Origin of the sequence: Amycolatopsis tolypomycina, from assembly GCF_900105945.1 — a bacterium.
In the GTDB taxonomy this organism is placed as follows: Bacteria; Actinomycetota; Actinomycetes; order Mycobacteriales; family Pseudonocardiaceae; genus Amycolatopsis; species Amycolatopsis tolypomycina.
The window spans coordinates 226,155-339,347 of record NZ_FNSO01000004.1; the positions used below are offsets into that span (position 1 = coordinate 226,155).

General features: G+C 71.0%; 99 protein-coding genes, 2 tRNA genes and 3 pseudogenes (2 of these 104 running past the window's edge). 59 read left to right on the forward strand and 45 right to left on the reverse strand.

Annotated features, from left to right (window positions below):
• The 4 genes from BLW76_RS11690 to BLW76_RS11705 all read left to right on the forward strand — a co-directional run.
• A protein-coding gene (locus BLW76_RS11690) for a methionine synthase (protein ID WP_091319301.1) crosses the window boundary here: on the forward strand, positions 1–942 show its 3' portion. Its footprint begins 96 nt before the window's first position; 942 of the gene's 1,038 nt are visible here — the last part of the coding sequence; its start codon lies off the left edge, out of view; its stop codon occupies positions 940–942.
• 85 nt (positions 943–1,027) lie between these two features.
• Complete coding sequence (locus BLW76_RS11695) at positions 1,028–1,732, forward strand: hypothetical protein (RefSeq protein ID WP_091306230.1); 705 nt, start codon at positions 1,028–1,030, stop codon at positions 1,730–1,732.
• 11 nt (positions 1,733–1,743) lie between these two features.
• Positions 1,744–3,924: an NAD-dependent DNA ligase LigA gene (gene ligA, locus BLW76_RS11700; protein ID WP_091306232.1), complete on the forward strand. Its 2,181-nt coding sequence runs from the start codon at positions 1,744–1,746 to the stop codon at positions 3,922–3,924.
• Positions 3,917–4,411, forward strand: coding sequence for a GNAT family N-acetyltransferase (locus BLW76_RS11705; RefSeq protein ID WP_091306233.1), 495 nt, complete (start codon positions 3,917–3,919; stop codon positions 4,409–4,411). Before ligA ends, BLW76_RS11705 begins: the two co-directional genes overlap by 8 nt.
• Before the next feature lie 68 nt (positions 4,412–4,479).
• Here BLW76_RS11705 and BLW76_RS11710 read toward each other — a convergent pair whose 3' ends face one another.
• The gene (locus BLW76_RS11710; RefSeq protein WP_043781008.1) at positions 4,480–5,133 is read right to left on the reverse strand and encodes an ACT domain-containing protein; all 654 of its coding nucleotides are present in this window, start codon (positions 5,131–5,133) and stop codon (positions 4,480–4,482) included.
• 236 nt (positions 5,134–5,369) lie between these two features.
• Here BLW76_RS11710 and gatC point away from each other — a divergent pair, with 236 nt between their 5' ends.
• The 8 genes from gatC (at position 5,370) to BLW76_RS11750 (ending at position 13,347) form a co-directional block, all read left to right on the forward strand.
• A complete protein-coding gene (gatC, locus tag BLW76_RS11715) occupies positions 5,370–5,669 on the forward strand; it encodes an Asp-tRNA(Asn)/Glu-tRNA(Gln) amidotransferase subunit GatC (protein WP_043780795.1) in 300 nt (99 codons plus the stop codon).
• Positions 5,666–7,183, forward strand: a complete 1,518-nt coding sequence (gatA, locus tag BLW76_RS11720) for an Asp-tRNA(Asn)/Glu-tRNA(Gln) amidotransferase subunit GatA (RefSeq protein WP_091306235.1) — start codon at positions 5,666–5,668, stop codon at positions 7,181–7,183. Before gatC ends, gatA begins: the two co-directional genes overlap by 4 nt.
• Complete coding sequence (gatB, locus tag BLW76_RS11725) at positions 7,180–8,685, forward strand: Asp-tRNA(Asn)/Glu-tRNA(Gln) amidotransferase subunit GatB (protein WP_091306236.1); 1,506 nt, start codon at positions 7,180–7,182, stop codon at positions 8,683–8,685. The genes gatA and gatB overlap by 4 nt, the downstream gene beginning before the upstream one ends.
• Before the next feature lie 8 nt (positions 8,686–8,693).
• Complete coding sequence (locus BLW76_RS11730) at positions 8,694–9,224, forward strand: hypothetical protein (protein WP_091306238.1); 531 nt, start codon at positions 8,694–8,696, stop codon at positions 9,222–9,224.
• A 253-nt stretch (positions 9,225–9,477) separates the two neighbouring features.
• Positions 9,478–10,572 carry a Gfo/Idh/MocA family protein gene (locus BLW76_RS11735; protein ID WP_244170138.1) on the forward strand — a complete coding sequence of 365 codons (1,095 nt, stop codon included), beginning with the start codon at positions 9,478–9,480 and terminating at the stop codon, positions 10,570–10,572.
• Positions 10,569–11,489 carry a DUF6807 domain-containing protein gene (locus BLW76_RS11740; RefSeq protein WP_091306241.1) on the forward strand — a complete coding sequence of 307 codons (921 nt, stop codon included), beginning with the start codon at positions 10,569–10,571 and terminating at the stop codon, positions 11,487–11,489. Before BLW76_RS11735 ends, BLW76_RS11740 begins: the two co-directional genes overlap by 4 nt.
• A complete protein-coding gene (locus tag BLW76_RS11745) occupies positions 11,486–12,208 on the forward strand; it encodes a cupin domain-containing protein (protein WP_091306242.1) in 723 nt (240 codons plus the stop codon). The genes BLW76_RS11740 and BLW76_RS11745 overlap by 4 nt, the downstream gene beginning before the upstream one ends.
• Complete coding sequence (locus tag BLW76_RS11750; RefSeq protein WP_091306244.1) at positions 12,205–13,347, forward strand: Gfo/Idh/MocA family protein; 1,143 nt, start codon at positions 12,205–12,207, stop codon at positions 13,345–13,347. The genes BLW76_RS11745 and BLW76_RS11750 overlap by 4 nt, the downstream gene beginning before the upstream one ends.
• Before the next feature lie 133 nt (positions 13,348–13,480).
• Here BLW76_RS11750 and BLW76_RS11755 read toward each other — a convergent pair whose 3' ends face one another.
• Complete coding sequence (locus BLW76_RS11755; RefSeq protein ID WP_091306245.1) at positions 13,481–14,689, reverse strand: PQQ-dependent sugar dehydrogenase; 1,209 nt, start codon at positions 14,687–14,689, stop codon at positions 13,481–13,483.
• Positions 14,690–14,754: 65 nt separating this feature from the next.
• Here BLW76_RS11755 and BLW76_RS11760 point away from each other — a divergent pair, with 65 nt between their 5' ends.
• Together BLW76_RS11760 and BLW76_RS11765 are read left to right on the forward strand one after the other, a co-directional pair.
• On the forward strand, positions 14,755–15,663 hold the full coding sequence (locus tag BLW76_RS11760) for a 2-hydroxyacid dehydrogenase (RefSeq protein ID WP_167384579.1): 909 nt from the start codon (positions 14,755–14,757) through the stop codon (positions 15,661–15,663).
• Positions 15,664–15,700: 37 nt separating this feature from the next.
• Positions 15,701–16,276 carry a DoxX family membrane protein gene (locus tag BLW76_RS11765; protein WP_091306248.1) on the forward strand — a complete coding sequence of 192 codons (576 nt, stop codon included), beginning with the start codon at positions 15,701–15,703 and terminating at the stop codon, positions 16,274–16,276.
• A gap of 179 nt (positions 16,277–16,455) precedes the next feature.
• On the opposite strand, the gene ilvD is transcribed toward BLW76_RS11765, so the two are convergent.
• A complete protein-coding gene (gene ilvD, locus BLW76_RS11770; protein WP_091306250.1) occupies positions 16,456–18,300 on the reverse strand; it encodes a dihydroxy-acid dehydratase in 1,845 nt (614 codons plus the stop codon).
• An 81-nt stretch (positions 18,301–18,381) separates the two neighbouring features.
• Positions 18,382–18,813, reverse strand: coding sequence for a PH domain-containing protein (locus tag BLW76_RS11775; RefSeq protein WP_208613270.1), 432 nt, complete (start codon positions 18,811–18,813; stop codon positions 18,382–18,384).
• A 335-nt stretch (positions 18,814–19,148) separates the two neighbouring features.
• On the opposite strand from BLW76_RS11775, the gene BLW76_RS11780 reads away from it, so the two are divergent.
• The 4 genes from BLW76_RS11780 (at position 19,149) to BLW76_RS11795 (ending at position 22,947) form a co-directional block, all read left to right on the forward strand.
• Positions 19,149–21,050, forward strand: a complete 1,902-nt coding sequence (locus tag BLW76_RS11780; RefSeq protein WP_167384580.1) for an acetolactate synthase large subunit — start codon at positions 19,149–19,151, stop codon at positions 21,048–21,050.
• A 1-nt stretch (position 21,051) separates the two neighbouring features.
• Positions 21,052–21,558 (forward strand): acetolactate synthase small subunit, encoded by a 507-nt coding sequence (gene ilvN, locus BLW76_RS11785; RefSeq protein ID WP_003080760.1) that lies wholly within the window; start codon positions 21,052–21,054, stop codon positions 21,556–21,558.
• 34 nt (positions 21,559–21,592) lie between these two features.
• Positions 21,593–22,606 carry a ketol-acid reductoisomerase gene (ilvC, locus tag BLW76_RS11790; protein WP_091306255.1) on the forward strand — a complete coding sequence of 338 codons (1,014 nt, stop codon included), beginning with the start codon at positions 21,593–21,595 and terminating at the stop codon, positions 22,604–22,606.
• Between the two features lie 86 nt (positions 22,607–22,692).
• Positions 22,693–22,947, forward strand: coding sequence for a DUF397 domain-containing protein (locus BLW76_RS11795; protein ID WP_091306256.1), 255 nt, complete (start codon positions 22,693–22,695; stop codon positions 22,945–22,947).
• Here BLW76_RS11795 and BLW76_RS11800 read toward each other — a convergent pair.
• The 4 genes from BLW76_RS11800 to BLW76_RS11815 all read right to left on the reverse strand — a co-directional run bounded on the left by BLW76_RS11800 (position 22,944) and on the right by BLW76_RS11815 (position 26,544).
• Entirely contained in the window at positions 22,944–23,810 is an 867-nt protein-coding gene (locus BLW76_RS11800; RefSeq protein ID WP_091306258.1) for a nuclear transport factor 2 family protein, read from the reverse strand. The two genes, BLW76_RS11795 and BLW76_RS11800, sit on opposite strands and share 4 nt — an antisense overlap.
• Before the next feature lie 71 nt (positions 23,811–23,881).
• Complete coding sequence (locus BLW76_RS11805; protein ID WP_091306260.1) at positions 23,882–25,189, reverse strand: ankyrin repeat domain-containing protein; 1,308 nt, start codon at positions 25,187–25,189, stop codon at positions 23,882–23,884.
• A 150-nt stretch (positions 25,190–25,339) separates the two neighbouring features.
• A complete protein-coding gene (locus BLW76_RS11810; protein WP_091306261.1) occupies positions 25,340–26,152 on the reverse strand; it encodes a TIGR03620 family F420-dependent LLM class oxidoreductase in 813 nt (270 codons plus the stop codon).
• Positions 26,149–26,544, reverse strand: a complete 396-nt coding sequence (locus BLW76_RS11815) for an LLM class oxidoreductase (protein WP_244170139.1) — start codon at positions 26,542–26,544, stop codon at positions 26,149–26,151. Before BLW76_RS11815 ends, BLW76_RS11810 begins: the two co-directional genes overlap by 4 nt.
• Before the next feature lie 89 nt (positions 26,545–26,633).
• Here BLW76_RS11815 and BLW76_RS11820 point away from each other — a divergent pair, with 89 nt between their 5' ends.
• The 6 genes from BLW76_RS11820 (at position 26,634) to BLW76_RS11845 (ending at position 36,449) form a co-directional block, all read left to right on the forward strand.
• Entirely contained in the window at positions 26,634–27,197 is a 564-nt protein-coding gene (locus BLW76_RS11820) for a TetR/AcrR family transcriptional regulator (protein ID WP_091319302.1), read from the forward strand.
• A 125-nt stretch (positions 27,198–27,322) separates the two neighbouring features.
• Positions 27,323–28,921: a phosphoglycerate dehydrogenase gene (gene serA, locus BLW76_RS11825; protein ID WP_091306263.1), complete on the forward strand. Its 1,599-nt coding sequence runs from the start codon at positions 27,323–27,325 to the stop codon at positions 28,919–28,921.
• Positions 28,922–29,151: 230 nt separating this feature from the next.
• On the forward strand, positions 29,152–32,514 hold the full coding sequence (locus tag BLW76_RS11830; protein WP_167384581.1) for a S8 family serine peptidase: 3,363 nt from the start codon (positions 29,152–29,154) through the stop codon (positions 32,512–32,514).
• 228 nt (positions 32,515–32,742) lie between these two features.
• On the forward strand, positions 32,743–33,780 hold the full coding sequence (locus BLW76_RS11835) for a 3-isopropylmalate dehydrogenase (protein WP_091306264.1): 1,038 nt from the start codon (positions 32,743–32,745) through the stop codon (positions 33,778–33,780).
• Between the two features lie 262 nt (positions 33,781–34,042).
• Positions 34,043–35,647: a citramalate synthase gene (gene cimA / locus BLW76_RS11840; protein WP_091306266.1), complete on the forward strand. Its 1,605-nt coding sequence runs from the start codon at positions 34,043–34,045 to the stop codon at positions 35,645–35,647.
• A 31-nt stretch (positions 35,648–35,678) separates the two neighbouring features.
• The gene (locus BLW76_RS11845) at positions 35,679–36,449 is read left to right on the forward strand and encodes a fumarylacetoacetate hydrolase family protein (RefSeq protein WP_091306267.1); all 771 of its coding nucleotides are present in this window, start codon (positions 35,679–35,681) and stop codon (positions 36,447–36,449) included.
• Here the strand turns inward: BLW76_RS11845 and BLW76_RS11850 are convergent.
• Complete coding sequence (locus BLW76_RS11850) at positions 36,446–37,696, reverse strand: FAD-dependent oxidoreductase (protein ID WP_091306269.1); 1,251 nt, start codon at positions 37,694–37,696, stop codon at positions 36,446–36,448. The genes BLW76_RS11845 and BLW76_RS11850 overlap by 4 nt on opposite strands.
• Positions 37,697–38,187: 491 nt before the next feature.
• On the opposite strand from BLW76_RS11850, the gene BLW76_RS11855 reads away from it, so the two are divergent.
• The 6 genes and pseudogenes from BLW76_RS11855 (at position 38,188) to BLW76_RS11875 (ending at position 44,105) form a co-directional block, all read left to right on the forward strand.
• On the forward strand, positions 38,188–38,922 hold the full coding sequence (locus BLW76_RS11855; protein ID WP_208613527.1) for an HAD family hydrolase: 735 nt from the start codon (positions 38,188–38,190) through the stop codon (positions 38,920–38,922).
• Positions 38,923–38,971: 49 nt separating this feature from the next.
• Positions 38,972–39,043 (forward strand) — tRNA-Gln (locus BLW76_RS11860).
• A 94-nt stretch (positions 39,044–39,137) separates the two neighbouring features.
• Positions 39,138–39,210 (forward strand) — tRNA-Glu (locus tag BLW76_RS11865).
• 334 nt (positions 39,211–39,544) lie between these two features.
• Positions 39,545–40,192, forward strand: a pseudogene (locus BLW76_RS50900) (RHS repeat-associated core domain-containing protein); the annotation flags it as partial.
• A gap of 414 nt (positions 40,193–40,606) precedes the next feature.
• A complete protein-coding gene (locus BLW76_RS50905) occupies positions 40,607–41,086 on the forward strand; it encodes an Imm26 family immunity protein (protein WP_482746697.1) in 480 nt (159 codons plus the stop codon).
• A 691-nt stretch (positions 41,087–41,777) separates the two neighbouring features.
• On the forward strand, positions 41,778–44,105 hold the full coding sequence (locus tag BLW76_RS11875; RefSeq protein ID WP_143060610.1) for a P-loop NTPase fold protein: 2,328 nt from the start codon (positions 41,778–41,780) through the stop codon (positions 44,103–44,105).
• A 91-nt stretch (positions 44,106–44,196) separates the two neighbouring features.
• Here BLW76_RS11875 and BLW76_RS49110 read toward each other — a convergent pair whose 3' ends face one another.
• On the reverse strand, positions 44,197–44,415 hold the full coding sequence (locus BLW76_RS49110) for a hypothetical protein (protein ID WP_208613271.1): 219 nt from the start codon (positions 44,413–44,415) through the stop codon (positions 44,197–44,199).
• 169 nt (positions 44,416–44,584) lie between these two features.
• Between BLW76_RS49110 and BLW76_RS11885 the strand changes: the two genes are divergently transcribed.
• Positions 44,585–45,046: a hypothetical protein gene (locus BLW76_RS11885; protein WP_091306274.1), complete on the forward strand. Its 462-nt coding sequence runs from the start codon at positions 44,585–44,587 to the stop codon at positions 45,044–45,046.
• Positions 45,047–45,110: 64 nt separating this feature from the next.
• Positions 45,111–47,123: a tetratricopeptide repeat protein gene (locus BLW76_RS11890; RefSeq protein ID WP_091306276.1), complete on the forward strand. Its 2,013-nt coding sequence runs from the start codon at positions 45,111–45,113 to the stop codon at positions 47,121–47,123.
• On the opposite strand, the gene BLW76_RS11895 is transcribed toward BLW76_RS11890, so the two are convergent.
• The 4 genes from BLW76_RS11895 to BLW76_RS11910 all read right to left on the reverse strand — a co-directional run bounded on the left by BLW76_RS11895 (position 47,089) and on the right by BLW76_RS11910 (position 51,677).
• A complete protein-coding gene (locus BLW76_RS11895; RefSeq protein WP_091306277.1) occupies positions 47,089–48,786 on the reverse strand; it encodes a hypothetical protein in 1,698 nt (565 codons plus the stop codon). The genes BLW76_RS11890 and BLW76_RS11895 overlap by 35 nt on opposite strands.
• A 137-nt stretch (positions 48,787–48,923) precedes the next feature.
• Positions 48,924–49,655 carry a hypothetical protein gene (locus BLW76_RS11900; protein ID WP_143060611.1) on the reverse strand — a complete coding sequence of 244 codons (732 nt, stop codon included), beginning with the start codon at positions 49,653–49,655 and terminating at the stop codon, positions 48,924–48,926.
• A 115-nt stretch (positions 49,656–49,770) separates the two neighbouring features.
• Positions 49,771–51,075: a tetratricopeptide repeat protein gene (locus BLW76_RS11905; RefSeq protein WP_143060612.1), complete on the reverse strand. Its 1,305-nt coding sequence runs from the start codon at positions 51,073–51,075 to the stop codon at positions 49,771–49,773.
• Complete coding sequence (locus BLW76_RS11910) at positions 51,027–51,677, reverse strand: DUF4365 domain-containing protein (protein WP_167384582.1); 651 nt, start codon at positions 51,675–51,677, stop codon at positions 51,027–51,029. The genes BLW76_RS11905 and BLW76_RS11910 overlap by 49 nt, the downstream gene beginning before the upstream one ends.
• A 277-nt stretch (positions 51,678–51,954) precedes the next feature.
• Here BLW76_RS11910 and istA point away from each other — a divergent pair, with 277 nt between their 5' ends.
• Positions 51,955–53,598, forward strand: coding sequence for an IS21 family transposase (gene istA, locus BLW76_RS11915; protein WP_091305599.1), 1,644 nt, complete (start codon positions 51,955–51,957; stop codon positions 53,596–53,598).
• Positions 53,595–54,398 carry an IS21-like element helper ATPase IstB gene (gene istB, locus BLW76_RS11920; protein ID WP_091305597.1) on the forward strand — a complete coding sequence of 268 codons (804 nt, stop codon included), beginning with the start codon at positions 53,595–53,597 and terminating at the stop codon, positions 54,396–54,398. Before istA ends, istB begins: the two co-directional genes overlap by 4 nt.
• 9 nt (positions 54,399–54,407) lie before the next feature.
• Here the strand turns inward: istB and BLW76_RS11925 are convergent, their stop codons facing one another.
• From BLW76_RS11925 to BLW76_RS11935, 3 genes are all read right to left on the reverse strand, one after another.
• Positions 54,408–54,674: a hypothetical protein gene (locus BLW76_RS11925; protein WP_244170108.1), complete on the reverse strand. Its 267-nt coding sequence runs from the start codon at positions 54,672–54,674 to the stop codon at positions 54,408–54,410.
• A 227-nt stretch (positions 54,675–54,901) separates the two neighbouring features.
• Positions 54,902–56,014, reverse strand: coding sequence for an ImmA/IrrE family metallo-endopeptidase (locus tag BLW76_RS11930; RefSeq protein ID WP_091306284.1), 1,113 nt, complete (start codon positions 56,012–56,014; stop codon positions 54,902–54,904).
• A complete protein-coding gene (locus tag BLW76_RS11935) occupies positions 56,011–56,817 on the reverse strand; it encodes a hypothetical protein (protein WP_143060613.1) in 807 nt (268 codons plus the stop codon). Before BLW76_RS11935 ends, BLW76_RS11930 begins: the two co-directional genes overlap by 4 nt.
• A gap of 774 nt (positions 56,818–57,591) precedes the next feature.
• Here BLW76_RS11935 and BLW76_RS11940 point away from each other — a divergent pair.
• The gene (locus BLW76_RS11940) at positions 57,592–57,948 is read left to right on the forward strand and encodes a hypothetical protein (RefSeq protein WP_143060614.1); all 357 of its coding nucleotides are present in this window, start codon (positions 57,592–57,594) and stop codon (positions 57,946–57,948) included.
• Positions 57,949–57,971: 23 nt separating this feature from the next.
• Here the strand turns inward: BLW76_RS11940 and BLW76_RS11945 are convergent, their stop codons facing one another.
• The 7 genes and pseudogenes from BLW76_RS11945 to BLW76_RS11970 all read right to left on the reverse strand — a co-directional run bounded on the left by BLW76_RS11945 (position 57,972) and on the right by BLW76_RS11970 (position 65,501).
• Positions 57,972–59,045, reverse strand: a complete 1,074-nt coding sequence (locus BLW76_RS11945; RefSeq protein WP_091306289.1) for an AlbA family DNA-binding domain-containing protein — start codon at positions 59,043–59,045, stop codon at positions 57,972–57,974.
• A gap of 64 nt (positions 59,046–59,109) precedes the next feature.
• A complete protein-coding gene (locus BLW76_RS11950; RefSeq protein WP_091306290.1) occupies positions 59,110–59,784 on the reverse strand; it encodes a DUF2637 domain-containing protein in 675 nt (224 codons plus the stop codon).
• A gap of 203 nt (positions 59,785–59,987) precedes the next feature.
• Positions 59,988–61,703: pseudogene (gene dnaK, locus BLW76_RS49555) on the reverse strand (molecular chaperone DnaK); the annotation flags it as partial.
• Between the two features lie 429 nt (positions 61,704–62,132).
• Positions 62,133–62,783, reverse strand: a pseudogene (locus BLW76_RS49560) (caspase family protein); the annotation flags it as partial.
• Positions 62,784–62,786: 3 nt separating this feature from the next.
• Positions 62,787–63,143 carry an effector-associated constant component EACC1 gene (locus BLW76_RS11960; RefSeq protein ID WP_091306292.1) on the reverse strand — a complete coding sequence of 119 codons (357 nt, stop codon included), beginning with the start codon at positions 63,141–63,143 and terminating at the stop codon, positions 62,787–62,789.
• Between the two features lie 85 nt (positions 63,144–63,228).
• A complete protein-coding gene (locus BLW76_RS11965; RefSeq protein ID WP_208613272.1) occupies positions 63,229–63,402 on the reverse strand; it encodes a YbdD/YjiX family protein in 174 nt (57 codons plus the stop codon).
• A gap of 2 nt (positions 63,403–63,404) precedes the next feature.
• Complete coding sequence (locus BLW76_RS11970; RefSeq protein WP_091306293.1) at positions 63,405–65,501, reverse strand: carbon starvation CstA family protein; 2,097 nt, start codon at positions 65,499–65,501, stop codon at positions 63,405–63,407.
• A 186-nt stretch (positions 65,502–65,687) separates the two neighbouring features.
• Between BLW76_RS11970 and BLW76_RS11975 the strand changes: the two genes are divergently transcribed.
• The 4 genes from BLW76_RS11975 to BLW76_RS11990 all read left to right on the forward strand — a co-directional run bounded on the left by BLW76_RS11975 (position 65,688) and on the right by BLW76_RS11990 (position 68,448).
• Positions 65,688–67,154: a sodium:solute symporter family protein gene (locus tag BLW76_RS11975; RefSeq protein ID WP_091306295.1), complete on the forward strand. Its 1,467-nt coding sequence runs from the start codon at positions 65,688–65,690 to the stop codon at positions 67,152–67,154.
• Positions 67,151–67,681, forward strand: coding sequence for an RNA polymerase sigma factor (locus BLW76_RS11980; RefSeq protein ID WP_091306296.1), 531 nt, complete (start codon positions 67,151–67,153; stop codon positions 67,679–67,681). Before BLW76_RS11975 ends, BLW76_RS11980 begins: the two co-directional genes overlap by 4 nt.
• On the forward strand, positions 67,678–67,938 hold the full coding sequence (locus BLW76_RS11985; protein WP_091306298.1) for a hypothetical protein: 261 nt from the start codon (positions 67,678–67,680) through the stop codon (positions 67,936–67,938). The genes BLW76_RS11980 and BLW76_RS11985 overlap by 4 nt, the downstream gene beginning before the upstream one ends.
• 108 nt (positions 67,939–68,046) lie before the next feature.
• Positions 68,047–68,448: an SsgA family sporulation/cell division regulator gene (locus BLW76_RS11990; RefSeq protein ID WP_091319309.1), complete on the forward strand. Its 402-nt coding sequence runs from the start codon at positions 68,047–68,049 to the stop codon at positions 68,446–68,448.
• Positions 68,449–68,491: 43 nt separating this feature from the next.
• Here BLW76_RS11990 and BLW76_RS11995 read toward each other — a convergent pair whose 3' ends face one another.
• Positions 68,492–70,027: an alpha-L-arabinofuranosidase B gene (locus BLW76_RS11995; RefSeq protein WP_091306299.1), complete on the reverse strand. Its 1,536-nt coding sequence runs from the start codon at positions 70,025–70,027 to the stop codon at positions 68,492–68,494.
• A gap of 411 nt (positions 70,028–70,438) precedes the next feature.
• Between BLW76_RS11995 and BLW76_RS12000 the strand changes: the two genes are divergently transcribed.
• Genes BLW76_RS12000 through BLW76_RS12010 form a run of 3 tightly spaced genes read left to right on the forward strand, consistent with a single transcriptional unit; the run spans position 70,439 to position 73,605 of the window.
• A complete protein-coding gene (locus tag BLW76_RS12000; RefSeq protein ID WP_091306301.1) occupies positions 70,439–71,890 on the forward strand; it encodes an NAD(P)/FAD-dependent oxidoreductase in 1,452 nt (483 codons plus the stop codon).
• Positions 71,887–72,960 carry a hypothetical protein gene (locus BLW76_RS12005; protein ID WP_091306303.1) on the forward strand — a complete coding sequence of 358 codons (1,074 nt, stop codon included), beginning with the start codon at positions 71,887–71,889 and terminating at the stop codon, positions 72,958–72,960. The genes BLW76_RS12000 and BLW76_RS12005 overlap by 4 nt, the downstream gene beginning before the upstream one ends.
• Before the next feature lie 27 nt (positions 72,961–72,987).
• Entirely contained in the window at positions 72,988–73,605 is a 618-nt protein-coding gene (locus BLW76_RS12010) for a TetR/AcrR family transcriptional regulator (protein WP_091306304.1), read from the forward strand.
• 135 nt (positions 73,606–73,740) lie between these two features.
• Here the strand turns inward: BLW76_RS12010 and BLW76_RS12015 are convergent, their stop codons facing one another.
• The 3 genes from BLW76_RS12015 to BLW76_RS12025 all read right to left on the reverse strand — a co-directional run bounded on the left by BLW76_RS12015 (position 73,741) and on the right by BLW76_RS12025 (position 75,949).
• Positions 73,741–74,154, reverse strand: a complete 414-nt coding sequence (locus BLW76_RS12015; RefSeq protein WP_091306306.1) for a histone-like nucleoid-structuring protein Lsr2 — start codon at positions 74,152–74,154, stop codon at positions 73,741–73,743.
• Between the two features lie 225 nt (positions 74,155–74,379).
• Complete coding sequence (locus BLW76_RS12020; protein WP_091306307.1) at positions 74,380–74,565, reverse strand: hypothetical protein; 186 nt, start codon at positions 74,563–74,565, stop codon at positions 74,380–74,382.
• A 712-nt stretch (positions 74,566–75,277) separates the two neighbouring features.
• Positions 75,278–75,949, reverse strand: a complete 672-nt coding sequence (locus BLW76_RS12025; RefSeq protein ID WP_091306309.1) for an HU family DNA-binding protein — start codon at positions 75,947–75,949, stop codon at positions 75,278–75,280.
• A 678-nt stretch (positions 75,950–76,627) separates the two neighbouring features.
• On the opposite strand from BLW76_RS12025, the gene BLW76_RS12030 reads away from it, so the two are divergent.
• The 4 genes from BLW76_RS12030 to BLW76_RS12045 are packed head-to-tail and all read left to right on the forward strand — an operon-like array spanning position 76,628 to position 83,937.
• Positions 76,628–78,370, forward strand: coding sequence for an ATP-binding protein (locus BLW76_RS12030; protein WP_091306311.1), 1,743 nt, complete (start codon positions 76,628–76,630; stop codon positions 78,368–78,370).
• 35 nt (positions 78,371–78,405) lie between these two features.
• A complete protein-coding gene (locus tag BLW76_RS12035) occupies positions 78,406–79,566 on the forward strand; it encodes an exonuclease SbcCD subunit D (protein WP_091306312.1) in 1,161 nt (386 codons plus the stop codon).
• Position 79,567: 1 nt separating this feature from the next.
• Positions 79,568–82,969: an AAA family ATPase gene (locus tag BLW76_RS12040; RefSeq protein ID WP_167384583.1), complete on the forward strand. Its 3,402-nt coding sequence runs from the start codon at positions 79,568–79,570 to the stop codon at positions 82,967–82,969.
• Complete coding sequence (locus BLW76_RS12045; RefSeq protein ID WP_091306314.1) at positions 82,966–83,937, forward strand: hypothetical protein; 972 nt, start codon at positions 82,966–82,968, stop codon at positions 83,935–83,937. Before BLW76_RS12040 ends, BLW76_RS12045 begins: the two co-directional genes overlap by 4 nt.
• Positions 83,938–83,999: 62 nt before the next feature.
• Here the strand turns inward: BLW76_RS12045 and BLW76_RS12050 are convergent, their stop codons facing one another.
• The 4 genes from BLW76_RS12050 to BLW76_RS12065 form a co-directional block, all read right to left on the reverse strand.
• Positions 84,000–84,500 (reverse strand): hypothetical protein, encoded by a 501-nt coding sequence (locus tag BLW76_RS12050; RefSeq protein WP_091306316.1) that lies wholly within the window; start codon positions 84,498–84,500, stop codon positions 84,000–84,002.
• Positions 84,501–84,565: 65 nt separating this feature from the next.
• Complete coding sequence (locus BLW76_RS12055; protein ID WP_091306318.1) at positions 84,566–85,150, reverse strand: hypothetical protein; 585 nt, start codon at positions 85,148–85,150, stop codon at positions 84,566–84,568.
• Positions 85,151–85,203: 53 nt separating this feature from the next.
• Positions 85,204–85,458 carry a hypothetical protein gene (locus tag BLW76_RS12060; protein WP_091306320.1) on the reverse strand — a complete coding sequence of 85 codons (255 nt, stop codon included), beginning with the start codon at positions 85,456–85,458 and terminating at the stop codon, positions 85,204–85,206.
• Positions 85,459–85,551: 93 nt separating this feature from the next.
• Complete coding sequence (locus tag BLW76_RS12065; RefSeq protein WP_167384584.1) at positions 85,552–86,253, reverse strand: IclR family transcriptional regulator; 702 nt, start codon at positions 86,251–86,253, stop codon at positions 85,552–85,554.
• Between the two features lie 143 nt (positions 86,254–86,396).
• Between BLW76_RS12065 and leuC the strand changes: the two genes are divergently transcribed.
• From leuC to BLW76_RS12085, 4 genes are all read left to right on the forward strand, one after another.
• Positions 86,397–87,830: a 3-isopropylmalate dehydratase large subunit gene (gene leuC / locus BLW76_RS12070; RefSeq protein WP_091306325.1), complete on the forward strand. Its 1,434-nt coding sequence runs from the start codon at positions 86,397–86,399 to the stop codon at positions 87,828–87,830.
• 21 nt (positions 87,831–87,851) lie between these two features.
• Entirely contained in the window at positions 87,852–88,454 is a 603-nt protein-coding gene (gene leuD / locus BLW76_RS12075) for a 3-isopropylmalate dehydratase small subunit (RefSeq protein WP_091306327.1), read from the forward strand.
• 213 nt (positions 88,455–88,667) lie between these two features.
• The gene (locus BLW76_RS12080; protein WP_091306329.1) at positions 88,668–89,501 is read left to right on the forward strand and encodes an HU family DNA-binding protein; all 834 of its coding nucleotides are present in this window, start codon (positions 88,668–88,670) and stop codon (positions 89,499–89,501) included.
• 633 nt (positions 89,502–90,134) lie between these two features.
• Complete coding sequence (locus BLW76_RS12085; RefSeq protein WP_244170140.1) at positions 90,135–92,945, forward strand: AfsR/SARP family transcriptional regulator; 2,811 nt, start codon at positions 90,135–90,137, stop codon at positions 92,943–92,945.
• Positions 92,946–93,035: 90 nt separating this feature from the next.
• Here the strand turns inward: BLW76_RS12085 and BLW76_RS12090 are convergent, their stop codons facing one another.
• From BLW76_RS12090 to cofC, 3 genes are read right to left on the reverse strand one after another with little or no spacing between them, the layout of a single operon-like run.
• Positions 93,036–93,989 carry an NUDIX hydrolase gene (locus tag BLW76_RS12090; protein ID WP_091306334.1) on the reverse strand — a complete coding sequence of 318 codons (954 nt, stop codon included), beginning with the start codon at positions 93,987–93,989 and terminating at the stop codon, positions 93,036–93,038.
• Positions 93,986–96,358: an RNA degradosome polyphosphate kinase gene (locus BLW76_RS12095; protein WP_208613273.1), complete on the reverse strand. Its 2,373-nt coding sequence runs from the start codon at positions 96,356–96,358 to the stop codon at positions 93,986–93,988. Before BLW76_RS12095 ends, BLW76_RS12090 begins: the two co-directional genes overlap by 4 nt.
• 42 nt (positions 96,359–96,400) lie before the next feature.
• Positions 96,401–97,024 carry a 2-phospho-L-lactate guanylyltransferase gene (gene cofC / locus BLW76_RS12100; RefSeq protein ID WP_091306336.1) on the reverse strand — a complete coding sequence of 208 codons (624 nt, stop codon included), beginning with the start codon at positions 97,022–97,024 and terminating at the stop codon, positions 96,401–96,403.
• A 247-nt stretch (positions 97,025–97,271) separates the two neighbouring features.
• Between cofC and BLW76_RS12105 the strand changes: the two genes are divergently transcribed.
• The 3 genes from BLW76_RS12105 (at position 97,272) to BLW76_RS12115 (ending at position 99,651) form a co-directional block, all read left to right on the forward strand.
• Positions 97,272–97,976: a lysophospholipid acyltransferase family protein gene (locus BLW76_RS12105; protein ID WP_167384964.1), complete on the forward strand. Its 705-nt coding sequence runs from the start codon at positions 97,272–97,274 to the stop codon at positions 97,974–97,976.
• Entirely contained in the window at positions 97,976–98,992 is a 1,017-nt protein-coding gene (locus tag BLW76_RS12110; protein ID WP_091306340.1) for an NAD(P)H-dependent glycerol-3-phosphate dehydrogenase, read from the forward strand. Before BLW76_RS12105 ends, BLW76_RS12110 begins: the two co-directional genes overlap by 1 nt.
• Before the next feature lie 179 nt (positions 98,993–99,171).
• Entirely contained in the window at positions 99,172–99,651 is a 480-nt protein-coding gene (locus tag BLW76_RS12115; protein ID WP_091306342.1) for a cysteine dioxygenase, read from the forward strand.
• Between the two features lie 144 nt (positions 99,652–99,795).
• Here the strand turns inward: BLW76_RS12115 and BLW76_RS12120 are convergent, their stop codons facing one another.
• From BLW76_RS12120 to BLW76_RS12145, 6 genes are all read right to left on the reverse strand, one after another.
• Positions 99,796–100,773, reverse strand: a complete 978-nt coding sequence (locus BLW76_RS12120; RefSeq protein ID WP_091306344.1) for an asparaginase — start codon at positions 100,771–100,773, stop codon at positions 99,796–99,798.
• A 13-nt stretch (positions 100,774–100,786) separates the two neighbouring features.
• The gene (locus BLW76_RS12125; RefSeq protein ID WP_091306347.1) at positions 100,787–101,611 is read right to left on the reverse strand and encodes a class I SAM-dependent methyltransferase; all 825 of its coding nucleotides are present in this window, start codon (positions 101,609–101,611) and stop codon (positions 100,787–100,789) included.
• Positions 101,608–101,988 (reverse strand): VOC family protein, encoded by a 381-nt coding sequence (locus BLW76_RS12130; RefSeq protein WP_091306349.1) that lies wholly within the window; start codon positions 101,986–101,988, stop codon positions 101,608–101,610. Before BLW76_RS12130 ends, BLW76_RS12125 begins: the two co-directional genes overlap by 4 nt.
• A gap of 62 nt (positions 101,989–102,050) precedes the next feature.
• Positions 102,051–102,791, reverse strand: a complete 741-nt coding sequence (locus tag BLW76_RS12135; RefSeq protein ID WP_091306351.1) for an FAD:protein FMN transferase — start codon at positions 102,789–102,791, stop codon at positions 102,051–102,053.
• Positions 102,788–103,294 carry an FMN-binding protein gene (locus BLW76_RS12140; RefSeq protein ID WP_091306353.1) on the reverse strand — a complete coding sequence of 169 codons (507 nt, stop codon included), beginning with the start codon at positions 103,292–103,294 and terminating at the stop codon, positions 102,788–102,790. Before BLW76_RS12140 ends, BLW76_RS12135 begins: the two co-directional genes overlap by 4 nt.
• A 12-nt stretch (positions 103,295–103,306) precedes the next feature.
• Positions 103,307–104,653, reverse strand: a complete 1,347-nt coding sequence (locus BLW76_RS12145; RefSeq protein ID WP_091319314.1) for a ferredoxin reductase family protein — start codon at positions 104,651–104,653, stop codon at positions 103,307–103,309.
• A gap of 147 nt (positions 104,654–104,800) precedes the next feature.
• On the opposite strand from BLW76_RS12145, the gene BLW76_RS12150 reads away from it, so the two are divergent.
• Positions 104,801–105,514, forward strand: a complete 714-nt coding sequence (locus tag BLW76_RS12150) for a response regulator transcription factor (protein WP_091306355.1) — start codon at positions 104,801–104,803, stop codon at positions 105,512–105,514.
• Complete coding sequence (locus BLW76_RS12155) at positions 105,511–106,932, forward strand: sensor histidine kinase (protein WP_091306357.1); 1,422 nt, start codon at positions 105,511–105,513, stop codon at positions 106,930–106,932. The genes BLW76_RS12150 and BLW76_RS12155 overlap by 4 nt, the downstream gene beginning before the upstream one ends.
• On the opposite strand, the gene BLW76_RS12160 is transcribed toward BLW76_RS12155, so the two are convergent.
• Entirely contained in the window at positions 106,904–107,560 is a 657-nt protein-coding gene (locus tag BLW76_RS12160; RefSeq protein ID WP_091306359.1) for a pyridoxamine 5'-phosphate oxidase family protein, read from the reverse strand. The two genes, BLW76_RS12155 and BLW76_RS12160, sit on opposite strands and share 29 nt — an antisense overlap.
• 88 nt (positions 107,561–107,648) lie before the next feature.
• Between BLW76_RS12160 and pdxR the strand changes: the two genes are divergently transcribed.
• Both pdxR and BLW76_RS12170 read left to right on the forward strand, forming a co-directional pair.
• On the forward strand, positions 107,649–109,013 hold the full coding sequence (gene pdxR / locus BLW76_RS12165; RefSeq protein WP_091319316.1) for a MocR-like pyridoxine biosynthesis transcription factor PdxR: 1,365 nt from the start codon (positions 107,649–107,651) through the stop codon (positions 109,011–109,013).
• Positions 109,014–109,546: 533 nt separating this feature from the next.
• Complete coding sequence (locus BLW76_RS12170; protein ID WP_091306360.1) at positions 109,547–110,641, forward strand: D-alanine--D-alanine ligase family protein; 1,095 nt, start codon at positions 109,547–109,549, stop codon at positions 110,639–110,641.
• 2 nt (positions 110,642–110,643) lie between these two features.
• Here the strand turns inward: BLW76_RS12170 and BLW76_RS12175 are convergent, their stop codons facing one another.
• Positions 110,644–111,180 (reverse strand): DUF3515 domain-containing protein, encoded by a 537-nt coding sequence (locus BLW76_RS12175; RefSeq protein ID WP_208613274.1) that lies wholly within the window; start codon positions 111,178–111,180, stop codon positions 110,644–110,646.
• 19 nt (positions 111,181–111,199) lie between these two features.
• Entirely contained in the window at positions 111,200–111,433 is a 234-nt protein-coding gene (locus BLW76_RS12180) for an Lrp/AsnC family transcriptional regulator (protein WP_003091994.1), read from the reverse strand.
• A gap of 137 nt (positions 111,434–111,570) precedes the next feature.
• Here BLW76_RS12180 and BLW76_RS12185 point away from each other — a divergent pair, with 137 nt between their 5' ends.
• Both BLW76_RS12185 and BLW76_RS12190 read left to right on the forward strand, forming a co-directional pair.
• A complete protein-coding gene (locus tag BLW76_RS12185) occupies positions 111,571–112,527 on the forward strand; it encodes a thiamine-phosphate kinase (RefSeq protein ID WP_091306364.1) in 957 nt (318 codons plus the stop codon).
• 16 nt (positions 112,528–112,543) lie between these two features.
• The gene (locus BLW76_RS12190) at positions 112,544–113,023 is read left to right on the forward strand and encodes a GNAT family N-acetyltransferase (protein WP_091306365.1); all 480 of its coding nucleotides are present in this window, start codon (positions 112,544–112,546) and stop codon (positions 113,021–113,023) included.
• Here the strand turns inward: BLW76_RS12190 and BLW76_RS12195 are convergent.
• A protein-coding gene (locus tag BLW76_RS12195) for a glycoside hydrolase family 27 protein (protein WP_091306367.1) crosses the window boundary here: on the reverse strand, positions 113,010–113,193 show its end. 1,028 nt of this gene lie beyond the right edge of the window; the window shows 184 of its 1,212 coding nt (coding positions 1,029–1,212); its start codon lies beyond the right edge, outside the window — the gene reads right to left on this strand; it ends in the stop codon at positions 113,010–113,012. The two genes, BLW76_RS12190 and BLW76_RS12195, sit on opposite strands and share 14 nt — an antisense overlap.

Consider the following 113,193-nt stretch of genomic DNA (forward strand, 5'->3'; position numbering starts at 1 on the left):
CTGCCCGACTTTCCGCATCTGCCCGAGCTGCCGGCCCGCGGGGTTGGGGCGGACATGCTGGGCCGGACGGCCGCGCTGCTCGTCGACCTGGCCGTCGACGTCGTGCCGAGCGGCTACCGCGTTGCGTCCCGGCCCGGACACGAGCACCGTCGGGCTGTCGATCTGCTTCGCTGGGATCTCGACGCCGTGCAGGAGGCGCGGGAGAAGGCCGGGGTCACCCCGCCGGTGTTCAAGGTCCAGCTGGCCGGGCCGTGGACGCTCGGCGCGGGGATCGAGCTGCCCCGTGGGCATCGGGTGCTGACCGATCGCGGGGCATTGCGGGACTTCACGTCGTCGCTGTTGGACGGTCTGGCCGGGCACGTCGCGGAAGTGCAGGCCAGGACCGGCGCGCCGGTCGTCGTCCAGTTCGACGAGCCGTCCTTGCCCGCGGTCCTGGCCGGCGGTCTGTCGACGCCGTCCGGCTACGGGAGCGTCCCGGCGGTGCCGGAGCCCGAGGCCCGCCAGCTGCTCACCACCGTGATCGACGGCGCCCGGCGGATCACCGACCGCCCGGTGATCCTGCACTGCTGCGCGGCAAAACCGCCTCTGGGCATGCTGCGTGAGGCGGGTGCGGATGCCCTGGCCTTCGATATCGCCGCGCTCGACGGTGCTTCTGCGGCGTTCCTCGACGAGATCGGCGAAGTGTGGGACGGCGGGGCAACGCTGTTCCTGGGCGCGGTTCCGGCCACAGCGCCGGGTGGTTCGCCAACTCTGAAGGACGTCGGCGAGCCGGCGTTCCGGCTGGCCGACCGGCTCGGCTTCAACCGCAGCGTCCTGGCCGAACGGGCCGTGCCGACACCCGCCTGCGGCCTCGCCGGCGCGACGCCCGAATGGATGCGCCGCGCCCTGTCGCTGACGCGGGACCTCGGCAAAGCCTTCGTGGAGCCGCCGGAAGGCTGGTGACGGAATCCGGCAACTCGCCGACTTCCGCCTCGGCCGGCAAGTAGCGTTGTCGGGGTAGCCGACTGAACGAGGACCACCCGAAACCATGCGTCTTTTCCGTCGAAAGAGCACCGCTGCCGACCCGCCCGATCCGCGCACCGCGTGGCCCGAGCAGCCCGTTCCGGACGATCCGGCGGCCGCCGCGGAGGCGTTCTGGCACGGCTGGTTCGAGCTGCTCCCGATGGTCAGCGCGGCACTGGGCGAGGGTGAGCCACATCGGGTCGAGCACGAGCTGTGCCAGCTCGTCGAGGCGTTGCACCCGCGGCTGCACTTTTCGCTGGAGCGTGGTCGCCAGGCGATCTACGCGCTGGTCGTCACCGGTCAGGAAGACCCCGAGGTCCGGCCGTTCACCGACGCCTGGCGGGCCGCCGCGCCGCCGGACGACGCGATCTGGGAGTACCACGACTCGGTCCCGCCGGTGCCGGATCCGACCGAGGTCACCGTGAACCTCGGCGAGCACCGCATCGCCCTGGCCGATGTCCGGGTCGTCGCTCAGGTGGACGACGACGAGCACGTGGTCGACGTCGCCGTCTTCCACCCTCGCTTCGGCGACCTCGACGAGGCCACCCGGCGGACCATGACGTTCTTGCCGCTCGACGCGACATTGGGTGAACGGCTCGCCGCCGAACGGTTACGGCGCGTCGAGACAGCGGAGGCCGAACCGGCCGGGGCCATCACCCTTCTGGAGTTCCGCGAACTGGTCCGCGGACTGGACGGCGGACCGGACGAGATTGTCGGTACCGCCGACTAGGGTTACCACCCGTGAGCAGCACCGAACTTCCCCAGGATCAGGTCGCGGCGGTCGACTCCCCGGTGGCCGCGGAGGACGTCGCCGACGTTCCGGCCGACGTGCGCGAGCGGCACAACGCCCTCGCCGAGGAACTGCGCGACCACCAGTTCCGCTACTACGTCCTGGACTCGCCGATCATCTCCGACGGGCAGTTCGACGAGCTGCTGGGCGAACTGCAGCGGCTCGAGGACGAGCACCCGGCGCTGGTCACGCCCGAATCGCCGACCCAGCGGGTCGGCGGCACGTTCTCGACCGAGTTCACCGCGCACGACCACCTCGAGCGCATGCTCAGCCTGGACAACGTGTTCGACCGGGACGAGTTCCTGGCGTGGGTGGAACGCGTCGAGAAGGAGGTCGGGCGCACCGAGTTCCTGGCCGAGCTGAAGATCGACGGCCTGGCGATCAACCTGCTGTACGAACACGGCCACCTGACCCGGGCGCTCACGCGCGGCGACGGCAGGACGGGCGAGGACGTCACGCTCAACGTTCGGACGCTCGACCAGGTGCCCCAGACACTGACCGGCACCGATCAGTTTCCGGTACCTGCCCTGGTCGAGGTGCGTGGCGAGGTCTTCTTCCGCGTCGAAGACTTCCTCGAGCTGAACGCGAAGATGGTCGAAGCCGGCAAGCCGCCGTACGCGAATCCGCGCAATACCGCGGCCGGCTCGCTGAGGCAGAAGGATCCCAAGATCACGCGCGAGCGCCGGCTGCGGCTGATCTGCCACGGGCTCGGCAAGCGCGAAGGGTTCGAGCCCCAGCGCCAGTCGGAGGCGTACGACGCGCTGGCCGCGTGGGGGCTGCCGGTGTCGCCGCACAGCAAGGTCCTGACCTCGGCCGACGAACTGACCGCGCACATCGCCTACTGGGGCGAGCACCGGCACGACGCCGAGCACGAGATCGACGGCGTGGTCATCAAGGTCGACCAGGTGACCCTCCAGCGGCGGCTGGGTACGACGTCGCGCGCGCCTCGCTGGGCGATCGCGTACAAGTACCCGCCGGAAGAGGCGATCACCACGCTGCTGGACATCCAGGTCGGCGTTGGGCGGACCGGACGGGTGACCCCGTTCGCGGTCACCGAGCCGGTCACCGTCGCCGGGTCGACCGTGGCCAGGGCCACCCTCCACAACCAGGAGGAGGTCAAGCGCAAGGGGGTGCTCATCGGCGACCGGATCGTCATCCGGAAGGCCGGCGACGTCATCCCCGAGGTCCTCGGGCCGGTGGTGGACGCGCGCACGGGCGACGAGCGCGAGTTCGTCATGCCCACGCACTGCCCGGAATGCGGCACGGAGCTCGCCTACCAGAAGGAAGGCGACAAGGACATCCGCTGCCCGAACACCCGGTTCTGCCCCGCGCAGCTGCGGGAGCGCCTCTTCCACCTGGCCGGGCGCGGCGCGTTCGACATCGAGGTCCTCGGGTACGAGGCGGCGGTGGCGCTGCTCGACGCGCGGGTGGTCGCCGACGAGGGCGACGTCTTCGACCTCAACGAGGACAGCCTTGCCGAGGTCGAGCTGTTTCGCACCAAAGCCGGCGAGTTGTCGGCGAACGCGCGGAAGCTGCTCGCCAACCTCGACGCGGCGAAGGACCGGCCGTTGTGGAAGGTGCTCGTCGCCCTGTCGATCCGGCACGTCGGGCCGACCGCGGCGCAGGCGCTGGCCCGCGAGTTCGGTTCGATCGAACGGATCGAGCAGGCCACCGAGGAGGAGCTTTCGGCGGTCGACGGCGTCGGCCCGACCATCGCCCACGCGACGCAGGAGTGGTTCGACGTCGCTTGGCACCGGGAGATTGTCGAAAAGTGGCGACGTGCCGGCGTGCGGATGGAGGAGGAGCGCGACGAGTCGATCCCGCGCCACCTCGAGGGGCTGTCGATCGTGGTGACGGGCTCGCTCGAGGGCTTCTCCCGCGACGAGGCCAAGGAGGTCGTCATGGCCCGCGGCGGCAAGGCCGCCGGGTCGGTGTCGAAGAAGACCGCGTTCGTCGTCGTCGGCGACTCGCCTGGTTCGAAATACGACAAGGCGGTTCAGCTCAAGGTGCCGGTGCTCGACGAAGCCGGCTTCCGGGTCCTGCTGGAGCAGGGCCCCGACGCGGCGCGGGAGGTGGCGCTGCCGGCCGGCGACGAGACCGCCGAAGACGAGACTGGGGGAACGGATGAGTAATGTCGAGATCCGACCGCCGCGGCCCGAGGAGTACGCCGCGGCGGGCGAGGTCACGGTGCTGGCGTATGACGCCGACGGTCACCTGGCCGCCGACGTCGGCTACGACGCGGTGCTGCGTGACGTCGCGCGGCGGGTCGGGGAGGCCGAGGTCCTCGTCGCGGTGGACGGGACGGGGGAGGTGCTCGGCACGGTGACCATCGTGCACCCCGGGTCCGGGTACGCCGAGATTTCGCGCCCGGGCGAGCTGGAGTTCCGGATGCTGGCGGTGGCGCCGCCGGCGCGGGGCCGTGGGGTCGGCGAGGCCTTGATCAAGGCCGTGTTCGACCGCGCTCGCGCGTTGGGGCTCCCGAAGGTGGTGCTGAGCAGCCTCGACCGGATGCACAGCGCGCATCGGCTCTACGAGCGCCTCGGGTTCGCGCGCCTGCCGGAGCGGGACTGGCGGCCGTTCCCGCACGTCAGCCTGATCGCCTATCAGATCGACGTCTGACCTGGGCGTTGTCGAAAAGGGACGAGCCCGCACGGGCTCGTCCCTTCGGCGATGTTGCGGGTTTCTCGCTAGCCGTCGAGGACGACCGCGACGATGCCGGCGAGGTGGGCGAGCCGGGCGACCTCGGCGGCGCGGAAGTTCGGGCCGCCGGGGCGGGCGACCAGCAGGGCCTTGCCCGGCTTGCCGAGCGGGGTCGCGGCCAGCTCGGTGCCGAGCTCCTTCCACGTCTCCGGGATCCAGGCCTCTTCGCTGTCGAGAACGGTCGCACGTTCCAGCGGCAGCCACGGCAGGTCGGTGATCGGGGTCTCCGGGGCCGCGCTGGACGACGCCAGCCGGACCGCGCCGGTCTCGGAGTGCTCGACGATCATCGCCCAGCCGGCGCGCACGATGCGGGGAACGCCCTCGGCGAGGATGTCGAGGCCGGACTTCGGCTGCGCGGCGATTTCCTCGACGAGCTCGAGCTCGCGATGCGTGTCCAGGACGCCCGCGTACGGACGGACCGCGTCCACTTCGACACCCTCGACGCTTTCCGCCGCCGTGATCAGCGCGTCGGGCAGGCGGCCCGACGGGAGCTCGACCACCAGGTCGTCGACCGCGACTCCGCTGCCGCGCTCGACGACGTCCACGCTGAGGATGTCGGCGCCGACCGTGCCGAGCGCCGTGGCGACCGCGCCGAGGGTCCCCGGGCTGTCCGGAAGGAGGACCCGGATCAGGAACGACACCACGCGCCCCTCTCGCCTCTGGCGTCCCAGCCTTGCCGTGGGACGCTCGATGCCGGTCGCCGATTGTGACAGACCCGCCCGGCCCGCGGGACCTGCTGTCCGCCGGGCGGGATGTGAGCGTCGCCGGACGGCAGCCGGCCTGCGCCGGGCGTAACCCAGTCGAGTGCGCCCGCGCCGTCACCATAGACTTGCAGCTTCCGAGACAACCCGCACAGCACAACCCGGGAGTCACCCGCGTGCCCAACATTTCCCGAGACGAGGTCGCGCACCTCGCGAAGCTGGCCAGGCTGGCCGTGACCGACGACGAAATCGACGTCTTCGCCGGCCAGCTCGACCAGATCCTGGACTCGGTGGCCAAGGTGAGCGAGGTCGCCGCCGCCGACGTGCCGCCCACGTCGCACGCCGTGCCGCTGACGAACGTCTTCCGACAGGACGTTGTCGTCCCCGGGCTCACGCAGCAGCAGGCGCTGGCCGGGGCGCCGGCCGCCGAAGAGGGCCGTTTCCGGGTGCCGCGGATCCTGGGGGAAGAGCAGTGACCGAGCTCATCAAGCTGACCGCCGCCGAGCTGGCGGGCAAGATCCACGCGCGTGAGGTGTCCGCGGTCGAGGTCGCGCAGGCCCACCTGGACCGGATCGCCGAGGTCGACGACCACATCCACGCGTTCCTGCACGTCGACACCGAGGGTGCGCTGGCCGCGGCCAAGAAGGTCGACGAGGGGATCGCGGAGGGCAAGGCACCGGCGTCGCCGCTGGCCGGCGTGCCGCTCGCGCTCAAGGACGTGCTGACCACCGAGGGCGTGCCGACAACCTGTGGTTCGAAAACGCTCGAAGGCTGGATCCCGCCGTACGACGCCACCGTGACGCGCAAGCTGCGCGAGGCCGGTGTCGTCATCCTCGGCAAGACCAACATGGACGAGTTCGCCATGGGGTCCTCGACCGAGAACTCCGCGTACGGCCCGACGCACAACCCGTGGGACCACGCCCGCATCCCGGGCGGGTCGGGTGGTGGCTCGTCGGCGTCGATCGCGGCGTTCGAGGCCGCCATCGCCATCGGCACCGACACCGGCGGGTCGATCCGGCAGCCGGGGGCCGTGACCGGGACCGTCGGGGTCAAGCCGACCTACGGCGGGGTGTCGCGGTACGGGCTGGTCGCTTTTTCGTCATCGCTCGACCAGGCCGGGCCCTGTGCGCGGACGGTGCTCGACGCCGCCCTGCTGCACGAGGTCATCGCCGGGTACGACCCGCGGGACTCGACCTCCATCGACGCGCCGGTGCCACCGGTCGTCGCCGCCGCGCGCCAGGGTGCGAACGGTGACCTGAAGGGCGTCCGGGTCGGCGTCGTGAAGGAGTTCGGCGGGGATGGCTACCAGCCGGGCGTGCTGCGGTCGTTCCAGGCCGCGGTCGAGCAGCTGCGGGCGCTCGGTGCGGACGTCGTCGAGGTGTCTTGTCCGAATTTCGTCTACGCGCTGCCCGCGTACTACCTGATCGCGCCGAGCGAGTGCTCGTCGAACCTCGCGCGGTTCGACGCCATGCGCTACGGCCTGCGCGTCGCCGACGACGGCACGCACAGCGCCGAAGAGGTCATGTCGCTCACCCGCGAGAAGGGCTTCGGCGCCGAGGTCAAGCGGCGGATCATGCTGGGCACCTACGCGTTGTCGTCCGGCTACTACGACGCTTACTACGGTTCGGCGCAGAAGGTGCGCACGTTGATCACGCGCGACTTCGACGCCGCCTTCGAGCACGTCGATGTCCTCGTTTCGCCCACGACGCCGACCACGGCGTTCAAGATCGGCGAGCGTGTCGACGACCCGATGGCGATGTACCTCGCCGACCTGTGCACGATCCCGTCGAACCTCGCCGGCAACGCCGCCATGAGCGTGCCGAGCGGGCTGTCCGACGAGGACGGCCTGCCGGTCGGGCTGCAGATCATGGCCCCGGCCCTCGCCGACGACCGGCTCTACCGGGTCGGCGCCGCCTACGAGGCCGCCCGTGACGCCACGGCCGGCGGGGCGCTCATCCACAAGGTCCCGGAGCTGGGAGGAACGAAGTGACTGCCGTGGCCGAGTTGATGGACTACGCCGACGTCGTCGAGCGGTTCGACCCGGTGCTCGGGCTCGAGGTGCACGTCGAGCTGAACACGAACACGAAGATGTTCTGCGGCTGCCCGAACGAGTTCGGCGGCGAGCCGAACACCAAGGTCTGCCCGACCTGCCTGGGGCTGCCCGGGGCGCTGCCGGCCGTCAACGGCAAGGCCGTCGAGGGCGCGATCCGGATCGGCCTGGCGCTGAACTGCGAGATCGCCGAGTGGTGCCGGTTCGCCCGGAAGAACTACTTCTACCCGGACATGCCGAAGAACTTCCAGACGTCGCAGTACGACGAGCCGATCGCCTTCAACGGCTACCTCGACGTCACGCTCGACGACGGCGAGGTCGTGCGCGTGGAGATCGAGCGCGCGCACATGGAGGAGGACACCGGCAAGTCGCTGCACGTCGGTGGCGCCACCGGGCGGATCCACGGCGCCGAGCACTCGCTGCTCGACTACAACCGGGCCGGCGTCCCCCTGATCGAAATCGTGACGAAGCCGATCGAGGGCACCGGTGCGCGGGCGCCCGAGGTCGCGCGGGCGTACGTGAGCGCGCTGCGTGACCTGCTTCGCGCGCTCGACGTGTCCGACGTCCGGATGGACCAGGGCTCGCTGCGGTGCGACGCGAACGTCTCGCTGATGGCCAAGGACGCGACCGAGTTCGGGACGCGGACCGAGACGAAGAACGTCAACTCGCTGCGCAGCGTCGAGCGCGCCGTCCGCTACGAGATGACGCGGCAGGCCGCGATCCTCGCCGAGGGCGGTTCGATCAAGCAGGAGACGCGGCACTTCCAGGAGGCCGACGGCACCACGTCGTCGGGCCGGACCAAGGAGACCGCGGAGGACTACCGGTACTTCCCGGAGCCCGATCTGGTCCCGATCGCGCCGTCGCGCGAGTGGGTCGAACAGCTGCGCGGGACGCTGCCGGAGATGCCCGAGGAGCGGCGGAAGCGGATCCAGCAGGAATGGTCACTTTCCGACGAAGCCCTGCGTGACCTGCTGAACGTCGGCGCCGTCGACCTCGTCGCGGCGACCGTCGAGGCCGGTGCGTCGCCGGATGACGCCCGGGGCTGGTGGGTCAACACCCTGGCTCAGGAAGCCAACGCCCGCGAGGTGGAGCTGGCCGAGCTGGCGATCACCCCGGGCCAGGTGGCCGAGGTGATCGGGCTGGTGACGTCCGGCGAGCTGACGAACAAGCTCGCCAAAGAGGTCGTCCAGGGCGTGCTCGCCGGCGAGGGTGAGCCGCGCGAGGTCGTCGAGAAGCGCGGGCTGAAGGTCGTCTCGGACGACTCGGCGCTGCTCGCCGCGATCGACGAGGCCCTCGCGGCGCAGCCGGACGTCGCGGACAAGATCCGCGGCGGGAAGGTCGCCGCGGCGGGGGCGATCGTCGGTGCGGTCATGAAGGCGACCAAGGGGCAGGCCGATGCCAAGCGGGTCCGTGAGCTGATCATCGAGCGTGTCGGTTCCTGACCGTTTTCATGACACAGCCGTTTTCCGTCAAAAGCGTCACCTGGCGCGAGTGGCTCGGCCTGGCGGCCGGGCTGCTCGCGCTGGGCTCGACGTTCCTGCCGTGGATCACGCTGACGGCCACCAAGCCGGACATCGAGGACATCCTCGCGCAGCTGCCGCAGAGTGACGTCGTCCGGGACGCGTGGCACTCGAGCTTCTTCGCCTGGTGCCCGCCGCTGCCGTTGCTGCTGGCCGGGTTGGCCGTGGTCTTTTTCGGGCGAATCCGGAACCTGCGGGTCAGCGGCCTGCCGCACCTGTGGCTGGTCGTCGCCGCGGCGTCGCTGCTGCTGATGGCGCTGGGCTGGCTGACCTTGGACTGGGAGTTCGACGCCGACCAGCGCGGCATCTTCGAGGCGGCCGGGGTCGCCATCGGACCGGGCTTCGGCCGGTTCTTCGGGTTGTTCGCGGCGCTGGTGTCCGGCGTTGTCGCTTTCTTGGACGTGCGGGCCATGCGGGCCGAGAGCCGGCAGTCGCGGAAGAGCCGCAGCAAGAGCTCTTGATCTTCGCGGGCGCCGTCCGGGTGCTTCGGTAAGAGTCCTGCCGCGGGAGAATTTCCGACCGGGTGCCCGGGGCGTCCGACCGGTGGATCGCGGTCGTTGACAACGTTGACATCGCCGTCGCCCGTTGCATGAGAAAGCGCTTTCTGGAACGGTCGGAGAGGCGCAGCCCGGCCGTTGAGGTCGCCGTCCCCCGTGGCGGACGGGCGGCGCGGATCGGTGCTGCTGGGGCGCCGGAGCCGAGGAGGGAGACCGGGTGGCCGTGGGAAAGCGCTTGCGGGTGGCCGTCGTCGGAACCGGCGCCATCGCGGAAAGCCACCGGACCGCATACGAGGCTCATCGCGAGGACGTCGACATCGTGGCTGCCGTCGACGTCGACGAGGCGCGTGTCGCCGCCTTTTGTGCCGAAACCGACCACGCCAAGCCCTACCTCGACCTCGGCGCTCTGCTCGCCGAGCAGGAACCGGACCTCGTCTCGATCTGCACGCCGCCGAGCCTGCACGTCGAGCAGACCAAGCAGGCGCTCGAGAGCGGCGCGTGGGTCTGGTGCGAGAAGCCGCCGTGCCGGTCGCTTGCCGAATACGACGAGATGACCGTTGCCGAACGGGACGGCGGGCCGTATGTCGCCTTCGTCTACCAGCAGCGGTCCGGTTCGGCCGCCGCGCACTTCCGGGAGTTGCTCGCCGGTGGGGAACTGGGACGCCCGCTCGTCGCGCACTGCCAGACCACCTGGTACCGCGATGCCGCCTACTACGCGGTGCCGTGGCGCGGGCGCTGGGAGACCGAGGGCGGCGGGCCGGCCATGGGGCATGGCATCCACCAGATGGATCTGCTGCTCGACCTGCTCGGCGAGTGGGCCGAGGTGCGTGCGATGACCGCCCGGCTGGTGCACGACGTCGAGACCGAAGACGTCTCCACCGCGCTGGTCCGGTTCGAGTCGGGGGCGCTCGCGACCGTCGTCAACAGCGTCCTCTCGCCGGACGAGGTGAGCCGGATCCGGATCGACTGCGAACGCGCCACCGCGGAGCTCACCCACCTCTACGGCCACGGCGTCAAGGACTGGCGCTACACGCCGGCGCCGCACGTCGCCGGGGAGGCCGTCGAACGGTGGCACACTCCGCCCGCCGACCTCGGCAGTTCGCACGCCGCCGCCTTCACGCCGATCCTCGCCGCCTTCCGAGCCGGGCGGCGGCCGCCGTGCAGCGGGGACGACGGGCGGCGGGTGCTCGAGTTCATCGCCGCGCTCTACAAGTCCGCGGCCACCGGGCTCGGTGTGCGCCGCGGGGAAATCGGGCCGGGTGATCCCTTCTACCGCTCCATGGCGGGCGACCGGGCAGGAGGCCGCGGATGAGCGCGACCATCACGGTGACCCACCGGTACGGCGAACGTGTGTCCGTCGAGGCGGGCGGCGTCGAGCTGATGTCCTATGTGTACAAGCCCGATCCGGTGGCCTTCGAGTCGCGCAAGCCCTACGTCCACCCGCTGCGGACCCTCGGCGGCCGGCCCGTCAGCGGGTACCGGCCCGCCGACCACCGGTGGCACAAGGGCCTGCAGATGACGTCGAGCCACCTGTCCGGCCAGAACTTCTGGGGCGGCCACACCTACGTCCCCGGCGACTGGTACCAGGACCTGCCCGACCGGATCGGGTCCATGCGGCACGACGAGTTCGCTGCCTTCACCGTCGAACACGATCGGCTGAACTTCACCGAGAACCTCACCTGGGTCGCCAACGGCGGCGAAGAATGGGCTCGGGAGCGACGTGACATCGCCGTCCATTCCGTCGAGCCGGACGGCGGATCCTGGGCGCTTGACTGGGCGATCGAGCTGACCAACGTCCGTGACGTCCCGCTCGTGTTCGGCAGCCCGACCACCGCCGGTCGGGAGCTGGCCGGCTACACCGGCCTGCACTGGCGAGGGCCGCGGGACTTCGGTGGCGGCCAGGTGCTCGGGCCCGGCGACCTCGAGGGCGAGGCGATGATGGGCGCGCAGGCGCCGTGGCTCGCGTTCGTCGGCGAGCACGACGACGTCGACGGGCACTCGACGCTCCTCTTCGCGCACGCGCCCGAGAACGACAAGGCGATCCACGAATCGCACTGGTTCGTCCGCTCCGGGGACCAGCCCATGGTCGCCTTCTCGTGGGCGTTTTTTGACGAATTCGAACTGCCGCCGGGCGAGAGCTTCGCCTACCGGTACCGGATCGTCGTCGCCGACGGGGCCTGGGACCGCGACCGGGTGACCCGCTACCTCGACGGGCACGGCTGGTCATGACCGACTTTCCGCTCCCGGGTGGCGTCGGCCTCTCCCACCTTCGTGCCTACGACTGGGCCGCCGAGGACGGCGTCTGCGGCGGCAGCCCGCACGTCCACCTCGCCTGCACCGAGGCCTACGTCGTCACCGGCGGCCGGGGCGCAGTCCAGACACTGAGCGCCGGCGGTTACGCCGAGACGGCGCTGGAAGCCGGCGTCGTCGCGTGGTTCACACCCGGCACCGTGCACCGGATGGTGCAGGACGACGGCCTGCGCGTCACGGTCCTCATGCAGAACAGCGGGCTGCCGGAGGCGGGGGACGCCGTCTTCACGTTCCCGCCGGACGTGCTCGCCGACCCGGCCGCCTACGCCGAGGCCGCGGCGTTGCCGAAAACCGACCACGCCGCTCGACAGCGCCGTGACCTGGCGATTCGCGGGTACCTGCCGCTGCGTGACGCGCTGCGGGACGGCGATCCGGAGCCGCTGCGGGCGTTCCACCGGGCGGCCGTCGCGCTCGTCGCGCCGAAGGTCGCAGAGTGGGTACCGCGCTGGCGGGCCGGGGCGTTGCGGGCCGCCGAGCTGACCGGTGCGCACCTCAAGGCGCTCGCCGACGGCGACGGGAGCCACCTCGAGGAGTCCGGGCTGCGGGTCGCGACGCCGTCGAACCCGGATGGCTACGGCATGTGCGGTCGCCGCACCGAATACGACATCCCGCTCGACCAGGAAGGCCTGCAGAGATGAACCAGTCCAGCATCGGAGTGCTGCTCAACGGGGTGACGGGCCGGATGGGTTACCGGCAGCACCTGCTCCGGTCAGTCCTGGCGATCCGCGAGCAGGGCGGCGTCGCCCTGCCGGACGGCAGCCGCGTGCAGCTCGAGCCGATCCTCGCCGGGCGCAGCGCCGCCAAACTCAAGGACCTCGCCGACCGGCACGGCCTCACGGCGTGGACCACCGACGCCGATTCCGCGCTGCAGGACGTCGACATCTACTTCGACGCGCAGCTGACGTCGGCGCGCGAGCCGTCGGTGCGGGCGGCGATCGCCGCGGGCAAGCACATCTACGCCGAGAAGCCGCTCGCCGAGACGCTGCCCGCGGCGCTGGAGCTGGCCGGCCTGGCGCGTGACGCCGGGATCTGCCACGGCGTCGTGCACGACAAGCTGTTCCTGCCCGGGCTGCTGAAGCTGCGGCGACTGGTCGACGGCGGCTTCTTCGGCCGGATCCTGTCGGTGCGCGGCGAATTCGGCTACTGGGTCTTCGAGGGCGACTGGCAGGAGGCGCAGCGCCCGAGCTGGAACTACCGCGCCGAGGACGGCGGCGGGATCGTCCTCGACATGTTCTGCCACTGGAACTACGTGCTCGAGAACCTCTTCGGCCGCGTGTCGGCGGTGACGGCGAAGGCGGTGACGCACATCCCGCGCCGCTGGGACGAGCAGGGTGAGGCGTACGCGGCGACAGCGGACGACGCCGCGTACGGCATCTTCGAGCTCGAGTCGGGGGTCATCGCGCAGATCAACTCGTCGTGGTCGACGCGGGTTTTCCGTGACGAGCTGGTCGAGTTCCAGGTCGACGGCACCGAGGGCAGCGCGGTCGCCGGGTTGCGGCGCTGCCGTGTCCAGCACCGCTCGGCGACGCCGAAGCCGGTCTGGAACCCGGACCTGCCGGCCACCGAGCCCTTCCGCGACCAGTGGCAGGAAGTGCCGGACAACGCCGAGTTCGACAACGGCTTCAAGGCGCAGTGGGAGGAGTTCGTGCGGGACGTCGTCGCCGGGCGGCAGCACCGGTACGACTTCTTCTCGGCCGCCCGGGGGCTGCAGGTGGCGGAGGCCGGGCTGACGTCGTCGGCCGAAGGGCGGCGGGTGGAGCTGAAGCCGCTGGCCTGAGTCGGGCCGGTTTCCCGGCTCCGGGTGACGGCCCGGAGCCGGCCAGCTCATGGGGGCCTCGACGCGGTGGTTTGTAGCGCCGGCGTGATCGGCCGGCACCCGGAAGCCCGCTGACGAAGTTCGGCCGGCGGGTTCAGTCCTTGCCGTTGCCGCCGCCGGAGGTGGCCGGGGTGATCAGCACGACGCGGTCGTCGCTGGAGACCGGGGCGCCGCCGTCCTTGTTGACCGTGCCCGCGACCGCCAGCTGCGGGTTGATCATGCTCATGCCGGCCAGCCGGCCGTACGTGACCGGCGGTTTGCCGGTCTTCCCGTCGAGGCTCACCGTCGGCTTGCCGCTGATCGCGCCGTCCGGACCCACCGGCAGGTTCTGCAGGCTGCCGGCCAGCGACGTGCCGATCGAGAGCGCGCCGTTGGCGTCGACGAAGTCCGCGCAGCCCGCGACACCCGGCTTGTCCGGCCACGTCCACGCCGGCGTCGTCAGCGGCTGGCCCACCTGCACGCGGTAGAGGGCGTCCTTGTCGGGGAGCCGGTCGGTGACCCAGACGCGGCCGCCGTCGGCCGACGCGCACACGCCGCCCGGCGCGTGCAGGCCCGCCGCCACCACGAGCGAGCCGTTCGGGTTCCCCGCCGGTGCCTTGCCGGAGGTGTCGATCCGCAGCAGCTTCCCGGCGAGGGAGTTCGGGTCGGCCGCGGCGTTCGGGTTGCCCGCGTCGCCGGTCGCGACCAGCAACGCGCCGCGGTTGTCGGTGCCGATCGTGCCGCGGTTGCCCGTCGCGCCCTTCGGGATGCCGGTGAGCACCGGTTTCGGCGCCTGGCCCTGGGCGAACCGCACGACGCGGTTGTCGGTCGCGGTCGTGATGTAGGCGAACACCAGCTGGTCTTCGACGTACGACGGCGAGAGCGCGAGGCCGGTCAGGCCGCCGTCGCCGTCCGCCTTGACGTCCAACTTTGCGAAGTCCGTCGCGTCCTTGCCGCCCGTGGCGAGCAGGACGCGGCCGCTCTTGCGCTCGCCGGCCAGTGCGCTCGGCGTCGAGCCGTCACCCGGCAGGCCGGCCACCGCGGCGACGGTGTCCAGGCAGGTCGCGATCACCGACGGGTCGAAGTCCTTGCAGCCCTGCGGCGGTGGCACCGGCGCGGCCGTCTGGCCGGGCCGCGCCTGCTTGGGGTCGCTGCCGGAGTCCGCGCCGGGGCCCTGGACCTCCGGCGGCGACTCGGGGCTCGGCACGGGGGCGGGGCTGAACGTCTGGCCCGCCGCGGTGTCGTCGAACCGCGCACACCCCGCGGGCAGCAGGACGCCGCAGGCCAAGATCGCCAGCAGGGCCGAGCGGTACCGGGTGCGCATGATCCCCCAGCCTAGGCGCCGGTGCGTGAACCATGGGTGAGTACTCCTCGATTACGTTGGAGATCATGACGCTGACCGTGCTGGTGCCCGACGACGAGGGCATGAACGTGCTCGCCGAGGTCCCGCGGGTCCTGCCCGTGCGCTACCAGTGGGGCGAGCCGGTGCCGCCCGAGGCCGCGAAGGCGCAGGTGCTGATCCCCGGCAAGCACCCGCCGGGCGAGCAGCTGTGGCGCGTGCTGCCGAACCTGAAGCTGATCCAGCTGCTGTCCGCCGGCGCCGAGGACTGGGTCGGCAAGGTGCCCGACGGCGTCCTGCTCTCCACCTGCCGCGGCGCGCACGGCGGGAGCACCGCCGAGTGGGTCGTCGCCGCGCTGCTGTCGATCTACCGGAAGCTGGACGTCTTCGCCGCGGCACAGCGCGAAGGGCGTTGGGAGCGGCAGACGGCGGACACCCTGCAGGGCAAGCGCGTGCTCGTCATCGGCGCCGGCGACCTCGGACGGCACCTGCGCCGGCGGCTGGAGCCGTTCGACGCGCGCTGCACGATGGTCGGGATGACCGCGCGGGAGGGCGTGCACGGCGTCCGCGAGCTGCCCGGGCTGCTCGAACTGCACGACGTCGTGGTGCTGATGGTGCCGCTGACGTCCCGCACGCGCGGGATGGTGGACGCGGAGTTCCTGGCCCGGATGCGGGACGGGGCGGTGCTGGTCAACGTCTCGCGCGGCGCCGTCGTGGACACCGGCGCTCTGGTCGCCGAGCTGACCACGGGCCGGCTGCGGGCCGCCCTGGACGTCACGGACCCGGAGCCGCCGCCCGCCGGGCACCCGCTGTGGACGGTGCCGGGCTTGCTGCTGACGCCGCACGTCGGCGGGGCGGTGCGCGGGGTCCGGGGGCGTTCGTATGCGGTTGCCGCGGCCGAGATCGCGCGGTACGCCGGCGGGGAGCTGCCGGACAACCTGGTGCACGGCGAATACTGAGCTCGCCAGGCCAGCGGGATTCCCCTAACCTGCGCGGGTGAGCAGTGGAGACGACTTTTCGCAGCAGCCCACCAGCCTCCTGTCGGGCGTCGAGGACGATCGGTCGGACGACACGCCGCGGCAGGGCGGGCTCGGCTTCGGCCTGCTGATCCTGCGGCTGGCGCTCGGCGTGACCATGGGCGCGCACGGTCTGCAGCACCTGTTCGGCCTGTTCGGCGGGCCGGGCATCGGCGGGTTCGCGCGGGTGCTGGAGACGTTCGGCTACCACAAGCAGACGACGCTGCTGTCGTGGATCACGGGCATCACCGAGGTGGGCGGCGGGGTGCTGGTGATCGTCGGGCTGTTCACGCCGCTGGCCGCGGCCGGGCTGCTCGGGGTGGCGGCGAACGCGGTGTACGCGAAGTTCCACGGCGGGTTCTTCGAGGGTTCCGGGCAGGGGTTCGAGTTCGAGCTGCTGCTGGGGGCGGTGGCGTTGAGCCTGCTGTTCACCGGGGCGGGGACGGTTTCGCTGGAGCGGAACACTCCGTGGCGGAAGCGGCCGTTGCCGTTGGGGCTGGTGTCGTTGTTGTTGGCTGCCGCGGCGACCGTGGTGGTCATCGTTTTGACGCGGTAGGGCTGGGGACAACTCGGCGGGTCGGGTCGCGGTTGTGGACAACTGCGGTGCGAGGAGCCGGAACTGTCGGTGGCCGCGAGTAACGTTGAAATCGGGGGTCCCCCGAGCGGCCGGGGTGCGGTGGCAAGGAAAAGGCCGCCCCGGCGAACCGGGACGGCCTCCTCGAAAAGTGCCGAAACCTACTTGTTCACGTCCCGCACCGCGCCCGTGTCCGCCGATGTTGCCATCCGGGCGTACGCGCGCAGGGCCGCCGTCACTGGGCGCTGGCGGTCCTTCGGCTGCCACGGGCGCTCCGATGCCTCCATCTTCGCGCGGCGCTCGGCCAGGATCTCCGGGGACACCAGCAGCTCCAGCCGGCGCTCGTGGATGTCCAACAGGATCCGGTCGCCGTTCTCCACCAGGCCGATCAGGCCGCCTGCCGCCGCCTCGGGGGAGATGTGGCCCACCGAAATGCCCGATGAGCCGCCCGAAAAGCGGCCGTCCGTGATCAGGGCGCACTTCTTGCCGAGGCCTGAGCCCTTCAGGAATGCCGTCGGGTGGAGCATTTCCTGCATGCCCGGGCCGCCCGCCGGGCCCTCGTAGCGGATCACCAGGACCTCGCCCGGCTGGATCTCCTTCTTCAAGATCGCCGAGACCGCTTCCTCCTGGCTCTCCAGCACGCGGGCCGGGCCCTCGAAGTGCCACAGGTCCTCGTCGATGCCCGCGGCCTTGATCACCGCGCCGTTCTCCGCGAGGTTGCCGCGGAGGATCGCCAGGCCGCCGTCCTTCGTGTACGCGTGCTCGACGTCGCGGATGCAGCCCTCCGCGGCGTCGGTGTCCAGGGACGACCAGCGGTTCGACGTCGAGAACGCCTGCGTCGTGCGCACCCCGCCCGGCGCCGCGTGGAAGAGCTCCAGAGCCTCGGCAGAAGGCGAAGCGGCCCGGATGTCCCACGCAGAAAGCCACGACGAGAGATCCGGCGAGTGCACCGACCACACGTCCGTGTTGAGCAGGCCGCCGCGGTAGAGCTCGCCCAGGATCGCCGGGATTCCGCCCGCGCGGTGGACGTCCTCCATGTGGTAGTCCGAGTTCGGCGCCACCTTCGACAGGCACGGCACGCGGCGGCCGATCGCGTCGATGTCGGCGATCGTGAAGTCGACCTCGCCCTCCTGGGCGGCCGCCAGGATGTGCAGCACCGTGTTCGTCGAACCGCCCATCGCCATGTCGAGGGCCATCGCGTTCTCGAACGCCGCCTTCGACGCGATCGAGCGCGGCAGGACCGAGGCGTCGTCCTCCTCGTACCAGCGCTTGCACAGCTCGACGACCGTGCGGCCGGCCTCCTCGAACAGCGCGCGCCGCGCCGCGTGCGTTGCCAGCGTGGAGCCGTTGCCCGGCAGCGACAAGCCGAGGGCCTCGGTGAGGCAGTTCATCGAGTTCGCCGTGAACATGCCGGAGCACGAACCGCACGTCGGGCAGGCCGAGCGCTCGACGACCGCCAGCCCGTCCTCGTCGACCTCGGGGCTCGCCGACGCCGCGATCGCCGTGATCAGGTCGGTCGGGGCCTGGGCGACGCCACCGACGACGACCGCCTTGCCTGCCTCCATCGGGCCGCCCGAGACGAACACCACCGGGATGTTCAGGCGCATCGCCGCGTTGAGCATGCCCGGGGTGATCTTGTCGCAGTTGGAGATGCACACCAGGGCGTCGGCCTGGTGCGCGTTGACCATGTACTCCACCGAGTCGGCGATGATCTCGCGCGAAGGCAGCGAGTAGAGCATGCCTGAGTGGCCCATCGCGATGCCGTCGTCGACGGCGATCGTGTGGAACTCGCGCGCGACGCCGCCCGCTTCCTTGACCGCGTCCGCGACGATCTCGCCGAGGTCCTTCAGGTGCACGTGGCCCGGCACGAACTGCGTGTAGGAGTTGGCGATCGCGACGATCGGCTTGCCGAAGTCGCTGTCGGTCATGCCCGTGGCGCGCCAGAGCGAGCGCGCGCCCGCCGCGTTGCGGCCGTGGGTGGTGGTCCGGGAACGGAGAGGCGGCACGGGAACTCCCAGGTCAAAGGGTGGCCGGCGAAACTGGTCCTACCAATTTACGCGGCTGGTCGCACCCGGCCCGACGCGGGGTTACTCGGCGGACGGCTTGATGTCCTCGGCGGCCAGCTGCCCGCTCGGGTCCGCGACCAGGCCCTCGCTGACCAGCGACAGCACCGGCAGGTGCCGGGTCCGCACGGTCGGCAGTGGCACCTTCGTGTCGTCCTGCAGCACCGCCTGCACGCGCGCCTTCTTCGTGATCGCGAGCCCCTTCAGCGCCGACCACGGGATGTCGCGGTGGCCGAACATCGTGCGGACCGCCAGCCCCGAGCGCGTCGCGACCGTGCGGTGGCGGATCACGAACACCGTCAGCGCGATCGGGAAGACGTAGAGCCACTGCAGGTACGGGATCTCCCCGAGCGCGATCGGCGTCACGCAGATCGTCAGGAGGGCGATCGCCATGAAGGACGTGCGGGGGACGCGGAAGACGGCCTTCCGGCCTTCGTCCTGCTGTTTTTCGGCCACCCCGAAATGGTGCACCGCGCGCACCGCCGGCTCGGACCCGGGGCTCGCCGGTGTGACCCACGTCCACGATGCGGACACGCCATCCCGCAGAGTTGACACCCGCGGGGCGTTCGGTCTAGCGTCATCGCCGTGACACCGCTGACCGGCCTCGTACTTCCCAAGCGCGTCGACGCTTAGGGAAGACTTTCCGCTGCGTCGACGCGCGAACCCTCGTGCGACCTTACGGTCGGCGAGGGTTTTTTGTTGCCCTAGGGAAGCAATTCCCCGCCCCACCGCACCAATCGAGCTCCAAAAAGACCCGAACGAGTGACACCGAGACCCACGAGGCAGATCCGATGACCAGTGCGACGTCGCGCAGCGACGCGAAGCCCGGGCCGACGCCCGGAACGCCCGGAGCACGTCCGAAGCCGGCCCCACCGGCGGGAACGCCGGTGCGCGTCACCGGCGCGCAGTCCCTCGTGCGCTCGCTCGAGGCCGTCGGCGCCGAGGTGGTCTTCGGGATTCCGGGCGGTACCATCCTGCCCGCCTACGACCCGCTGCTCGACTCGACGAAGGTCCGCCACGTCCTGGTCCGCCACGAGCAGGGCGCCGGCCACGCCGCCACCGGGTACGCGCAGGCCACCGGCAAGGTCGGCGTCTGCATGGCGACGTCGGGCCCGGGCGCGACCAACCTGGTCACCCCGCTCGCCGACGCGAACATGGACTCGGTCCCGGTGGTGGCCATCACCGGCCAGCAGTCCCGCGCGCTGATCGGCACCGACGCGTTCCAGGAAGCCGACATCTGCGGCATCACCATGCCGATCACCAAGCACAACTTCCTCGTCACGGACCCCGCGGACATCCCGCGGACCATCGCCGAGGCGTTCCACCTCGCCGCGACCGGCCGGCCCGGCCCGGTCCTGGTGGACATCCCCAAGGACGTGCTGCAGGAGATGACCTCGTTCTCCTGGCCGACGGAGCTGCGCCTCCCGGGTTACCGCCCGACGCTGCGCCCGCACGGCAAGCAGGTCCGCGAAGCCGCGAAGCTGATCGCGAAGTCGCGGCGCCCGGTGCTCTACGTCGGCGGCGGTGTCATCAAGGCCGAGGCGCACGAGCAGCTGAAGCAGCTCGCCGAGCTGACGAACATCCCCGTCGTCACCACGCTGATGGCGCGCGGCGCGTTCCCCGACTCGCACCCGCAGCACCTCGGCATGCCGGGCATGCACGGCTCGGTCGCCGCGGTCGCCGCGATGCAGCGCGCCGACCTGCTGATCGCGCTCGGTGCCCGGTTCGACGACCGGGTCACCGGCCAGCTGTCCTCGTTCGCGCCGGACGCCGCCATCGTGCACGCCGACATCGACCCGGCCGAGATCTCCAAGAACCGCAAGGCCGACGTCCCGATCGTGGGCGACTGCAAGGAGATCATCGGCGAGCTGATCACCGCCGTCACCACGGAGTTCGAGCACGGCGGCAAGCCGGACCTCGCCGACTGGTGGACCCAGGCCGACGACTGGCGCAAGACCTACCCGGCCGGTTACGAGTGGCCCGACGACGGTTCGCTGTCGCCGCAGTACGTCATCGAGCGGATCGGCGAGCTCGTCGGCCCGGACGCCGTCTACGCCGCCGGTGTCGGCCAGCACCAGATGTGGGCCGCGCAGTTCGTCAAGTACGAGAACCCGCGCACCTGGATCAACTCCGGCGGCCTCGGCACCATGGGCTACGCGGTGCCCGCCGCGATGGGCGCGCAGTTCGGCGTGCCGGACAAGCCGGTGTGGGCGATCGACGGCGACGGCTGCTTCCAGATGACCAACCAGGAGCTGGCCACCTGCGCCATCGAGGGCGCGCCGATCAAGGTCGCCGTCATCAACAACGGCAACCTGGGCATGGTCCGGCAGTGGCAGAACCTCTTCTACTCGGAGCGGTACTCCAACACCGACCTCGGCACGCACAAGCACCGCATCCCGGACTTCGTGCTGCTGGCCGAGGCGCTGGGCTGCGCCGGCCTGCGGTGCGAGACGAAGGAAGACGTCGACGCCACCATCCGCCGCGCGATGGAAATCAACGACCGCCCCGTCGTGATCGACTTCGTCGTGGGGAAGGATGCCCAGGTGTGGCCGATGGTCGCCGCGGGCACCGGCAACGACGAGATCATGGCGGTCCGGGGCATTCGGCCGCTGTTCGACGACGACGAGGTCTCGGTCGAGACGATCAAGGAAGACACAGTCGCCGCGGAAGCCACCGGAGAGGGTGAGCGCTGAGATGAGCGTCCACACGCTGAGTGTCCTGGTCGAGAACAAGCCCGGTGTGCTCGCGCGCGTTTCGGGCCTGTTCTCCCGCCGCGGGTTCAACATCGAGTCCCTCGCCGTCGGGCCCACGGAAAACCCCGAGGTGTCCCGCATGACGATCGTGGTCGCCGTGGAAGAGCTACCGCTCGAACAGGTGACGAAGCAGCTCAACAAGCTGGTCAACGTGATCAAGATCGTCGAGCTGGAGCAGTCGACCGCCGTGCAGCGCGAACTGCTGCTGGTGAAGGTGCGCGCCGACAACACCGTGCGCAGCCAGGTCCTCGAAACCGTCCAGCTCTTCCGGGCCAAGGTGGTGGACGTCTCTCCCGAGGCACTCACCGTCGAGGCCACCGGGACGTCCGACAAGATCGGTGCGTTGCTGCGGATGCTGGAGCCGTATGGCATCCGCGAACTCGTGCAGTCCGGCATGGTCGCGGTCGGGCGTGGCGCCCGGTCCATCACCGCGACCTCCCCGCGCTAAAAGCAAGTAAGTCAGGAAAGGAAGCAGTACCCCCATGGCAGTGGAAATCTTCTACGACGACGACGCCGACCTCTCGATCATCCAGGGGCGCAAGGTCGCTGTCATCGGCTACGGCAGCCAGGGCCACGCCCACTCGCTGAGCCTGCGCGACTCCGGCGTCGACGTCCGCATCGGCCTGCCCGAGGGGTCCAAGTCGCGGGCGAAGGCCGAGGAGCAGGGCCTGCGCGTGCTCACCCCGGCCGAGGCCTCGGCCGAGGCCGACCTGATCATGATCCTGGCGCCGGACACCAAGCAGCGCCACATCTACGAGCAGGACATCGCGCCGAACCTCAAGGACGGCGACGCCCTCTTCTTCGGGCACGGCTTCAACATCCGCTACGACCTGATCAAGCCGCCGTCCAACGTCGACGTCGCCATGGTCGCCCCGAAGGGCCCGGGCCACCTGGTCCGCCGCCAGTTCGTCGACGGCAAGGGCGTCCCGGCGCTCATCGCCGTGGAGCAGGACGCCACCGGCAACGCGCAGGCGCTCGCGCTCTCCTACGCGGCCGCCATCGGTGGCGCCCGCGCCGGCGTCATCAAGACGACGTTCACCGAGGAGACCGAGACCGACCTCTTCGGCGAGCAGGCCGTGCTCTGCGGTGGCGCGTCCGCGCTGGTGCAGACCGGGTTCGAGGTGCTCACCGAGGCCGGCTACGCCCCGGAGATCGCCTACTTCGAGGTGCTGCACGAGCTGAAGCTGATCGTCGACCTCATGTACGAGGGCGGCATCGCGCGCCAGCGCTACTCGATCTCCGACACCGCCGAGTACGGCGACCTGACCCGCGGCCCGCGCGTCATCTCGCCGGCGGTCAAGGAGGAGATGAAGAAGATCCTCGGCGAGATCCAGGACGGCACGTTCGCCCGCGAATGGGTCGCCGAGGACGAGGCCGGCCGGCCGAACTTCACCAAGCTCGAGGAGCAGGGCAACCAGCACCCGATCGAGGAGACCGGCAAGAAGCTCCGCGGCCTGATGTCGTGGGTGGACCGGCCGATCACCGAGACCGCCTGACCTTCTTTCCGATAACACAGTTGCTTGCCACCGAAGGGGACGTCCGTTGCCGGGCGTCCCCTTCGGTGTCTCGTTACGCTGATCGCATGACCGATGACAAGGGGCACATCCGGCACCACCTCGACCTGTCACGGGCCGAGTGGATCCGGGGTGAACCTGCCGGCGTCACCCTCGACGAGGTCGTCGAGTACGCCTTCGTGCCGCACACCGACGGCGTCACCTACGTCGCGATGCGGAAGTCGCCGGATCCCGACGGCGTGGTCCTGGTCTTCACGCCTTCGGAATGGGACGCGTTCCTCAAGGGCGTCGACGACGGCGAGTTCGACCTGCCCGAAGCCTAGGAGAGCTTGGCCGCCAGTTCGGGGATCTTCCCGAGTTCGCCGGCGATGGCGAGGTGGTCGCCGTAGTCGCGGGATTCCACGATCAGGCTGCCGGAGATCCGCATGGCGAAGATGTTCGCGACCCGCACCGGCCGCCCGCCGTACTCGCCCTGGTAGGCGAACTCGCCGATCAGCACCTCGGGATCGGTGCCCTGGTAGGTGACCAGGTCCGTGACGGCGAACCCCGGGTTCAGCGCCTTGCCCGCCGCGAAGTGCGCGCGCAGCTCGTCGCGGGTGCGCACCACTCCGGAGCCCGGCAGGAACGGGTGCGTGACGTGCGTTTCCTCCGCGTACAGCTCCGGCAGTTCGTCCCAGCGCCCGGCGGCGACGCCGTGCACGAGCCGCTCGAACACCGTGTCCGCGCTCTCCGGCGTGACCGGGGACAGTTCGCGCGGCGGCGCCTGTTCGTAGGCCTTGACCAGGTGGTCGACGCCGTCGCGGACGACCGCGAACCGCAGATAGTCGTGGTAGTCGCGGGAATGGACGATCAGGCCGTCGCGGACGCGCAGCACCTGGATGTTGGCCGTGGGGATCGTCCGCCCGGTCTGCACCGATTCGGCGTCGTAGTCGTATTCGGCGACGATCACCTCGGGGTCCGTGGTCTTGTGGACGACGACGTTCCTGCGCTTGAACCGCATCGTGCCGGCGAGGGCGCCGGTGAACCGTTCGTGGACCGTCGCGCGGCCCGTGATACGGGTCGGCCGCGGCACTGCTTGGGGGTGTTCGACGACGGTGTCTTCGGCGTAGAGCGCGGAAAGTTCTTCCCAGCGGCCTTCGGTGAGGCCGTCGGACAGTGCGGCGAACACCTCGCGGGGCGAGTTCATGAGGTCCTCCCAGAAGACAAAACGGAGTCAGTAGTCCGTCTTTGACGATACGGACTACTGACTCCGGTTGTCTAGCTCAGCAGCTCCCGCGCGGCCGGCTGCCCGCACACCTCCGCCCACTTCTCCGGGGTGCTGCCGAAGATCGCGTCCCGCGCGCCGGGGTCGGCACCGCTTTCGACGAGGGCGCGGATGACGTCGAGGTGGCCGGACTGCGCGGCCAGGTGCAAGGCCGTGACGCCCTCGCCGTGGTGCGGGCCGCCGAACGTGCCGCGGAGGTTCACGTCGGCGCCGAGGTCGAGGAGCGTCCGGACGGCGGCGAGCCGGCCCGACGCCGCCGCCCAGGCCAGCGCGGTACCGCGGTAGACGTCGGCGTTGACGTCGGCGCCCCGCGCGACGAGCGTTCGCAGCGCGTCGACGCGGTCGTTGCGGGCGGCCCAGGCGAGGGCTTCGTCCCGAGATTCGGCGGGGTCGTCCGTCGGCTGCCAGGCGGGGAAACCGCTGTGGGGACGGTAAAAACCGCGGTGCGCACCGCCGCGACCGGATGTCAGGAGCTCCTCGAGGAGCTCGACGTCGCCGAGCCCGGCCGCGACGCGCAGGTTGCCCGGTGCCCGGCTGTGTTCCGCCAGCTTCTCGGCGGCCTCGCGGTGGCCCCAGAACAGGGCGACGACCAGGGGAGTGCCGCCGTCGCCGCGGGCCGGGACGTCGACCGGGGCGCCGTGCCGCAGGAGCAGGTCGAGCAGCAGCGGCAGGTTGCTGTACGCGGCCTGGTGCAGGGGTGTCCAGCCGTGGACGTTGCCGCGGGCCGGGTCGGCGCCGCGGTCGAGGAGGATCCGGCTGAGCCGCTCGTCGTGCGTCGCGCCGGCCATGCCGAGCAGGTCGTTGCCGTTGGTGCCGCGCGCGGTGACGAGCCAGGGGAACTCGTCGAGCACCTTCCCGAGCCCGGCGAGGTCGCGGGCTTCGATGGCCCGGTAGGCGCGGGCGAACGGCTCGCCACTGTCCACAAGCGACTTGACGTGGTTGCGGAGTGCTTTCCAGGAAACGAAACCGTGCTCGCGGGCAACGACCGCGCGGGCGCCGTCGCGGGTGAGCGGCTGGTTCCAGCGCGCGAAGGGCGCCTTCGCGCCGGGGGTGTCGTCCTCGGCCGAGGCGAGCAGGCCGAGCGCGCGCTCGGCGTAGTAGCCGACGTCTTGGTGGTACGGGTGGTGCAGGGCGTCCCCGTGTTCGGTGACGCGCCGGACGTACGCCTGGAGCTTCGGCCAGCTCGGGAAGCCGTGGTCCCGCGCGAGGCGGAACTGCGCTTCGGTGAGTTTGACGCCCTCGGCGCGCGCGAGTTCCTTTGCGCGCTTGCGGAGCTGTTCGAGATTGAGTCCACCGGGCACCGTCGTGCCTCCTTTCCCGCTTCGCCCGTGGTCCGCCGGCACCGGGCAGGAAAGAAGGTGCGGAGCTGGTGGTGCGGTGGAGCGGGGGTGGGCTCGGCCCTTTCCGCGGACGGGACGCGGCCCCTGCCGCGCCCCGCCAGCCTACCCCGGTCAGGGCAGCAGGCCGGCCAGCCTGCGGTAGGACTTCCCGGTGCGGGCCAGTACCTGGACGCAGACGTGGTCGGCGCCCGCGTCGAGGTGGGCCCGGATCCGGTCGGCGATCGCCTGCTCGCCGGTCACGACGATGGCGTCGACCAGGCGGTCGCTGCCGCCGTCGGCCAGGTCGTCGTCGGTGAAGCCGAGCCGCCGCAGGTTCTCCTGGTGGTGTTTCGCGAGCCGCACGTACCCGTCGACGTGCTCCCGGGCCACCTCGGGGGCCGGGTCGAGGAGCACCGCCTGCTCGACGGCGAGGTACTTGCCGGGGCCGAGGCGTTCGCGCGCCATCGCGGTGTGCTCCGGCGGGACGAAGTACGGGTGGGCGCCGTCGGCGCGTTCGGCCGCCAGGTCCAGCAGCTTCGGGCCGAGCGCGGCGAGGACCCGCTTCGGGCGCGGCGACGGCTGGGGGAGGCCCGGGAGCTCGGCCGCGTCCATCCCGTCGAGGAACTCGCGCAACGCCGTCAGCGGCCGCGCGCCCGGCCGGTGCCCGCCCAGGCCGGCGACGAACCGGCCAGGGTACGCCTCGCCCAGTGCCCGGATGGCGCCTTCGGCGGCGAGCGGGGAGCGCTGGTCGAACCGCGCGACCCCGGTGGCGATGGTCAGCTTTTCGGTGGCCGCCAGCAGCAGCGCCGCCTGCGTGAACGCCTCCCGGCCGGCGTACTCGCCGAACCAGATGGCGTCGAAGCCGAGTTCCTCCACCTCGGCGGCCGTTTCGCGGAGCGCGCCGATCGGGGCGCCGTCGAAGAACCGCCAGATCCCGACGCTCATCGGGTCACCGCCACAGCCAGGTCGAGCAGGGATTCCACAGTGGACTCGAACGTGGGCGCGGCCGGCACCCGGGGGAAGGGGACGGGCGCGGGGGTTTCGGTGACCGCAGTGTCTATTTCGGACAGATCGGCCCGCATTCGGTCGAGCGGGCGGTAGTCCTCGCCGAGCTTCGCCGCCGGGAACGCGTGCCCAGCCCCGATGTCGAGCGCGAACCGGCCCGGGTGGGCCTGGGCGGGCGTCGCGTCACCCTTCTGCGTGGTCATCCCGCGCCGGGCCCGCAGGTTCGCGACGCCGGTGCCGAGCACGACGTCCGGTGATGGGGCCAGTGGCGCGCTCGGCAGCCAGGCGCCGATTGCGCCGAGCCGCGCCCGCGTGTCTTCGATCAAGGTCATCCTCGAGTTCCCTCCAGTAAGCTGAGGCTGCCTCCGGTTAATATACGGAGGCAGCCTCCGATTGGCTACCCGGTATGGTCGGGAGTGCGATGACCGACGTCAGACCGATGCGCGCGGACGCCCGCCGCAACTACGAGCGCCTCCTCGAAGAGGCGAAGCGCGCCTTCGCCGAGCACGGCGTCGAGGCCTCCCTCGAAGACATCGCGCGCCGCGCCGGGGTCGGTATCGGCACGCTCTACCGGCACTTCCCGACCCGGGACGCGCTGCTCGAGACGCTGCTGCGCGCCCGGTTCGACGCGCACGCCGAGCGGGCGCGCGAACTGCTCACCCACCCCGAGCCGCTCGCCGCCCTGCGCGAGTGGCTCGCCGGGCTCGGGGACGCCACCGGCACCTTCCGCGGCCTCGTCGAGCTCACCGCCGACGCGCTGAACGACGAAACGTCCCGTTTGTACGAGTCGTGCCACGGCATGCGCGAGGGCGGTTCCCAGTTGGTGGAACGCGCGAAGCGCGCGGGCGAACTGCGTCCGGACGTCACCGCGGAGGAGCTGCTTCTGTTGCTGCACGCCGCATCGTGGGCGGGTGGGCACCTGCCCGGCGAAGGGGGCATGCAACGCCTGCTGGCTCTTGTTTTCGAAGGATTACGGGCGAGTTAACACCGGGGGAAGCCACGGGGCGCATCTGCGCGTTAAACTCCGCCACGACCGGGGCACAACGACGTGCTGAGACCGTTTGTCGACACCGAGCGTCCTGGAAATGACCAGATAGTGGGAGCCGTATCGTGAGCAAGCCCAATAAGCCCGTCGTCCTCATCGCGGAAAAGCTCGCCCCTTCCGTGCTGAGTGTCTTCGGTGACGAGGTGGAGGTCCGGCACGTCGACGGCACGGACCGGTCCGCGCTGCTCGAGGCGGTGAAGAGCGCCGACGCGCTCCTGGTCCGCTCCGCCACCCAGGTGAACGCCGAGGTCTTCGCGGCCACCACGCAGCTCAAGGTCGTCGCCCGCGCCGGCGTCGGCCTCGACAACGTCGAGGTGCCCGCCGCCACCGAGCGCGGCGTCCTGGTCGTCAACGCGCCGACGTCGAACATCGTCTCCGCCGCCGAGCACGCCGTCGCGCTGCTGCTGGCGGTCGCCCGCCGCGTCCCGGCCGCCGACCAGAGCCTCCGCGGCGGCGAGTGGAAGCGCAGCTCGTTCTCCGGCGTCGAGCTGCAGGGCAAGACCATCGGTGTGGTCGGCCTCGGCAAGATCGGCCAGCTGTTCGCCCAGCGCCTCGCCGCCTTCGACACGCACCTCATCGCCTACGACCCCTACGTCTCGGCCGCCCGCGCCGCGCAGCTGGGCATCGAGCTCGTCACCCTCGACGAGCTGCTGACCCGCGCCGACGCCATCTCCATCCACCTGCCGAAGACGCCGGAGACCAAGGGCCTCATCGACGCCGAGGCGCTGAAGAAGACCAAGCCGGGCGTCATCATCGTCAACGCCGCCCGCGGCGGGCTCATCGTCGAGGAAGACCTGGCCGACGCGCTGCGCTCCGGCCACGTCGGCGGTGCCGGCGTCGACGTCTTCGTCACCGAGCCGACCACGTCCAGCCCGCTGTTCAACCTGGAGAACGTCGTCGTGACGCCGCACCTGGGCGCTTCGACGGCCGAGGCCCAGGACCGCGCGGGCACCGACGTCGCGAAGTCGGTGCTGCTGGCCCTGCGCGGCGACTTCGTGCCGGACGCGGTGAACGTCACCGGCGGCGGCGCGGTCGGCGAGCACGTCCGCCCGTACCTGTCCCTGGTCCAGAAGCTCGGCCAGCTCCTGACCGCGCTCAACCCGACGTCGCCGGCGTCGGTGACCGTGCAGGTCAAGGGCGAGATCTCGAACGAGGACACCGGCGTGCTGCAGCTGGCGGCGCTGCGCGGGGTGTTCACCGGCGTGGTCGAGGACCAGGTCACGTTCGTCAACGCGCCGCAGCTGGCGGAGAAGCTGGGCGTGCAGGTCGAGCTGGAGACCGAGCCGGAGAGCCCGAAGTTCCGCAGCCTGGTCACGGTGCGCGCGGTGCACGCCGACGGCTCGGTGCTGACCGTGTCGGGTTCGGTCACCGGCCTGGACGAGGTCGAGAAGCTGGTCGAGGTCAACGGCCGCGGCTTCGACCTGCGCGCCGAAGGCACCGTGCTGCTGGTCGAGTACCCGGACCGGCCGGGCGTGATGGGCCGGGTCGGCACGCTGCTCGGCGAGGCGGGCATCAACATCGAGGCCGCCCAGATCAGCCAGACCACCGACGGGTCCGACGCGGTGATGCTGCTGCGCGTCGACCGCCACATCGACGCGCACCTGCTGGAGCCGATCGGCGCCTCGGTGGGCGCGCACACGATCCGCGCGGTCGATTTCAACTGACGTAACCCAATCGAAGGCCCCTCGTCACTCGACGGGGGGCCTTCGTGCGCAATCACATTCACGTAACGGAGTCCTTTGCCTACGTAAGTAGGTGTTTTGGGGCATTAAGTTCTCCCCGCGAGGTCGAACCACGCGTCGTCGAGGGCACGGCGCTGTGCCGCGCTTCACCGTCGGGGGTGTCAGGAGCGGCAGGCAGGTTCGGGTCCAGACCTCGAGTAAGGGGCCGACTCATGAGCAGATCCCGCCTCCCCGCGCGCGCCACGACGGCGGCCTTCGCCGTCGTCTTGGCGGCCGCGCTCGGGGCGCCGGTCGCGAACGCAGCCGATGTGCCGCTCGCCGACGGCGTCGCACCCGCCAAGATCGACGACGCGAAGCTGCAGGGGAAGCTGTCGCCGCGTCTGGGGGCCGCGCAGGGCCGGGTCACCGCGTTCGTCGAACTGGCCAAGAAGCCGGCCGTCGACGCGTTCACCGCCGCGCAGCCGCAGGGCAAGGACCAGGCCAAGCGCGCCGCCAAGGCCGCCAAGGCCGACACCGCCGCCGCGGTCGACTCCGTCGTCGGCCAGCTGCGCGCGGCCGACGCCAAGCCGCAGGTCGTCACCCAGACCGCCAACGCGGTCCCCGGCGTGGTCGTCACCGCCGACGCCGCGAAGCTGCGTGAAGTCGCGAAGCGGGCCGACGTCGTCGCGGTGCGCACGGTCGTGCCGAAGACCCGCACCAACGCCAGCGCCGAGCAGCTGACCAACACCCTCACCGCCTGGCAGCAGACCGGCAAGTTCGGCGACGGGGTCCGCGTCGGCGTCATCGACGACGGCATCGACTACACCCACGCCGACTTCGGCGGCCCCGGCACGCAGGCCGCCTACAAGAGCATCGACTCCACCAAGCCGACCCCGCTCTTCCCGAGCGCCAAGGTCGTCGGCGGCACCGACCTCGTCGGTGACGACTACGACGCCGCGACGGCGGGCAAGACCACCCCGAAGCCCGACCCCAACCCGCTGGCCTGCGGTGAGCACGGCACGCACGTCGCCGGCACCATCGGCGGCTTCGGCGTCACCGCCGACGGCAAGACCTTCAAGGGCGACTACAAGAAGCTGGACGCCAAGAAGGTCGACGCGATGCAGATCGGCCCGGGCACGGCGCCGAAGTCGCTGCTCTACGCCATCAAGGTGTTCGGCTGCACCGGTTCGACGAACGTCACCTCGCAGGCCCTGGACTGGGCGCTCGACCCGGACGGCGACGGCGACTTCACCGACCACCTCGACATCGTCAACCTCTCGCTCGGCTCCGACTTCGGCGCCCCGGACGACCCGGACTCGCTGTTCGTGCGCAAGCTCGCCGCGAACAACGTCCTCCCGGTCATCTCGGCGGGCAACGGCGGCGACATCAACGACATCGCCGGCTCCCCGGGCAACACCCCCGAGGCGCTCACCGTCGCCAGCACGCGTGACGCGGGCGTCCTCCGCGACGCCGCCGAGGTCAAGGCCCCGACGACCGCCGCGGGCCAGAAGACCGGCCAGTACAGCCAGAACTTCACCGGCTACGACACGCTCGACCTGACCGCACCGGTCGTCGCCCTGTCGGCGGCGAACGCCGCGGGCTGTGCGCCGTACTCGGCCGAGGACAAGGCCAAGGCCGCCGGCAAGTTCGTCTTCCTGGAGTGGGACGACAACGACTCGACCCGTGCCTGCGGTTCGGCCGCCCGCGCCAACAACGCGCAGGCCGCCGGGGCCAAGGGCGCGCTCCTTTCGTCCACTTTGGAGCACTTCAGCGCCGGCATCGCGGGCAACGCGGCGATCCCGATGTTCCAGTTCACCGGGTCCGCCACGAAGACGCTGCGCGCGGCGCTGACCGCGGGCACGCTGCAGGTCCGGCTCTACGGCGCCGGCCGCGCCTCGATCCAGACCTACGACAAGAAGATCGTCGACACCCCGAGCTCGTTCACCTCGCGCGGTACCCGCGGCCCGGCGCTCAAGCCGGACGTCGCCGCCCCCGGTGACACGATCACCTCGGCGTTCCGCGGCAGCGGCAACGGCCGGACCGTGCTCTCCGGCACGTCGATGGCCGCCCCGCACACCGCGGGCATCACCGCGCTGATCCGCCAGTCGCACCCCGACTGGTCGGTCGAGGAGGTCAAGGCCTCGGTCATCGACACCGCCGGCCACGACGTCACCGACGGCGCGGGCCACACCTACGCGCCGCAGCGCGTCGGCAGCGGCCGGATCGACGCCAAGGCGGCGCTGGACAACCAGGTGCTCGCCTACGTCGTCGACGACCCGGGCGCGGTCAGCGTCAGCTTCGGCACGGTCGAGGCGGCCGGTCCGGTGACGCTGTCGAAGACGATCAAGCTGGTCAACAAGGGCGTCACGCCCGCCGAGTACACCGTCGGCTACCAGGCGGTCAACGCGCTGCCCGGTGTCGAGTACACAGTGGACAAGCCGTCGGTGAAGCTGACCCCGCGCGGCACCGCCAAGGTCAAGGTGACGCTGAAGATCACCGACCCCAAGGCGCTGCGCAAGGTCATGGACCCGACCATGGCGGCCACCCAGGCCGGCCTGGCCCGCCAGTTCGTCGCGGACGCCTCCGGGCGCGTCGCCTTCACGCCGGTCAGCGGCGCCAAGGTGCCGCTGCGGGTTTCGGTCTACGCCGCGCCGAAGCCGGTGTCGACGATTTCGACGCCGCCGTCGGTGAAGTTCGCCCCGGACGCCACCCAGGCGGTGCTGAACCTGACCGGCAAGGGCGTCGACCAGGGCAGCGGCGCGCAGCGGTACCGCTCGCTGATCAGCGTCCTGGAACTGCAGGCGGAGTCCCCGCAGCTGCCCGAGTGCGACGCGGACGTGGTCACCGACTGCACGCTGAACAAGACGGCCAAGGGCGGCGACCTCCGCTACATCGGCGCGGCGTCGACCGCTCCGCTGGCGAAGGCCCAGGGCGAGCCGGAGAACGCGATCCTCGCGTTCGGCCTGTCCACCTGGGGTGACTGGGCGAACATCGGCAGCAACACCTCGCCGTTCGTCGACATCGACACGACCGGGGACGGGCAGCCGGACTTCGAGACCTACGTGACCAAGGCGACGTCCACCGACGTCCTCCTGGCCACCACGGTCGCGCTGACCCCGGGCTTCCCGACCGTCGACATCCAGGCCGTCAACGGCCAGCTCGGCGACGTGGACACCAACGTGTTCGACACGAACGTGCTCACGCTGCCGGTTTCCCTGGCCGCGCTGGGCATCGATGCGAACGCCGACAGCCACCGCATTTCCTACACGGTGGGCGTCAGCGGCTTCTACGTCGCGCCGGGCACGACGAACGGGCTGATCGACTACGTCGGCACGCCGCTTTCGTTCGACGCGCTCGCGCCGGGCTACACCGTGCAGGGCGGCGGCGACGCCGCGCTGGGCTACGTCGCGAAGCCGGGCACGGCGCTGGTCGTGACCCGCAACGCGGCCTCGGCCGCGGCCGACAACGCCCTCGGGCTGCTGGCCATCGAGCACCACAACGCCGCGGGCAACCGCGCGAACGTGGTCAAGGTGGACGCGACCCAGGGTGCCCGGCCGGGGAACGAGCGTCAGCCGATCGGGGCTGGCCGCCGCTAGTTCCCGGCAAGATCGATTTACGCAGGACCAGGGGCGTCTCCGGCGGATTTCCGCCGGGGGCGCCCCTGCGCTGTTCACCCGATTGGGTGTCTCACCCCCTGGGAGGATGCGGCATAAGGGTGGTGCGGCTACGGCGGTTTGTCTACGGCCGGTAACCTTCCGGCTGCTGGCGTTTTGTTGCGGTGGGCCATCGGTGCGGTCGGTGGTCCGGTCGACGGAGGTGTGTGGATGCGGCTCGCGGTGATCCCAGGAGACGGGATCGGGCCCGAGGTGGTCTCCGAGGCGCTGAAGGTGCTCGGCGAGGTAGTACCGACGGCGGAGATCACGAACTACGACCTCGGCGCCGCCCGATGGCACTCGACCGGCGAGCTGCTCCCGGAGTCGGTCCTCGGCGAGCTCCGCCAGCACGACGCGATCCTGCTGGGCGCGGTCGGCGACCCGACGGTGCCGAGCGGGATTCTGGAGCGCGGCCTGCTGCTGCGCCTGCGGTTCGAGATGGACCACCACGTCAACCTGCGCCCGGCGCGGCTCTACCCGGGTGTCCGGGGCCCGCTGGCCGACGCCGGCGACGTCGACATGGTCGTCGTGCGCGAAGGCACCGAAGGCCCGTACGCGGGCACCGGCGGCCTGATCCGCAAGGACACCGAGCACGAGATCGCGACGGAGGTCAGCGTCAACACGGCGTTCGGCGTCCGGCGCGTGGTCGCGGACGCGTTCAACCGCGCCGAGGCCCGGCCGCGCAAGCACCTGACGCTGGTGCACAAGACCAACGTGCTCTCGTTCGCCGGTTCGCTGTGGTCGCGGATCGTCGAAGAGGTTTCGCTGGAGCACCCCGAGGTGACGGTCGCGTATTCGCATGTGGACGCGGCGACGATCCACCTGGTGACGGACCCGTCCCGCTTCGACGTGATCGTGACGGACAACCTGTTCGGCGACATCATCACCGACCTCGCGGCCGCGGTGACGGGCGGCATCGGCCTCGCGGCCAGCGGCAACCTGGACATGACCCGCCGCAACCCGAGCATGTTCGAGCCGGTCCACGGTTCGGCGCCGGACATCGCGGGCCAGGGCCTGGCCGACCCGACGGCCGCGGTGCTGTCGGTGGCGCTGCTGCTCGACCACCTGGGCCAGAAGGAAGCGGCCCGGCGGATCGAGGCGTCGGTGGCGTTCGACCTGGCGACGCGGGACCAGTCTTCGCCGGGGGCCACGCAGGCCATCGGCGACCGGCTGGCGGCGTTGGTGTCTTCCAACGTGCGTACTGCCTGATTCTTCGGGAAAGCCCCGCGCCTCCTGGTGGGCGCGGGGCTTCTTCGTGCCCGTGGTGTTCCCGGATGGTGGGAGCTTGACCCAGCTTGTGGACTTTCGCGGAAACCCTGTGGCATGATGCGAGCGTGACCAGCTTCGCGATCATTATCGCCGAGCGCGCCGGACGATAGCTCCACAAGAGCACCCGGCGCGCAACCTCTCGCACCCTGCGGGAGGTTTTTTTGTTGCCCCGAAACGCCAGGAAACCCGCTAGGAGAAGACCGTGAACCGCAAGGAGCCCGCCGATACCCCGCTCGGCGACGCCTTCCACCTCTACGACACGACCCTGCGCGACGGTGCGCAGCGGGAGGGCATCTCCTACTCCGTCCAGGACAAGCTCGCCGTCGCGCGGCTGCTGGACGAGCTCGGCGTCGGGTTCATCGAAGGCGGCTGGCCGGGGGCGCTCCCGAAGGACACCGAATTCTTCGCCCGCGCCGCGAAGGGCGAGCTCAAGCTGAAGCACGCGGCCCTCGTCGCCTTCGGGGCGACGCGCAAGGCCGGCACCACCGCCGACGCCGATCCGCAGGTGCGGGCCCTGCTCGACAGTGAGGCGCCGGTCGTCACCCTCGTTGCGAAGTCCGACCTGCGGCACATCGAACGCGCCCTGCGCGTCGACGTCGACGAGGCCTGCGCCATGGTGCGGGACACCGTCGAATTCCTCACCAAGGAAGGCCGCCGGGTCTTCCTCGACGCCGAGCACTTCTTCGACGGCTACGCGTTTTCCCCCGAGACGTCCCTCAAGGTCCTGGACGCGGCCGCCCACGCCGGCGCCGACGTCCTCGTGCTCTGCGACACCAACGGCGGCCAGCTCCCGCTCGGCCTGGCCGAGACCGTCGCGAGCATCAAGGAAAAAACCGGGTTCCGGCTGGGAATCCACTGTCAGGACGACACTTCCTGCGCCGTGGCGAACTCCGTCGCCGCGGTGCAGGCCGGCGCGACGCACGTCCAGTGCACCGCCAACGGTTACGGCGAACGGGCCGGCAACGCCGACCTGTTCGCCGTGACGGGAAACCTGGTGACCAAGCTCGGCCTCGACGTCCTCCCGACCGGAGGCGCCGCCGAGCTCACCCGGGTCTCCCATGCCCTTGCCGAAATCGCCAACCTCGCCCCCTACACCCACCAGGCTTACGTAGGGGCGTCGGCCTTCGCCCACAAGGCGGGGCTGCACGCGAGCGCGATCAAGGTGGATCCGTTGCTGTACAACCACATCGATCCGTCTTCCGTCGGCAATGACATGCGGGTACTGGTCACCGAGATGGCCGGCAGGGCCAGCCTCGAGCTCAAGGGACGTGAGCTCGGGGTCGACCTTGCCGGCCGGCCCGAGGCGCTCACGAGCGCCATCACGAAGGTCAAGCGCCTCGAAGCCGAAGGCTGGTCGTTCGAGGCCGCCGACGCCTCCCTGGAACTCCTGCTGCGTCAGGAAGCCGACGTCCCGGTCGAAGCGCCGTTCCAGCTCGAGTCCTACCGCGTGGTCCTCGACCACCGCCCGGACGGCGAGGTCGTGGCCGAGGCGACGGTCAAGGTGCACGTCGGCGGCCAGCGCGTCATCGCCACCGCGGAGGGCATCGGGCCGGTGCACGCCCTCGACGCGGCCCTCCGGAAGGCGCTGAGCCCGCACCTGTCCTGGTTGGACAGTGTGGAGCTCGCCGACTACAAGGTGCGCATCCTCCAGGGCCACCCCGGCACCGACGCGGTGACGCGCGTGCTGGTCGAAAGCACCGACGGCGAACGCGAGTGGATCACCGTCGGCGTGCACGGCAACATCGTCGAGGCCAGCTGGCTGGCGTTGTGCGACGCGCTCGTGCACAAGAGCACGACCGTGGCCTGAGCCACGGGCCGGGCGCACGTAGACTGGTCGCGTGCGCCTAGCCCGAATTGCTCATCCCGGTGGTGTCGCGTTCGCCTCGATCGAAGGCGACGGTGACGACGCCCAGGTCCTCGAAATCGCCGAACACCCCTTCGGCCAGCCGAACTTCACCGGCAAGCGGTGGCCGCTGGCCGACGTCCGGCTGCTCGCGCCGATCCTGCCGTCGAAGGTGATCGCCGTCGGCCGCAACTACGCCAAGCACGCGGCCGAGTTCGGCAACGAGGTGCCCAGCGACCCGATGCTGTTCCTCAAGCCGTCGACCACGGTCATCGGCCCCCACGCCGCCATCCGGCGCCCCTCCGGCATCGGCCGCGTCGACTTCGAGGGCGAGCTCGCCATCGTGATCGGGCAGCCGGTGAAGAACGTGCCGGCCGCCCGCGCCGCGAGCGTCATCCTCGGCTACACGGTCGCCAACGACGTCAGCGCCCGCGACCTCCAGAAGTCCGACGGCCAGTGGGGCCGCGCCAAGGGCTTCGACACCTTCTGCCCGATCGGCCCGTGGATCGAGACCTCGATCGACGCGTCCGACCTCGCGCTGACCGCCGAAGTCGACGGCGAGCTCAAGCAGGACGGCCGTACTTCGGACCTCGTCCACAAGATCCCCGAGCTGGTCGAGTTCGTCTCCGGCGTCATGACGCTGCTGCCCGGCGACGTCATCCTCACCGGCACGCCCGAAGGCGTCGGCCCGATCGAGGGCGGCCAGAGCGTCTCGATCACCATCGAAGGCATCGGCACCCTGACCAACCCGGTCGAAGAGGTCTAACCCCGGCTCACCGGCTCCATCGGCCGCCGGGCGAACGCCGGAGCGTGCTCCGGCCGCAGCCCCAGGCCGAGGAGCCGGGCCGGGAAGTACGACAGCCGCGGGAACCGCGCGAACGCCTTGATCATCGGCTCCGGCGGGCCGTTGCGCTTGCCGCTCATCACCCCGCGCACCACGGTCCGGTGCATCAGGCGCTGCAGCCCCTGCACCATCAGCGTCGGCGCCAGCCGCCGCGCCCGCACCTTCGCCAGCTCGGCTTCCGTCGGACGGCCCCGGCGCAGCGGCTCGGCCAGCAGCGTCGCCGCCGCGACCGCGTCCTGCACCGCGAGGTTGATGCCCACGCCGCCGATCGGCGACATCGCGTGCGCCGCGTCGCCGATGCACAGCAGCCCGTCGACGTGCCACTTGCGCAGCAGGTTGAGCCGCACGTCGAGGAACTTGACGTCGTCCATCGTCGCCAGCTCGTGCACCCGGTCGTGGAACTCGGGGCAGATCTGCGTGACGTTCTCCCGGAACGCCTCGATGCCGTGGGCCCGCAGGTCGTCGCCCTTCGGGGCGAGGTAGGCGACCTGGTAGAAGTCCGGCCGGGGGAGCGGCACCGCGAACCGGCGGTCGCGCATCTTCGGCAGCAGCATGCCGCCTTCCTCCTCCGCGCCGCGCGAGAGCCGGAACCACCAGACGTCGAACGGGCAGTCGTACTCCCGCGGCACCAGGCCGGCCTCCCGGCGGGCCAGCGACCAGCGGCCGTCGGCGGCGATCACCAGGTCGGCGCGGATTTCGCCGGTGTCACCGCCGCTGGTGCGGTAGGTGACGCCCGCGACCCGGCCGTGCTCCCGGACCAGGCCGGTGCACTCGGTCTCCATCCGCTGGACGAACGTCGGCTCCTTGCGCGCGCTTTCGGCGAGCAGGTCGAGGAAGTCCCACTGCGGCACCATCGCGATGTACGGGTGCGCCACCTTCAGTCGGGTGAAGTCGGCGAGCTTCATCATGTCGCCGTTCTCCTGGGGGAAGCCCGCCGACCGCAGCTCGCTGTGCGGCAGGGCGTGGAACTTCTCGCCGAGCCCCAGTTCGTCGAGCAGGGTCAGCGTCGACGGGTGGACCGTGTCCCCGCGGAAGTCGCGCAGGAAGTCGGCGTGCTTCTCCAGCACCGTCACCTCGACGCCGGCCCGGGCCAGCAGCAGCCCCGTGATCATCCCGGCCGGCCCGCCACCGATGACGACGCAGGTCGTGCGCTCGGTCATCTCGACCATCTCCCTTATTCATCGCTTGTTGAATAACTTGAGGATGCACCTGCCGGGCGTTGGCGTCAAGGGGTGTGACCGGAGATACGCTGATCGGGCGACGACCGGGTCCCCCGCGTTCCGGTGACCAGAAACCGTCCAAACGCGACAGTTGGTCGGCCGTCCCCCGGTGGTGCGCGGATTCGGTGGCGACGCGCCGAGGTGCCCTTGTGGACGGAGCGGATTCCCAAGCGGAACAACGGTTTTCCGCGGCAATCGGTTACTCGCGCGTCCTCCGGCGTGCGGTGTCGGATAACCGAACGGGGACGGTGCGCCAACTGGGAGTAGAGCCGGTGCGCCGGAACAGGCGAGTCGCAATCACCTCTTTGGCAGCGTCGCGAACGCGGCGGTTGCCCTAGCCTCACTGGGTGGATTTCGCCCTGGCACCCCGGACCCCTTCGCGAACCGCCCCGCCCGCCGCGGCGGCGTCCGAGCCCTGGGCGCCCCCCGAGCTCCGGTTGGTGTGCCTGGACATCGACGACACGCTCATCGACTGCACCGCCGCGATCCGCCGCAGCCTCCACATCCTCACCGGCCGGGGCGACCTGTGGCCGTTGTGGGACCTCATCACCGAAGAACACGTCGCCCTGGTGGTGGCGGGCGAACTCGACTACGCGACGATGCACCAGCGGCGCACGGACTGCTTCCTCGCCGAAATCGGCATCTGCGCCGACGCCGAGCAGGTGAGCTCCTTCGAGCGGCGCCGCCGGGAACTGCTGGACCACTCGTGGCAGCTGTTCGACGACGTCCTCGACTGCCTGGAGTGGCTGCGCGCGGCCGGTCTGATGCTGGCCGCCGTGACGAACGCCTCGGGCGTCCACCAGCGGAAGAAAATCGCCGACCTGGGCCTCGCACCGTTCTTCGACCACGTGGCCATCGCGGGCGAACTGGGCGTGGCCAAACCCGATCCGGTGATGTTCCACACGGTGTGCCTCGGGCTGGGCTGCGCCCCGGCCCAGGCGGTCCACGTGGGGGACAAACTGGACACGGACGCCATCGGAGCCCGCGACGCCGGTCTTGGAGCGGTCTGGCTCGACCGCGACCGCATCGGCGAGCGCGCGCCCGAGGGTGTCCACACGGTGGCCGGCCTTGCGGAGCTGCCTGAGCTGCTGGTTTCGGAGTACGCGACGATCGGCGTCCCGGCCCAGCGCCGTAGTGGCACCCCCGCGTTCACGGTCCGGAACGGCGTGCTCTAGTATTTCTCCTCGTGCGGTGCTGAACCGGCCAGCCGGATCGGTACCTCACTGGGGTATGGTGTAATTGGCAGCACGACTGGTTCTGGTCCAGTTAGTCTAGGTTCGAGTCCTGGTACCCCAGCTGCGGAGAGTGACCCCCCTGCAAAGCGGGAAATCGCTTCTGGTAGGTTCTCTCCAGCAAGAAAAACTCTCCGGGAAACCGGAGAAAGTTCCTAGCCCCCGTCGTCTAGCGGCCTAGGACGCCGGCCTCTCACGCCGGTAGCGTGGGTTCGAATCCCATCGGGGGTACAAGCAGCTACCACCCAAGCTCGGCTGACCCAGGTCAGCCGAGCTTTTTTGGTTCGGTAGCGGACAGGCTGAGCTGGGGACCTCGAACAGCTCGTGCGGCAGCTCTCGTGGCGCTTCGCCAGGTTCACCGCGAGGTAGGGGAGTGCCTCGAGCCGGCCGAGGTCGGTTGTCTTCGGTCCGGCGGACTGGTCGGCTTTGTCGAGCTGGGCAATGGCGGCCAGCGAGGCCTTCTTCTGGCTCTCGAGGTCGTTGTAGCTCTGGCGAAGTGCGCTTGTGAACGGGTCGTCGGGGTCTCCTTCGCGGGCTTGCTTCATGATCGAGCTACGACAACGCCGACAACCCGACCACGGTCGCCGGGACCACGCAGACCTTCGACCCGGCAGGGCAGCTCCTCACCTCGGGCGGTACCAGCTACGGCAGCGACGACCTCGGTGAACGGACCACGGCCGGCACCAGTGCTACGTACAGCTACGACCAAGCAGGCCGCCTCGGGACCTACACCGCCGGATCGACCACCGCCACGTATGCCTACGACGGCACCGGCCTTCGCGTGGGCAAGACCGTCAACGGCACATCCGGCATCTTCACCTGGGACGACAACAAGACGCCGAATGTCCTGACCGACGGCACCAACGACTACCTCTACGGCCCCGGCGGCCTCCCAGTCGAGCAGATCGGCGCCGGCGGACCCAGCTGGTTCGTCCACGACGGACTCGGCTCGACCATCGGCCTGCTCAACGCGGTCGGTGCGGTGACCGGCCGCTACGACTACACCCCGTACGGCGTGGCCACATTCACGGGAACGACGTCCACGCCGCTGCAGTTCACCGGCCAGTACACCGACACCGAATCCCACCTGCTCTACCTGCGCGCCCGCTACTACGACCCCGCCACCGCGCTGTTCCTGACCGTCGATCCGCTCGTCGACCGGACCGGGACGCCCTACGCCTACGCCGGGGACAACCCGCTCGTTGCTATCGACCCGACGGGGCTGGGGTTCTGGGACATCGTCACCGACGTCGGTGAAGCGGTCGTCATCGGCGCGGTGGACATCGGTGAAGAGTTCCTCACCGATGGTGCGGCCACGCCCTTCCTCGCCGAGGAAGACTCCGCCATCGCGGCCGGATTCTCCGCCCTGCGCGGCCTGATCGGCGGGTACGCCAAAGCCGAGGTGCTCGGCAACACGATCAACGACCTCGGCTGCGACTCCGGCGGATCCGCGGCCGCCGCCGGCGGCGTCTGCACCCTCCGAGACGACGACGGCAACGTACAGTACGTCGGCCGCACCAACAACTTCGGAAAGCGGCAGTCCGCACAAGATCCGCCCGATCAGCCTGCGGAACGGCAACCTCGGAAAGTACCTGGAAGCAGCCTGCAAGTTCATTGGAGAGCTCGGATGACCCGCAGGGGAGCCAAGCAGAAGTACGTCGAAGGCGACTGGGTGGCTGTTCCACTCGTGGGCGGCGGTTACGCCCTCGGCGTCATCGCTCGCACTACGAAGAAGTCGCAATCGACGCTTTTCGGCTACTTCTTCGGGCCGAAACGGGAGACGCTTCCGTCGCTTTCGGATGCCGAGGGGTTGCGGCGGGAAGATGCTCTGTGGACGAGTGTGTTCGGTGATGTCGGGCTGTACGACGGCAGCTGGGTTGTCCTCGGCAGGTTGGCGGACTGGGACAGGGACGCGTGGCGGATGCCGGCGTTTGTACACCGGGACAGCCTGGTCGGACTGTTCAGCCTGGTCGAATACCCGGGTGATGACCCGGGCGAACGGCCGAGCCGCCGCAGGATCACCGAAGAGGAAGCCCGTGGCTTGCCAGAGTCGGGGAGTGCCGGGTCAGGGTTTGTCGAACAACGCCTGACAAAGCTGCTTTCCTGACACAGATCGACGTATCTGTTTGCCGGGCGACCTCTGCCTGCCGATTCGGTACCAAAGGTAGTTCAACTGGACGGCGTGCGTATCGCGAGGTCGCTCATGGAACAGAGGATGGGCCCGGCCCGCCGGTGGGCCGGTGTCCCCGAGCGCTTCCCTCGGGAAGGGGCAGGCCGGCACCGGTCCCTTCCCTGGACCGGGCAACGTCAAGAGTGCACGCAACCCAAGTTCTTGTGGTGGCGAAGCACGGACGGGGTGAACTTGTTCAAACCCGGATCGGTAGCGATCAAACGTTACCTCTACCGAGGAAGCAAGATCCCGACCCCGTGGACCCATGCGACAGAGCAGGCTGCCGCCTGACCGGCTCGTGGAGAGCCGGATGCGGGGCAACTCGCACGTCCGTTCGGAAGAGCGGCATTGGGGAGACGACCTGGGGCAACCCGGGCACCGCGCCCCATGCCGACTCTTGCGACGCTCCCTGCAACAGCCAAACTAGCCCCGCTGCCGACAGTCACAGTCGCTAGGTTGACGTCTGCCGACTGGCCAGGGCTTCCGGCGTTGGCTGGTCGTCGAGAGCCTTCGCATCCTGTAGCACTTCGCCTCTGCTCTGCGACTTTCAATAAGGCTGCAGACCGGACGGAGGCGGGAATTGGTACATCCAGATCACGCGAGCCGCAAATTCCGGTGGCTAGCTCGCTTGCGTGACGAAATCATTGGATTCTTGGAAAACGTCGATGTCGAACCGGTCGGCGAACTCGCTCCCAGCGTGCTGCTTGATTGGGACAGCGCGATGGCTGAGGGATTCGAACTGTGGACCGCCCGGCTCGCGTTGGAAGTCATGCTGGACGAGTCGCTGGCTCGAGAAGACATCAAAGCTGCTTTGCGTGCGGAGGCCATACGCGCTGAAGATGCCAAGCGAGCGGTGATGAGCAGCGAAACCGCGTTGGCCCGGGTTCGCATGGCGCAGGATGAGTACGCACGGCGGGCGGACTCGGCGCAGCGCCCGTCACGCCTGAGCGACCTGACTCCGGCAAAGATCGGATGGCTCTTCGTCGCCGGGGTGCTCTGTCTGGGTTACGTAGCGGTGCTCGCCTACTGCGGCCCGCAGCTGACTGTGGGATTGTCGGCGATGAGTCTGGTGGGTCTGGCGGGGGTCGCGCTGTTTTCCGGCTCGATAGTGCAGCGGCACGTCCCCAAGCTCCTGCCGTTCAACAACCTCCGTGAAATCGGCCGGATGGTTCCGCACGAGGACCTGATCGGCCTTGGCTCGCGGTGGCAGGCAGTGCAGACCGAGCTGGTGATCCCCGAGATCCGGGAGTTCATCCGCCGGAACCGCGTGCTGGTCTACGGCGGAAGGCTGATCTTCCAGGAGATCCACGGTCTGTACGGCGAAGCGGAATCGGACATCGTCCAGACTGCCGGGACCAGGCGGCTGGCCAGGGTGTTGAGCCGTGCAGACTCCGTCGCCGTAGCGCTGGCCGGGCACCGCGGGGTCGGGAAGACCACCGCGATCCGCTCGATCGCCCGCGGCCTGCACACCAGCCCGGGAAGCCCGGCACCCTTCGTCGTCGTCGCTTCGGCACCGGCGAACTACGAAGCCCGGGACTTCGTCCTGCACCTCCACGCTCTGCTCTGCCGCGCGGTCCTCGACCGAGTGGGTTCGCCGAGGCCGGAGAAGGGCGGTCGTCTGCGCGCCGCCGCACTCCGGATCGTCCTGGGCCTCGTCTTCATCTTCGCCTGTGCCGACACGGCCTTGCTGCTGTGGAACACCGACGTTCCCCGGTTCGGTGCCGACATCGCCGGGCTGATCCGGCGTTCGGTCGCCGGCTTCCCGAACGGCGTGGACCGGCTGTGGGCCGGCCAGCCGCCGGTACACCTCGTCGCGTTGGCCGTCCTCGCCCTGATCCCGCTCGTCGTGATCGGCTGGCTGCTGGTCTCGATCACGAGCGCGATCGCCGGGATTCCGCGGCGGCGGAGGTTGCGCGGGCTGGCGGTGCTCCAGCGGCAGACCAGAAAGCAGCTCGACCAGATCCGGTTCCTGCAGACCTACACCACCGGATGGTCCGGCAAGCTCAGCATGCCGCTCAAAGGAGAGGCGGGCCGAACCTGGTCCACCCAGCGCGCCGAACAGCAGCTGACCCACCCGGAGGTCGTGGACAAGTTCCGGGAGTTCGCGGCCTTCGCCTCGCGCCGCCTGCAGGAAGAGGGCGTGTCCGAGCATCATCTGATCATCGCTATCGACGAGCTTGACAAGATCGGTGAGCCGGAGAAGGCATACCAGTTCATCAACGACATCAAAGCGATCTTCGATGTCCCCGGCTGCCTGTTCTTCGTGTCGGTCTCCGACGACGCCGTCCTCAACTTCGAGCAGCGCGGTCTGGCTGTCCGCGATGCCTTCGACAGCGCCTTCAGCGAAATGATCCGCCTCGAACACTTCACCATGGACGAAAGCAGGCTGTGGATCGCCCTCCGGCTGATCGGTCTTCCGGAGCAGTTCGGCTGTCTCTGTCATTGCGTCTCAGGTGGGCTTCCTCGCGACCTCAAGCGCTACACGATCGAAATGATCGACATGGCAGCCGCGGTCTACCGCCCGTCGCTCGCCCAGGTCGCCCGGGCGTTCGTTGCCCGGGAGCTGCAGAGCAAGGCCCATGCGCTGGCCGGTGTCGCCAGCGCCTTGCCGCCGACCGCCGAACTCGCCGAGCTGACCGGGCTGATCCTGCAGATCAGACAGATGCGGGAGCCGGCCGAACTTGCGCAGTTCGCCACCCGCGTCCACGCCGACGAAGCGGAGGTCGACCTGGCTGACCCGGTGACGCGCCTGCGTTCGCAAGCGGCCTGTTTCGCGCTGTTTTGTGCCACCGTGCTGGAGGTCTTCACCGATGAACTCGATGAGCCGGAGTTGACCGCCGACCTGCACATGATCGCCGTGACCCGTCAGCGCATGGCGTTCTACCCTCACCTGGCGATGCAGACGATCGTCGACTTCCGCCAGCGATTCGGCCTCGACACCGAATCCGCAGGTTGATCGAGACTACCTCTCCAGAATCCTGACGCCTGTTCGTCTCGATGAACGGGTGAATTCGGCGGAAAGTGCCATGCGTACTTGAAAGTTCGTGTCATGCGCCGTTTGCAGTGCGTGGGACCGCGGCCTGTAAACCGGATTCATAGGCGGCCAAGCCGGCCGCGACGACCACGCGGACCCGCGCCACCGCGGCGAAGACCACGGCGGCCAAGGCCACCACGGCGAAGGCCGCTCCGGCCAAGGCGACGACGACGCGCACCCGGACCGCTGCCGCCAAGCCGGCCGCGGCCAAGACCACCGCGGCGAAGACCACGGCGGCCAAGGCTCCGGCCAAGCGCACGTCGGCCGCGAAGAAGAAGTAGCACTCTCGCGACGATCGAAAGGGCCCCGCACCTGCCCGGTGCGGGGCCCTTTCCGTGCAGTGAAGCAGCTCGACGGCGTGTACGAGCCTCCGGTCCGGGCGAATCTGGAATGGTTCCCGTATGACGCAGAACTGGGTGACGTTCCTGGTCGCGCTTCTGACCGCAGTCACCGGGCTGGCGGGTGCGATCGGTGGGCAACTTGTCAGCGCGCGCCGGGCGATCAACTTGTCGACGCTGGAACGCCAGGCGCGCCTTGAAGACCACGATCGCGAGGAGCGGCGTACCGCCTACGCCCGATTTCTGGTCGCTACCCGGCTGGTGGGCCAGGCCGTCCAGACAGCCGATCCCGTGGCCCGTGAACCCGCCCTCTCGGCGCTCCGCGAAGCTGCCGCCTACGTGGAGCTTGCGGGCCCCGAGGGGATCGAGGGCTTGGTTTCCCGTGTCACCGACGCCGCCGAGCGGTGGGTGACCGTGGCCCGCCGTGAAGGCCCGACCTCCGCGGGCACCCGGTCCGCGCATGACGACTACGAGGCGGCCCTGCTCGAAACGCGGGCACGCATGCGGATCGCACTCGGTGGCTGACGCCTTACCGTGCGCGGTAAGGTCGGTCCACGTTCTGTGAGTCGCGGGCTGCGCTGGGGGTCGCATGGTCGTTCCGCACGAGGTCCCGCTGGGGCCCCGGGTGTTCGTCAACCGGACGCCGGATTTCGAGCGGATGACCGAGTTCTGGCGTCGCCGGTCCGGCGTGGCCCGGGTCGGGGTGTGCTCCGGCCTGCCGGGCGTGGGCAAGACGGCGTTCGTCCGCCGGTGCGTCCAGCAGGCCCGGGACGAGGGCGCCTTCCCCGGTGGGGATCTGCACGTGGACTTCGGTCCGGTCGACGGCGAGCGGCTCTCGGTGTCCGACGCGCTGGCTTCCTGCCTGACCTCGCTGGGCGTGGCGAAGGACGTGCTGCCCGCGTCACTGGCCGGACGAGCCAACCAGCTGCGTTCGCTGACTGCGGAACTGCCGGTCCTGCTCGTCCTCGAAGACGTCACCGACCCGGCGCAGGTCGTGCCCTTCCTGCCGAACAGCCAGGCCAGCGCCGTGCTGGTGACCAGCAGCGGCCGGCTCGGGGAGCTGATCATGGACGGCGCCGAGCCCATTCCCCTCGAGCCCCTGGGCGGTGCCGATGGCGCGCACCTGCTTCGCGAACTCGCCGGGGCGCGGGTTGCCGCCGAACCGGACGCCGTGGCCGAGCTCGTCCGGCAGTGTGCGGGCCTGCCGGTCGCCCTCAAGGTGGTCGCGGCCCGGCTGGTCGCACGGCCTGGGTTGTCCGTCGCTGCGCTCGCCCAGCAGATTGCAGAAGACGACCGGGGATTCAGCGCATTCTCCGCCCGTGGGGAAGAGAAGCTCGCGGCGGTGTTCTCCACGGCCTACGACGCTCTCGACGCCGACGCGGCGAAGCTGTACAGGCTTCTGGGTCTCCTGCCCGGCGCCGACGTGGCACCGGACACCGCGGCTGCGGTACTCGACCGGTCCGCTGCTGCCGTCGCCGCCCTGGTCGACACCCTTGACGACGCCGGCCTCCTCAACATCGGCTCGACGGGCCGGCTCTCCCTGCACCGGATGGTCCGCCGCCACGCGGCGCACCTCGCCCGGCTCACCGACCCGCCGGAGACCCACGAAGCGGCCAAGCGACGGCTGGTCGAGCACCTGCTGGTCAAGGCGGCGTTTGCCGATTTGGCCGCGCTGGGGCCGGGGCGCTACCGGTGTACGCCAGGCGACCTGACCCAAGCGCGCCGATCCCCGTTCACCGGCGCCGATGCCCGCCGTACTGCGCTGGACTGGCTCGACGCCGAACGCGCGAACCTCCTCGCTGCGCAGCGCGTCGCCGCCGACGAAGGCTGGCACGACGAGTCGTGGCAGCTCGCCGAGGCGCTGACCGCGTTGTACGTGACCCGGCGATACCTGGTGGACTGGACGGTTTCCAGCGAGCTGGGCGCGGCTTCCGCGCGCCAGGCCGGGAATGCCGCCGCGGAGGCACGGCTCCGCAGCTTCGGGTCGCGAGCCTGGAGCGACCTCGGCAGGCTCGACCGTGCCGAAGAAGAGCTGATCACCAAGGCCCTGCCGATCGCCGAGGAACTGCCCGACGTCCGGCTCCGGGGATCGGTGTGGGAGATGGTCGGCCGGCTCAGAGACGTGACCGCACCCGGCGAGGCAGCGGAGGCTTATCAGCGCGCCATCGCGCTGTTCACCTCGCAGGAGGACGAGCGCGGAGTCGCGTTCGTCACCCTCTTCCTCGGCGGCTCGCAGCGCCGGAACGGTGACTGGGCGCGCGCGGAGGAGACCTTGCGCGCCGCTCTGCCGTTGATCCGTGCGGTGCCGGACACCCGGATGGAAGGCCGGTGCCTGGTCGAGCTGGGAAAGGCGCTGCACGGGGCCGGACGTCCCGAAGACGCGCGCCGGGAGTTCACCCAGGCGGTGGAAGTGCTGCAGAGAAGCGGTGATCAGTTCTACGAGGCCCAGGCGCACGAGGCGCTGCTGGCGATCGCGGAGGCCGAGGGCGACGAAAGCGCCGGGCGCAACGCGCTGGCGCGGATGGTCGAGATCCACATCCGCCTCAAGAGCCCGCGCGCCGAGGAGCTCACGGAGCGGCTGGCGCGGTACTCGAAGGGGTGAACCGAACCGAAAACTCGTGGACTCGTGCGCCGGTCCGGACGGTCACCGCACGGTCCCCGAGGGTTCGGTTGAGCCAGCAGCAGTAGAGGGCGGAGGCGGCCGTCGCGACGTCTTCGGGCTGCCAGCGCGGTGAGCCGATCCAGGCTTCGCCGGCACCGCGGACCATCGCCCAGCATCCGTCGGCAGTCGCGGTGAGAGCCAGCCGCGCGCCGGGATAAGCGTCGAGGGTCGCCCTGGCCCATGTTCGTGCCTCGACCGCGTCGAGGACCTGGCGACGCACGATCGCGGCCGCGCGCTCGACGATCTTCAGCTCCGGCTCGGTTTCGTCGGCCACGACGTGGGCGTCCATCGGATAATCGGCTCGCATCGCGGACGCCGGGAACCGGATGAGGTCGAGCGACCCGTCAGCCGGCGTGGCCGTCTGCACCACGTGGGAGCGGACTCGGCGGTGCAGCGGGACCGGGAGCGGGATCCGGCGCGTCGGCGCGTGCGGTCCAGGCGGAGCCAGCGCGAGCCGGTCGTAGATGAGGTTCCGGAGGTTGGTGGCGGCCTCGCCGGTGTGGGCGAAGACTCGCGAGGTCACGGCGGCGTACTGCCCCGGCCGGTGTGCTGCGCGCGCCTCTTCGACCTGGGGGAGCAGCGGTGCGTCCGGCGCCAAGGCGGGGGCACTGCGGGCGAGCAGGTGCGGGGGCGAACCCGCGACCGTTTCCTCGGTGGGCGTGCTCAGCAACAGCGGCTTGTCCAGGGCGGCCGCGACGAGGCCGAGCGATCCGTGGTCGGTCAGCACCTGGTCGGCGGCGATGAGCCCGGCCTGCCAGCCGGCGTGCGGTGGCATGAGGACGAGCCCGGCGTCGAGTGCCGAGGAAAGCCACAGGTGGATCTGGTGGCGTCCGTAGCGCGCCCAGATGTTCGGATGGAGGACGGCGCAGACCTGGTAGGAGTCCGCGGGGAGCTCGCCGAGCAGGTGCAGGGGGAGGGCGTGCCGGCGGCCGAGCAGCGAGTCCGTGCGCCAGGTGGACGCGAGGGTGATCAGGGTCCGGTTCCCGGTGCCGAGCTCGGCGCGGTAGTGGGCGCGCAGGCCGCGGCTGGCTGCCACCCGGTCGAAGGCGGTATCGCCTACGACGGCGGTCCGGCCGGCGGTCGCCGGGCAGGCGGCGAGGAGCTGGGTGATCTGCTCGGGGTGCTGGAGGGTGACGGTGGCCTTGCCGTCGCGGAGCACCCGTTCCGGCGGGAGACCAGCGAGCCGCTGCCCAGTGCCGGTGCGGTCGGGAACGTACTTGTTGAACCCGAGGCCGTGCGGGAGCACGATCGTGTGCGCCCGGATGTGCTCGAAGTCGATGTTCTCGCTCGCCGAGAGGGCGAGGTCGTAGCGGACGTCCCCGGCTGCGACCCTGGTCCAGGGGATCGGGGTGATGCCGGCGTCGCGCAGGACGTCGGGTACGCCGTCGCTGAAGGCGGAGGTGGCGTTGACGGTGAAGACGAACCGGATCCGGAAGTCGTCACCGAAGAGGTCGAGGGCGTCGAGCAGGCGGTAGGTCGAGGTCAGCGTCCGGGCGACGACGAGAACGGTCCGCTCGTAGCCGAAGGTGTCCCAAACGGCTCCCGGCTCCCGGCTCCCGGCTCCCCCGGCTCCCGGCTCCCGGCTCCCGGCTCCTCTACTCATTGTATCAATGCCATCGCTCAGAGTGAATCCAGGTCGGTCAGCCTGGTGCTTCGGTGGTCAATCGGAGCTTAACCAGCCGGGAGGTCATGATCGATTGCAGTGGGAGTGATCTCCGTTGCGCTCCGCTCGTGTTGCCGTCAGCGTGCGGCAGCGGCGCGGGCCCTGGCCGAAACGTTCGTGGCGAGAGTCCGCCGAATCGACTCGGTTTCGCTCGTCGGCTGGTGGCGTGACAGTTCACCGGCTACCGCGCGGGGAACAAGGGTACCGGGATCCTTCAGGCTGTCGTACAACACTCCGAGCGGTCCCGGGGCAAGCCCATCGGTGGCAAGTAGCCGGGCCAGGCAGGCGGAGGCTGTCGCCCGGACGCGGGGAACTGCGTCGTGGCACATGACCATCAGCATCCCGGCGCCCTCGCCGGCAGCGCGTCGCAATGCGAGGCGAGCAGCCCACTCACGCTGGTCGGCGTCCCCGGCCAGCAGGCTGCCGATCGCCGTGTCCGTGACGTTGTCAGCTTGGGACAATCGCGCGGCCAGCGCGCGCGCCGCTCCTTTGGCAGATGGCAGGAGGTTGGGTGCGAGTTGCTGGGGAGCACGAGTTGTGAGTGCGGTGGTGATCGGAAGCAGCTTGGCCCGGACCTCGGCGGGGAGGCTGTCCGCGTCGTGAGCCAGGAGGCGGCAGCAGCCGGAAACGTCGTCATCGCCGACGAGTGGTTCGCTCAGCAGTGCGTAAACGGGCTCCCACCTGGCCAGGCCGGTGTGGGCGAGGTTCAGCGCTACCAGCAATTTGCCTGCTTCGTAGCCGCCGAGGTCGTAAGTCGATTGCCGGGCCAGCGTGATGGTGTTCGAGATCAGAGCCTCGAGCTTGCCCATCAGCTGGATGCACGCTGACGCCGGAAGCTGATCGAGCCGGGGCAGGTGACCCAGAGCTTCGAGTGAGCCGTCGAGGACGGCACCTTGGAGAGCCGTTACCGCTGCCGGCTGCTGCTCAGCCACGGCGGCTAACAGCGCGAGCTGAAGCGAGGGATGGTGCGAGGGGGCAGCGGCCACTGCCTTCGCGGCTCTCTCCGCTGTCCAGACGTGCGCCGGAACGGCCGACACCGCGCGGCTCCAGCTGATGGCAAAAGCCTGGTCGGTCTGCGGGGGGAAGCGCCAGGATCCGATCCGCGATCCCGTTGATCTTCGACCGCTCCGCGGAGCGCGTCAACCGCGCCAATGTGTCGATCAAGTCGAACGCCAAGCCGCCGCCCCATCGACTCGCGGGAACCAGCGCAGCCGGGTTGTCGATGGCGCCGGAAATCCAGTCGACAGCGTTGGACGCTGTTTCGGCGTCCAGAACGTCGCCGCCGGATCTCAGCAACGCCAACGTGGCCATGAGGGTGCTTCGGGTCGGTTGCCGGAGGTCGATGCCGGCTGCCGCGGACCGGACGCCGGCAGCCGGTCCGTCCTGGACGTAGCGGTGCACGACCCTGCCGAGCTGGCGGTCGGCGCCGCAGTTGTGGAGACCGCTCACCAGGTCACGGACCTGGTCCGGATCTGCGTCCCGGTCGGTCTGCAGGATCTGCGCGCTCAAGGTGAGGGCTTCGAGGTTCTGCCATGCGCTGTGGTCACCGAGATGGCTGGACAGGACGGCTGTGGTCACCAGAGTGTTGTGGGCGCTCTTGTCATCGAAGATGACCGCAGTCGGGTATCGGGACCAGCTGTCGAGCTGGGCGTTAAGCGCTGCACTGGCACCGGTCGCGACGCTGCTGCTGCGCCACCAGACGGCGAGTGTGTCTGCGCCGGCGATCGCGTCCTGCAGTTGGCCATGCCCCCAGTCGGCGAGGCGGAAGGTCAGCAGCGAGGCTATGCTGACGATCGCGGTCGCTGTGACGTCGTCGGGATGGGTGTACCTGATGCGCTGGGCTTGCGCGACGGCGGCACGGGCTTTCTCGAGGTCGTCGAGTTCGATGCATGCACGAGCGTGCTGGATCCGCAGCCACGCGTCGTCCACCGGCGCGGCGTCGTCTTTCTCCAACGCGTCGGCCAGCAACTGCACCGCATCGTGTACGTGGCCGGACCCCAGGAGCGCCGCCGCAGCGGCGACGGTCGCTGCGGTGCGTTCCTCCGGTCGTTCGGCGTCGCCGATGGCGGCGATCAGCCTGTCGGCGTCATCGGCGAGCATGCGTGTGGCCAGTGCGGCGACGAAACGCCATGACCAACTCGCCGAATCGGCCGCTGCTTCGAGCGTCGGGTTCTTCGGGTTCAGGTTCGAATAGGTCTCCAGTTCGTGGAAGCGACCTTCGACGACCATGGCGGCGGCTTGCGCCGGGACAGCAAGCTCTGCGGTTCGGCCCGTCGCCTGGGCACTACCAGACGGGGAACGAGAAGTGCGTGTCGCAGCATGGCCGAGGTGGAGATCGACACAGCGCCGGTCCAGGCGCTTCCCTCCCACGGCGAGGTCCGATGGTGCGACGCCGCGAATGCCATGAGGGCGTCGCGATGATCTTCGTCGATCGTGTTGCCGCTGGGAACGAGTATCTTGACCCCGGCCCCGGTGCTGACCACGGTGTCGGCCGTGAGCCCGACCCAGTGCGAGGTCCCGGTTTCCGGATCGTGGAGGACCAGGATGTGCGGCAGGACGTGGTTGATCCAGTAGGCGGTGTGCTCGTCGTCGTTGTCGCGGAACCACCATCCGACGGTCTGGCCGGTTGAGTCCTTCTTGGGCTCCTTGAAGAACGCCTTGCCGGTCTTGATTTGCGCGCCGAGCATGCGGCCCGAGTCGAACAGGCGCTGATCGCGTACGAGGAGGAAGAGGTCGGTGCCGACATCGAATTCTGGTGCTGCGGCTGCGCCCCATCCGAGCTTGACGAATGCGTGCTTGACCGCGGCTTCGCCCTCGCTTCCCGTTTGCACGGACTGTGGTTGTCGCACGGTGAAGATTCCGCCCTATCGGTCGGGAGCGCCGGGTCGACGCTCCGGTGCCGGCGTCCATGCTCGGTGCTGATCGAGCGCATCCTGGATTGCCGTGGTGGGATGCTTGGCCGTGGCATCGTGATTTGGCCCCGGTTCGGCACCGTTAGCGGGCCCCACCGATCGGGCGAATTCCTGCTCGTGGTGTGCGAGTCGGTGGGTCGAGGAGAGGGTCCTGGGTGGACAGTGCCGGGGAGGGGCCGTCCGCGTGGGAGCCGGGATGGTGTCCAGGGTGGAGTTGTTCGCGCTGATCCGGCGAGATGCCCGGGTGGAAGGCCTGTCTGTCCGGGCGCTGGCTGACCGGCATGGGGTGCATCGCCGGACGGTGCGTCAGGCGCTCGGCTCGGCCGTCCCGCCGCCGCGGAAGACACCAGCCCGGTCCTCGCCGGTGACGGGTCCGCTGCGTGAGGCGATGGACGAGATCCTGCGAGCGGATCTGGACGCGCCGCGCAAGCAGCGGCATACCGCGCACCGGATCTGGGAGCGGCTGGTCGACGAGCACGACGCCGAGATCGCCTACCGCACCGTGTCGAAGTACGTCGCCCGCCGCCGCCCGGAGATCCTGCTGGAAGCCAGAAACCGGGCAGGAGTGATGGACGGATTTGTTCCACAGACGCATCTTCCGGGCCAGGACGCTGAGGTCGACTTCGCCGAGGTCTGGGTCAACGTCGGCGGTGTCGACACCAAGTGCTTCCTCTTCACGCTGCGAATGTCCTTTTCTGGTAAGGCAATTCATCGCGTCTACTCCTCGCAAGGGCAGGAAGCGTTCTTTGCCGGGCATGTCGCAGCGTTCACCGAACTTGGCGGTGTCCCGGCCGGGGAGATCCGTTACGACAACCTGTCCTCGGCGGTCCGGCGGGTCTGCTTCGGACGATCACGAGTGGAAACCGAGAAGTGGGTGCTGTTCAAGTCCGCCTACGGTGTCACCAGTTTCTATTGCATGCCAGGCAAAGAAGGCGCCCACGAGAAGGGTGGTGTCGAAGGCGAAGGCGGGCGGTTCCGGCGACGCTGGTTCGTCCCGGTCCCGAAAATCGCCGACATCTCCGGCCTGGCCGGCATCAACGACCGGCTCGCCGCAGCCGACCATGCGGAGGACGCCCGGCACATCGACCAGCGGACGGCCACGATCGGGCAGGACTTCGCGCTCGAAGCACCGCTGCTGGCGGCGTTGCCGGTCGACGAGTTCGACATCGCGCTGACCACGACACCGCGCGTCGACCGCTACGCCAGGATCACCGTCCGCCAAGCGCTCTACTCAGTTCCCGCGCGGCTGATCGGGCAGACGGTCCGGGCAAAGCTCGACGCGGAGGAACTGGTGGTATTGCACGGATCCGCCGAGGTCGCCCGGCACCCGCGGCTGACCACCAAGGGCGGCCAGCACCTGGTGCTCGATCACTACCTCGAAGTCCTGGCCGGCAAACCGGGTGCGCTGCGCGGGGCGACTGCGTTGGTCCACGCACGGCAGAAGGGCTGGTTCACCGCCACCCACGACGCGTTCTGGGCCGCCGCCCGCGCCAAACACGGCGACCAGGCCGGCACCCGGCTGCTAATCGAGGTTCTGCTGCTGCACCGGCGGATGGCCCACGCGCATGTGATCGCTGGGATCCGCGTCACGCTGGAGGCCGGGTCGGTCTCGCCGGACGTGGTCGCGATCGAGGCCCGCAAACACGCCGCCGCAGCAGGAAGCACCGCCGGCGATGTCGAAGTTGAGCCTCCGGGGCCGCAGCGCAGCCGCAGCAAAGTCGTCTCGCTGCCCGAACGCCGCCGCGACTCCGACCTGCCACCGGACTCCCGCCCCGCCCCGTCGGTCGCCGCCTACGACCAGTTACTCAGCAATACTCCGAAGAAGGGGAACGCGTCATGACCCGCACCACCAGCCGCGGCCGGGACCAGCTCACCGAGGAAGCCGCCGACGCCGCGATCGAGCAGGCCTGCCGGATCCTGCGGCTGCCGACGATCCGCGACCGCTTCGGCGACCAGGCCGCCGCCGCGGCCCGCCAGCAGGCCACCTACAAGAGCTTCCTGTCCGAGCTGCTGTTCATCGAGTGCGAGGACCGCGAGGTCCGCCGCAAGGCCCGCCTGGTCAAGCAGGCCGGTTTCCCGCGCACCAAACGCATCGAGGACTTCGACTTCGCCGCGAACCCGAACGTCCCGCCCGCCCTCGTGCACACCCTCGCCAAGGGCGCCTGGATCCGCGCCGGGCAACCGGTCTGCCTGATCGGCGACTCCGGCACCGGCAAGTCCCACCTGCTGATCGGGCTCGGCACCGCCGCCGCGGAAGCCGGGTTCAAGGTCCGTTATGTCACCGCCGCCGCGCTGGTTAACGAGCTCGTCGAGGCCGCCGACGACAAGCACCTGTCCAAGACCATCGCCCGCTACGGCCGAGTCGACCTGCTTTGCCTCGACGAACTGGGGTATCTCGAGCTCGATCGGCGCGGCGCGGAGCTGCTGTTCCAGGTGTTCACCGAGCGGGAGGAACGCTCCAGCATCGCCATCGCCAGCAACTCGGCGTTCAGCGAGTGGGCTCGCACCTTCACCGACCCGCGGCTCTGCGCCGCGATCGTCGACCGCTTGACGTTCGACGCCTCGATCATCGAGACCGGCACCGAGTCGTTCCGGCTGCGCACCACCAAACGCCGCCGCAGCAGCACCCGGGCCAGCTGAATACCCGGGTCAGAACGGCGCGTCGCGCCAGTCCACCTCGACCGGCCCGGTCGGCGGGACACGGATCGTTCCCGCGTCGATCTCGACCCGGTCGCCGGCGGCGATCTCGGCCGCGAACACGTCCAACGTGTCCTCATCCAGCCGGCAGTCCCACGTCTCGCAGGCGGCCTCCAACTCGCGGCGGACCACCGCGACCGGCCGGCCCGCGAACCCGATGAACACCTCGTCCAGCGCCCACACCAACGTCACCACTGGGCCGGGCTCACGCTCGCTCACCACGCCATCGTGACCAGCCAGCACTCGACTCGACCAGCAGAAACACCCGAACGAGGTGGGGCCAAATCAGAATGCCGCCCCGACGCCAACGGCGGCAGGTGGGGCCACATCAAGATGCCGACCGATCCCGCAACCCAGCCGCCGGGGCCAAATCAGAATGCCGAACCGGGGCCAAATCAACTTGCCGAAATCAGATGCTTGAATTGTTGACAACGGCCGTACGTGGACTAGTTCTGTGGCAGCTTTTCGGTGCCTCGAGTCGGCTGGGGTGCCCGTGCAGCGATCGTCCGGAAGAGACTGAGAGGTGCTTGGCATTCAGCCGCGAGGGCGAGTTCGTCGATTTCGGTCTCCGCCTTGAGGAGTTCGACGGCGCGGGGAAGTAGCGAAGGTTGCTCGAGAAGCGGCATCGGACCCGGCTCCCGGCGTCGCCAGCCGCGGTTGGACACCGTGGTCATCGCGTTGCGGTAGGTGACGTCGCTCATCACCTTGAGGCTGCGGGCGCGGTAGAGCAGGGCTTGGAGGCTGATGTTCCACTGCTGCTTGAGCTGGCCGAGTCGACGCCAGTCCGCGTTCGCAGGCAGCTGGTCCGCGATTTCTTCGGCGGGTGTGAGGAACTCGGCGGCGAAGCGGTGTGCCTGGTCCTCGACCGCGCGACTGCCGGGCTCGGCGTCGAGGTGCATGACGAGGTGACCCAACTCGTGGGCGACGTCGAACCGCTGGCGGTAGTAGTCGTCCTTCGCCGGGTTGAGGATGATGATCGGCCGCAGCGGCGTGTCGAACGAGTACGCGTCCACGCTCGCGTTACCGGGTGGGCTGAACACCACGAGGCATCCGTGGTTCTCCGCCAGCCTGATCAGATGCCCGACCGGTCCCGGTGGCAGGTTCCACTGCTTCCGGAGCAGCCGCGCGGCTTCTTCAGGCGCATCGCTCGCCGGTGCGTCGACGGCGACCGGATGGCTGGGCAGATTCCTCTCGGGGAACTGCGCGTGCCGCTCGATCGTCAGGGCGACGTCGACGGCCATGCACCCGTACGCGTGGGCCTGGTCCCGGGAAATCTGGCTGGTGGAACGCAAGGATCGGAAGTGCGGCGCGGTCGTCGCGGTGGGCAATTCGTGCGCGCGCGTGATGAAGAATTCCGGGCTCACGTCGAGGGCGAGGGCGAGCGCGGCGACCGTGGCCGCGGCGGGGCGCTTGAGCCCGCTCTCGTAGGCCGCGACCGCGGTCGGTGTTTTCTGGATGCGGTCGGCCAGGCCGTTCTTGCGCAGGCCCGCCAGCTGGCGCGCCAAGGTCAGCCGCCCGCCATCGAAGAAGGTGGCAACGTCGCCCAGCCGATCACTCATGCCTCACCAATAGCACGCGGACCGTCGTGGTCGCGCGCCGGGCGACGGATACGCACGTCGGCGTCCGCCACGGCGTCCCCGGTCGGTTCGGCTGGGCTCGTCGCCCGCCGGGACGTCGTGGGCTCGCCGTCCGGGCCGCTGCCGGCAGCCAATCCGGTGCGCCAGACCCAGGCGTTGCCGTGGTCGAGGTTCCAGCGGATGCGCCCGAAGGACAGTTCGACTTCGGCTGTCGTGGGGTCCATCGCGTGGGCGAGCACCAGCGTGCGCCGGAGTTCTCGCTGCTCCTCGGGCAGTTCGTCGAGCGGCGAGAAGCCGGCCAGCCCGGAGATCGGGAACAGCCCGCCGTCCTCTTCTCCATGGAGTTGCTTCGCGACCAGTTGCTTGGTCTCGCTGCGCTCGGTCCAGGCGATCTTGGCGACCTGGCCGAACTCATAGGACGCGAGCAGCCATCGCCACCCGGCGACGGACCAGCCTGGTGAGCCGTTGAGGTCGCGACGCACGACCGTGCCGGCCGGCAGCAGCGGCATGGTCCGCGAGTCCCGGTCGGCGATGCCGTCGGCGAGCACGTCACGACCGACGGAGTCCTGGCCAGGCGGGACGGCGAAGTCGCCGCACTGGAAGACCCGGTCGAGCCGGTCGACGAGGTAGACGTGGGCGTTGAACCCGATCCAGGACTGTTTGTGACCGCCCGCCGGGTTGTAGTCCTCGCGCAGCTGGCCGTACGCCGACCGGTGCGCCCACACGATCCCGTCGAGCACGCCCCGGCGCCGAAGCGCTGCCAAGACGTCGTCTTCCTCGCTCATGGCGCAGTACTGTACTCGAAGTCAGTAATCTGTGTTCAGAAGTGAACCGGACGGCGTGTCGTCAGGCTGCATCCGGCTGGTCCAGCTGCCGACGAGCCAGTACTCCCGGCCCTCATGCGCCAAGACCTACACCCGCTGCACTGGAAGCTCCCATCGAATGTCTGCCGAACCAGATTTCGTGCGGCTGGTCCGGCTGCACGGTGAGGCCGACGCGGTCCCAGGTCGGAGCCGGGCCGGATTGGCGGACTTCCCGCTGGCGGTCCTCGTCGTGTTACGTCCGGATGCTGCGCCAAGAGCCGTCGGAAGCGGTGAAGGTTGCCCATTCGGCACCGGCGCCGTCTGCGCCTTGGCGGCCGAACGTGATTCCGGCAGGCAGGTCGGCTTGGGCGAGGAACCAGGGGATGAGCGAGTTCCCCAGGCGCCGCCGGGTTGCTGGGTGTGGAACTCGCGGACGCTCCCTTGGTGAGCAGGTTGGCGATCGTCTCCGTGATGGGTGCCTTGATGGCGTCCTCGAGCCAGTCGCACTGGCCGGTCGCGTGGCATTCAAGGAACACCCACTCGCCGTCGGACGGAGGGACGGAGTGGCGCTTCTGATGGCTCTCGCCGGCTGGGCGATCCTGCTGGCCGGGTCCTGGTTTTCGTTACGCCGGCGGGTCGCTCGCTACCGGGGCCGGACGAGGACATAGGTGTTCCGACACGCGCCTCCGGGTCTTGCCGGCCCTGCGGCTTGTCGTATTCGGCATCACCGTCAGCGGCCGACTGGGGTGGGTGGCGGTGGCCTGGATCCAGGGACGGAATACGGCACCGTTGGAGTCGGTTCCCGACCTGCCGTTCCGGGTGAAGCAGTTCGATTACCTGGGTGACCTCGACGCCCCCGGCCTCGAGATCGCGGCCACCGCCTGCGCGATCGTCAGCCGGTCCGGTATTCCGGCCGGACCGGCGGAGTCGCTGTGGCGGTTGCTGGCGGACCGGCCATCGCGAGCTGGCGCCGCAGTCGAGCCGGGGCGAGCCCGCGACCTGACGGAGTGGCTTCCGGAAGCCGTGCGGGATCGCAGTGCCGCACTGTTGACCAGCGGAAGAGCCATACCGCAGGAAGCCTTGCCTTTCGATCTCCTCGATCGAACTCTGTGAGCAGCTTCGTGCTTCCGCAAGGTTCAATTGCGCCAGCCGGCGGCGAGCAGTGCTCGGATCTCCGCTGTCGACAGGCGTACGGTGCGGTCGCCTCGACGTTCGTAGATCAGGGTGCCCTCGTGCTTGGCGACGACAAACGGCTTCGTGTGTTCCGGCTGAGCGGGAATGCTGATCAGCACGACGACTCCGCAGCCTGCAGGCACAACGTCGATCTCCAGACCCAGAACAACGGGAGAAATGTGTTCGTCGATGATCTTCCGGTACCGCTCCGCCGTGTGTGCTCTCGCCGCGACGGGGGTGATCCCTGTGATGACGTCGCGGCCGTCGGCTGGTTCGGTTTTGAGACCGACCGCCAGCAGGCCCGGCCGACGACCGTTGGCGAAACCGCTCACGGCCTTCGTCAGCTTGTCGTTGCCGTCGTGGTGGCCGAGACGTAGTTCGGCCTTGCATTCCAGCCAGTCCGACTCCGGGGTGCCGAGCGCGTCATCGAACTGTCCATCGAGCAGTTTCTGCCTGAATTCGACACGGCGGTCCGGGCCGAGTTCGCCGCGGAAAGTGCACAACGCGGCCCGGAGGGATTTCACTGCTTCGCAGAAGGCTCCAACCGTGACTTTGTCGTCAGTCACCCTCACATTGATGTGCCAGTAGTCCTCGTCGATATCTTCGTCGGCTGGGATGTGCTCCAGCCAGTCCACAACGGCGCCGGCGGCCAGGAACGTCTCGTCTGCGTGCCGACGCGCAGACGACAGACTTCGGGGGTTGCCGCCTTCGAGGTTGAACGTACCGACCACCGACCCGTCTCGTTCGAACATGAGGGCGACGTGTTCGTGTTTGCGGCCGTTCTGGAAGTGCACGCCGAGTGCCATGGTGAGGCGACCGGGTCGCTGTGCGAAACCGTCGGCGAAATGCCGGGTCAGTGAGGCGATGGAAATATCCTCGAGTTCCACTAGTCGCACTTCTACGCATGCAACCGAATGGTTGTCGTCGCCGTACTCTTCGAATCCTCCGGGGTCGCGTTCTCCTCGCTGATGTAGTTTGATCCGCGCCCGTATGTTGGAATACGCGAGCAAGTCGGTCAAGGAAACGGCCAATCCCATCGCCCAAGGATAGCGACCGCCGACAAGATCCTGCGCGCCCGTGGTCCTGTCCGGATTCCGAAGGTCAGTCGTTCTGGCGCACCTCCACTGTCTGCGGCGGCCGGGCAGCAGTGGCGCTTCCGATCGGACTGAGCTGCCCGGCCGCACGCCACTTGCGCAAGATCCGGCGACCGTAGTTGTGCGTACCGGCGACCCGATCCAGTTCCGCGCCGGAGGGCGAACGGCCCTGGCGGCACTCGGCCTCGTAGAACGCCCACATTCGCTGCTCGGCGGTTTTATCCACAGGTGCGGACGAACCTGTGGATAACTCCTCCGAGGGGGTGTCATCGTCCCGGGACGCACCCGTTGCTGAAGTTGCTCGCTGCCGTTTCAGGGCTCGGTTGAGCAGTTCGACCGCGAGGAGCAGGGCAAGAGGCGGGCAGGCCGCGACCATGATGCCGAAGGCACTCAGCTCGGCGGCCGAGGCGATGTTGGCGCAGAGCGAAAGCGAGATGCCGAACACGAAGGCGAGCCAGGCTTGCCACCGGCTGCCGCTGCCGGACTTCCACAGCTCGACCGTGGCGATGGTGAGCAGGCCGTCGATGAGGGGCCAGATCCAGGCCGTCGTCTCATCCGCCCCGAAGCGGAGGGCGAACCGGAGGCCGTGCCGGTAGGACGCGAAGGCCGCGCCGAGCGCGACGAGCGCGGTGAAGAAGCACTGGACGCCGAGGGCGACGCCGTCGCGGGATGGCTTCGTCATCGCCGCCTCCGGCCGTACTCGACGAGCGTCAGAGTCGCGGAGATCTGCAGGTCAGAGGCAGGCGGAGCCGGGTGGTTGCTGTTCGTACCCGGTCGGGGGTACCAGCAGTAATAAACCCGTCTGACTTCGGTCAGGCGGGTTTTTGCTTGTGCGGCAAACACTTCTGCCGGAGATCCTGTGCCCTACAAACTCGGGCGCTGCCGGTAGATCGCCACGCCGATCTGCTGGCTGACCTGGTCGAGATCGGCCGCCGCCGTTCTGATCGCTTCGCTGTCCGTTCCCGCGAGGGCTGTGCGCAGCACGTCGATCGCCTGGCGGGCTTCGCCCTGCATTGTGAACGGGAACTTGCCGCCGTGCTCGCGGATGAATGCCTCCAGCTGGTAGATCGACGTCTCCGCGCGGTTGCGCAGCTCCGCTTCCTCGCGGCGGCGCTGGTCCTCCTCCGTCCAGCGCTCCGCGTCGCGGACCATGCGGCCGATCTCGTCGCGGGACAGGCCCACGCCGCCCGAAATGGCCAGTGACTGCTCGCGGCCGGTGCCGAGGTCGCGGGCCGACACGTGCATCACGCCGTTGGGGTCGAGGTCGAACGTCACTTCGAACTGGGGGACGCCGCGGGGTGCCGGGGGCAGGCCGGTCAGCTCGAACGTGCCCAGGTGCCGGTTCTCCTTCGCGATCTCGCGCTCGCCCTGGTACACGCTGACCTGGATGGACGGCTGGTTGTCCTCGGCCGTGGTGAAGATCTCCGAACGCTTGATCGGCAGGGTGGTGTTGCGCGGGATGACCCGCGTGAACACCCCGCCCTTGGTCTCGATGCCGAGCGAAACCGGGTTCACGTCGAGCAGGAGCGTGTCCTGCACCTCGCCGCGCAGCACCCCGGCCTGCAGGGCGGCGCCCGCGGCGACGATCTCGTTGGAACTGAACCGCTGCTTCGGCGTGGCCCCGTCCAGCAGCTCGCGCACGAGGGCGAGGAACGCCGGCATCCGCGCGGCCCCGCCGGCGAACAGGACGTGGTCGATCTGCGCCGCGGTGATGCCCGCCTCGCGGAGGACGTCGGTGACCGGGCCGCGGACGCGGTCGAGCAGGTCCGCGGTGATGCTTTCGAGCTCGGCGCGGGTGAGGGCCTCGTCGAGGTGCAGCGGCTCCTTCTCGGCGCTCACCGTGATGTACGGCAGGGCGATCGTCGTGCGCTGCACGCTGGACAACGCGATCTTGGCCTGCTCCGCGGCTTCCCGGAGCCGCTGCAGCGCCATCCGGTCGGCCTGGAGGTCGATGCCCCGCGCGCGCCGGAAGCGGGCCGCGATGTGGTCGACGATCCGCTGGTCCCAGTCGTCGCCGCCGAGCTCGTTGTCGCCGCTGGTCGCCTTCACCTCGAAGATGCCCATGCCGCACTCCAGCAGCGAAACGTCGAACGTGCCGCCGCCCAGGTCGCAGACGAGCACCGCGACGTCGGCGTCGGTGGTGCCCAGCCCGGAGGCCAGCGCCGCCGCGGTCGGTTCGCTGAGCAGCCGCAGGACGTTCAGCCCGGCGATCTCGGCGGCTTCCTTCGTGGCTTGCCGCTGGTGGTCGGTGAAGTAGGCGGGCACGGTCAGCACGACGTCGGTGATCCGCGCGTTCAGCCCGGCTTCGGCGTCGTGCTTGAGCTTCGCCAGCACCCGCGCGGCGATCTCCTGTGCCGTGTACCGCCGCCCGTCGATCGGCGGCGACTTCCAGTCGGTTCCGATGCGCCGCTTGATCGAGCGGAACGTCCGGTCCGCGTTCGTCACCGCCTGGTTCTTCGCCGACTGCCCGACGAAGACTTCGCCCGACTTCGCGAACGCGACGACCGACGGCGTCGTCGGTGTCCCTTCGGCGTTGGGCACCAGGAACGGGCTGCGGTTCTCGAGCGTGGCGAGGGCGGAGTTGGTGGTGCCGAAGTCGATGCCGACCGACGTGAGCTGCCGCCGCGGCGGCTCGTCGGCCTTCGGGCGCTCCGGTGCCCGCGGCTCGGCAGGCGGCGCGACGGACGGTTCGGGAGGGGGCGCGGGCCGGGCGGCCGGCTGCCCGCGCAGGTCGCGGAGGGCTTCGGTGGCCTTGCTCGCCAGCGACCGGCTGTCGTCGTCGGTCAGCGCGGTCAACGCCTCGAGCGCGGCACGGGCCAGCAGCGGCTCACTGCCCTTGACCAGGGTGACGAGCATGCCGATCGCCTCCGCGCGGTCCTGCGGCACGGGCTCCCGCAGTGCGCGGGCGACCGCGGGCGGCAGCACGGTGTGCGGGCCGGTCGTCCAGGCGACGTTGCGGGCCAGCGCGAGGTCGTCCACCGTGCCGCCACCCCGGCGTTGCGGCTTCGGCAGCCCGCGGGCGTTCAGGGCGCGCAGCAGGTGGCGGTAGATCTGGGCGAGGGTCAGGAACTCCGGGCCGTCGGTGAGGCCGTCGCCGAGGAGGCGGAGCAGTTCACCGGTGAACGCGGTGTGGGGCGCGCCGAGCGGGGCGTTGGCGGTTTCGTTGGCCGCTGACGACGTCAGGGTGTAGCGCCCGGGGATGTCGATCTGCCCGGATACCACCGAGCCGGGATCGGCCATCGCCTCGATGGCCCGGCCCGAGAAGCAGCAGTCGAGGATCAGGATGTTGTGGATCGCCGGGCTCTCGCGGAACACCCGGTCGATCATGGTGAGCGGCATCGCCGAGTAGGCGACGCGCTGCGCCCGCGTCGAGGACAGCCCGAGGTAGAGCGCGCCGTCGTCGTCGACGAGGCCGTGGCCGGCGTAGTAGACGAGCAGGGTGTCCTCGGCCTGCTCGGCGATCTCCGCCATCCGGGAGCCGAGCTGGTGGCTGTTGTCCGGGTCGGTGATCACCGTGCAGTGCCGCGCCGCGAACCCGCCGAAGTCCTCGCGGGTGAGGTGCTCGGCGAGGCCGGTGACGTTGCCCAGCACCGCGGGCAGGTCCGGCAGGCGGTCGTCGCCGGGGTAGCGGGCGGTGCCGACGAGGATGACGCGGGACCTCCCCGGATCGGGCAGGCGCACCGGCTACCTCTCCCGCTCGGCGTCGAGGACGCTCTTGATCACGGCTTCGGCGTCGGCCACCCGCTGGGCGGTGACCTTCACCGAGCGGCCGCCGTCGGCGTCGGTGGTGATCTCGATCGTGGTGTCCGAGCGCTGCTGCCGCAGCCAGGTCGTCAGCGACCGGGCGAGCACCGCGGCCGCGCCCCCGCCGCCGAGCGCGACCGTCAGCACGTCCGCGACCGCGCCCATTTCGCCGGGGGCGGGGGCGGCGCCGGTCAGTTCGACCCGGCCGCGCAGTTCGTCTTCGGCCCGCAGCCAGGTCAGGAGCGGGCGGAGCCTGTCGCGGGCGTCGTCCGTGGTCACCCGAATCCGTGCCTGCATCCCGCGCTCCTCCGCCCCGGCCCCCGGCTGTTGACTAGATCGTAGGACGCGGTGGCTTCGCTACAGGCGTTTTCCGGCGGACGAGTCAGCAGCAACGATCCAGCGGACGCCCTTCCCGCCGCCGCAGCCGGTCAAGCTCGTAGGCCCGGCGGGTCGGCACGGGGTGGTCCGGGTGGTTCGCCCGCACCCGGGCGCAGTGCCGCTCGTACGCCGCCGCTCCGCCGAGCTCCCGGAGGTACCAGCGGAGCGCACGCAGCACCTTCACCGCCGGCCGCCGGCGGGGAGCAGCGATTCGACGTAGGGCGCCTCGCTCGACGGCGGTGTGCCGCGGCCGCGCACCGACCGGACGCAGACCGCCGCGGCGTTGGTCACCACGACCACGACCAGCGCCAGGAAGACCGCGATCAGCACACCGTCCACAGTGGAGTTCACGACGACCGCGTGCATGTCGGCCGCGGTCTTGGCGGGCGGCAGGACGCGGCCGGCATCGAGGGCGTCGGCGTAGCGGGCGCGCTGGGCGAAGAAACCGATCTGGGGATTGCCCGAAAAGATCTTCTCCAGGCTCGCCGTGAACGTGACGGCGACGGTCCACGCCAGCGGGATCCCGGTCACCCACGCCCAGCGCAGCCGGCCCGACTTGACGAGCACCGTGGTGGTGACCGCGAGCGCGACGACGGCGAGGAGCTGGTTGGCGATGCCGAAGAGCGGGAAGAGCTGGTTGATCCCGCCGAGCGGGTCGGTCGCGCCCGCGTAGAGGAAGTAGCCCCAGGCCGCCACCACCAGTGCGCTGGTGAGCCACGTGCCCGGCTTCCACGTCACCCGGCCGAGCGGCTTCCAGACGTTGCCCAGCATGTCCTGCAGCATGAAGCGCCCGACGCGGGTGCCCGCGTCGACGGTCGTGAGGATGAACAGGGCCTCGAACATGATCGCGAAGTGGTACCAGAACGCCTTCGCCGACTCGCTGCCGAAGAGTCCGGAAAGGATCTCCGACATGCCGACCGCCAGCGTCGGCGCGCCGCCGGTGCGGGCGACGAGGCTGTGTTCGCCGACCGCCTGCGCGGCCGCGTCCAGCTGACCGGGCGTGATCGTGAACCCGAGGTCGGTGACCGCGCGGGCGGCGGACGCCGCCGTGGACCCGAGCACGCCGGCCGGGGCGTTCATCGCGTAGTACAGCCCCGGGTCGAGGGCGCAGGCCGCGATCAGCGCCATGACCGCCACGAACGACTCCATCAGCATCGCGCCGTAGCCGATCAGCCGGACCTGCGACTCCTTCTGGATCAGCTTCGGCGTGGTCCCGGACGACACCAGCGCGTGGAACCCGGACAGCGCCCCGCACGCGATCGTGATGAACAGGAACGGGAAGAGCGTGCCGGCGAAGACCGGGCCCGTGCCGGTGGCCGCGAACCGCGTCACCGCGCCGCTCTGCAGCACCGGGCCGACGACCAGCACGCCGGCCGCCAGCAGGGCGATCGTGCCGATCTTCATGAACGTCGAGAGGTAGTCGCGGGGCGCGAGCAGCGCCCACACCGGCAGGACCGACGCGACGAACCCGTAGCCGGCCAGGCCGAGCACGAGCGTCGTCGGGCTCCAGGTGAACGCGGCCGCGAGCGCGGAGTGTTCGACCCAGCCGCCGCCCGCGATGGCCAGCAGGAGCAGGACCACCCCGAGCACGCTGGCCTCCAGGACGCGTCCCGGCCGCAGGAACCGCAGGTAGCAGCCCATCAGCAGGGCGATCGGGATCGTCATGACGACCGAGAAGGTGCCCCACGGCGAATGCGCCAGCGCGTTGACCACGACCAGGGCCAGCACCGCCAGCAGGATGATCATGATGGCGAACACGGCCAGCAGGGCGGCCGCGCCGCCCACCTTGCCGATCTCGTCGCGGGCGAGCTGGCCCAGGCTCTTGCCGTCGCGCCGCAGCGAGAGGAAGAGCACGACCATGTCCTGCACCGCGCCCGCGAAGATCACGCCGGCGACGATCCAGATCGTCCCCGGCAGGTAGCCCATCTGGGCGGCCAGCACCGGCCCGACCAGCGGCCCGGCACCGGCGATCGCGGCGAAGTGGTGCCCGAGCAGGATGCGCCGGTCGGTCGGCTGGTAGTCGGCGCCGTCCTCGAGCCGCTCCGCCGGGGTGGCCCGGCGGTCGTCGACCTTCAGCACCCGGCGGGCGATGAACCGCGCGTAGAAGCGGTACGCGATGAGGTAGGAGCCCAGGGCGGCCAGGAGCAGCCAGACGGCCGAAACGCGCTCCCCTCGGGAGAGGGCGAGCACGCCCCAGCCGACGGCGCCGGCCAGCGCCACGGTCGTCCACAGCAGGATCGGCCGGAGCCGGGACGAGGGCACGACGAATCTTGACAAGGGTGACTCCTCGGATCGGGAGGAACTGACGAGGTGGGCGACGAGGCCCGCCTTGTGCGAGAGTTGCCGGTCCGCGGTTCCGGTGGACACGCGTGCCCGGCGAAAGATTTCCGCGAATCCCTGTCCTCCGGATCCGGTGGTCCGGCAACTGACAGGCAAGAGCGGGCGTGCCGAAGGCGGTGACCGATGTCGGGAGACCTCATGGCGGCGCTCGCCGTCGTCGGCGGGGCGTCCCTGCTCGCGGTGGCCGCCCGCCGGTTCCACCGCACCGAAGACCTGCCCACCCTCGACGGCTGGGCGCTGGCCGACCGCGGGCTCGGTCCGGTGTGGACCTGGTTCCTGCTCGGCAGCACGATCTTCACGGCCTACACGTTCATCGCCGTGCCCGGGCTGGTGTTCGCCACCGGGGCACCCGCTTTCTTTTCACTGCCCTACACGGTGATCATCTGCCCGCTGGCCTTCGGGCTCCTGCCGCGGTTGTGGGCGGTGGCGCGCGAGCACGGCCACGTCACCGTCGCCGACTTCGTCCGCGGCCGGTACGGCTCGTCGGCGCTGGCGCTCGTCGTGGCGCTGACGGGCATCCTCGCGACCATGCCGTACCTCGCGCTCCAGCTGGTCGGCATCCGCGCGGTCCTGGTCGCGGCCGGGCTGCCCGCCCGGTCGGCGGCCGGCGACCTGGTGATGGTGGCGCTCTTCGCCGGGCTCGCGGTGGCGACGTACCAGCGCGGCCTGCGGGCACCCACCGTCATCTCGGCGTTCAAGACCGCGGCGGTCTTCGGCGCGGCCGTCGTCGTCCTCGGGTTCGTCCTGGGGAAGACCGGCGGGCCCGGGGAGATCTTCGACGCGGCCGCCGAACGCGGGGCGCTCCTGCTCACCCCCGCCCAGCAGCCGGCGTACGCCACGCTCGCGCTCGGCTCGGCGCTCGCCCTGTTCATGTACCCGCACGTGCTCACGGCGGGGTTCGCCGCGAACAGCCGTGACACCCTGCGCCGGGCCTCGGTCGCGCTGCCCGCCTGGACGGCGATCCTCGCGGTGTTCGCCTTCTTCGGCGTCGCCGCGTACGCCGCGGGCGTGCGCCCGGCTCCCGGCGGCGCGGAGGCCACGGTTCCGCTGCTGGTGGAGCGCGTGCTGCCGGCACCGGTGGCCGGGCTCGTCTTCGGCGCCCTCGTCGTCGGCGGGCTCGTCCCGGCCGCCGTCATGTCGATCTCGGCCGCGACGTCGTTCGTCCGCAACGTCTACGTCGAGTACTTCCACCCGACCGCGACCCCCAAGCGCCAGGTGCGCATCGCGAAAGCCGTTTCCCTCACCGCGAAGGCCGGTGCCATCGCGTTCGTCTTCGGCCTGCGCGACCAGGACGCCATCAACCTCCAGCTGCTGGGCGGGGTGTGGATCCTGCAGATCTTCCCGGCGGTGGTCCTCGGCCTGGCCGGCCGGCGGCCGCCGCACCGGGCGCTGCTGGCGGGCTGGGCCGCGGGGATGGCCGGCGGCACGTTCGCCGTCGTGCACGCGGGGTTTTCGCCGGTGGTGGCGATCGGGCCGGTCGGCGTCTACGCGGGCGTCGTCGCGCTGGTCCTCAACCTGGCCGTCACCTTCGCCGCGACGGCGCTGCTCGTGACCACGAAGAACTCCCCCGAGAGCGGAGTGAACCCATGAGACGGACCGAGTCCCGGCCGGTGGCGCCCGTGACCGACGACGAGCGGGAGGCGGGTGTCGCCCGGCTGTTCGACCTGCACTACCCGGCGATGCTGCGGCTCGCCGCCCTGCTCGGGGCCGACGATCCGGAGAACGTCGTGGCCGAGGCGTACTACCAGATCTACCGGAAGTGGCGGAAGGTCCGCGACGCCGGGGCCGCGGAGGCGTACCTGCGGTCGATCATCTGCAACCTCACCCGGATGCGGATCCGCCACCTGCAGGTCGTCCGCCGCAACACCCCGGCGCTGCGGGTGGAACCGGTGGCCTCGCCGGAGGACTCCGTGCTGCTGCGCGACGACCAGCGCGCCCTGGTCGGCGTGCTGCGCGAACTGCCTGCGCGGCAACGGGAAGCGCTCGTCCTGCGGTACTGGCAGGGCCTGAAGGAGACCGAGATCGCGGCGGCGATGGGCATCTCCCCGGGGTCGGTCAAGACCCACGCCGCGCGCGGGATGGCCGCGCTGACGCAGCGAATGGAGGCCCGGCGATGAACACCGTCCCCGAGGACATGGAACGCCGCCTGCGCGAAACACTCGACACGCTGGCGGGCGGGGTCCACCCGGCCCCGGACGCCTACCGCACGGCCCGCGGCGACTGGCTCCGCCGCGAACGCCGCCGCCGCGTCGTGCTGGCCCTGCTGGTCGCGCTGGTGTTCACCGTGGCGGTGGTGCTCGGCCTGTGGGTCCTCAACCAGGCCCCGGCGGGCACCGGCGCCATCTTCACCGAGCCGACGAGCGCCGTGCGCTGACGGAGGCGTGTTCCGCACCCTGCGGAAAAGGACGCGTCCGGTTGGCGGCCGGTGCCCGATCGGCCGACACTGGCGGTGGTCGGGTGCCGCCGGGTGGAGGTCGTTGCGTTGGGTTCCGAGTTCACCGTGATCAAGGCGATCCTCGTGCTCGAGGTGCGTGGCGGCGCGGCCTCCCTGCGGGCCGACCTCGGGTACGACAGCCGGGAGCCCTACGCGGTCGCCTTGACCCTCCACACCGGACGCGGACCGGTCGAGTGGCTCGCCGCGCGGGAGCTGCTCATCGACGGCCTGCACGCCCCGGCCGGGCTCGGCGACGTCCGGGTCGCGCCCGCGGCCGATCCGGCCGTGACCGTGGTGGAGCTGCGGTCGCCGGACGGGCACGTCGAGTTGGAGGCGAACACCGCCGAGATCGTCGACTTTCTCTATCGCACGTGTGAGGCCCTGCCGCGGGGGGAGGAGAGCCGGGCCTTCGACTTCGACCGGGAACTGGCGAAGCTGACCGCGGAATGACGCCGGAACCGCACGGGGGAACGGTTCCGCGGGCAGCCCGGAACTACGGCGTCCAGGGCGCGGTGACCGCCCAGCTGACGTCGTCGGCCCAGGAGGCCGGGGCGTCGAACGTGTCGGAGCCGCCGTTGCTCGCGATGTACACCGTGTTGTCGTAGTGGCGGATGAAGCGGTCGGGGTAGTTGAACGACGCGAACGACGTGCCCTGGCCGTTCTTCCCCGCCTGCGGGCAGAACGTCGCGTCGGCGCGGAAGATCGCCGTGCCGTCCATCGGTTGGCGCAGGAGCTGGTAGTCGAAGTGGCGCAGGAAGTCGCCCGGGTAGTTGCGTGACTCGAACGACACGCACGACGGGTTCGCCAGGCCGCGGCGCACGATCCAGGACGCGTCGCTCTTGTCCAGCGCGGAACTCGCCGAGCTCACCACCGACGTGACGGCGTCGTCGAACTGGTGCCGGATGTACCGCGTGGTGCAGCAGGCCGTCGTGGCGCGCAGGGAGATCGTCGAGCCGGGGGTCAGCGTGCCGCCGGCCACCGGGCTCGGGCCGCCGTAGCCGACCGAGACGATGTCGGCCTGGACCGCGTTGTCGGCCGCGTCGGCCGGGAGGCCGCTCGTCATCACGCCCTCGAAGAACGAGCCGATCGAGCCGTTGCTGTTGTCGCCGCCCGTGCCGAGGACGATCGAGCCCTCCTGGTGCATCGGCGAATACCCCGGCTGGGTCGGCTCCGGGCCCGCATACCGGGTGGCGAGGCCGCCGGACTGGGCGTTGCCGTCCTTCGTGGCGAAGAAGTTCTGCCCGTTGTTCTTCAGCAACGCGGTCACGAACGGCGCCGCGTTGCCGGTGGAGGAGCTGTTCTTGCTCGGCCCGGCGTCGGACTGGAACAGCCCGTTCTCCAGGTCGGCCTGCACCCACGGGCCCTGGCCGACGCAGGGGGAGAACCAGCACTCGGTGCCGAAGTTGATCGCGTCCATGTGGCCGTTGCCGGTGTCGGCGATCGACACCTCGGCGTTGCCGTAGTCGAAGCAGCACCGGTTGTTGACGTGGGTCCCGGACGTCACCATGTACATGCCTTCGGCCTGGCCGTTGACGGCGACGCCGGCCGCCGCGGTGTGCCGGTAGCCCATCCGGCCCGAGAACGAAGCGCCGTACACCGCGTGGCCGCCCGCCGTGATCGGCAGCGCGTCCGCGGGCACGCCGGAGTTCGCGGGGCCCGCCGCGCCCGCCGGCTCGACGAACAGGTCGTTGTGCCGCGGCGACTGGTCGTAGATGACGGTGATGACGCACGTCGTGGAGCTGCAGAAGGCGTCCTGCGCGGCCGCGTCGGCGTACCCGCCGGCGGCGAGCAGCCCGACGTCGGCCACGGCGCCGTCGGACGCCCGCTTCACCTGGTACAGCGGGCCGTTGTAGGACGCGTACAGCGCGCGCGTGGTGCTGTGCGCGGCGACGCAGGGGGTGCCCGCGGCGCCGTAGATGTCGCACGGCAGCGACGTGGCCGCCTCGGCGGCTTGACCGGCGGTCAGGACGGTGGCGGCGAGCACCAGCGCTCCGCCGGCCAGCAGTGCTGCGGTTCTGCGAGCGAACATGAAAAGCTCTCCGTTTCGAGGTGGGGACCGGGAAGAATGCAGGGCGAAGCGATTCCGTGATGGCGGCGTGCGAAATCATCCGGAATGCGGGGAAAGATCACGGGGAAGCGGTCGGCCGGGCCCGTGATCAGGGGTGAAGCAAGGCTCAGGGCGAACCGGCGACGGCGGGCAGCATCAAAAACCTCCCTGCGGCACTGCAGAGTGTTAGCGCTAACAATTGAGCTGGGGAAAGCTTAGATGGCGAGTTCCCTGTTTGGCAACAGAAGCCCGATCGGCAAACTCGAGCGTATTCGGAAATCCGCGGCCAATCGGACTTCGATGTCCATTGTGGACGCGAGGGAGGGGTTGACACGTCCGATGGTCATTCATACATTCGGTGTTTCTTTGTATGAATGACGGGAGTTGATCCGCATGCGGCTCGGCAAGACCGCCGTCGTCCTCGGGGGCAGTGCCGCCGGTCTCTGCGCGGCCGGCGCGCTCGCCCCGCACTTCGACCGCGTGCTGGTGCTGGAACGCGACGAACTGCCCGACGGCGCCGAACACCGCCGCGGCGTCCCGCAGAGCAAGCACCCGCACTTCCTGCTGAACTCGGGGCGGCGCGCGATCGGCGCGCTGTTCCCCGGCTTCGAAGACGACCTCATCGCGGCAGGCGGGCTGCTGCTGATGCCGTCCATGGACGCCGCCTACCTCGACGGGCCGGGCTGGTCGGCCCGCAAGCGCAGCGCCATGACGATGGTCTACGGCTCGCGGATCCTCATCGAGCGCGTGCTGCGCGACAAGGTGCGCGAGCTGGCCAACGTCGTCGTCCGCGAGGGGGTCGCGGTGCGCGGCCTGACCACCGCGGACGGCGAGGTCACCGGCGTCGGGTTCTCGGCCGCCGACGGCGAAGAGCACGTCGACGCCGACTTCGTCGTGGACGCGATGGGCCGCGGCTCCCCGGTTTCCGGCTGGCTGGCGGCCGCCGGCTGGCCAGAGCCGCCGGTGCAGACCCTCGACGCCAAGGTCACCTACACCTCGCGCTGGTACGACCTGCCCGCCGAACGCCCCGCGTCCTGGTGGTGGCGGCACCTGGTCATCATGCCGACGCCGGACAAGGGCGAACACCCGGCCGAGCACGAGTTCCTCGTCAACTTCTTCCCGATCGAAGGCAACCGCGTCATCGCCTGCATGGGCTCGTGGGGACTGGAGATGCCCAGCACCACCGACGCGTTCGTCGAGACGGCGCGCCGGGTGCGCACACCGTTGTTCGCCGACGCCATGGACCGCTGCGAGCCCGCCTCGCCGGTCCACCTCACCCGCTCGACCGGCAACAAGTGGCGCCGCTACGACCGCCTGCGCACGCGGGCGCGACGCCTGGTCTTCGTCGGCGACTCGATCTGCGCGTTCAACCCCTTCTACGCCCAGGGGATCAGTTCCGCGTCGGCCTCGGCGCTGCTGCTGCGCGAGCACCTGTCCCGCGCCCAGCGGCTCGACGCGAAGTTCTCCGCGCGCTTCTTCGCCGCGCAACGCGGATTGCTGCGCGTGCCGTGGTCCCTGGCGATGGCCCGCGACCAGGGGTATGCGTGCGCAGTGGGGACCGAACAGCTGCCGGAGTGGCGGCGGCGCCTCGTCGCGGCGATGTCGGCTCCGGCGTTCAGCCTCGTCGTCGGCGCGGCCCGCGAGGACGAGGTGGTCGACGAGCACTTCGCCAAGGTGTTCAACCTGGACGAGTCGCTGGGGCAGATGCTGCGCAACCCGCGTGTCCTCGCGGGGCTGGTGCGCTACCGCGTCCGCGCGGCGCTGGGCAGGCACCGCGTGCCGTTCGGGTTCGACCCCCAGGCGGAACCGCCTGCCCACGACTATTCGACGGCGACCGCGCGATGAGCACGGCGTGCGGGCCCGACGCCGAAGCCGTCACCCGCGGGCTCGGCTTCGACTGCCACGACGTCGCGCCGGTGGTTTCGGTGCGGCCGCCGTGGGCGCTCGCGCACTGGACGATGCCGCTGCTGGAGGTGCTGATCGTCGGCGGCGCGGTGTTCGCGCTGGTGCACGCCCTCCGCCGGTACCGCGCGGGCGATCCGGTGAACCTGGCGCTGTGGTGGGCTTCGCTGGTCTACCTCTTCGTCACCGAGCCGCCGCTGTACTTCCCGGAGTGGTTCGGCCTCGACCGGCTGTACGGCTTCATCTTCGCCCACAACCTCTTCACCGTGCAGTTCATGGCGGACCGCCTGCCGCTCTACATCGTGGCGTTCTACCCGGTGATCAGCCAGCTCGCCTACGAGGTCGTGCGTTCGCTCGGGCTCTTCCGGCGCGGGCCGCTGCGCGGTGCGGTGGCCGTGGCGTTCGTGTTGCAGGTGTTCTACGAGGTCTTCGACCACGTCGGCCCGCAGCTGAAGTGGTGGGCGTGGAACCCGGCCAACACGCTCGTCAACCACCCGGCGCTGGCGTCGGTGCCGCTCAACAGCATGCTGCTGTTCGCTTCCGTCTCGATGGCCGCGATGACCTACCTCGTCGTGCGCCTGACGGGTGGCCCGCCGCGACGGTGGCTGCCCCTGCGCATCCTGCTGGCCGGCGTCCTCACGCCGCCGACCATGGCGATCGCCGGGATCCCGTCGAGCTTCGCCGGCGAGAACCTCACGGCGCGGGCGTGGATCCTCGGCGTCGAACTGGGCCTGCTGTGGCTGGCCGGCATCGGCATCGTCGTCGCGCACCTGCGGTCCGGGGAACCACGCGAGCCGCTGACGGCCTTCGCGCGCTACTACCCGGCCCTTTATCTGGGCGGAATGGCGGTGTGCTGGCTGGCGGCCCTGCCCGGGTATCTGGCCGCGCGAGACGGCGTCACCGCGGACGGCACCCCGATCGGCAGCGGGCCGTACGCGCTCGCCTGCTTCGCCGGGTCCGGCCTGCTGCTGGTCGCGCTGTACCGCAGGGACCGCGCCCCTGTCCCGGGCTGAGCGGCCCGCTCGGGGAAGATGGGTGGCATGGGGCACCACGGCTGGCAGGGCAACCCGCCCGGCACCGAAGACGAGGCACGCCGCCGGATCGTCGAAGCGGCGACGGCGTGCCTCGACCGCGTCGGCCTGGCCAAGACGAGCCTCTCCGACGTCGCCGCCGAGGCGGGCGTCACCCGGCAGACCGTCTACCGCTACTTCCCGGGCCTGAAGGACATCCTGCGCGCGGTGGCGCTGGCCGGGGTCGAGGAGTTCGCCGGGCGGATGGAGCGGCACCTGGCCACGTTCGGGACCGCGGTCGACGCCGCGGTGGAGTCGGTGGTGTTCGCCGTCCGGACGCTGCCCGGCGAGCCGCACATGGGCCTGCTCCTGCAGGCGGGCGAAGCGGACTTCTTCACCGACGGCGTCGTTTCGCCCCTGGCGTTTTCCTACGGCGCGCGGATCCTCCGCAACCTGCCGGTGGACTGGCCGGCCGCCGGGATCGCCTCCGACGAGGACCTCCGGGGTCTGGCCGAGGTCCTGATGCGGCTGTTCCTGTCGTTCCTGCAGTACCCCTCGACGCCGCCGTTGACCGACGACAAGCTGCGCGCGCTCGTCCGCCGGTGGATCGGGCCGGCGCTGCGCGGGATTCCGGAAACGTTGCGCTGAATGCGCTGACAATTCCTGACAACGCGGGGTGCTGTGACGCCTCCCACGTCCGGGGTGAAATGCCGATGGCGAGGGACTCAGCCCTCGCCACCGGCCTTGCCGTGATCTCTCCCCAGTGATCTGGCGGCCACCGCGTTACTTCTTGGCGGCGGCGACCTTCTTGCGCGGGGCACGCTTGCGCGGCGGGGCGGCGGGCGCCTCGGCCTCTTCGACCTGGGCCTGCTCGTAGGCGGCGATCACCTCGGAGGAGAGGCGGCCCCGCTCGGAGACCTCGTAGCCGTTCGCGTTGGCCCAGGCGCGGATCTGCTGGTTGCGCTCGCGGTCGGTGGTGCTGGTCGTGGTCGACTGGCCGGTGGCGACGCGGACCTTGCGGCCGCCGATGCGCCGGCCGGCCGCGATGTAGCGGGCCAGTTCGTCGCGCAGGGCGGTGGCGTTCTCGTCCGAAAGGTCGATTTCGTAGGTGACGCCGTCGAGGCCGAACTGAACGGTCTGGGCGGCGGTGCTGCCGTCGATGTCGTCCAGGATCTCGACGAGGACTTTCTGGGCCACGTGAATGCTCCTCAGCTGGATGTGCGTCCGGGGAACGCGACGTGTGACAAGTTGCACAATGGTCGGCGTTCTTCGGTGGAGTGTATCCACCCGGGGAGACGTACGGCAATTTCCTCCTGGTTTCGCGGAACGGAGGTGGTCCTGATAGGACTGGGGCCGGCCCGCCGGCGTTCCGGCGGGGTCGTGCCCTTTCGTCCGGAACGACGGCGGAATCGCGCCGGGAATCTAGGTTCCGGACGGCGTGGAGCCCTGCTCACCGTGGTGGTAGGGCGGATCGGTGGCGAGCGCCTCGTCGGCGGCCCCTTCGGCGGGATCGGCCAGTTCGGCCTGCTCGGCGGCTTCTTTTGCCTCTTTGATGAGCTGCCGGCTGTGGGCGAGGTCCGCTTCGGGGGCGTTTTCGTTCTCCGTCATCGCGACTCCTTGCGATCGATTGAGTTCCCTGCGGGACGGCTACCCGCGAAGCCGCGAAGGCAACCGTCGCCAGCCTGCGGGGGAAAGGATGGGGGAGCGTTCACCCCAACGTGTGGCGGCGGTGAATTCTTCGGGGCCGGGCACAGGATCGGGTGGGGAGGTGACCGGGACCGGTTCCGCGACCGGGGAATGCGGCGGGAAACGGCGGTGGGTTGGTTCCCCGATCTACTGGGCGAGGGTTGGAAGCGCGGCTGGTGGACGGTGTTCAAGACGCCCGAGAGCGGCGCTGGGGCGGTCGGCGGTGCCTGCGGGCCATCTGCGGTCGGCAAGCCGGGAGTGGCGATCTCAGCGGGGATCTGCACGCGACCGGCGCCGGCAGGCGGATCGGCGGCGGGGGCCGGCTTGGGCCGGGAATGCTGGAAGGGCGCCTGCGCCAAGCGGCTCAGCGGCGGGCAGCCCGGCCTGCTCGGCCCGAGAACGCCGGAAGGGCCCCGCATCAGGCGGCTCGGCGGCGGGCAACTCGGCCGGCTTGGGCCGGGAATGCTGGAAGGGCGCCCGCGCCAAGCGGCTCAGCGGCGGACGGATCGGCCTGCTCGGCCCGAGATTGCCGAAAGGGCCCCAGCGGCGGGCAGCCCGGCCTGCTCGGCCCGCGAACGCCGGAAGGGCCCCGCACCAGGCAGGTGCGGGGCCCTTCCGATCGTCGCGAGGGGTGTTACTTCTTCTTCGCGGCGGAGGTGCGCTTGGCCGGGGCCTTGGCGGCGGCCGGCTTCTTGGCGGCGGCGGTCTTGGTCGCGGCCGGCTTGGCGGCGGCGGTCTTCGCCCGCGTGGTGGTCGCCTTCGCCGTGGTGGCCTTGGCCGCCGTGGTCTTCGCCGCGGCCGCCTTCGGGGCCGCCTTGGTGGCGGTGGCCTTGGCCGCCGGCTTCGCGGCCGCCGTGCGGGTGCGGGTCGTGGTCGAGCGCGTGGTGGCCGGCTTGGCCGCCGCCGCACGGGTGGTGCGGGTGGTGGTGGCCTTGGCCGGGGCCGCCGCGGCCGCCGTCTTCGTGGCCGTCGCGCGGGTCGACGTCGCCGCGGTGGCGCGCTTGACCGGGGTGGCCTTCGGGAGCTTCTTGGTGCCGGAGATGACGTCCTTGAAGGTGGTGCCGGCGCGGAAGGCGGGCACGTTGGTCTTCTTGACGCGGACGGCCTCACCGGTGCGCGGGTTGCGGGCGGTGCGAGCGGCGCGGGCGCGCTTCTCGAACACCCCGAAGCCGGTGATGTTGACCTTTTCGCCCTTGTTGACCGTCCGGATGATGATGTCGACCAGACCGTCAACGGCCTGCGAAGCCACCTTCTTGTCGCCCAGACGCTCCGACAGCGCCTCGATCAGCTGGGCCTTGTTCGTCATTCCAGTCCTCCATAGTGGAACTACTAGTCACGGCCCATCTCGGCCGACACTGCACACGGTATTACCAATACCGCACAAAATCCAACCGGGGGTCGAATTTTTTCCTTGTGCGGGGGCGGGTTCCGGCCCCGCACAGCCCGCCGCCGGACGGCGCCCGGAACGGGAGGCGGACCCCCGGCACGCCCCTGAGCAGGGGAAATACCCTGCGGGTGCCGTCCACAGTGGTCGTCCATATAGGACCCGAGGCCCTTCCGGAGAACTTTTCCCGCGACACGCCGGAGCGGGGTGTCGCGGGCGTGTGGCCGAGCCCACCCCGAGCCCGCCCACCCCCTGCGCCTGTCCGCGAAGCCGCCCGCGAAGCCCGGCATCCCGCGCAGCGGCGGGGGATCGCGGGCCCGCCCGGCACCGCTTCGCCGTGGCGGCAGGCGGAAGCGGCGGGCCGTGCCGCCGCACCCGCCCGGGGCACGGCGTTTGCGGCGCAACCGGTCCGCCCGGAATGCCCTGTGGCGGGCACGAAAGGCCCTCCCCGAAGGGTGAACTCACTCGTTCGGCGCAGTCTTGGCCTGCGCGGACACCGCGGGAGCAACGCCGTGTTGGGCGCGGGACTGTCGTACCGGCGGGCTACTCTGCCGCGGGAGGAAGCGCCGGGTGGGACAGCCGGGTGAGACAGGGAGAACCGTGGACCAGGAGACGCTCACCACCGTGGTCGGCCGGGTGGCCGGCACGGAGGACTCGACGCCGCTGCAGTTCTGCGTGGCCGTCGACCCGGATGCCTATCTGCAGCTCGACGACGTCGTCGTGACCCGGCGGGAACTGCCCGGTCTCGGCGAAGTCACCTCCTACGGTGTCGTGACGCAGGTGACCGCGCGCCACGAGGGCGCCAGCTTCGGCAGCGACGTCTTCCTGATCTCCGACGGGGTCCTGCCCGCCCAGGTGCAGGAGATCGCCGAGATCGCCACCACCCGCGTCGAGCCCGAGTGCTACGTGCCGCCCAAGCCGGGCAGCCAGGTCCGGCGGGCCGTGGGGGAGGATCGCGCGCAGGCGCTGTACTTCGACAACATGACCCGCCAGGTGGCGGTCGGCCTGGGCCGGGACGGCGAACCCGTCTACCTCAACATGGACTTCCTCGACGGCACCCGCGGCGCGCACGTCAGCATCAGCGGCGTCTCCGGCGTGGCCACCAAGACGTCGTTCGCGTTGTTCCTGCTGCACTCGATCTTCCGCGGCGGCGCCCTGCCCAACGCCCACAACGCCAAGGCCCTCGTCTTCTCCGTCAAGGGCGAGGACCTGCTGTTCCTCGACACCCCGAACGTCCACCTCGACGAGAAGCTCACCGGCGAATACCTCAAGCTGGGCCTGCCCGCGGAGCCCTTCGCGTCCGTCGGGTTCTACGCGCCGCCCACGCCGTCGGACACCACGGGGAAGCCTTACGTGACCGGGCGGACCTCGGGCGTGGGCGCGTTCTGGTGGACCATCGCGGAGTTCTGCGCCCAGGACCTGCTGCCCTACGTCTTCGCCGACGCCGAGGACGAGCGCAACCAGTACACGATGGTCATCCACCAGGTCGCGAACCGCCTGCGCCTCGACAGCACCCCGGCGGGCAAGGACGGCGCCGCCAACGTCGACGGGCAGCTGTGCCGCACCTACGCCGAACTCGTCGACGTCATCTGCGACCGCGTCACCGACGAGGAAACCCGGGCGAGCTGGGCGGGTGCGGTCACCGGCGCGGGCACGGTCAACGCCTTCATCCGCCGCCTGCGCTCGAGCCAGCGCGCGCTGTCCGGGCTCATCCGCGGCGACCTCGCCGACCACCCCGCGCGCCGGTTGTCCACGGAAAACCAGCAGGTGACCGTGGTGGACATCCACAACCTCGTCGAGCGCGCGCAGCGGTTCGTCGTCGGCGTGACGCTGGCCGCGGAGACCGCGCGCAAGGAAGCGGCCGGCCCGGGCGGGCTGCTGTTCACCATGCTGGACGAGCTCAACAAGTACGCGCCGCGCGAAGGCAGCAGCCCCATCAAGGAGGTGCTGCTGGACATCGCCGAGCGCGGCCGGTCCCTCGGCGTCATCCTCATCGGTGCGCAGCAGACGGCCAGCGAGGTCGAGCGCCGGATCGTCAGCAACAGCTCGGTCCGCATCGTCGGCCGGCTCGACGCCGCCGAGGCATCGCGGCCCGAGTACGGCTTCCTCCCGGCCAGCCAGCGGGTGCGCGCCACCCTGGCCACGCCGGGCACGATGTTCGTGAGCCAGCCGGAGATCCCGGTGCCGATCGCCGTCGGCTTCCCGTTCCCCGCCTGGGCCACGCGGCTTTCCGAGGCCGGGGCGATCCCGGCGACCACAGCCACGTCGAAGAAGAGCGATCCCTTCGCCGGCCTCCCTTCACGCGGCAGCGATCCCTTCGGTGACGACCCGCCGCCGTTCTGAACCCACCGCCCACCACCCGAACGGAAGGACGAAGTGTGAAGTTCCTGCACACCTCCGACTGGCACATCGGCAAGACGCTCAAGGGGCGCAACCGCCTCGACGAGCAGCGGGCCGTGCTCGGCGAGGTCGTCCGGATCGCGCGGGAGGAGCAGTTCGACGCGATCCTCGTCGCGGGCGACCTGTACGAGACGTCGGCGCCGTCGGCGGCCGCGCAGGAACTCGTGGTGCGGGCGCTGATGGCGCTGCGCGAAACCGGTGCCGAGGTCGTCGCCATCGCCGGGAACCACGACCACGCCGCGACGTTCGAGGCGTACCGCCCGCTGCTCAAAGCGGCGGGCATCCAGCTCACCGGCGATCCCCGCCCGGTCCACGACGGCGGTGTCTTCTCGTTCGACGCGCGTTCGACGGGCGAGCGCGTCAACGTCGCCGTGCTGCCCTTCCTTTCCCAGCGCTACGCGGTCCGCGCCGCGGAGCTGCTCACCGGCACCCCGGCGGACAACGTCGGCGAGTACGACCAGCGGGTGCGCGACATCCTGGCCCACCTCAAGACGGGGTTCACGCCCGGCGCGGTCAACCTCGTCATGGCGCACCTGACGGTGACCGGCGGGACGATGGGCGGCGGGGAACGCGCGGCGCAGTCCATCTTCGAGTACCACGTGCCCGCCACGGCGTTCGGCGCCGACCCGCACTACGTGGCCCTCGGCCACCTGCACCGGCGCCAGTCGCTGCCCGCCGCGTGCCCGGTGCACTACAGCGGTTCGCCGTTCGCCGTGGACTTCGGCGAGCAGGACAACACGAGTGTCGTGCTGTCGGTGGAAGTGAGCCCCACGACACCGGCGAAGATCACCGACATCCCGCTGAAAGCGGGGCGGAAGCTGCGCACGGTGCACGGCACGGTGGCGGAACTGACCGCGCGCGCCGCGGAGTTCGGCGAGGACTACCTCCGCGTCTACCTCCGCGAACCGACCAGGGCCGGGCTGCGCGAGGAGATCCAGGAAGCCCTGCCGAACGCCCTGGAAATCCGCATCGACCCGGAGTTCGCCGCGCCGGTGACGACGTCGAACGGCGACCGCGCGGTCGCCGACCGTTCGCCCGGGGAGCTGTTCGCGAGCTACTGCGTCGAACGCACGATCGAAGACAAGCGCGTGCAGGCACTTTTCGCGCGGCTGCACGACGAAGAGACGAGCGGGGTGTGACATGCGGCCAGTGCTGCTGGAGATGACCGGCTTCGCGTCCTTCCGCGAGAAGACCGAGATCAGCTTCGAGGACACCGATTACTTCGCGCTCGTCGGGCCGACCGGCGCGGGCAAGAGCACAGTCATCGACGCGCTCACCTTCGCCCTGTACGGCTCGGTCGCCCGCTGGGACCACGAAGGTCTCGTCGCGCCCGCGCTCGCCCCGACGGTCAACCGCGCGACCGTGCGGCTGGTCTTCGACGCCGGCGGCGCGCGTTACCACGTGGTGCGGGAAGTCCGGCGCAGCGGCGGGAAGAAACCCACGGTCAGCGTCAAGAACGTCCGCCTGGAACGGCTCGTCGACCCCACCGCGTCCGGCGGCCCGGAGGACGACGCCGATCCGGTCGCCGCGGACTCCGAGGTCACCCCGGCGGTCGAACGCCTGCTCGGGTTGACGTTCAAGCACTTCTGCACCTGCGTGGCGCTGCCCCAGGGCGACTTCGCCGAGTTCCTGCACGCGAAGGCCGCCGACCGGCAGAAGATCCTCATCAAGCTGCTGGGCCTGGAGGTCTACGAGCGGATCGGCCGCCGGGCCGGTGTGACGGCGGAGCAGCAGAAGCAGCGCGCCGCCGTGCTCACCGAACAGCTGGGCAGCTACGCCGACGCCACCGAGGAAGCCGTCGCCGGGCTGGCCGCGCGGATGACGGCGCTGGAAGAGCTGGACGCGCGGGTGAACGCGGCCCTGCCGGGGCTGACCGACGCCACCCGCGCGCACGACGAAGCCCGCCAACGCGTCGTCGCGCTCACGAGTGAACTGAAAATCCTCGACGGGGTAGCACGCCCGGACGGTGTCGAAGACCTCGAAAGCCGGCGACGCGCGGCAGCGGACGCGGCCACGGCCGCCCGCACCGCGTTGGAGACGGCGGAAACGGCGGACGAAGCCGCCCGGGCCGCGCTCGCCGCGGCACCCGACCGGGGCGAGCTGGAACGGATCCGGGCCGCTCGCACCGAACTCGCCGACCTCGAGCAGGCACTCCCGCGCCTCGACGAAGCAGCTAAAGCGGCGAAGCAGGCGAAGGAAGCTGCCGCCACGGCAGCGCGCGAAGCGGTGTCCGTCCTCGACGCGGCCCGGGAGAACCGGGACCGGACGGCCCGGGCGGCGGAGGACACCGCCGCCGAAGCCGCGCGCGCCCGGCAGAACCGGGAAAGGCTCGCCGGCCTGCGGCCGCCGGCGGATCTCGGGGACCTGTCGGCGGAATCGGCGAGGGTGGCGAAGCGCACGGCGGCCGCCGAAGCGCGCCTGCAGGCCGCGGAGACCGCCGACGCCGAAGCACGCCAGGCCCTCGAAGCGCAGCCCGACGTCGCTCCGCTCGCGGCCGCGCGCTCCGATGCCCGCACGCTCTACACGATCTGCGACGCGCAGCGCAAAGCCGCGCCGGAGCAGGCCGCGCGCCGGGCCGAGCTCGAAACGGCGCGCGCGGCCCTCGCCGCCGCCGACGCCGAACTCGCCGCGGCGAAGACGGCGCTGGCCGAAGCCGAGCGGGCCGGGCAGGCCCTGGTGCTGCGGGCCGGGCTCGCCGTCGGGCACCCGTGCCCGGTGTGCGAGCAGGAAGTCACGGCCCTGCCGGACACCGGCGGCCACGCCCACCTTGCCGAGGCCCGCGAACGCGTCGACCACGCCGAACGCGGCCGTGCGGCGGCCGAATCGGGCGTGCGCACCCTGGAGCGGGCCGTGGACCGCGACGCCGACTCGGCCGCGTCGGCGGCCGCGCAGGCGGAAGAACTGCGTGCGGTCCTGGCGGAAGTGGCGGGCCCACCCGGGTCCGCGGTGCTGCTGCGGCCGGTCGAAGCGGCTTTTTCCGAGCAGGACTACGCGGATCTCGTCGCCGCCGTGCGCGAACGCGGCGAGTGGCTGTCGAAGACGATCGACGGCCGCACCCGCGTCGCCGAAGCCGCACGCGCCGCCGACGCGGAACTGGCCGCGGCCCGTGCCGAACGCACGAAGGCGCAGCAGGAGGCCGAGGTCGTGGCGAAGTCGTTCGCGGCGGCCCGCGAGGCCTTGCGGGCGGCCCGCGATCCCCTGGTGGAGCTGGGGGCGCCGGCGCTCGACGGCGACGACGTCCCGGCGGGGTGGCAGCGCCTCACCACGTGGGCGGCTTCCGCGCTGGCCGAACGGCGCACCGTGCTGGCCGCCCTCGAAGCGGCCGCCGAAGCCGCGGGCAAGGAAGCCGTCGTGGCGGCGGAGGACTTCCGGACCGCCGAGCGGGACGCCGAACAGCGGCGCACCCGGGCGGTCGACACGGGACTGGCCGAGCAGGCGGCGAACACCGGACTGGCGGCCGCCCGGCAACGGCAGGCGGAACTCGCGGCGACCCTCGACGGCGCACCGGCGGCCGACGTGGTCACCGCGCAGCTCGCCCGCGTGGCGGAACTCGAGCAGGCCGCGAAAACCGCGGACACCGGGCTGCGGACGGCCCGCGCGACCGCGAAACAGGCCACGGAGAGCCAGGCGGACATCGTGAAGCAGGTCGACGCCGAACGGCAGAAACTGTCCCGGGCCCGCGACCCGCTGGTCGGCCTGGGCGCTCCGCCGATCGACGGCGAAAGCCTGCTCGACGCCTGGACCGCGCTCACGGACTGGGCCGCCGGCCAGGCGAACGCCCACCGCGAGCGGCTGGCCGTCGCGAAGACCGCCGAGGGCGAAGCCGCCGAAGCGTTGCAGGCGGCCGAACGCGCGGTCGCCGACGACGTCACCGCGCTCGGGGTCGCCGCGGCAGACGGGCCGGTGCGCGACCGCGTCCCGGTCGCCGTCGCGGCCGCGCGCGCCCGTGCCGAAGCCGACCACACCGAACTGAAACGGCGGGTCGCGCACGTGGCCGGGCTGCACGAGGACATCGCGGCCGCGGAGTCCGAAGCCCAGGTCGCGCGGCTGCTCGCGGATCAGCTGCGCTCGGACAAGTTCCCGCGCTGGCTGATCGCCGGAGCGCTCGACACGCTGGTGGCCGAGGCGTCGGCGTCGCTGCTCGAACTGTCCGGCGGCCAGTTCGAGCTGACCCACGACAAGGGCGACTTCCTGGTGGTGGACCACAACGAGGCCGACGCCCGGCGCCCGGTCAAGACACTGTCCGGCGGTGAGACGTTCCAGGCGTCGCTGGCGCTCGCTCTCGCGCTGTCTTCACAGCTGGGGGCCATGGCGGCCGAAGGCGCGACCCGGCTGGAATCGATCTTCCTCGACGAAGGCTTCGGCACGCTCGACGAAGCCACCCTCGACGTCGTGGCGTCCACTCTGGAGAACCTCGCCGCGTCCGGCTCCCGGATGGTCGGGGTCATCACGCACGTGCCGGCGCTCGCCGAGCGCGTCCCGGTGCGGTTCCTGGTCACCCGCGACGGCACCGGCTCGCACATCGCCAGGGAGGGCGCATGACGGCAGTGGCGGGGATGAACTTCAGCATCGACGCCTGGGACCCGGGCTACGGCAGCTCGATGGAGGCCGAGGAACTCGGCCGCTCCCAGGCCGAGGTCGAGCTCGACGTCGAGGTCCCCGAGGCCGAGTGGGCGCCGATCGACCCGTCGGCGGTGACACCGCCGGAGGCCGTGCTGTTCGTCGACGGCGTCCGGCGGATCGACGCGCGGGTCTGGATCGACGACCCGGAGGGCACGAACTCGGCGTCCATCGGCATCTGCGCGTCCTACGCGGCGGGGGTCGTGTGCTGCTGCGAGGGGCAGGCGCACGTCGTGGGCACCGACGTCCGGCGCGGGCTGTTCACCGTCGCCCCGCAGGCCGACGACATCGTCACCCCGGCCGGCACCTACATCGCGCACCGCGCGGCGGCCAAGGAGGACAAGCCGCTGCCGGTGGTGCTGTCCTCGGCGTTGCAGGAGCAGCTGGCGCTGGCCGAGGAGGAAACGGCGATCAGGGCGCGCACGGCGGGCCACGCGCGCGACGACCTGCTCGTGGTGGACGGCCCGCTGCGCGGCCGGGCGCACCTCGACCGGGCCGTCGGGTTCATCAAGAGCCACCAGACGACGTACCTGCCCGGCGAGCTCAACGCCATGGTCGGCAGGCTCGGCCCGCACCAGCGGACGCCGGTGTTCCTGATGGGCACGACCTGGGTCCGGCATTCCTGGTACCTGCGGCTGCCGTCGGCGGGCGGCCCGCCGTGGTCCGGGGTCGTGCGGGTGGAGGCGGCGCCGCACCTCGGCCGCGACCAGGTCGCCGAGCTGGCGAACGTGACCCAGTCCGTGCTGGGGCGGTTCGCGTCGGTCGCCTACAAGGATTCGCGGGCGCCGCAGAACCTCTACCCGATCGCCGGGCTCGAGCGCGACCTGCGCCACCGCCTCGGTGACCAGCAGTTCGTCTACCGGGCGCTGCGGCTGGCCGCGGCCCGCTGACAGCCTGGGGCCCCGGGGCGGCGGACTGGGGATGCGCCGCCCCGGGTGTCCGGTGTGGAGGGTCAGCTCCGCGAGCCGTCTCCGGTCTGCGGTGCCCCCGCCGGCTTGACCGCGACCTGCGGTTTCGCGGGCTTGGCCGGCTTCGGCGGCTTCGGCTTGGCGGTGGGCGGCTTCGGCTTCGTCGTCGGCGGCTGGGGCTTCGTCGTGGTGGGCGGCGGGGTGCCCGTGATCGTGAAGGACTCGACCGCCTTGCGGCCGTCCGAGCACGGGAACGACGCCGTGTACTTGCCGGGCCGCCGGATCGCCGTCGTGCTGCCGCCCATCCGGCCCCAGTTGCCCATGCCGACCATCGTGATCGGAGACGTGAAGCCCGCCGACGTGACCGGCCCGGCCGGCGTGCACCCGTGGCCCAGCCCCGAGTACACCTGCGCGTCGATCCGGCCGCCGGGTTCGACCTGCCGGGTCAGGCTCCACCAGACCTCGTCGGCCGCACTGGCCGGGGCCGACAGGGCGAGTGTCGCCGCGCTCGCGGCCAGCAGGCCGATCAGGGTTTTCTTGACCATGGTTTCCGTCCCCTCTCGTTGTGCTCCCCCCACGCTCGAGCCGGGGAAACGGTTGAGCCGCGGTCTCAGCCCTTGCAGCCGGGCGCGGTCGCGGCGGCCGTCATCAGCTCCGGGGCTGCCGTCACGGCGCCGACCGGGTCGTAGGTGCCGTCGAGGTCCCGCTGCGCCTGCTCGACGGCGTCGCCGGCCGGGCCCTGGGACGCTTCGTCGCCCCGCTTCGCGCGGTCGAGCTTGGTCTTCGCCTCGGTGGCGCGGTCGCGGGCCTTCGTGAACTTCGCGAGGAAGCCCTGCCGCACGGTCTCGGCGAGCGGCACCGGCGCGGGCGGCAGCGCGGTCAGCTTGTCCACCGTCTCGCCGGTGCGGGCCGCGATGCCGCCCAGCGACGCGCTGAGCGCCTTCTGCGCTTCGGCGATCGTCTTGGGCGACGGGCCGGTCTCGGTTTCCCGGTTGGTGCGCTCCCGGTAGCCGTTGACGGCGGAGCAGAAGCCGTCCATCCAGCTGACGGCCGCCGGGTCGGCGGTCGGCTCGACCGTGATGGTCTGGACCGGGCTCGGCTGCGGGGCGGCAGGCGGCGGCGCCGGCGCGGCGGGCTTGGTCCCGCACGCGGTCAGCAGCAGGCAGGCGCCGAGCAGAGCGGCAGTGATCTTCATTCCGAATCCCCTCGTGTTTGCCGGTACACGCGCGAGGGGCCCGGAAGGTTGCGTCAGGCGGCGGCGAGCGTGCCGCCGAGTGCCCGGCGGCCGGCTTCGGTGAGTTCGGCGCGCGTCCACTGGCCGACGGCGACGACCCGGGCGGCCCGGATCAGCCCGGCTCGCGCGAGCTGGTGCGCGGTGGCCTGGTCGCAGCACGGGAGGCCGTCGACCCGCAGGTCGGGCTCACAGCTGCAGGTGAGTTCGGCCCGCCCGGCCCCGACGGCCCGCAGCATCGCCATCGCCCGGCGATTCAGTTCGGTGTCCATGGTCATCCCCCTCTGTGGTGCCGACTATGAGGAGACGTGGCCGCGGTCACCGAATACGCCACTTCGCCCACGGTCACCCGAACGGGGGCAGGCTCAGAGCCGTTCCTGCAGCGCGTCGGCCGCGGCGAGCAGGTCGGCCGCCCACCGCGCGCCGGGCTTGCGGCCGATCCGCTCGATCGGGCCCGACACCGACACGGCCGCGACGACCGTGCCCGCCGAGTCGCGCACCGGGGCCGAGATGCTCGCCACTCCGGGCTCGCGCTCGGCCACGCTCTGCGCCCAGCCACGGCGGCGTACCTCCAGGAGCGTCCGCTCGCCGAAGACCGCGTCGGTCAGGATCGTGCGCTGCGTGTGCGGGTCGGCCCAGGCCGCGAGCACCTTCGCGCCCGAGCCGGCCGTCATCGGCAGGCGGGACCCCACCGGCACGGTGTCGCGCAGGCCGCTCGGCGGCTCCGCCGTCGCGACGCACACGCGCTGGACGCCGTCGCGCCGGTACAGCTGCACGCTTTCGCCCGTGACGTCGCGCAGCTTCGGCAGCACCACGCCCGCCGCGTCGAGGAGCGGGTCCGTCGAACCGCCGGCGAGCTCGGCCAGCGCCGTACCGGGGCGCCAGCGGCCGTCCGGACCGCGGCGCAGCAGCCGGTGCACCTCCAGGCCGACCGCGAGCCGGTGCGCGGTGGCCCGGGGGAGGCCGGTCCGCGTGCACAGTTCCGCGAGGCCGCAGGGGTCGTCCGCGACCGCCTGCAGGACGGCCACTGCTTTGTCCAGTACTCCGATACCGCTATGCTGTCCCACGAACCGATACTAGCGTCCCGCACTTTGGGAAGTCCAGTATCTGGGAAACCCTGAACTCGAGCTGCGCCCCTCCTTCGCGGCTCGCACCCGAATTCCGCAGGTGCGCGCCCGAGTTCGTCGACGAACCGTGGAAGGAGCCGGAGATGACCAGCCCGACCGGCAAGGCCCGCACGCTGGCGGAGAAGGTGTGGGAAAGCCACCTCGTGCGCCGAGGCGAAGGCGCCGAACCGGACCTGCTCTACATCGACCTCCACCTGCTGCACGAAGTCACCAGCCCGCAGGCCTTCGACGGCCTCCGCCTGGCCGGGCGGCCGGTGCGCCGCCCCGACCTGACCATCGCGACCGAGGACCACAACGTCCCGACCGTCGACATCGAGCTCCCCATCGCCGATCCGGTCTCGCGCACCCAGGTCGACACCCTTCGCCGCAACTGCAAGGAATTCGGTGTCCGGCTGCACCCGATGGGTGACGCCGAGCAGGGCATCGTGCACGTCATCGGCCCCCAGCTGGGCCTGACCCAGCCCGGCATGACCGTCGTCTGCGGCGACAGCCACACCTCGACGCACGGCGCGTTCGGCGCCATCGCCTTCGGCATCGGCACGTCCGAGGTCGAGCACGTGCTGGCCACCCAGACGCTGCCGCTGCGTCCCTTCAAGACGATGGCGATCACGGTCGACGGCGAGCTGCGCCCCGGCGTCACGGCGAAGGACATCATCCTCGCGGTGATCGCGAAGATCGGCACCGGCGGTGGGCAGGGTTACGTCCTGGAGTACCGCGGGTCGGCCATCGAGGCCCTCTCGATGGAGGCCCGGATGACCGTCTGCAACATGTCGATCGAGGCCGGCGCCCGCGCCGGGATGATCGCCCCGGACGAGACGACGTTCGCGTACCTGAAGGGCCGCCCGCACGCGCCGCAGGGCGCCGACTGGGACGCCGCCGTCGAGAACTGGCGGCAGCTGCGCACCGACGACGGCGCCGAGTTCGACGCCGAGGTGCACCTGGACGCGAGCGCGCTGACGCCGTTCGTGACCTGGGGCACCAACCCCGGCCAGGGCCTCCCGCTGGGCGCCGAGGTGCCCGACCCGGAGCAGATCCCGGACGAGAACGACCGCATCGCCGCTGAAAAGGCCCTGTCCTACATGGACTTGAAGCCCGGCACGCCGCTGCGCGAGATCGCCGTCGACACCGTGTTCCTCGGCTCCTGCACCAACGGCCGGATCGAGGACCTGCGGGCCGCGGCCGAGGTGCTGCGCGGTCGGAAAGTGGCGGACTCGGTCCGCATGCTGGTGGTTCCCGGCTCGATGCGGGTCCGCAAGGCCGCCGAGGCCGAGGGGCTCGACCAGGTCTTCACCGAGGCCGGTGCCGAGTGGCGCCAGGCCGGCTGCTCGATGTGCCTCGGCATGAACCCGGACCAGCTGAAGCCGGGCGAGCGCAGCGCGTCGACGTCGAACCGCAACTTCGAGGGCCGGCAGGGCAAGGGCGGCCGGACGCACCTGGTGTCGCCGCTGGTGGCCGCCGCCACGGCCGTCCGGGGCACGCTTTCGTCGCCGGAAGACCTGCTGACCGCCGCCCGCTGACCTTTTCGAGGAGTTATCGCCATGGAACCGTTCACCCAGCACACCGGCGTCGGCGTCCCGCTGCGCCGGTCCAACGTGGACACCGACCAGATCATCCCGGCGGTCTACCTCAAGCGGGTGACCCGCACGGGGTTCGAGGACGGCCTGTTCGCCGCCTGGCGCGGCGACGAGGACTTCATCCTCAACCAGGAGCCGTTCAAGAACGGAAGCGTGCTGGTCGCGGGCCCGGACTTCGGAACCGGTTCCTCCCGCGAGCACGCCGTCTGGGCGCTGATGGACTACGGCTTCAAGGTCGTCATCTCCGCCCGGTTCGCCGACATCTTCCGCGGCAACTCCGGCAAGGGCGGCCTGGTGGCGGCCCAGTGCGAGCAGCACGACGTCGAGCTGCTCTGGAAGCTGCTGGAGAACGAGCCCGGCACGGAGGTCACGGTGGACCTCGAGACCAAGACCGTGCGCGCCAAGGACTTCACCGCGCCCTTCCAGATCGACGACTACGTCCGCTGGCGGCTGCTGGAGGGCCTCGACGACATCGCTCTCACGTTGCGCCATGCCGGTGAGATCGACACCTTCGAGGCAAGCCGCCCCTCCTGGAAGCCGACGACGACGCCGGTGTCCGCGAGCTGATCGTTTTCCGGGGCGGGATCTCTTGCAGGGCAAGGGATCCCGCCCTTTTTCACGGCTGCGGTTTCCGCGGCCTGCCGGACCCCTTCGAGTGGGGTGCCGAACCCGTCCCGGGGTAAGGGAAAGTTCCGCACGCCGTTGGAATTTGGGCTGCGTTGGTAATACCGTGTCGCTAGCCGGCCGACGCGGCCGTGGAGCCTTCCTGGAGGACTGGACATGGCCAACAAGGCCCAGCTGATCGAGGCGCTGACAGAGCGCCTGGGCGACAAGAAGGCCGCTGCCGAGGCGGTCGACGGTCTGGTCGACATCATCATCCGGACGGTCAACAAGGGCGAGAAGGTCAACATCACGGGCTTCGGAGTGTTCGAGAAGCGCGCCCGCGCGGCACGGACGGCCCGCAACCCGCGCACCGGGGAGGCGGTCCGGGTCAAGAAGACGAACGTGCCGGCGTTCCGCGCCGGGACGACGTTCAAGGACGTGATTTCGGGAGCGAAGAAGCTCCCGAAGGCGACACCGGTCAAGCGCACGAGCACAACGCGCGCGGCGGCGACGGCGGCGACGACCACCCGGACTCGTGCGGCGGCGGCCAAGCCTGCTGCGGCGAAGGCGGCTACGGCGGCGAAGCCGGCGACGACTCGGACGAGGGCGACGGCGGCGAAGCCTGCGACGGCGGCTACGGCGGCGAAGACGGCGACGACCCGGACGAGGGCAGCAGCGGCGAAGCCGGCCACGACAGCCAGGACGACGGCGGCGAAGGCGACCACGGCCGCGAAGCCCGCGACGGCGGCGAAGGCGGCCACGGCCGCGAAGGCGCCTGCCGCGAAGACCACGACGGCCCGCAAGACCACGGCAGCCAAGCCCGCGACGGCCAAGACCACGGCAGCCAAGACCACGGCAGCCAAGACGACGACGGCTCGCAAGACCACAGCGGCCAAGACAAGCGCGGCTGCCAAGACAAGCGCAGCTGCCAAGACCGGTGCGGCGGCCAAGGCAAGCACGGCGGCCAAGACACCTGCAAGGCGGACCTCGGCCGCGGCGAAGAAGGACTGAGCCGCCCGAAACTGTCGGACCCCTGCGGTAACGTGAAATCAGGGGGTCCCCTGGGGGCGACCCCCTGTTGGGCGAGCAGCTTTTCGGCAGGGCCCCGCGCGACGTGCGCGGGGCCCTGCCGCATGTCCGGGCCGGTACGGGAGAAACCGAGCGGCGCACCGGAAGGCCGGCAGCTCACTCGAGAAGGTTCGTTGGCGTGCCGGGAAGGTCGGCTGGCGTACCTGGAGAGTTGGCCGGCGCACTTGGGTGGTCGGTTGGCATGCCGCAGAGTCGGTCGCATACGTGGAGAGTTGGCCGGCGTGCCTGGGTGGCTGGCCGGCGTGCCGGGAAGGTCGGCTCACGCACCTGGAGAGTCGGCGCACCTGGGTGGTCGACCGGCGAGCGCCAGGCCCTCCGATGCCCGACCCGCCCTGGACACATCCACAACCCACCGCCCGGCCAAGTAAACCCAAGCCCCCACCCCTGACCCCGCCAACGAAAGTCACCCACAGTCAGCACCGGCTCCCGAACCAACCCCACCCATCACCCACCCGGCCCAACCGACCACCCGGGACCGGTTCCGCCCAATTTCGCAAAGTTGCTTGAGCGCCCGGCCGAGTGATGCCACGCTGCGTTTCTCGGGGCCCGCGCGCGGTGCGGGCCCGGCGGTGCGCAACGCGAAACCTGGGGGCGACCACCATCGACATCCGGCTGCTCGGCCCGTTCCAGGTGCTCGTCGACGGCTCGCCGGTCGTGCTGACCAGTTCCCGGCAACGTGCGCTGCTCGCCACGCTCGCGCTCGCCGCCGGGCGGCTCGTCTCCATCGATGCCCTCGCTCGCGGTGTCTGGGGGGAAACGCCGCCCGCGCACATCCGGGGCAGCCTGCAAACCTACGTCATGCGCCTGCGCCGCCTCTGCGGCGAAGACTCCGTCGTCACCGAACCGGACGGCTACCGGCTCGTCGTCGACCCGTCCCGGGTGGACGCCCTGCGCTTCCTCCACACCCTCGACCAGGCCGCCGCCACCACCGAACCCGCGCGTCGGCGCACACTGCTCGCCGACGCGCTCGGCCGCTGGGGTGGCACTCCGCTCGAAGGCGTCGGCTCGCCCGCGCTGGCCGCCGAATGGGGGCCGCTGCTGACCGAGCGGTACCTGCTCGCCGTCGAACAGCGCATCGATCTCGACGCCGGCCTCGTCCCCGATGCCCGGCTCGTCGCCGAACTCACCGATCTCGTCGCGCAGCACCCGCTGCGGGAATCCTTGTGGGAACGGCTGGTGCGCACCCTCGCCCGGTCCGGGCGCCGCGCCGAGGCCCTCGCGCGCTACGCCGGGCTGCGAGCGTTGCTCGCCGACGAACTGGGCGTCGAACCGGGGGAAGACCTCCGCCGGCTGCACGCCGAACTGCTCGCCGCCGACGCCGATCCCGCCGTGCACACCGTTCCGCGGCAGCTGCCCTTCGACGTCGCCGGCTTCACCGGCCGCGGCCCGGAGCTCGCCGAACTCGACCGGCTGCCACCCGGTGGGGCCTCCGGGATCGTCGTCATCGAAGGCACCGCCGGGGTCGGGAAGACGTCGCTGGCCGTGCACTGGTCCCACCGCGTCCGCGACCGCTTCCCCGGCGGGCAGCTGTTCCTCGACCTGCGTGGCCACTCCGCCGACACCCCGGTCACGCCCGGCGCCGCGCTGGCCGGCTTCCTGCGCGCCCTCGGCGTGCCGGCCGAGACCGTGCCTTCCACTGTGGAGGAACGCTCGGCGCTGCTGCGCAGCAGGCTGGCCGGCAGCCGCACCCTCATGCTGCTCGACAACGCCCGCGACGCCGACCAGGTCCGCCCGCTCCTGCCCGGCCCCGGCAACCTCGTCGTGGTGACCAGCCGCAACCAGCTGCGCGGCCTCGTCGCCCGCGACGGCGCCCGCCGCATCGCCCTGCGCTCCTTCGACGACCGCGACGCCACCGCGCTGCTCGCCGGCAGCGTCGGGTCGCAGCGCCTCGCCGCCGAACCCGCCGCCGTCGCCGAACTCGTCCAGCTGTGCGGCCGCCTGCCGCTGGCGCTGGCGCTCGCCGGGGAACGCGCTTCCCGGTTCTCCGGCGTCTCGCTCGCCGGGATCGTCGAAGAACTCCGCGACCAGCGGCTGCGGCTCGACACCCTGCGCGACCCGCAGGACGCCGGCACCGACCTCCGCGCCGCGTTCTCCTGGTCCTACAAGGCACTGCGCCCGGCCGCCGCCCGCTTCTTCCGGCTGCTCGGCCTGCACCCCGGGCACGGGTTCAGCCTGGCCTCGGCCGCCGCGCTCGCCGGCGCCGACCTGCGCGAAGCGCGGGAACTCGCCGACCAGCTCGCCGCCGCCCACCTGCTCAACCAGCCCGGCACCGACCGCTACCAGTTCCACGACCTGCTGCGCGTCTACGCCGGCGAACTCGTCGAAACCGAGACGACGGAGGCCGAGCGCGCGGCGGCACTGCGCCGGCTCGTCGACTGGTACCTGGCCAGCGTCGCCGAAGCCAACAAGCTGGTCCGCCCCGACCTGCTCACCGAGGACATCACGCTCGACCCGGCGCCACTGCCCGCCGTCCGCTTCGCGCAGCACGAGCAGACGATCGCCTGGTACACCACCGAACGCCAGGCCCTGACCGCGCTCGTCGGCATCGCCGCCGGGCACGGCTGGACCGCGCACGCGTGGAAGCTCGCCTGGCTCCTGCGCGGGTTCTTCGCCGAACGCCACGACCGGGACGACTGGATCACCACCGCGCGCGCGGCCGTCGCCGCCACCCGCGACGCCGGTGACCGCACGGGCCTGCAGTACAGCGCCAACAACCTCGGCTCGGCCTACCTGCGCACCCTGCAACCGGACAAGGCCATCGAAGCGCTGGAGGAAGCCCGCGCCGCGTCCGGAAGCGGCGACGGCACCGCGATGACCGTCGCGATCCTGTCCAACCTCGCCGGCGCCTACTACGTCCGCGCCGAATACGCCGAAGCCGAGCGCCACGCCCTCGAAGCCGTCCACCTCGCCCGCGACCACGGCCAGCGCACGTTCGTCCCGCACGCCCTGCTCAACGTCAGCGCCAGCCGCATCGGCCTGCACGACTACGACCACGCCGCCGAAGCCGCGCAGGCGGCCCACGAAGCCTTCGCCGAACTCGGCGACCGCTACCACGCGGCGCTCGCGCTGGGGAACGTCGCCGAGGCCCTCGAAGGCGCCGGACGGCACGAAGAAGCGGAGAAGGCCGGCCTGGACGCGCTCGCCGAGCTGAAGGAACTCAACGCCGACTACGGCACCATCGACGTCCAGATCACCCTGGGCCGCCTGAAGCACCGCACCGGCCGCGCGCACGAGGCGGGCGGCCACTGGGCCGAGGCGCTGACCGTCAGCCAGCGCCTCGGCGACCCCCGCGTCGCGGAAGTGCAGGCCCTGCTGGCCACGGTGCCGACAGAAACCCCCTCGCCCGGGGATGCGCCGTACCCCTAGCCCGGCGCAGCCCAGCGGGACCCGGACCAAGTACACCAAGATCGACTGTCACGGCGCTGTCTCGTGCCGGCAGTAGGGGACAGCCGTGGTTCAGGAGCGGCTGGGGGAGGGCGCCGGGAGCGCGCTCGGGTGGTAGTCCGCCGAGAGCAGCACCGGGCCTTCCGCATCCGTCGGGGCGCGGAACGACAGCACCCAGAACGAACCCTTCTTGCTCGGCACCACGCCGCCGCGGGCCGCCGAAAGCTCGACGCCGTCGCGGTCGGCCAGTGCGCTCACCAGGTCCGGGATCACGCCGCCCTGGCTGCACACCACCGGTGTCCCGCCGTCGCCGGCCACCGCCAGCAGCCGGGCCACGCCCAGGACCGGATCCGGCCAGTAGCCCTCCTCGGAGAACAACGGCTCGTGCCGGACCTCGGCCGCGACGTCCTCCGCGACGCCGTGCACCGTCTGCACGCAGCGCAGGCGCGGGGCCGACAACACCCGGTCCGGGCCGAACAGCGCCAGCACCCGGCGCAGCGCCGTCGCCTGGCGCACGCCCGCTTCCGACAACGGCCGGAGGTCGTCGTCGCCGGACCACTCGTCGCGCTTGCCCGCCTTGGCGTGGCGCACCAGCAACAGCGTCGTCAGGCCGACCGGCAGCTCGCAGAACGCGCGCAGCACCCGCACGTCCTCCGGCCGCGTCAGCAGCTTCTCCGCCGCCGTCGGTTCGAGCCAGCGCAGCTCGTCGACCTCGTCGTTCGGCGCGAACCGGCCGGACACCGCCTCCGCGGCGAAGTAGTCGACCGTCTTCGGCACCGTCCCGGCGCCGTCCCGCGACGGCACCGGGTACGCCGTGCGGGCGAGGTACCGGCCGAGGATCGCGGCGAACCCGGTCTCCTCCCGCACTTCCCGCACCGCGGCCTCGGCGATCGTCTCGCCCGGATCGAGCTTCCCCTTCGGCAGCGACCAGTCGTCGTACCGCGGGCGGTGCACCAGCGCGACCTCCGTCACGCCCCCGGCGACGCGCCACAGCACCGCGCCGGCCGCCCGTACTTCCTGGGTCATCCGGCGGCTCCGTGCAGCTTCGCCAGCTCCAGCTGGTGGTCGCGCACCCGCGAGCCGTCGGCCGGGAACGGCGACCACTCGCCGCTCGCGGTCAGCACCCAGCACCGCGTCGCCGGGTCCAGCGCGGAGTCGAAGATGTTGTCGAGCTGCGCGGTGAGCTTCGGGTCCTTGACGCGGACCAGCGCCTCGATCCGCCGGTCGAGGTTGCGGTGCATCATGTCCGCGCTGCCGATCCAGTGGGTGCCGCCCGCGCGGAAGTGGAAGACACGGGAGTGCTCCAGGAACCGGCCCAGCACCGACCGGACGTGGATGTTTTCCGACAACCCCTCGACGCCCGGCTTCAGCGCGCAGATCCCGCGGACGACGACCTCGACCGGCACCCCGGCCTGCGACGCGTGGTAGAGCGCGTCGATCACCTGCTCGTCGACCAGGGAGTTGCACTTGATCCGGATCCCGGCCTGCTGCCCGGCCCTGGCGAGCTCGATCTCCTCGCCGATCGCCCGGACGATGCCGCGGCGGATGCCGTGCGGCGACGTCAGGATCGTGCGGTAGGTGTCCTGCCGCGAATAGCCGGTGAGCACGTTGAACAGGTCGGTGATGTCCGCGCCGATGCTCGGGTCGGCCGTCAGCAGCCCGAGGTCTTCGTAGAGCCGCGCCGTCTTCGGGTTGTAGTTGCCGGTGCCGATGTGGCAGTAGCGCCGGATCGTCGAACCCTCCTGGCGCACCACCATCGACACCTTGCAGTGCGTCTTCAGCCCGACCAGGCCATACACGACGTGCACGCCCGCGCGCTCCAGCGTCCGCGCCCAGGTGATGTTGGCCTGCTCGTCGAACCGCGCCTTGATCTCCACCAGCGCGACGACCTGCTTGCCCGCCTCGGCGGCGTCGATCAGCGCGTCGACGATCGGGGAGTCACCGGACGTCCGGTACAGCGTCTGCTTGATCGCCAGCACCTTCGAGTCGGCCGCCGCCTGCTCGATGAAGCGCTGCACGCTCGTGGAGAACGAGTCGTACGGGTGGTGGACCAGCACGTCGCCCTCGCGCAGCGTCGCGAAGACGCTCTTCGGCGTCTCGCGCTCGCCGAACGCCGGGTGCGTCGCCGGCACGAACGGCCTGTCCTTCAGCTCCTTGCGGTCCACTGCGGACAGCTGGTGCAGGCAGGTCAGGTCGAGCAGGCCGGGCACCTCGACGACGTCGGCCGGGTCGACGTCCAGCTCGCGCAGCAGCAGCTCGAGCATGTGCTCGCTCATGTCCTGCGCGACCTCGAGGCGGACCGGCGGGCCGAACCGGCGCTGCGCCAGCTCGCGCTCGAGGGCCTGCAGGAGGTCTTCGTCGCGGTCTTCGTCGACCTCGAAGTCGGCGTTGCGGGTGACGCGGAAGACGTGGTGCTCGGTGACGTCCATGCCGGTGAACAGCTCGCCCAGGTGGGCGGCGATGAGCTCCTCGAGCGGGAGGAACGTCGCCGTGCGGCTGGCCCGCTCGGTCTCGACGCGCATCAGCCGCGGCACGTTGCTCGGCACCTTGACCCTGGCGAAGCGCTCGGTGCCGCCCTCGGGGTCGCGGACCGTGACCGCGAGGTTCAGCGAGAGGCCCGAGATGTAGGGGAACGGGTGCGCCGGGTCGACGGCCAGCGGCGTCAGCACCGGGAAGATCTGCTCGGAGAAGTAGCTCGACAGCCGCAGCTGGTCGGCGCCGGCCAGGTCGGCCCAGCCGACGATCCGGATGTCGTGCTCGGCCAGCTGGGGGCGCAGGTGCTTTTCGAAGGCGCCGGTCTGGCGCTCGACGAGGTCCTGGTTGCGCTTGGCGATGTAGCCGAGCTGCTCGCGCGGGGTGAGCCCGTCCGCGCTGCGCACCAGCAGGCCTGTCTCGTCGCGGCGCTTCAGGCCGGCGACGCGGACCATGTAGAACTCGTCCAGATTGGACGCGAAGATGGCGAGGAACTTCGCCCGTTCGAGCAGCGGCTGCGACTCGTCCTCGGCCAGGGCGAGCACGCGGGCGTTGAAGTCCTGCCACGAGAGCTCGCGGTTGAAGTACCGGTCGTCGGGCAGCGTCTCGACGGCGGTCGGCGCGACGGTGACCGCCGGCGGCGCCGACGGGACGGCCCGGAACTCCTCGGCGCCGCGCGGGTTGCCCTGCGTGGCGCTGCGGCGCCGCGTTGTCGACGGCGTCGCCGCGGCGGCCGTGGTCTTGCGGGTTCTGGCCTTGCCGGCGGTGGCACGGGCGGCGGTGTCGCGGGCGGTGGACTTCGACGGGACCTTCTTGGCCGCGGTCGGCTTCTTCGCCGCCGCTGCCTCCGAAGATCCGTTGGCCGGGTTCCGTCGCCTCCGCGGTGCGGGCGTGCCGCCGTCGTCTGTGCTCACGCCCCCCATTCTTCACTACGTGCCGCGGAATTGCGCAGACCGCGGTGAAGGTCAGATGAACAGCTCAGCGCGGTACGCCGAGGTGTGTTTCCCGACACCCAGGGCGCGGACGTGCGCGAGATCATCGGGGGTGTCGACGTCGCTGCGGAGGGTCGGCAGGGCCTGGCGCAGCGGGATCGCGCCGGACTCCGCGTGGCTGCGCGCCGACCCGGGACCGAACCGCGGATCGAGCGGCTCGCCTGCCGCGGCGAGCAGCAGGGTGGTGCCGGTGCCCTGCCGATCGGCGACGAAGGCCCTCCTCCCGGCCGCTTCGGCGAGGGCGGCGGTGAGGTCGCCGGCGCGCAGGGCGGGGAGGTCGGCCTGGAGGGCGCCGACGATCGTGTCCGGATCGTCGGCTTTGAGCAGGGCCGCGCCGTGGCGGAAGGCGGCGTTGAGGGTCTTTTCGGCGGGTTCTTCGACGATCTCGACCCCGAGCTCGGAGAGTGTTTTGACGGCATCCGGGTCGGCGGCGACGAGGAGGACGCGCCTGACCTGCGCACTCGAGACAACGGCGGCCAGGGTGTCCTTGGCGAGCGCCAGGACCAGGCCGGGGTGGTGGGCGGGTTCGACGGCACCACGCAGCCGCGACTTGCCGTCGCGGGGGTGTTTCATCGGCACGACCAGGTCCACGTCCACGTGTCCATCTTTACCCGAAAGCCGGGGTGGGCCGTGGTGGGCGGGGGGCGCCGATGTCATGAAAGGGTCGTTCATGGCGTCAGACGTCATGAACGACCCTTTCATGACGTCCGAAACCCCCGCGGCAAGCGAGCCGTAAGCCAACCCCCGGCCCTGCCCTGGCCAGGCTGAACCGACCCTCCCTGGACCGCCTCGAGCCCGGCGCGGCAGGATCAACCCCGGATGTGACGTGAGCGAGGAGGAGATCGTGGCCCGGCGTGAGAAGGGCGGCTTCTGGGTGGGGCTCGCCGCCGTACTGTTCTACCCGCTCACCGCTATCGGGCGGCGGGTCTACGTCGGGGCCGAGAAGATCCCGCGGCACGGGCCCGCGCTGCTCGTCATGAACCACATCTCGCACTTCGATCCCGCCGTGGACGCCGTCTTCGTGCACCGGCAGAAGCGCGTTCCGCGGTTCCTCTTCAAGGAGAGCCTGCTGCGGGCGCCGATCCTCGGGCCGATCGTCGGCGGGTCCGGGCAGATTCCCGTCTCGCGGGGGTCGGCCGCCGCCGGGGACAGTCTGAAGGCTGCTCACCAGGCTCTCGAAGACGGGAAGATCGTCGTCATCTATCCCGAAGGCACCATCACCAAGGACCCGGCCGGCTGGCCGAAGGAGTCCTTCACCGGCGCCGCGCGGCTCGCGCTGCAGAACGACGTCCCGGTCATCCCCATCGCGCGGTGGGGCACCAGCCAGATCTTCAACGGCTACACGAAGAAGTTCACGCCCTTCCCGCGCAAGACGATCACCCACTCCGTCGGCGACCCGCTCGACCTGTCCGCCTACCGCGGCGGCAACACCCGCAGCGCCACCAAACTGCGCGAAGTCACCCAGGTCATGATGGACGAGGTGACCCGGCTGCTGGCCGAAATCCGGCAGGAAGAACCGCCGGCCAAGAAGCCGGAGGACCCCGCCTGATGCGCGCCGACGTGCAGCGGGTCACCGTGCTGGGCGCCGGGTCGTGGGGCACCGCCTTCGCCAAGGTGCTCGGCGACGCCGGGCGGGACGTCACGGTCTGGGCGCGCCGGGAGCAGGTCGCCGAGGACATCCGGGAACGGCACACCAACAGCGCCTACCTGCCCGGCGTGACCCTGCCCGCGAACATCACCGCCACCAGCGACCCGGCGAAGGCCCTGCAGGACGCCCAAGCCGTCGTCCTGGCCGTGCCCAGCCAGAGCCTGCGGGCCAACCTGACCGCGTGGCGCGGGCTGCTGCCGGACGACGCGATCCTCGTCAGCCTCGCCAAGGGCGTCGAGCTCGGCACGCTCAAGCGGATGAGCGAGGTGATCGGCGAGATCGTCGGGATCGACGCCGGTGACGTCGTCGTCGTCACCGGGCCGAACCTGGCCAAGGAGATCGCCGCCGGGCAGCCGTCCGCCTCCGTGCTGGCCTGTGCCGACCACGAACGCGCCGTCGCGATCCAGCGGGCGTGCGCCAACTCCTACTTCCGTCCGTACACCAACACCGACGTCGTCGGCTGCGAGCTCGGTGGCGCCTGCAAGAACGTCATCGCGCTCAGCACCGGGATGGCCGCCGGCCTCGGCCTCGGCACCAACACGATGGCGACGCTCATCACCCGCGGCCTGGCCGAGATGGCCCGGCTCGGCGCGAAGCTGGGCGCCGACCCGCTGACGTTCGCCGGGCTCGCCGGCGTCGGCGACCTGGTCGCCACCTGCTCGTCGCCGCTTTCGCGCAACCGCACCTTCGGTGAGCGCCTCGGCCGCGGCGAGTCCCTCGAACAGGCGCAGGCGGCGGCCGGCGGGCAGGTCGCCGAGGGCGTCATGTCGTGCTCGTCGATCCGGGCGCTGGCCCAGAGCCTCGGTGTCGACATGCCGATCACCGACGCCATGCACCGCGTCTGCCACGAGGGCGTCGACCCCCGGCAGGCCGGCGCCGAGCTGCTCGGACGGTCTCAAAAACACGAGTGGTCCTGATCCGTGGGACGGCTTGACCGGGAAGGACGCGGCTGGGACTCTGGTCGCATGTTCGCGCACGCCATGTCCGAGTCGAGGGGCCGCACCGGCCTCGGCTCCGTCGTGCGCGCGTGTCGCTGTTGTCGGTGAACCCAGCCCCGGCCCAGCTCGACACCCCTTTTCTTCCCGTGAGGACCCTCATGTTCGCCGTTCCCGACAACACCCTGCTGCGTCCCGAGAACCCCGCGCTGCGCCACCCGGTGCGCGTCGCCCTCGAGGTCGCCGCCGACCGCGACCGCTGGAAGCACCTGCTGCGCTACGACCCCGACGAGCGGTTCGCGACGCTCGTGTCGAAGGACGAGCAGCAGGAGGTGTGGCTGATGAGCTGGCTGCCCGGGCAGTACACCGACCTGCACGACCACGCCTTCGCCAGCGGCGCGTTCACGGTGGTCGCCGGCCACCTCACCGAGGCCGTGGCGCGCCGCGCGCCGGACGGCCGGGCGGTCACCGAGCTGCACGCGCTTTCGGTGGGGCAGTCGCGGGTGTTCGGGCCGGGGTACGTGCACGAGGTCCGCAACGACGGCCCGGACCCGGCGATCTCGGTCCACGTCTACCGGGACGCGGGCCGCGCGATGCGGCCGTACCACCTCGACCCGGTCGAGGGCCCGATCCCGGACTGACCCGGCCAACGCTGTTGTCAGGTCGCCAGCGCCCCAATGTGGCGTTCGGTGCGTTGGACGCACCGAACGCCACATTGGGTGCGTTGGACGCAACCAACGCCACATTGGGGCGCTCGGGCGGGGCGGGGCGGGCCGGGCCGGGGCTCAGTCCAGGTTGCCGCGGGCTCGGAACTCGCGCTCGATCCGGTCCCGGTCCGCGCCGGACGCCAGCAGCGCGTGCAGCAGGATCCGCGACTTCCGGGCGTCGAGCCAGCCCGCCATCGTCGCGCCCATCGCGATCAAGCTCGACTCCGAGCCGTGGAAGCCGTACGTCGAGCGCAGTGTCGGGCCCGCGCCCGTCCGCGACGCGACGACCACCGGCAGCGACGGCACCAGCCGGGCGATCACGTCGGCCGTGCCGGCGGACACGTGACCCACGCCCGTCGCGGCGATCACCACGCCGCGCACGTCCGGCTGCGAAACCACGTGCGACAGCATCGCGCCCGAGTCGTCCAGACCCGCTTCGACGATCGGGACCAGGCCGTCGAACCGGGAACCGGACAGGGACGGCAGCCGCGGCGGTGACGGGTGGAACCAGTGCACCGCGTGCTCGACGACCATGCCGAGCGGGCCCGCCGGCGCCGACGAGAACGCCTCCAGGTGGCTCGAATGCGCCTTCCGCACCCAGCGGGCCGCGTGGACGTCGTCGTTGAGCGTCACCAGCACGCCGCGGCCCCGGCTGCGCGGGTCGGCCGCGACCGTCAGCGCGTTGCGCAGGTTCGCCGGGCCGTCCGGGCTGAACAGGCCGGCGTTGCGCATCGCCCCGGTGACGACCACCGGGACGTCCGACGGCCAGTGCAGGTCCAGGAAGTACGCCGTTTCCTCCAGGGTGTCGGTGCCCTGGACGACGACGAACCCGTCGGCGTCCTGGCGCAGGCCCCACTCGCGGCAGCGCAGCAGCGTCGCGAAGTCCAGCGACGCGCTGCCGATCCCGGCCAGCGTTTCGGCCAGGACGTCCATCGGCAGGTCGCCGAGGGCGCCGAGCAGGTCGGCCGCGCCGAACCGCGGGACGGCGCCGCCGTCGCCGTCGACCGGGGCCATCGAGATGGTGCCGCCCAACGTGGCGACCGCGATCAAAGGCATGCGGTCACCCTATTCAGCCGGTCTTGACCGCCTGGAGCGTGTAGCTCGCCGCGAGCCGTGACGGTGTGTCCTTCAGCCGCCATTCGCCGGTGTCCTCGTCGCGGACCATCTGCCCGGGCCAGCCGTTCCACGGCACGCTGTCGTGCTCGGTGAACGCCGTCAGCGTCAGGCCGTGGTCCAGCAGGGCCGTGATGATCTCGCCCAGCGAGTGGTTCCACGAGTGGGTGAGGCCGTGCTCGATCGGCCGGTCGACGGCGACGTAGGTCTCGGGGTCGTCGAACACCAGCGGCTCGGCGTGCTCGAAGTACGGGTACCGCAGCACCGCCGGGTTCGCGCCTTCGTCGTGCGCCCACAGCATCGGGTGCCCTTCGCGGATGAACAGCCGTCCGCCCGGCCGCAGCAGCCCGGCGACCACCGCCGCCCAGCGCGCCGCCGACGGCAGCCAGCACAGCGCGCCGATCCCGGTGTAGACGAGGTCGAACCGCCCGGCGCCGAGCACGTCGACGGCGTCGTACACGTTGGCCTCGTGGAAGTCGATGTCGGCAGCCGCCGCGGAAGCGAGCCGCCGCGCCTCGGCCAGCGCCGCGCCCGAGAAGTCCAGCCCGGTCATGGCCGCGCCGAGGCGGGACAGCGACACCGTGTCCGTGCCGAGGTGGCACTGCAGGTGCACCCCGCGCAGCCCGGTGAGATCACCCAGGCGCGGCCGGTCGAACCGCACGACACCGCTCAGGTGCGCCGGATCCGCGGCGAACCGGGCGAGGCCGTAGTCCGGCGACGCCGCGTGCAGCACCGCGCGCTCGTCCCAGTTGGCCTTGTTGACCGCGAACGAGTCCGTCACGACGTCGCGGCGCGCTCGGCCGCGCTCCGCAGCACGCAGAACTCGTTGCCCTCCGGGTCGGCGAGCACGGCCCAGCCCGTGCCGTCGGGGTTGCGGAGGTCGTTCACCAGCGTGGCACCGAGGCCGATGAGCCTCGAGACCTCTTCGTCGCGCGGGATGTCTGGCTGCAGGCACAGGTGGAGGCGGTTCTTCACCGTCTTCGGCTCCGGCACGCGCAGGAACAGCAGCGTCGTCCCGTCGTTCAGCTCGACGCCGACCTCGTCGTCGCCGGGGGAGTCGGTGTCCGGGATGGGTTTCCCGGTGACCTCGCTCCAGAACTGGCACAGCGTGTACGGCTCGGCGCAGTCGACGGAAATGTTCAGCACGGACGACGGCATGGCGCTCCTCGAAGTCGGATACGTCCGAGTCTGGCCCAGCCGCTCCGGGAGGGCGAACCGATTTACGACGCCAGCGCCAGCCCCGCCGTCCGGTGCACGCGGCGGCTGTCGTCGACGATGAGGATCTCGCAGTCCGGCCGGTCGGCCGCCCAGGTGATGCCCTCCGCGCCCATCGCGAACGCCGCCGTGGCCAGCGCGTCCGCCGTCACCAGGTCGCCGGCCACCACCGTGACGCTCATCAGGCCCGTCGCCGGGGTGCCGGAGCGGCCGTCGAGGATGTGGGACCCGCGCTCGTACGCCGCCGACGTCGCGATCGCGCCGTTGCGCGACTCCAGGACAGCGCACACCGCCAGGGGCTGCTCGGGGTGGCGCACCCCGACCCGCCACGGACGGCCCGGCTCCGGCTCGCCGGCGGTGACGACGTCGCCGCCGGCGTTGAGGCAGAACGTCGTCGCGCCCTCGGCCTTCAGCATGTCGGCCGCGCGCTGCACCGCCCAGCCCTTGACGACCGCGCACGGGTCGAGGCCGCGGCCGGGCAGCCGCGCGCGGAACGCGCCGCCGGAGAGCTGTTCGTAGTACGCGCAGAGCTCCAGCACCTCCAGGAGGTCGTCGCTCAGCTCCGCCGCCGTCAGCTCGCCGCGGTCGTACCGGCTGACCTCGCTGCCGGTCTTGAACGGGCTGAACCGGGCGTCGACGTCGCGGAACCACGCGAAGACGTCGTCGACGACCTCGGCGAAGTCGCCTTCGTCACGCAGGTCGAGCGAGATCGGCAGGCCCATCACCTGTTCGACGCGGGTGGTCATCGCTGCTTTCCTCTCGCGTCGATCGCGGCCTGCAGCGACGTCTTGTACGACTCGCTCGTCTCGGTGGCGCCGGTCACCGTGTCGATGTCGGCGCTCTGCGCCTTGATCGCTTCTTCCTGCAGCTTCGGGAGCGCGGTGAGCGACCGGCCGCTGTCCGGGGCCTGCAGCAGGGTGATGACGGCGATCCGCGAGCCGGTGAACGTCACCTGCACCTGCACGGTGCCGTACCGGCTGGACTCCGCGCTGCCCTGCGTGGTCACCGTCTCGTTCGCGGTGTCGCGAGTGGCCGGTGTGTCCGAAGTGGACGACGTCGGCGGCGCGGACGAAGTGGCCGGAGCCTCCGGAGCGGTGGTCGGCGGAGCGGCCGATGTGGACGGTGCGGTGACGGCAGGCGGTGGTGCCTGCGCGATGGCGGAGGTGTTCTGCACCGGCCCGGGCTCGAACCGCCAGACCGCGATGAACCCGGCGATCGACAGCGCGACGACGAAAATGGTCTTCTTCACAGCAGCTTCCCCCTAGGCCGCGAGGCTGAATCGTTCGGCGTGGACCTGGGAGTTCGGCACCTTCAGCTCACGCAGGCTGCGCAGCACCGCGGAAGTCATCCCGGGCGGGCCGCAGACGAACACGTCCCGTTCGTGCACGTCCGGCACCATCATGTGCAGGTTCGCCGGCCCGAGCATCACCCCGCGCGGCCCGACCGCCTGGTCCGGTCCGGTGAGGAGGCTCACCATGGCGCCGCGTGCCTTGGCCAGCTCGTTGAGCTCCGGCAGCAGCACCGCGTCGGCCTGGTTGCGCACCCGGTACAGCACGACGACGTGGCCGTCGATGTCCTCCAGCAGCGCCCGGATCGGCGTGATGCCGACGCCGCCCGCCACGAGCAGCGCGTTGGGCCGCGTCTGGTGGATCGTGGTGAAGGCGCCGTACGGGCCTTCGGCGAACACGCGCGTCCCGACGCGCAGATTGCGCAGCCCCGCGCTGGAATCGCCGAGCGCCTTCGCGGTCAGCCGCAGCGAACGGCCGTCGGGCGCGGCCGACAGCGAGAACGGATTCGCCTGCCACCACCGGTCCTTGGTCAGGAACCGCCACAGGAAGAACTGCCCCGCCTTGGCGGGCAGCTTGTCCAGGCGCTTGCCGGACATGTACACCGAGACGACGTCCGGCGACTCGGAAACCACCGCCGTGACACGCAGCTGGTGACGCAGGTTCCGCCACAGCGGCAGCACCACGCGCCCGAGGAGCACGGCCGCGCCGGCTCCGAGCCAGAGCGTCCACCAGTACGCCTTCGCCGTCTCCGAACCGGCGAACGACTGGCCCAGTGCCATCTGGTGCGTGAAGGCCAGGAACACCGCGGCGTAGGTGTAGAGGTGGATGAAGTGCCACGTCTCGTAGGCCAGCCGCTTGCGGGCGAACTTCGCCGAGGCGGCGCCGACGATGAGGATCACGGCGAAGGCGACCAGCGCCCGCAGGATCCCCTCGAGGGTGTTGGCCATCTCGACCAGTTCGTCGACGACGCCCTTGTCCGTGACCTCCGCGTAGCCCATGGTGATGAACACCAGGTGCGCCAGCAGGGTCCAGAGGATCGTGAAGCCGGTCCAGCGGTGCCAGGTGGTCAGCCGGTCCATCCCGAGCCGTCGGTCCAGCCAGGGCAGCCGGGCCACCAGCAGCAGCTGGACCGCCATCGCCAGCGCGCCGTACATCCCGGCGAGCCTGCCGATCGTGATCAGCACGTTCTGCGAAACCCCGGCCTGCACGAACAGCACGGTGACGGCGGCCACGTTGGCGCCCAGGAAAAGGAAGAGGCCGGATTTCGCGGCGATCCGGGGGCGGATCGCCGGGCGCGCGGCCTCGGCGGTCTGCGTCATGGTGGTCACACGGATCCCCCTTCGGTTCGGTTCACGAAGGCCAGCCTCGCCGCCCGTGCTGTGGCGAGTCTGGGTGCCGGCTGTCGGAATCCTGTCGGCCGCCGCCTCGGGTCGCCCGGCGCGCTCGCGGCGGGAGAAGATGCAGGGGTGCAGACTCCCGACCCCGTGCGCCTGCTCGTCGTCGACGACGAGCCGCACATCGCCGACCTCGTCGCCACCGTCGCCCGGTACGAGGGCTGGCAGGCGGTCACGGCCGGCACCGGCCAGGCCGCGCTGAGCCGGGCCGCGGAGTTCGGGCCGGACATCGTCGTGCTCGACCTGATGCTGCCCGACCTCGACGGCTTCACCGTGCTCGACCGCCTGCGCGCGAACGGCAATGCCGTGCCCGTGGTCTTCCTCACGGCCAAGGACGCGACGGCCGACCGGATCGCCGGGCTCACCCGCGGGGGTGACGACTACCTCGTGAAGCCGTTTTCGGTCGAGGAGCTGATGGCGCGGCTGCGGGCGGTGCTGCGGCGCAGCGCCGGGCTCGCCCACCAGCCCGAGGCGCGCGGCGCCGTGCTGCGGGTCGGGGACCTGACGCTCGACGAGGACACCCGCGAGGTCCGCCGCGGCGACGTCCTGGCCGAGCTGACGCCGACCGAGTACGAGCTGCTGCGCTACCTGATGCGCCGTTCGCCCGCGGTGCTGACCAAGGCGCAGATCCTCGACCACGTCTGGGAGTACGACTTCGGCGGCCGGTCCAATGTGGTCGAACTCGTCATTTCGCACCTGCGGCGCAAGGTCGACGCGGGCGACGGCGAGCCGCTGATCCACACCGTGCGCGGCGTCGGCTACGTCGTGCGGCAGGCGCACCGGTGAAGCGCTTTTTCGTCCGGTGGTACGGAGCCTGGCAGCGCACCCGGCTGGGCACCCGGATCACCCTCGGCCTCGGGGCGCTCGCGCTGGTGGTGTTCGCGGCCGTGGGCGTCACGACGGTCGGGATCATGCACGACTACCTCGACCGGCGGCTCGACGAACAGCTGACCAAGAGCCAGAACACGCAGCTGCCGCAGCTGCGCCAGACGCACGGCTCGCCGCAGTCGGTGTACTCCTGGTACTCGGCGCTGTACAAGGTCACCGGCGGGGTCGCCGTGCCGGAGCCGGGCGGCCGGCTGCCGGGTGACGCGAAGCAGCTGGCGAAGATCGCCGCCGACGCGGTGGGCGGCGATGTCACCCGCACCGTCTACCTGCGCGACGACGGCCCGTACCGGGTGCGGGCGTGCCCGGTCGACGTCGACTCCGTGCTGCTCTCGGCCGCGCCGCAGAAGGACCTCGAAGGCACCGTCCAGCAGCTGATCTGGGTGGAGGTCGGCGCGTTCGCGCTCGCGCTGGGCGTGCTGGTGGTCGTGGGACGGCTGGTGCTGCGCCGCGGCCTGCGCCCGCTGGCCGACATGGCGGGCACCGCGCACGACATCGCCTCGCACGACCTCACCGCCAACCCGGACCTGCCGGTGCGCGCGGCGGGCGCCGGCGGCGGCGCCGAGGTCGAGGAGCTGCGGACGGCGTTCAACGTGATGCTGGCCCACATCGACACCTCGCTGGCCGCGAAGACGGAGGCCAACGAGCGGCTGCGCCGGTTCGTCGCGGACGCTTCGCACGAGCTGCGGACGCCGCTGACGTCGATCCGCGGGTACGCCGACCTGTTCCGCTACGCCGCGGCGAACGAGCCGGCCGAGCGCGAGGCACACCTGGCGAAGATCCGCGAGGAGACCGCGCGGATGACCGTGCTCGTCGACGACCTCCTGCTGCTGGCCCGGCTCGACGCGCGGGCCGCCGAGACGCCGTTGCGGCCCGAGCGCGTCGACCTGGCCGAGCTGGCCGGGGACGCGGCGGACGCGTTCGCCGCCGGGCGGCCGGACCACCCGCTGACTTCGGCGTTCTCGACGGCGTTCGTGGACGCCGACCCGGTCCGGCTGCGGCAGGTGCTGGACAACCTGCTGGCCAACGCGGCCGTGCACACGCCGCCCGGGACGTCGGTGCACGTCTCGGTGGCCGCGGCGGATGGATCCGCGGTGGTGGAGGTCACCGACTCCGGACCCGGGATCGCGGTGGCCGATCAGGAGCGGATCTTCGACCGGTTCTTCCGCGTCGACGACTCCCGCACCCGCGGCAACGGCGGCACCGGCCTCGGGCTGTCGGTGGTCCATTCCCTGGTCACGGCGCACGGCGGCACGGTCTCGGTGACGTCGTCGCCGGGCCGGACCACGTTCAGCGTGCGGTTGCCGCTCGCGCGGTGACGTGCTCCGGGGTGGTCCAGCCGGGCGAGAGGTCTTCGGACGGTTCGGGCGCGCCGTAGACCGTCCGGACCGGGAGCACGCCGGCCCAGGCGGTGTCGGCCTCGACGTCTTCGGGTTCGTCGTCCGGGCCTTCGGCGCGCATCTTCACCGACGCCTCGGCGAGGTCCAGCGCGAGCACCGACACCGCGGCGAACTCCTTGGCGTTGACTTCGCGCGCGTGCTCCCACGAGCCCGGCGCGAGGTGGTCGGTGAGCACCTTGAGGCCGTGCCTCTTCGCGTCGGCGTCGAGGACCGGCGTGGCCTGGCCGAGGATGACGGCGCTGCGGTAGTTCATCGAGTGGTTGTTGACCGAGCGCGAGTAGACGATGCCGTCGAGGAGCGTCACGGTCACGCAGACGTCGAGGCCGTGCGCGGCGGTGCGGAGGCTGGCCGCGCCGGTCGAGCCGTGCAGGTAGAGCGTGTCGCCGTCGCGGCCGTAGCCGGTGGGGAGGACCAGTGGAACGCCGTCGCGGACGACCCCGAGGTGGCAGATCAGGCCTTCGTCCAGGACGGCGTGCAGCGCGGAGCGGTCGGTGACGGCGCGGTGCTTCTTGCGGCCGAGCGTGGTGCGGGGCGTGGTCGACAACATGCGACCAGCGTCTCCCGGTCCAGTGGCCTCGGAAAACGGCCACTTCTCGTACACTTGGGAAGTCCACTTCTCGTTCGGGGAGGTCCTCGTGTCCGACACCGCGCTCCCGGTGAGCCTCGACCGGTCGGCGGTGACGCCGCTGGCGGTGCAGCTGGCGGACGCGCTGCGCGAAGCGGCGGCAAGCGGCCACCTGCGCGGCGGCGACCGGCTGCCTTCGACGCGGGCCTTGGCGGGACGGCTCGGCGTCAGCCGCACGGTGACCTCGGCGGCGTACGAACAGCTGCACGCCGAGGGCTGGATCGCGGGGCGCCACGGCTCCGGCACGTACGTGACGACGCCGCCGTCTTCGTCGGCCTCCTCGGTGCCGGCGCCCGCTGTCCCGGCGGTCGAGGCGGTTTCGCCGGTGCTGCTGGACCTCGGCCCGGGGACGCCGTGGGCGGCCGGGCTGGACCGCGCGGCCTGGCGCCGGGCCTGGCGGGCGGCGGCGGACCCGGAGCCCCTGGTCCGCGCCCACCGCGCCGGGCTGCCGGAGTACCGCGCGGCGGTGTCGGAGCACCTCCTGCGGCACCGAGGCTTGGCGGCGGGCTCGGTCCTGGCGACGGGCGGCACGACGGCGGCGGTGGTCGAGCTGGCGGCGGCGGTGCTGGAGCGCGGGGACGTCGTCGCGGTCGAGGAACCGGGGTACCAGCGGGCGGTGCAGGCGTTCCGGCGGGCCGGGATGCGGGTGGTGGGCGTGCCGGTGGATCTTGAGGGGCTGCGTCCTTCGGCGATTCCTCCGGACGCCAGGGCGGTCTACTGCTCGCCGGCCCACCAGTACCCAATGGGCAGCAGGCTGAGCGCGGCCCGGCGGGTGTCGCTGGTGGAGCGCGCGCGTGCTGACGGGATGCTGGTCATCGAGGACGACTACGACGGCGAGCTGCGGTTCGACGTGGCACCGCTGCCGATGCTGGCGGCGCTGGCACCGGACGTGGTGGTGCACCTGGGGACGACGTCGAAGATCTTGACGCCCACTTTGGGTGCGGGCTGGATGGTGGCCCCGGAGGCGATCACGTCGGCGGTGCTGGCGTACCGCGACCTGACGGGGACACGGCCGTCACCGGCGGGACAGCGGGTGCTGTACGAGTTCGCGCGAAACGGCGACCTGGGACGTCACCTGCGAAAGCTGCGCCGCGAGATGGCGGAGAGGCGGACCCTGCTGGCGGGGGCCTTGTCGGCGGCGGAGGTGCCGGTGCGGGGTGACGACGCGGGGGCGCACCTGGTGGTGCCGTTTTCGTCGGCTTCGGTGGAGGCTTCGGTGATCGCGGCGGCCGAGCGGCGCGGGATCCGGTTGGACGGGCTGGCGCGGCACTTCGCCGGGACGCCGTCGGCGCACGGGGTGGCGATCGGGTACGCGGGGTGTTCGCGGGAGGCTTTGGTGGCGGCGTTGCCGACACTGGTGGCTTTGCTGCGGTGAGGCTTTGGTGGCTTTGCTGCGGGTGAGGCGTTGTCCACAGTTTGGTGGGGCTGTGGACAAGGTGGCCCGGTCGGCGCATTCCGCGGCCTCGGCGTCGGTCGCTGCCGATACGCTCAATTCGGTGGGCGGTTCCCCCTGGGAGGGCGGGTGCGGCCGGGGGTCCGGCGGTTCCTTGGGAGGGCGGGTGCGGCCCGGCGCCGGCGGTTCGCTGGGAGGGCGGGTGCGGCCGGGGGCCGGCGGCATGACCGGCACCCACCCAGACCTCCCCCGCCACCCCGATCCGAAGCCGGCACGCGGACGGTGGTGCCGGGTCAAGGCACGCTTTCCCGCCTTGACGCGGTACCACCGTCCGTAGTGACAATCGAGCTTCGGGGTGGTGGACCAACGACAATTTCGCCGGAACTGAGCCGAAAGCCGCCAACTCCGAAACCCACCAACCCCTCGACACACAAGACGTACCAACCCCGTCACCGGTTGCGTTCACCGCACCGGGCTCGGCTGTTCGCTGAGGTCACCGGGTACGGTGGCTCACCATGAGCGAGAAGATCCGGGTGGCCGTCGTGTTCGGTGGGCGCAGCAGCGAGCACACCATCTCGTGCCTGTCCGCCGGGAGCGTCCTCGGCCACCTCGACCCCGAACGGTTCGAGGCCGTCCCCGTCGGGATCACCCGCGCGGGCCGGTGGGTGCTCGGCACCGGTGACTCCGCTCAGCTCGCCATCCGCGGCCGCGAACTGCCGTCCGTCGACGACGGCAAGGGGCTCGTCCTCGCCGGCGATCCCTCCAGCCAGGGCCTCGTCGCCGTGGAACCCGGGCGGGAAAGCGAAATGCTGTCGCAGGTCGACGTCGTCTTCCCCGTCCTGCACGGCGCCTTCGGCGAAGACGGCACCATCCAGGGGCTGCTCGAACTCGCCGGCATCCCGTACGTCGGGCCCGGGGTGCTCGCCAGCGCCGCCGCCATGGACAAGGAAACCGCCAAGAAACTCCTTGCCGCCGAAGGGCTTCCGGTCGGCACCTACCGGGCTCTCCGGCGAAACCAGTCCACTTTGGACGACCAGGAGAAGGAAGCCCTCGGCCTCCCCGTCTTCGTCAAGCCCTCGCGGGCCGGCAGCTCCGTCGGGATCTCGCGCGTCGCCGACTGGGCCGAGCTGGACGCCGCCGTCGAACTCGCCCGGGCCACCGATCCCAAGGTGCTCGTCGAGGCCGCCGTCGTCGGGCGGGAAGTCGAGTGCGGTGTCCTCGAATTCCCGGACGGCCGCGTCGAAGCCTCGCTGCCTGCCGAGATCCGTGTCCTCTCCGAAGACGAAAACGCCTGGTACGACTTCGAAACCAAGTACCTCGGCGACGACGCCGAACTCGACATCCCGGCCAAGCTCGACGACGCCCTCACCGAGAAGCTCCGCGCGATGGCCGTCGAAGCCTTCCGGGCGCTGGACTGCCAGGGCCTGGCCCGCGTCGACTTCTTCGTCACCGAAGACCACGAGCTGATCATCAACGAGGTCAACACCATGCCGGGCTTCACGACGAAGTCCGCCTACCCGAAGATGTGGGAGGTCACCGGCATGGACTACGCGACGCTGCTGACCACCCTCGTCGAGACGGCGATCGCCCGCGGAACCGGCCTCCGCTAAAGCTAGGAGAACCGCAGCGGCTGCGGAGCCAGCTTCGCGGCCACCGCGTCCGAGACGGCCTGCAGTGGCCCGGTCCCGGCGCTGTCCGGCACCGTCAGCGCCGCGTAGACCTCGCGGTCCACCACGTACCACGTCGACGTGCCCTCGCCCGGCACCTGCAGCCACTGCACCTTGTTCACCAGCCGCAGCTGCGCCGTCGGCGTCAGCTCCGGCGGCCGGTCGAGGCCGCAGCGCAGCACCACGGGATCCTCCGCACCCCAGGCCACCGTCGCCGGCGGGGCCGGGGACGCCAGGGTGCGCACCTTCAGCGCCGTCCCGTTCGAGGTCAGCTCGGTGGGCACGGCGCCCAGCAGCGTCGTGCACGCCGGCGCCCCCGCGGCAGGCGCCGGCACGGCGACGAGCGGCAACGGGCCGGCCAAGGAGTCCGGGGAGGGCCGCGTCAGCGCGAAGACGGCGACGGCGACCGCCAGGGCCACGGCGAGCGCGGCCGCCGTGACGAGCACCACTCGCGGCGGTGCACCAGTGTCGGAATCAGGCACCCGACCACTACACCACTGGTCAGAGGTGGACCACCGGGCAGGTCAGCGTCCGCGTGATGCCCTCCACGTTCTGCACCTTCGCCACGACGAGCTGGCCCAGCTGGTCGACGTTGTCGGCGGCCGCGCGGACGATGACGTCGTACGGTCCGGTGACATCCTCCGAGCTGGTCACACCCGGGATGCTGGAGATCTCGGCAGCCACCGCGGCCGCCTTGCCGACCTCGGTCTGGATGAGGATGTATGCGTGGACCACGGCGCGCCCTTTCGTCGGGATCGATCGGCTCAAGGTAGGAACGTCATCAGCAACGTATCGCCAGCTCATCGAAAAACATAGGGCATCCGACTATCGGTGATCGATCTTTGTCCCGGTAGAGAAAGCAGAGGTGACCGGTGTCACCGAACGACGGAACGGTCGCCGAGACCGGCGAGTTCGCGCTCATCCGAGCCGTCACCGAAGGACGGCGCCAGCCGCCGGGCACGCTGCTCGGCCCGGGCGACGACGCCGCCGTCGTCGCGGCCCCGGACGGCCGCGTGGTCGCCGGCACCGACGTCCTCGTCCAGGGTGTCCACTTCCGCCTGGACTGGTCCACGCCCGAGCACGTCGGGCGCAAGGCCGTCGCGGTCAACCTCGCCGACATCGCGGCCATGGGCGCCACGCCGACCACCGTCCTGGTCGGGCTCGCCTGCCCGCCCGACACCCCGCGCGAAGTCGTCATCGGGCTGGCCGACGGCATGTGGGCCGAGGCCGAGCGCGCCGGTGTCGGCGTCTCCGGCGGCGACATGGTCCGCGCCGACCAGCTCGTGATCAGCGTCACGGCGCTCGGCGACCTCGGTGACCGCGAGCCGGTGACGCGCTCGGGCGCCCGGCCGGGTGACGTCGTCGCCGTCAACGGGCGGCTCGGCTGGGCCGCGGCCGGCCTGGCCGTGCTCGGCCGCGGCTTCCGGTCCCCGGTCGGCGTCGTCAACGCCCAGCGCTGTCCGGAACCGCCCTACGAAGCCGGGCCGCGCGCCGCGCTCGCCGGGGCCACGGCCATGATCGACGTCTCCGACGGCCTGCTCGCCGACCTCGGCCACATCGGCGAGGCCTCCAGCGTCGGCATCGACGTCCGCACCGGCGACCTCGACATCCCCGCCCGGCTCACCGAGGTCGGCGCCGCCCTCGGCGCGGACCCCCTGGACTGGGTCCTCACCGGCGGCGAGGACCACGCGCTGGCGGCCACGTTCCCGCCCTTCACCGAGCTGCCCGACGGCTGGCGCGTGATCGGCGTCGTCACCATGCCCGAGTCCGGGATCACCGTCGACGGGAAACCGTTTTCGCGAGAAGCCGGATGGACGCACTGGCGCTGATCTAGGCTGCGGAAGCGTGAGAATCGTTCCGGTCCCCTACGACCACCCCGACGCGGCCAAGCTCATGGCCGCGGTGCAGCAGGTGTACGTCGAGCGCTACGGCAGCGAGGACGCCACCCCGATGAGCCCCGCGGACTTCGACCCGCCGGAGGGCCTGTTCCTGGTCGGCTACCAGGGCGACGAAGCGGTCGCCTGCGGGGCGTGGCGCGCCCACGACGGCCCCGCGCCCGACTTCCAGGACGGCGACGCCGAGTTCAAGCGCATGTACGTCGCGGATTCCGCCCGCGGCCGCGGCTTCGCGCGGATGATCCTGTCCGAGCTGGAACGCACGGCGGCGCTGTGCGGCCGCAAGCGCGCGGTCCTGGAGACCGGGACCAAGCAGCCGGAGGCGATCGCGCTCTACACGTCGTCGGGCTACGTCGAGATCCCCAAGTTCGGCGTCTACAAGGACGAGCCGGACAGCCGCTGCTTCGGCAAGGACCTCACCTCGGTGTGAGCTTCAGCAGGGCCGCCGCATGGGGCCGCAGGGAGGCGAAAACGGAGCCGACGGCAGTGCCCGTCTCTCGGCGGGCCCACAGGTCCCGCACGTGCCAGGAGCCGGGGATCGAAGCCGAGACGGTCGCGGTGGTGCTGCCGGTGTTGAGCAGCACCACCGCGAAACCGCCG

What these genes read in the sequence shown, in the direction of transcription:
- BLW76_RS11695 (WP_091306230.1), top strand. Translation starts at nt 1,028, where the DNA reads ATGCGTCTTTTCCGTCGAAAGAGCACCGCTGCCGACCCGCCCGATCCG.
- BLW76_RS11705 (WP_091306233.1), top strand. Translation starts at nt 3,917, where the DNA reads ATGAGTAATGTCGAGATCCGACCGCCGCGGCCCGAGGAGTACGCCGCG.
- BLW76_RS11730 (WP_091306238.1), top strand. Translation starts at nt 8,694, where the DNA reads ATGACACAGCCGTTTTCCGTCAAAAGCGTCACCTGGCGCGAGTGGCTC.
- BLW76_RS11740 (WP_091306241.1), top strand. Translation starts at nt 10,569, where the DNA reads ATGAGCGCGACCATCACGGTGACCCACCGGTACGGCGAACGTGTGTCC.
- BLW76_RS11745 (WP_091306242.1), top strand. Translation starts at nt 11,486, where the DNA reads ATGACCGACTTTCCGCTCCCGGGTGGCGTCGGCCTCTCCCACCTTCGT.
- BLW76_RS11750 (WP_091306244.1), top strand. Translation starts at nt 12,205, where the DNA reads ATGAACCAGTCCAGCATCGGAGTGCTGCTCAACGGGGTGACGGGCCGG.
- BLW76_RS11755 (WP_091306245.1), bottom strand. Translation starts at nt 14,689, where the DNA reads ATGCGCACCCGGTACCGCTCGGCCCTGCTGGCGATCTTGGCCTGCGGC.
- BLW76_RS11760 (WP_167384579.1), top strand. Translation starts at nt 14,755, where the DNA reads ATGACGCTGACCGTGCTGGTGCCCGACGACGAGGGCATGAACGTGCTC.
- BLW76_RS11780 (WP_167384580.1), top strand. Translation starts at nt 19,149, where the DNA reads ATGACCAGTGCGACGTCGCGCAGCGACGCGAAGCCCGGGCCGACGCCC.
- ilvN (WP_003080760.1), top strand. Translation starts at nt 21,052, where the DNA reads ATGAGCGTCCACACGCTGAGTGTCCTGGTCGAGAACAAGCCCGGTGTG.
- ilvC (WP_091306255.1), top strand. Translation starts at nt 21,593, where the DNA reads ATGGCAGTGGAAATCTTCTACGACGACGACGCCGACCTCTCGATCATC.
- BLW76_RS11795 (WP_091306256.1), top strand. Translation starts at nt 22,693, where the DNA reads ATGACCGATGACAAGGGGCACATCCGGCACCACCTCGACCTGTCACGG.
- BLW76_RS11800 (WP_091306258.1), bottom strand. Translation starts at nt 23,810, where the DNA reads ATGAACTCGCCCCGCGAGGTGTTCGCCGCACTGTCCGACGGCCTCACC.
- BLW76_RS11810 (WP_091306261.1), bottom strand. Translation starts at nt 26,152, where the DNA reads ATGAGCGTCGGGATCTGGCGGTTCTTCGACGGCGCCCCGATCGGCGCG.
- BLW76_RS11815 (WP_244170139.1), bottom strand. Translation starts at nt 26,544, where the DNA reads ATGACCTTGATCGAAGACACGCGGGCGCGGCTCGGCGCAATCGGCGCC.
- BLW76_RS11820 (WP_091319302.1), top strand. Translation starts at nt 26,634, where the DNA reads ATGACCGACGTCAGACCGATGCGCGCGGACGCCCGCCGCAACTACGAG.
- BLW76_RS11830 (WP_167384581.1), top strand. Translation starts at nt 29,152, where the DNA reads ATGAGCAGATCCCGCCTCCCCGCGCGCGCCACGACGGCGGCCTTCGCC.
- BLW76_RS11835 (WP_091306264.1), top strand. Translation starts at nt 32,743, where the DNA reads ATGCGGCTCGCGGTGATCCCAGGAGACGGGATCGGGCCCGAGGTGGTC.
- BLW76_RS11850 (WP_091306269.1), bottom strand. Translation starts at nt 37,696, where the DNA reads ATGGTCGAGATGACCGAGCGCACGACCTGCGTCGTCATCGGTGGCGGG.
- BLW76_RS50905 (WP_482746697.1), top strand. Translation starts at nt 40,607, where the DNA reads ATGACCCGCAGGGGAGCCAAGCAGAAGTACGTCGAAGGCGACTGGGTG.
- BLW76_RS11885 (WP_091306274.1), top strand. Translation starts at nt 44,585, where the DNA reads ATGACGCAGAACTGGGTGACGTTCCTGGTCGCGCTTCTGACCGCAGTC.
- BLW76_RS11890 (WP_091306276.1), top strand. Translation starts at nt 45,111, where the DNA reads ATGGTCGTTCCGCACGAGGTCCCGCTGGGGCCCCGGGTGTTCGTCAAC.
- BLW76_RS11895 (WP_091306277.1), bottom strand. Translation starts at nt 48,786, where the DNA reads ATGAGTAGAGGAGCCGGGAGCCGGGAGCCGGGAGCCGGGGGAGCCGGG.
- BLW76_RS11900 (WP_143060611.1), bottom strand. Translation starts at nt 49,655, where the DNA reads ATGGGCAAGCTCGAGGCTCTGATCTCGAACACCATCACGCTGGCCCGG.
- BLW76_RS11905 (WP_143060612.1), bottom strand. Translation starts at nt 51,075, where the DNA reads ATGGTCGTCGAAGGTCGCTTCCACGAACTGGAGACCTATTCGAACCTG.
- istA (WP_091305599.1), top strand. Translation starts at nt 51,955, where the DNA reads ATGGTGTCCAGGGTGGAGTTGTTCGCGCTGATCCGGCGAGATGCCCGG.
- istB (WP_091305597.1), top strand. Translation starts at nt 53,595, where the DNA reads ATGACCCGCACCACCAGCCGCGGCCGGGACCAGCTCACCGAGGAAGCC.
- BLW76_RS11930 (WP_091306284.1), bottom strand. Translation starts at nt 56,014, where the DNA reads ATGAGTGATCGGCTGGGCGACGTTGCCACCTTCTTCGATGGCGGGCGG.
- BLW76_RS11935 (WP_143060613.1), bottom strand. Translation starts at nt 56,817, where the DNA reads ATGAGCGAGGAAGACGACGTCTTGGCAGCGCTTCGGCGCCGGGGCGTG.
- BLW76_RS11945 (WP_091306289.1), bottom strand. Translation starts at nt 59,045, where the DNA reads ATGGGATTGGCCGTTTCCTTGACCGACTTGCTCGCGTATTCCAACATA.
- BLW76_RS11950 (WP_091306290.1), bottom strand. Translation starts at nt 59,784, where the DNA reads ATGACGAAGCCATCCCGCGACGGCGTCGCCCTCGGCGTCCAGTGCTTC.
- BLW76_RS11960 (WP_091306292.1), bottom strand. Translation starts at nt 63,143, where the DNA reads ATGCAGGCACGGATTCGGGTGACCACGGACGACGCCCGCGACAGGCTC.
- BLW76_RS11975 (WP_091306295.1), top strand. Translation starts at nt 65,688, where the DNA reads ATGTCGGGAGACCTCATGGCGGCGCTCGCCGTCGTCGGCGGGGCGTCC.
- BLW76_RS11980 (WP_091306296.1), top strand. Translation starts at nt 67,151, where the DNA reads ATGAGACGGACCGAGTCCCGGCCGGTGGCGCCCGTGACCGACGACGAG.
- BLW76_RS11985 (WP_091306298.1), top strand. Translation starts at nt 67,678, where the DNA reads ATGAACACCGTCCCCGAGGACATGGAACGCCGCCTGCGCGAAACACTC.
- BLW76_RS11995 (WP_091306299.1), bottom strand. Translation starts at nt 70,027, where the DNA reads ATGTTCGCTCGCAGAACCGCAGCACTGCTGGCCGGCGGAGCGCTGGTG.
- BLW76_RS12000 (WP_091306301.1), top strand. Translation starts at nt 70,439, where the DNA reads ATGCGGCTCGGCAAGACCGCCGTCGTCCTCGGGGGCAGTGCCGCCGGT.
- BLW76_RS12005 (WP_091306303.1), top strand. Translation starts at nt 71,887, where the DNA reads ATGAGCACGGCGTGCGGGCCCGACGCCGAAGCCGTCACCCGCGGGCTC.
- BLW76_RS12010 (WP_091306304.1), top strand. Translation starts at nt 72,988, where the DNA reads ATGGGGCACCACGGCTGGCAGGGCAACCCGCCCGGCACCGAAGACGAG.
- BLW76_RS12020 (WP_091306307.1), bottom strand. Translation starts at nt 74,565, where the DNA reads ATGACGGAGAACGAAAACGCCCCCGAAGCGGACCTCGCCCACAGCCGG.
- BLW76_RS12025 (WP_091306309.1), bottom strand. Translation starts at nt 75,949, where the DNA reads ATGACGAACAAGGCCCAGCTGATCGAGGCGCTGTCGGAGCGTCTGGGC.
- BLW76_RS12040 (WP_167384583.1), top strand. Translation starts at nt 79,568, where the DNA reads ATGCGGCCAGTGCTGCTGGAGATGACCGGCTTCGCGTCCTTCCGCGAG.
- BLW76_RS12045 (WP_091306314.1), top strand. Translation starts at nt 82,966, where the DNA reads ATGACGGCAGTGGCGGGGATGAACTTCAGCATCGACGCCTGGGACCCG.
- BLW76_RS12050 (WP_091306316.1), bottom strand. Translation starts at nt 84,500, where the DNA reads ATGGTCAAGAAAACCCTGATCGGCCTGCTGGCCGCGAGCGCGGCGACA.
- BLW76_RS12055 (WP_091306318.1), bottom strand. Translation starts at nt 85,150, where the DNA reads ATGAAGATCACTGCCGCTCTGCTCGGCGCCTGCCTGCTGCTGACCGCG.
- BLW76_RS12060 (WP_091306320.1), bottom strand. Translation starts at nt 85,458, where the DNA reads ATGGACACCGAACTGAATCGCCGGGCGATGGCGATGCTGCGGGCCGTC.
- leuC (WP_091306325.1), top strand. Translation starts at nt 86,397, where the DNA reads ATGACCAGCCCGACCGGCAAGGCCCGCACGCTGGCGGAGAAGGTGTGG.
- leuD (WP_091306327.1), top strand. Translation starts at nt 87,852, where the DNA reads ATGGAACCGTTCACCCAGCACACCGGCGTCGGCGTCCCGCTGCGCCGG.
- BLW76_RS12080 (WP_091306329.1), top strand. Translation starts at nt 88,668, where the DNA reads ATGGCCAACAAGGCCCAGCTGATCGAGGCGCTGACAGAGCGCCTGGGC.
- BLW76_RS12090 (WP_091306334.1), bottom strand. Translation starts at nt 93,989, where the DNA reads ATGACCCAGGAAGTACGGGCGGCCGGCGCGGTGCTGTGGCGCGTCGCC.
- BLW76_RS12095 (WP_208613273.1), bottom strand. Translation starts at nt 96,358, where the DNA reads ATGGGGGGCGTGAGCACAGACGACGGCGGCACGCCCGCACCGCGGAGG.
- BLW76_RS12110 (WP_091306340.1), top strand. Translation starts at nt 97,976, where the DNA reads ATGCGCGCCGACGTGCAGCGGGTCACCGTGCTGGGCGCCGGGTCGTGG.
- BLW76_RS12115 (WP_091306342.1), top strand. Translation starts at nt 99,172, where the DNA reads ATGTTCGCCGTTCCCGACAACACCCTGCTGCGTCCCGAGAACCCCGCG.
- BLW76_RS12120 (WP_091306344.1), bottom strand. Translation starts at nt 100,773, where the DNA reads ATGCCTTTGATCGCGGTCGCCACGTTGGGCGGCACCATCTCGATGGCC.
- BLW76_RS12130 (WP_091306349.1), bottom strand. Translation starts at nt 101,988, where the DNA reads ATGCCGTCGTCCGTGCTGAACATTTCCGTCGACTGCGCCGAGCCGTAC.
- BLW76_RS12135 (WP_091306351.1), bottom strand. Translation starts at nt 102,791, where the DNA reads ATGACCACCCGCGTCGAACAGGTGATGGGCCTGCCGATCTCGCTCGAC.
- BLW76_RS12145 (WP_091319314.1), bottom strand. Translation starts at nt 104,653, where the DNA reads ATGACGCAGACCGCCGAGGCCGCGCGCCCGGCGATCCGCCCCCGGATC.
- BLW76_RS12160 (WP_091306359.1), bottom strand. Translation starts at nt 107,560, where the DNA reads ATGTTGTCGACCACGCCCCGCACCACGCTCGGCCGCAAGAAGCACCGC.
- BLW76_RS12170 (WP_091306360.1), top strand. Translation starts at nt 109,547, where the DNA reads ATGAGCGAGAAGATCCGGGTGGCCGTCGTGTTCGGTGGGCGCAGCAGC.